Source organism: Ureibacillus sp. FSL E2-3493 (genome assembly GCF_038077515.1).
GTDB lineage: Bacteria > Bacillota > Bacilli > Bacillales_A > Planococcaceae > Ureibacillus > Ureibacillus halotolerans.
This window is the reverse complement of the sequence record NZ_JBBOPK010000001.1, coordinates 316,929-432,271: the sequence shown is the minus strand read 5'-3', so window position 1 is coordinate 432,271 and position 115,343 is coordinate 316,929. Positions and strand designations below refer to the sequence as shown.

Below are 115,343 nucleotides of genomic sequence, written 5' to 3'. Positions count from 1 at the left end.
TTATACACAACTAAAAACGTGGATGAAGTGGTATCGAAATGGAGAACTTCATCGCCTTGAACAGCCAGTTGGAAAGCAATATACCTATGGTAAAGGACCAGAATATGAAAATGAAACAGCTAAATTAAAGGCTGAGAACCGTTATTTAAAGCAACAAATTGAAGTTTTAAAAAAGTACGCAGAATGGGAAAGGAAGTGGTACCAAGAATAGTTGTGCAATTGGTAGAAGAACTAAAAGAAGTCATGACAATTGGCGAAATCTGTGACCACTTGGGGGTAGGTAGATCATCTTATTATCGTTGGAAAAAGAATAATAACGTTGAAACAAAGAAAGACATTCGGGATAAGAGAATGGGTGAGTTGTGTAAACTTCATAAATATCGATACGGATACCGAAAAATCACAAGCATTTATGGAGAACCGATAAGTGAAAATACAGTACAAAAAGTAATGCAAAAATATGGTTGGCAGTGTCGAGTAAAAGTGAAGAAACGTAAACGCACTGGACAACCAGCATACGTCGCACCGAATTTATTAAATCGTGAATTTACAGCGGAAGCACCATTTGAAAAGTTAGTAACAGATATTACCTACTTGCCTTTTGGTCAATCAATGATGTATCTTTCAAGTATTCTAGATGTCTTTAATGGCGAGATTGTAGCGCGTACAATCGGATTTACTCAAGATACAGAGTTTGTTTTAGATACATTAAATCAGCTACCAGAATTACCTGAAGGCTGTATCCTGCATAGCGATCAAGGTTCTGTATATACGTCCTATGACTATCAAAAGGCAGTAAAAGAAAAAAGAATTACCATGAGCATGTCTCGTAAAGGCACGCCCGCTGATAATTCTCCAATTGAAACGTTTCACTCCTCGCTAAAGTCTGAAACGTTCTATCTCGACGGAATCAATCGCACAACGAATGCGCATGTGATCCAAATCGTCGAAAACTATATAAAATATTATAACAATATCCGTATTCAAACGAAACTAAACAGCCAATCGCCGGTTAAATACCGTCAACTAACTGTAAAGTAGGGTGTTTTCTTATTGTCTCAAAAATGATGGTCAGTACCCTGGGGTTTGGAGGGTTATTTATTTAAAAACAACACCATCATATCCTCATCGAGATATTGACCGTTATGGAGCAGTGCCCTTGGTTCCACTCCGTACGTTTCAAATCCGAGAGACTGATAAAGTTTTTTGGCGGATTCATTGGTTGAGACAACTTGTAAACGAATTTGTTCCACCCCTTCAAAATCCTTCGCTCGTGAAATGACTTCCTGTAGTAGCGCCTTACCGACTCCTTGACCGCGCGTCTCAGGTGCTACATACATCCCATAAATCGTTCCTTTATGTTTTTCTTTCATACCCGTCTCTCGCACAAATCGTACAACGCCGAGCAACTCACCCTTTTCATCAAATGCCCCTAGTCCGTAACTATCTTCTGTTGCCCGAATACGTTCTTCCACCATTTCCTGTGTAAAGGCCACTTCCCGCTCATAAGTCGACCCAAAGGCTTCCGGATTTGTTTGCAATGCTCTTAAACGCAAAGATTGATAGACTTGTGCATCTTCTTGTTTTAATATACGAATGTTCATGTTGACCCTCCACTTCTTCTTTACACTTCATGTTTCATCTATTTCATTTGCTGTTTCCTTCTCAACAAATCTTAAAAGTTGATAAATTAAGTCAGGCATTTCATAGAAAGCACTTTTCATATGGAGCCGCTCTGAAATTTGATGGGCGTCCTTCCCATATGGCCCGACATTTAGCACAGGGGCATTGAATGTTGCAATGTGGTCAAAAGGAATATCGTATGTGCGTTTCCAAACGGGCGTATTCACTTCATATGCTTGCCAACCCGTATCCTCGCTTAGTTGGCAATAGCTTAAATCACTAATACCATTAAAATAATGTACTTGCTGCAATGGAATTTCATAAGGCTTCGATGCCTGTAATACGAAATCAATCGCTTTTTTTGCTAACGTATGATCACTCGAATTAACCGCAGGATAAAATGGTGGAACGAATAGCACAACAACTGCCGGCGCTAATTCCTGGCAATGAATCATTAGTTTATCTGCAATGAAAAAAGATTGGTCCCGTTCATCTAAATCTGCTTTCGCGATTATTTCTTCTATTAATTGTTCTACTTCATCGTCACCAAGCTTTTGCTTTGCATAGTTTAGTAGTTCACTATAACGAATCGTACGTATTTGACCGATCGGATGGACGTTCATTTTTGCACACACTTCATCATAGCGGGCTTGACACTTCTCCATTGCCCGGACTGTCACTTGTTCAAATAAATCTAAAATTTCGGCAGCACTTCGCTTCATTAAAAAAACGTTGTACATCGCCACTGCCCGGTAAGGCGTTTGGGTAGAATACTGCTCCTTCAAATCACGTAGTTTTAATGCAACAGGTAATGGTGTTTGCTCACCATAAACAGTTTCAACAAAGGCCTCGTTCCATTCCATTTCAGTTGCTAAAAAGGCGCTCATAAAAGGGGCACTTAGACCTTTTAAAGGCTCTCCCACATGGGTTTCCTTTCCGTAAAATAACGCAGCTGGCATCACCTTACCGATGGACCCGGTATAAATATATTCTTGCAAGTCATAAGGGTCTTGGGAAAAAGAAGGTTCACTATTTAAAAAGAGGCTAATGTCAAGATCATAATGATTGGATACTTCTGCAATATGCTTTGCGGCTTGACGCATTCCAGCTGAGTTTACCTCTTCATCGGGCACCGTTATTAAAAGCAAGTTCATATTCCATTGTTCTTCAATGGCACGCTCCAGCACTTGCATATGAAGGGCAAGTCCCATTTTCATATCCATGACACCGCGACCAAATAAGTAATCCCCTGTATCCAAATCCTTTTGCGCCTGTTCATTTAACATCCCCTTTGCCTCTTTAAATGCTTGAGTTAACTCTACTGGCAAAGTAGCCAGGGGCATGAGTGCACCATACTCTTCGATTTGAACTGTATCAAAATGGCTAATGAGCACCACAGTCTTTTTTGCCTTTGGATGCCTATACAATGCAGATACTACCTGTCTTCCCCCTTCCACCTCAACTGTTTGTAAATAGTCACGATTTTCTTGGAAGTACGGAAGGAGCTGAAACTTCGCATATAGTTTTTTAGAAAATTCTTGTTCTCCTTTTGTCAACGTCTGGCTCTCCCAGCTCACAAGTTCACATAATAAACCTTTTAACTTCTCCGGCGTATCCCATTTCATAGACAGTTCCTCCCCTCTGTTAATTCAATTCTGCTATAGTAATAGTTAAACAAATAGTATGGAAATACCTTTGGGAAGAAGAAAATAAAAGATTTACTCGAGGTAAATTTTGGTATTGATGCCAGTAGGATTCTTCGTTATAATCATTATAAGAACAAACGTTCCCTTTTTTGAATTAAGTTAAGCGTTTAATAAAAGATTGGAAAAATTAGTGTGGAGTGATAACCTTATGAAATTAACAGTAATCAATAGTGTGCGAACGAATAATTTTAATGATGATCTTTTGCTACAAAAAATTTCAGGATTGTGGAAGGATGCATCTAGTCGTCTAACGGGGCAAGATAGTATTGTCTACGGTGTCTATCATACCTACGAGAGTAACTATAAAGGTGATTACACATTAAGTATTGCACTAGAAGATAGCCAAAACCAACCTTCCCTCGAAATACCGAATAACACAAAATATGAAATCTTTAATGTAGACACAGCAGATGAACAAGGCACTTTAAACACTTGGAAAACCATCTGGGAACGCGAGGAATCAGGTACACTGAACAGAGCGTACACTTACGATTTTGAGAAATATTATCCTAATGGAGAAATTGAGGTTTTTATAGCGATTAAATGATTTAAAGGGATGTTATAATGGGAAACCAATAAGACTTGGGTTCCCTCTATATTTTTACACAGACGAGCTGTTTGTCATTTATGAGAATATGCTGATTTATAAACAATTCTATTTTATTAATGATAAAATACAGGAAACCCAATGTTAAAAGCATGGAGGAATCAATGAAAAAACAAGTTCATGTAGTCGGAGCGATTATCGAAAATGACAAGAATGAAATCTTTTGTGCTTTAAGAAGTCCCAAAATGTCTCTACCGAACTATTGGGAATTTCCTGGTGGAAAAATTGAAGATGGGGAAACTCCTGAAGAAGCATTGGCTCGTGAAATCCAAGAAGAGTTCAACTGTACCATTTCAGTTGGAGAAAAAGTGGAAGATACCACTTACGAGTACGATAAAATGGTTGTTAGACTCGAAACTTACAAAGCAAAACTCGTTGATGGACAACCTACCGTATCGGAACACGCTGATACAAAATGGGTTACGCGTGAAGAAATTCGTTCCCTCAACTTTGCACCAGCAGATATTCCAGCGGTGGAGAAAATTATTAGATTTAAGAGTCAATAGGTTAGTTCTTTCATATAAAAAAGACCATGGTCTCCCATAGTCTTTGTCTTTAAATTAGTAACTCAATTTGCTCAGATGTTACATTTTCCTCTGCATCAATGTCTAAAATAGTTTTCCCCATTTTTGTTATTAGATCTACTACTAAAGCATTCCCCATACAAAAGTACCGCATACGATCTGGCATACCTGCCGTCCAGTTGTCTGGGAAGGAGTTTAAACGTTCACATTCAATTGGAGTTAAAAATCGTTTACGCCCATTCACTTCAACTATATGGCTACTTCTATTCACAGTACCTTCACTAGTCAACATTGTTCTACCCGGTCCATCAAGGTCATCTGTTGGAGACATTCCACCTTCAGAAAAGATATACTTATGTCCTGTTGCAGAGGTTCTTTCAATCTTTTTAGGACCACGTAAATATGCGAACTTTTCTGCTTGGGCCTCTGTTAGATAAAATTTCTCCTCTACCTTATCTTCATCTAAAAGAATATCTTTTAGAGGAATAAAAGATTCATTTGCCACTTCAGTATGAGCAGTGAAGAATTTTCCATCAATCATAACACCGGCAGTATGGAAACCAAAAGAAAATTCATCTGATATTTGTAAAATATCTAGCGGTAATTCATGCATAGACTCTCTACCTTTATAAGGTTCAAGTTTTACAGGAAAAGTCTTAGCAAAGAAACCTTCTTTAAATACGATTTCATTTTTACTAAATCTTAACTGCTTGTCCGCAAAATCCAAATCTTTTTTATATGCAAAAATAAATACCCTTCTCCGCTTTTGTGCACAGCCATATTCTGCTGCATTCACAACACGCCATTCAACGATATAGTTCAAATCTCTAAATGTTGCTAACATAATGGCGAAGTCACGACCGCGCTGTTTAGAAGGAGATTTTAATAAACGGTCCACGTTTTCAAGTAACACATATTTAGGATGGGAGTTTTCAAGTACCCTTTTAATTTCCCAAAATAGAACACCTTTTTTTCCCTCTAACCCCTTTTCACCAGAGAGAGAGCGAGCAACAGAGTAATCCTGACAGGGGAATCCACCAACTAATAAATCGATTTCAAGCTGTTGAAACACCTCGTCAGATACTGTAGTAATATCTTCATTACTGTGAATTCCTTCTGAGAAATTTCTCGTATAACAATCAAAAGCATCTTGTGTTTTGCGTGATGGCTCCCATTGGTTTGCCCAAACTGTTTTAAAAACGTCCGAGTTCGCTTTTTCTAAACCTAATCGAAATCCGCCCACGCCCGCAAACAACTCGACTACATTCAGAGTTTTATCCATAAGCGAACATCCTTTCTGTTTTTCTCTATTATAATAAAAATTCAAGAAAAGATCAACTATTTTAATTAACTTTGTCTAAATTTAATATTTCAAATACTTTAAATAACTTCTTCAAATTCCAGCTGCTGAGAATCTATATTATAACTATACTTTATTAATCTTAAATTGGACCATTCATGTGAGATGGGTGGCCTTCTTCCTTGAGTAAAATTTCGTTTAGCAATAGAATCCTTAAGTTCGATCACTTCCATTTCAAAATCTTTAGCTACAATAAAAGCCTCAATCATATTGTAATCACCATAACTATACTCTCTATTTACCCAATCGACATATTTCATTACTTGATTTACAACATCGACATTAGCAACATCTTTTTTTATTTCAACAACTAGATATTTTGATATTGTTGATTTATACCCTTCAATAAATCGATAACCAAACACATCCATTTTATCCATATAGTCTACTGGTTTAAAAGGTGATGCTACAACTTGATGGGATAAATAGTCCCAACGACCAAAAATACCACTTGAGTTCTTTTTAATATAATCAATTAAACCAGCTTCTATTGCCATTTCATGCTTTATTTCATTATTTTGGGCAGCCAAAATTAAAGTATTTTTAGAATTTAATGTGTACTCTTCGTTATAAAGTTGTTTAACACGATTATGCATGTTAGAGGAGAAGTTAAAGTGAAATAAATGATTATTTATATACTTCTCATTAGATTTTAAGATCATATCAAAGAGAGCTTTATTCTCAATATCATCAATTTTTATAAATGATAGTTTCCAAAGAACTCTTAACATTTTAAAGGCATTTGGATTTGATTCTAAAACATCATCCATATCAATACCTTCTTTAAAAAAAGCAGGTGCACCTATAAAAGTGCATATAAAACGATTCTTTAAATTTTCCTCCGAACTGTTTAATATCATTTTATCTTGAAGATTCTTATAGTCATTAACAATTGGAATATCTGCTTTAGGGAAATTTAATAGCTTACAATCACCAGCTATTGTAATTAATTTACCTATTCCATATATTTTTCTTTTAATAAAGAAATAAACGTTATCTCCTTCAGTCATAGAAAGATAATCAGCAAGAGTACCTTCGTGGTGAGGTTTCCAAGTATTATTTTTCGGAATGTTTAAATTTGTACTGTAAATACCATCTTCAATAATTTTATTGAGTGAATCAATATTATTAAGTGTAAATATGTAGCCCGCCATAATTTACACCTCCAAACTACTCACTATTTCAGCGATATAACTAGCATTCAACCAATAACATTGTTTTGTAATCCATTGTCCATCTGGTAATTGAACTTTGTCATTAGCATCAGCGCCTTTTGGTCTAACGTGTAAAACTCCATTAAAATTGGACTTTGGAAAATTGTTTTCCACTCCCTTACTCGTTTTAGTTAGAACGACTCCATCTATTAATACCTTTCGAATTTCACTCCAATAATTAAACACTTCATTTTCTATCGTTTGAAGCGGCATATGCCACAATTTAATTCCTTTAAAACGTAAAATATCTTCTTCATCGAACTGGAAAACAACAAATAAAATTTGAGTTTCTAAAAAATAATTTCGGATAAAGGAATCTTCCCAAGTTTCTTCTAATATTTCATTAAAATCAATGTTTACAAAAGACATACTTTCTTTTGGTTTACCATTCTGTTTAAGTCTAACTGTTTTAAATTGGATATTCGCTTTTGCAAATTCTGCGATGTTATCAAGCTTTGTCCCTTTAACACCTAACAAAGCACTTATTAGATTTGCAACCGCAGCACGGTTTTTAGGGTTAATTTTTATATTTAGCTTGTTAGCCATTTCCATCATTGTCATACCTGTATATGGCTCAAATCGTTCTTTAAGTAATTGTTCAAGCGTTTTTTCCTTCAATTCATCTGCACTTGCAAATTGCACTAACTTTTCATTTGAAATTACTTGTCTAACTAAAGTGGTCATATAAGACTGTTTCAATGAGTAAGCTCTTTGCATGGCTAATTCATCGCTATATGGCTGTGCTCTTAACGAATTTTTATTTGCTCCTTTAGTACATGCGCCTAAATATTGCGTATCTCCCTCAGAGAGATTATGCGCTTCACCAGCTCGGATTTTATTTACAATAAATTCCCAGTCTTTTTTTATAATCTCTAAATCTTCTTCTGGAAAAGTAAATAAAATGGTTTCAATAATTTTATAATCTCCTCGGTCAATTTCAGGCTTCCACTCGTAAAACATTAAGAGTAATTTTTCATTTTTCTTCCAAAAACTAGATGACCAAAAATCGTTATGTACTTCATCCATATAATTTATGATATTTAGTACAAGTCGCTCCTTAGCAGAAAGTGTTTTGTTTTTATTTTGTTTAAATGGAGTAACCTTTAACTCAACACCTAAATTTGAGAAATCTGCTTCAGCTTTACTATTTACTTCATAACCAAAAAAACTCTCTTCAATAATGTTACCTAAAGCACCTGTTGCACCTTTTTTACTTAAACGATTAAATTTATCTATTTCTTTAAAAGTTTTACCACGGGCTTCTTTTGCTTTTATAATCAGTTCATTTTCACTGTTAAAATACATAGATTCATCTCCGAAATTTTTTACTATACAACTATTTAACACTAGTAACATTTTGCAATTCTAAACCAAAAACTTTTCTAACTCTCTTCTCAATCATCTCTTTCACTTCATCCTCTTCAAGCAAATCAAGTACCATCGCCCCACCAGAAATATTTAAATATTTTGTGGATTCTACAAAGTGTGCACGTTTGATATCTACACCTTCATCACGTAATTCTACTAAAGCACGTAATATTCCCTTTGTGATAGCTGGATTGGATGTGAAGTTACTTGAGAAAAATACGACGCAACGTGCTGAGAAATCTGCTGAGCAGAAAAATTCTGTTAACCAATATGGATTTTCTTTGTTAAATTCATCATATGTCATATAGCCAACCCACCAAAGCCGTGCTAGTGCATGAACAAATAAGGAGCGTTTTGCACCATTTGTAAAGAAAATTGCCGATTGAATACGCTTATCGTTTTTCTTTTCGATGTCATTTGCAATTCTATAGTAGATATAGTCTCTCATTTGAACATGGGCTAATCCTGACCAAAGACGTTCTTGAGTAGCTTGGGCAACAGTTAAATGTTTTAATGATTCATAGATTACTTTTACGTTTTCATAATCACTGACCATATAATTTTCATCATTGTTAAAAACCGTTTTTTCAAATTCGATTTTTGATTCGATTAAATGGCCTTCTTTTTGAAAATATGCATCAAACCATGCATCATCTTTTTTATAGTAATGGGTTTTATAAGTTTCAAAATTTGCACGAAGGTCTTGCAATGCTTCTTCCGATAAAAATTTAATTTTCATTGTTAGTCCTCCGCCTCGCTAATTTTTTTAATTTCAATAAATGCTTTTTCTAATGGATTTTGTAGTACCTTTTGTGCAGCTTCTATAGGAGATAATGTCCCAGTAATAAACTGACTTAATGGCGTATTATTCTTTTCAAATATTTGTTTTAATATTTGATACCATTTATGATCGACGTATTCATCTTGATCTTCCCTTATTCTATAAAACACCTCAATTAAACATGGAAGTATTACAACTGAAAGAATCGTTTCTTTTAATCTAGAACTTGCATTTATAGCGTATTGGTCATACTCATTCTTAGGAAGTTTAATAATAATTTGATCCGACTCAATATCCACTGTCATTATCTTTTCTTTTTCCACTCGGCGAATCGTTACAATGGAAGGTAAGTTTTGAGATTCTTCATCCTCTTCAAATAAAGTAATTTCTACTGCTTCCCCAATAGCTAAAATATTTCCCTTTTCAAAAGTAATAGGGAATCCTTGATAAAAGTCGTTCAAATTAGGATTTTGGTAGTTTTCAATTTTCTCACTTGCCAAAATAAATGGATGAACATCCACTTTTCCACGTAACCGATTATCCGGTATCGATTCTAGTATATAGGGCTCTTCGGATTGGAAGATTTGTCGGTAACTGGTTTGTGGACATTCGATATGCAAAGCGTATTTTGCCTTTTCTTCCGCAATTAGTTGAGTAATGGTAGAATCCTGTAAATTACTTTTAAAACTAATACTAAGTTGCCCAAAGATTTTTTGTACTTCTATAGTTGTTTCAAACTTTGAATTTTTATAGTTATCATTTTCACTAGATAATACAGGGTACGGGAATGAGTTATTAAATTTCATATAAGTCCACCTCTAGTACACAATATTGTTCGTAATCCACCTTCACCTGAATATTCTTTGGCTTTTTACCTGAATGGTTGATAAAACGTACAATATTTTTATCAATACTTGTAATTTGAATATCTTCCGACGTCACATCTAACACAGGAAGAATATAGTCACTTTGCTCTCCGACAACTTTAAATTCAAGTTTCCCTTTTTCGAATCGTTTTGTCGGATGAATATTTAGACGGTATAATCCTTCATTCTTCTGCAAACATATGTACCGAGTATCTGCATCAATTGGCTTATTCTTTTCTTTTTCACCTTTACCGTCTTGTGTGCCACCCGTACCATCCTCTGTAGCTCCTTGTTCACCATGCTCGTTACCAGTGCCACCGCCTTTTCCTTGACCTTCATTTCGATCATCATTGGAATGTCCAGCGAATTCACCTTCTGGAGCTATTCCTGCGTCCACAAGTTCATCCTCAAAATTTTCCTTCGTTTGCTTTTTCTTTAATTTTTTCTTCGGCTTCTCTTTTTTCTTTTGGGTAATTGATTTTATCTTTAGGGATAGGGATTCTTTCTTGTCTTCACCTTCCCCTGCTACAGTCGTTGTGTCTGGTAGAAAATCACTTAACCCAAAGGCATCCATTGTTTCGGTTGTTTCTGCTTGAAATTGTTGTTGAACTGTTTGTTTAACAAACTTCCGTAGATCACTGTAAACTTTTTTCGCCTCTGTTGGTGCTTCTTCTATTCGATTTGGCTCCCAATCAGTATGAGCAGGATTTTCCATCCGTTTAAACACTTGGTTCATCTGTTTACCTGTAATAATGAGAACACCTGTAAAACTTATACTTCCACTAATTCGATTTTGTTCAAAAAGACGCATTCCAGCTTTACGGGTCATTAAAACACGACGATTTAAGTCTTCCCCTTTCATGATATAAAGGGTTGCCTCACCTTCTTCAAAATTCCCAAGTTTTTTATAGACTTTCTTTGGATAAGGTACTTTTATACTCTCATCAGACGTAAGAAGTTTGAAGTAATCTTTTACATGGCGATATTCTTCAATTGCATCATCTAGATTTGCAATTAATGAACCTATATTTTCATGGGATATTGTTTCATTTTCTACTTTTACAACAAGCTTTTTTTGCCAAATTGTGATGAAGAAATTAAATATAACCGAGTTACGCATCGCTTCAACCCAATTTTCTTTTGGATCAAAAGCCGTTACGAAAATATCTGTCCCACTTTCATTCCTTTGGAAAGTAGGATCTAAGTTTAATAAACCTTCTATTGCTGTTGAGTTTTCTATATTCGTAAAATAACCTGTCCCTAGTGTATTAACATTCTTTTTCGCTTCAAAGGACATAATATTTGCCACACCAATATGAGACTTGAAGTCCGACATATCGTAAGAAGAATAAAAGAGTGTTCGAAGTTTTGAGTTGGCAAAGGGTGCTGATTTTCCGATACCGAAGGAACCACCGGAACTATCACCTTTATTTGAAGAACCAGCTTCTTTTACTAAGGAACTCCACGGAGTACCTAGTTCACCAGTTCTTGCACCCTCCAATCCTTTTGTATTAAAATCACTTATTCTTAAAAATGAAATTTCATTATTCGTTAATATGTATTTAGCTTGTTCGACGAATTGTTCAATTTTTGCATTTTTACCTTTCCAAGTCGTCTCACATTTATTAAAAACATCGATAAGCTCGGCTTTCTCAGGAAAACGGTTACTTTCAATGCGAAAACTTTTAAATTCCACGATAACCGGTTTGGATTCATCCTTTACCGCATCGAGTGAATTTTGGCAAATTTCCCGTGTAAGAGAATCCAACTCGTTCCCTCGAAAAGTTTCAATTCCTGCATTATTTATCGAGTTTATTGTCCCACCAGCTGCTGCTGGAAAATTCCAGAATGGTTTCATCCCAATCTCCTTCTCTGACTAAATTACTACAACTATTGTAATATTATAACAAATTAAAGTTTCTTAGTAATTAGAAGAAAAAGAGATTATTAGTTTAAATTATTGGTAATTATAGGGTTTAACGGCATTAAAATCATTACGATTAACTATTGGAGTTAGTAAAACTCATATAAATATTTTATCCTCTTAAAATTAACTGCCTCCCTACCGATGTAACTACTACTATTCAAATATACTGAGTCTAAGAAAAGAGGTAACACCATGGTTTTTTCCTTCTTCAAAAAGAAACAAAGTCAAACAGAGCAAAAAGAGACACCTTCCCCTATGAAAACAGCCGTTTCAAATAAAAATAATGAGCATTGGGCAAAGAGAAAAGGAGAGCTTGGGGAGTATAAAATTAATATTCAGTTAGATCAGTTCCCTAAAAATTATAAGCATATTAGTGACTTGATGATTATCAATTCAAAGTCATCTACTGGCTATTCCCAAATCGATCATATCATTATGACACCATACGGCTTATTTGTAATTGAAACCAAAAACTATCAAGGAACGATTTATGGTGGGAAGGAGCGAAAAACGTGGCTCGTTAATGGGAAGTTTAAAATGATGAGTCCTTTAGTACAAAACTATGGTCATATTCAGGCAATAAAAAATTTAGTAGAATCCCACTATCATGACTACTTCATCTCAATGGTTTCTTTTACAAAAAGATGCACCTTTAAGATAGATGAGGAACTCCGTAAAATACAATCAAACGAACTCGTTGTTTATGATATTGAGCTAACAGAATTTATTAACCGTAAAATTGCCATCCTCAAGTTACAACATAAAGAACCGTTTTTATCGGATTATGAAATTGAACTACTCTACCAACAACTAATGGAAGCTAATATTACGGATCCTACGATTCGAATGCAGCACGTTGAAAATATCAAAACGTCTAAAAACGAGAACGAAAAAACGGACAAGGAAAGTATATGTGTTGTCTGTCAAAAATCCGTGTCAGATAAAGTAAAATCCTATTGTCTATCAAATAAAAAGTTTGATGGGAAAATTTATTGCTACGATCATCAAAAAACGATTAATAAGCATTCGTTTACATAAAAGGGATTGGAAATTCAAATCCCTTTTAACATCAATAAAAAAGAGTTAACGACCCATATTTAATCGTCAACTCTTTTTCTCATATAGACTACTTATTACTTTCCCATTCTTCGCCTAATATCGCGTAATAATATTCGTCCCACCATTCATTTCCCGATGGAATGCATTTTTTAAAATAGCCTTCCCTTCGCATGCCAATCTTCTCCATTACTCGGTAGGAAGGGATATTTTCTGGTTGGCATGTTGCAATTATTCTATGTAACTTCATTTCTTCAAAACCAAATTTTAAAACGGATTGGGCTGCTTCTGATGCATAACCTTTATTATAATACTTCGGATTAAACACCCATCCGATTTCATATGTATGTTCCCCAAAATATTTAAAAAATGCGATGTGTCCAATAACCACATTCTCATCTCTTAATACAACCGCAAATTTCTCAGCTTTTTCCCCCATGTTTTGATTGATAAATTCTTTCGTCTCTTCTCCCGTAAAGACACCTTCAGGTATATATTTCATCACATTGTGATCCGAAATATATTCGTAGACATCTTGCCAATCCTCGATTTCAAACTTACGTATAATTAGTCTTTCTGTTGTGATGTACATTTCATATCCCCCAATAAAAATTCAATACTACTGGTTTCGATATAGAGAATAATATCCCCTCTAAATAAGGGCATTTTCATACAACAATTTAAACTGTTACAATATGGAAAAGGACTTTTTATCGAATTGGTTAAGAATTGTAACTTTAAGGGGAGAAGGATATGAGTTTTAAACATGAAATTAGCCTTATATTGTCTAGAAAAACGATAGCTGCAGTTATTTCCAGTTCCTTATTTGGCGTGCTATTAGGTTTGATTTTCACAATCATTCATATGCTTAATAATGAATTGGATACTGTTGGAGAATACTTGTTTTGGTTTTTGCAAGCCACTCCAGTATATCTGGCATTCAGCTTTCCGATGATTTTCATCTATGGCGCGATTACTTCTACTATAAGTGATTACATAGCCCGTTTTCTTTCAAACTACACGAACAAAAAATTCGAAATTTATATTTCGTTCGCTTTCCACTTACTTTTCGGTTTAATTTTACTTTGGACTAGTTTATTAGCCTCTGTTTTATTTTTTATAACGGATTACATTTTACGCCGGAAAAATATCGGGGGCTGGAAAAGCTCTTTTAAATCGTTAGTAATCCTTATAATAGGTTTTATACTATATGCATTCGGTTTGTACATAGTAGATAGTATCATCCATCTAAAGGATCGTTTTCTTGAATATTTGGTTTTCTAAAACATTTATCAAATAGATTAAAAGGATAGATGGTGAGAATAATGATGCCCTACCGATACCTTCAATCGTTCTTTATTATTGGAATCAATTTATCATTTTCGATTGGTGAAGACAGTACGATTAATGTTGTTGAATCTCCGTAAATCCCCATCTCGTTTATGGCAACTTCAAGGGATTGAAGGGTTTCCGTCACTACTTTTACTAAAAAGTTATATTGGCCACTAATTCTATATAATTCCACTACATCCTTTGATTGATTGCAGAATTCTACAAAGTTTTCACAGCTTTTCGTATGGAATAACAGGAAGGCTGATATCGGTTTGTTTATTTTTTCTGCTCTTACAATCGCCCGATAATGATCAATAATTCCCTTTTCCTCCATTCTGCGCACTCGCTCTGTAACCGCTGGCTGAGAGAGGGCTACCTCTTTTCCAAGTTCCGTCATGGAAATTCGACCTTTCTCCTGTAAAATCAAAAGGATTTCTTTATCCAATTCATCCACAATAACGACCACCTTTATTTTTTAAGTAAATTACTTAAAATAAAATTAATTTAAAACTAATAGCACTTTATAAACTGGATTTTCCTATATAACTCCTTCTTTTCATTATATAAAATAACCCTAGAAGTTAATACTTTTATAAAGGAGTTAGGACAACATGGGGATCAATGAATTATTAAGTTCAACTCAGATTGGTAACTGGCACTTGAAAACAAAAATTGTAATGGCACCAATGACACGGAGCTTTGCTAATAATGAAACAGGTACTGTTGGAGAAGATATTGTCCACTACTACCGGAAAAGAGCAAAAGACGGGATTGGGCTAATTATTACAGAAGGCATTAATCCTTCTCCTAGAGGCAAAGGTACTTTTGGTGTTCCTGGGTTATATACGAACAGCCAAGTAGAGGCATGGCGGAAAGTAACGGAAGCTGTTCATGAAGAAGGTGGGACGATTGTTGCCCAACTTTGGCACGTAGGAAGGTTGACACATCGAGAACTGACTGGAGGATTGCCACCACAAGCACCCTCTCCTATAAAGGCGGATGGACTTGTCCATCGATTGCGGAAACCATATGACATTCCTGAAGAAATGACTTTATTGGATATCAAGGAAGTCATTCAAGACTATGCATTAGCTGCTCGAAACGCCATCAAGGCCGGTTTTGACGGAGTTGAAATCCATGGAGCCCATGGTTACTTAATTGATCAATTTAATTCTGAAGTGACGAATAAGCGGACGGATGAGTACGGAGGCAATTTACAAAATCGCTTAACCTTTATGAAAGAAGTATTAATGGCGGTTATTAATGAAGTCGGTAAAGATAAAACCATTATACGATTTTCCGAATTGAAAGATGATATCCCAGGTTATAGATGGGTCAATCCTGAAGAGAATATAAAGGCTTTTATTCAAGTATTTCACGAAGTAGGACTCCAAATTATACACCCTTCCACAAATGACTTTACCGAAAAAATGGTGAATGATATGACTTTTCATCAACTCGTGAGAAAATATTGGGATGGTATGATCATTGGGGTCGGAAATTTAAATCCAGACAGTGCTTCTAAAGCGATTGCGGAAGGTACTATTGACCTTGCTGCCTTTGGACGTCCTCTACTTGCAAATCCGGATTTCGTTCAAAAAATAAAAGAAGGACGTCCTCTAAAACCCTATGAATCAGCAATTGATTTAAAATACTTGAATTAATAAGACTTTAACCGAGCGTTGGGCTACGATTGTTCAACGCTTATTAGCATTTGCTTCATACTTTTAACAATCCCCATGTGTAAACTCTCATGATTCATATGAAAAACGACCATATCCCCTAATGTTTTCATACCTAAAAAGGGTTCTTTTAGCGGTTCGTCTAGGTGTCCTTTACAAGCTTGTTCAATCGCATGTACTTGTTGTTCCAACTGTTTTATTAGTACTTCCATTGACGGAGGTTGCTCTGTCCAATTATTTGGTTTACTCCCGCTCGGAAACATCAAATGATAAGATAGAGGCATTTGTCTTTCTAGGTGAACTGCGGGAAACATTGTATTATCCCAACCTACTAAAATATGACCGGCATTCCAGCGGATACTATTATGATGGCCATTTGGAATTTGGTCCGCAATCTCCTCAGGTATCGTCCGAAGAAAGTCAACTGTCCATTTACGCCACAATTTCATTTGTTCAAATAATTGTTCTTCCCTCATTATGAGTCCCCCTCATTTCCTGCCCTTCTTCATTAAATCGATTATGTAAAAAAGTTGGGTGATGATAAAAGAACCAAAAATAATGAATAGAATACATAGAGCTATATCAACTTCGCCAACTAAATCACCTAATACCAACAAAATTAAAAACATAAGTAGTATCCCTGAAAATACCGTTAGAAAAAACATACTGATATAACGTCCCAACGTCACATCCCCCTTTCCCTATACTAGTTCTCGACTCTCAACCAACTCTCCTTCCCCTAACAACAGTAAAAGAGTGCATTATTATAAATGCACCCTTTTCGTTATTTATCAATCACAATGGATAATTTATAGTTCGCATGTTCGTTTAACGCGGTCAAAAATTGATTCAACACTTCGTTGGAAGGAAATCGACATTCAAGAAGGTAACAGCCTTCCCCACTAATTTTATAATTATGAATGATGTGTTGTTCTTCGGTTTTAATAAACGCCAAATAAGGCTGGTGATAGGTGCTTTGCGTAAAGATTGTAATAAAAGCATGAATCGGACAACCTAATTTGGCTTGGTTCACTTTAACGGTATACCCTTCGATAACGCCACTATCTTCTAACTTTACCACCCTTGCCGAAACCGCCGGCCCTGTTAAATGAACTTTTTCCCCTAATTGTTTCATAGTGAGCCGACTGTTTTTAGATAGTTCCTCTAAAATCAGCCTGTCCGTGCGATCTAACATGTCACTAACTCCTTTCATTAATAAAGTCAAACAGGCAAAAGACTTTATTTTTTCTATGTATCCATCAATAGGTCATAGTTTAAACTATACACAGTTTAAAGAATACCCGAAAAAGGAGTTAATGAATATGAATATACATCAAATTCGTAATGCAACGATGGTTGTTGAATATGGAGGGAAAAGGTTTTTAATCGACCCTATGTTAGCGGAAAAAGGAACTTACCCTCCTTTCCCTAATTCACCAAGACAAGATCAAAAAAATCCGATAGTTGAGCTGCCTGCTACCATCGACAAGATCGTTCAAAATATCGATGCGGTTATTGTCACTCATCTACATTTAGACCATTGGGATGATGCAGCTAAGGAATCATTGCCAAAGGACATCAAAATTTTTTCCCAAAATGAAGAAGATGCTACGGAAATTCAAAAGGCTGGTTTCCAAAATGTCGAGGTTTTACAAGAGGATACGGTCTTTGAAGATATCCAATTAATAAAAACAAAAGGCAAGCATGGCAGAGGAGAAATTTTAAAGCTTGCAGGTCAAGTGTGTGGTGTTGTCTTCAAACATGTAACGGAAAAAACTTTATACGTTGCAGGAGATACAGTATGGTATGAAGCGGTTCAAGATGTAATCGAAACACATGAACCGGACATCTTGGTTGTCAATGGTGGAGATAATCAATTCCTGCAAGGCGGTTCCCTCGTTATGGGGATAGATGATATTTATGAAGTGTATAAGGCTGCCCCTAATGCAAAAATTATTTCCGTTCATATGGAAGCCGTTAATCATTGGACGTTGTCTCGGGAGGAATTAAAACAATTCATTAAAGAAAAAAGCATCTCTAACGTTTTAGTGCCAGATGACGGTGAATTTTACTCATTTTAAGAACAATAAAAGTGCACATCAACTCGTTTTTTACGGTTCGTGCACTTTTTATATACTTTCATTCCCCCTGGAATTAATCTTCTAATTTAGCCACTCCTAATGCAAGGTGATCCCAAAGCAATTGTTCCACTTTTTCACTTAGTTCATTCGGACAATTGATGACTAAAACGACCTCTGAATGCTTCCCTTTTAGCACCCTTTTTCTTTTATAAATTACTTTATAAAGGATGAAATCGATCAAAAAGCCCGTCACAAACCCAACCGCTCCACCGATTAACCCCCAATAAATCGGACCCCACTCTAATTGAAAACCGATACATGCTCCAATTACACCAAATGCCGTTCCGATTGCCGCTCCCTTATCAAACAAACTAATACCATCAGCTCGATGAAGTGTATCAAATAATCTTCTTTCTTGGGTGCGATTCACAAGCGGGACAGCAAGAATTTGACTTTTGTGTACCCCTAATTGTTCTATAGCCGTAATCGCTAACTCAAGATATGTGGAATGCTCAAAGGTAGAAATTATTTGCAATGGATCACACCTCATCAGATGTTGGTATTTTTATACGAAATTGGTTGTAATTTTTTCGCAAAAATGTTCGTTGTTCACTATCAAATAGTTTATTATTTTCCACTGTATTTACGTATGCGTCATACACGCCAAAGCCAATTTGTGATGGAATAAATAAAAACCATTGTGGGTTAAGTGCTTCAGTCGCTTTGCTAATTTCACCCATGAAGAGGAAATGAACCGCGACAAGGACATTGGAAAAGTAGACAAAGACAATCATAAACGACACCATAAAAGTGGCTGTAATTACTCGATGGATATACAATTGACCTAATCCCGGTGTTAAAAAGGACCAAAATATCGCCATACTCGGTCTTCTTTTATCTAAATAATTCACTTCTACAGCCCCAATAATAAAAGAATTAAAATTAGCATTTTCCCTTTCCGCTAATAAGTAGACTTTGTTCATATCCACTGCACTCCGGTAACTGTCCCAAATACCAAAAATATAGACGGGAAGATACAAAAGGAGCCATCTTGGTTCTAGCACTTCCTTCGCCATTTTAAAATTCCCGGTAAAAGAATAAATAATTCCATAATTTAAATGGGCCATATTGTTCACAAGAAGTTCCCATAAAATGAGGGCATAGCCTCTCAAATATTTCGATAATAGAAGATGGCCAAAACCAGGAAAAGCAGCTGACCACCAAGCAATAATATAAGGGTTTCGCAAATGGAGTTGGGTAGTTCCAACTAAACTGACATGGGTTTTATAGCGTCTGGCTGTATTATTATTAGTAAAATTCCTCATACCGCTGCAACCCCTTAGTTATCTTATAACGCTTTTTCCAATTTACATATCCATTTATAAAAAGCCAACTCAATGATAAGTAAAATCGGATAAATAGGTACTGAATAAACTAATTTCCACCATCCATAATGGAAATAGCCCCAAGGTTCTGGAAGCAAAGCTAGTGCTTCATAAATGACACATACTATAGACCAAAATACAATATAAAGGAAACGCTTTAAAAAAGAAGTGCGAAACGGGAAAAAATTTAAAAACATGAGTATAAAAGGCGGCGTCAAGATAATTCGCACTGGTAAATCAGACCATTCAATTTCACTATCGCTAAAATACCAATAAGCGTTATATTTAGTACCTAAATAGAGATCAACAATTAGTTGAAATAAGACGGTAAATGTCCACATATGGACGATTTGATTTTTAGTTAGTCGCTTAACCGTAATAAACGCAACCGTGTTTAAAAGGATAACGGCAATTATAAGTCCGATCATAGCAAAAAAGAATCACCTCTTTAGACACTATTCTTTACTAAAACTTTATTAAGTATTCCGCACCTTTCTTTCAAGCAATAAACATCTTCATTTAAATGCAATAACCCTCTTTCAAAAAATGAAAGAGGGTTTAAGGCGTTCTTAATTTGATAATTAGGATTACTATTTTTAACGCATATTCATTGGTAGAGACTTTTCATCTATTTCTTTTAATATTTCGTGTAAAAATTCCTCTACGGACATTGTTTTTTGTACGCTCTGCTTATATCCCCTAACTGTAACTGTTTGGTCTTTTTGCTCTTGGTCACCTAAAACAATCAAGTAAGGGACTTTCTTTATTTGTGCATCTCGAATTTTTCTTCCAAGCTTTTCATGACGACTATCGATAGAAGCTCGTATTCCTGCTTTTTGCAAGAGCTTATATACTTTTGTCGCGTATTCATTATGCACTTCGGTAACACCCATTATCTCAACCTGCTTTGGCGCTAACCAGAGTGGGAATGCTCCTCCAAAATGTTCAATTAAAATACCTAAGAATCGATCAATTGAACCAAATACTGCACGATGAATGACAACAGGTCTTACTTTTTCGTTTTGTTCATTTACATAAGTTAAATCAAATTTTTCAGGGAGTTGGAAATCAAGTTGTACTGTTGCACATTGATGGCTACGGTTAATCGCGTCTTTAATATGGATATCAATTTTCGGTCCGTAAAATGCACCGTCCCCTTCATTGATTTTATATGGTGAACCTATATTGTTTAAAACATTTTCTAATGCCCGCTCAGCTTTGTTCCATAAGTCTAAATCACCCATGTAGTCATCTGGTCGTGTCGATAACTCAATTTCATAATCAAACCCAAATACTTGATATACATGATCAATAATCTTTAATGCTAACGTGATTTCGTCTTCAATTTGTTCAGGTGTTACAAAAATATGTGCATCATCTTGACAGAATGTTCGAACACGTAACAAACCATTTAATGCCCCACTAAATTCATGACGATGGACTTGTCCAAATTCAGCCATGCGAATCGGTAAATCCCTATAAGAGTGCAAATCATTTTTATAAATAAGCATATGACCGGGACAGTTCATTGGCTTTAAAGCAAATTTTTGTTCATCTACTTGTGTAAAATACATATTTTCTTTATAGTGCTGCCAATGTCCGGATTGTTCCCATAATCGCTGATTCATCATCAAAGGTGTTCGAACTTCTTTATAATCATATGCTGTTTGTAAATCCCGAAGAAATGATTCAAGTTCATTGCGTATAATCTGTCCATTTGCTAAATAAAATGACATACCTGGAGCTTCTTCTGAAAACATAAATAGTTCGAGTTGTTTTCCTAACTTTCGATGATTTCGTTTTTCGGCCTCATCAAGGAAGTTGAAATAATTTTGCATTTCTTCTTTACTGGCAAATGCCACACCATAAATGCGTTGTAACATTTGATTATGACTATCTCCACGCCAGTAAGCACCCGAAATATTCATTAATTTAAAATACTGTAATTTATTTGTGGAAGGTACATGTGGACCTCTACATAAATCGTAAAACTCTCCTTGTTCATACACTGTTATCGGTTCATCCAATGGGATTGCATCAAGTAATTCCAACTTTAATGGATCATGTGCAAAAAGTTGATTTGCCTCCTCCCTTGTGACCTCTTTACGAACAATTTTAAGATTTTCCTTAACTATTTTTTGCATTTCTCGTTCGATAACAATTAAATCTTCCGGCACTAATGAATGTGCCATCTCTATATCATAATAAAACCCATTTTCTATAACGGGACCTACCCCTAAATGAACATCTGGATATAAACGTTTTATAGCCTGTGCGAATAAGTGGGCTGTCGAATGGCGAATGACTTCCATACCTTTTACTGAATGTGCCTCATAAATAGCAATTTGAGCATCGGTTAGAATCGGTCTCGCCAAATCATATGTGGTTTCATTTACACTTCCTACAATGGCTTTTTTCACTAAACTCGGACTAATTGCTTTTGCAATATCGGTTAGTGTTACACCTTTTGCAAACTGCGCTTGTTTGCCATCTGGAAATTGAATTAACACTTGTTGATTTGACATCCTAACACTCCTTTTCTAATTTGTTGCCTTTAAGGCAAATAAAAAACACATACTTGTCCACTAAGGGACGAGCATGTGTTGATTACCCGTGGTTCCACCCAAATTCCTACCTATGCAAATGCATCAGTAGCTCATTGAATGCAGATAACGCCTGCACACGTCACTAGTTTCCTAGCACAGCTCTAAGGTAGTAAATCATTTCGTCCAATTAGGAAACTTTCAGCCGGTGATTTCCCTCTCTTTTCATCTTCTCTAAAATGATTCGTATCCTCTTCATCGCTTTTTAAAATAAAATTAGTATCAAATTTAAATCATCCGGTTCAATATGTCAATACTTTTAATATTCTAAATATATTTCATTTGTCTAAAAACCATGTTTGATGATACTGCCATTTAAGGTCCCCTTGAAAAGTTAATGCCTAATAGATGAAAAAATAAAACAAATTACTTAAGATGAGAATAGGTTAAATTATTAATAAATGGGAAAAAGAGGGATTATTATGAAAACTAATGGCTTTCTCGTTTTGAATTTCATTATTTTGTTTGGTATAGGGGTTTATTTAATGGTTTATAGTTTTTCTGCGCATGTGGAATTAAAAACAGGAATTCCTATAATATCAGGTCTTTTAATGGGTTTTTCCATCTATTCAACCTATCGAATACAAAAGCAAGCAAAGCATTAGTTTGAACAAGATCATTTTTTTATCCGCGCTCATGATACATATGCAAAACTGATTTTCTAGATTAAACCAAACCATTATCCCATATCAATTTGGAGGGGAAACATGACAACTACTTATGTCCATTGGGGAGAATCAAAGGTTAAATTAACATGGAAGAAAAGTGAGGTACTTCCTCAAAGGCATCTAATCACAAGTGTCCATGGCTTTTGTTTTCAAGGTGGCAACTTATTATTAGTTCATTTAAATAAGAGAGGATGGGATTTTCCAGGAGGACATATCGAATCTGGTGAATCACCGGAAAATTGCCTTAAACGAGAGGTGTTAGAAGAAGGTTATGTAGAAGGCGAAAGCCAATTGTTAGGATACATAATCGTTGATCATAGTGAAAATCTTTTTTGGACAGAGAGTAGCCCATATCCTAAAATTGGCTACCAACTGTTTTACAAAATGACTATTACAAAACTGCTCCCTTTTGAAGGAAAATTTGAATCTTCAAAGCGTATGTTCATAAACCCTCAAGACATTTCCGCCTACCATCACGAGTGGAACATACTTTATCAGCATATTTTGGACTGTACATTCCAATAGATTTTTTTAAAATTCTGTTTAAAGATTTATGCTTTTATTTTCCAAATTAAAATTCCCATGTTATAATCTAATTAAATTAAGAGTACATTAAAAAAGACTACTCGATGAGTGCCATCAAGTAGTCCTAGCAATTTAACAGATTGCTTCAAGGGCAATCAGCATCACAGTAAAGAGTAAACCGTATGCTTGGTAGGCGGGCGGTTTACTTTTTTTGTGTGAACGTGTAGGACAATGTAAGAATCATCACTACAAGAACAGCCACATCAATCGTAAGAGACAACGCTTCTATACTCAACAATCGATATCACCTCCTAATCGATTACTCTTTCGGAAATGATATCGATCATGTTTCAGTCATTGTCATAGCAACACCCCCTCTCCTCAAAGAGTAGAGGAAAAACGAGTGCTGACCGCCCACAAAACCCTATTAAATCGCTAACCTTATTATACCATTATTGCTAGTATAATACTTCATCAAAAATCAGATTATTCTCAATTTAGATAAAATATACTACTTCGTTGTTTATAAAATGGAACGTTTCTTATCCCGTTTCCGATGCACAAAAATGATATTTTTTCTAAATGGCTATTCGCCATGTTATAATCTAGTTAATTTACGAGTACATTAAAAAGACTACTTGATGGGTGCCATCAAGTAGTCCTAGCAATTTAACAGATTGCTTTAAGGGCAATCAGCACCATGGTTAAAGTAAACCGTTGGCTTGGGAAGGCGGGCGGTTTACTTTTTTTGTGTAAACGCATAGGACAATGTAAGAATCATCACTACTAGAACAGCCACATCAATCGTAACCGACAATGCATCTATACTCATAAATCTATCCACCTCCTAATCGAACCCTTTCGGAGATGATGTAGATTAGGTTTTCGTCATTGTCATAACAGCACCTCCTCTCCTAAAAGAGTAGAGGATAAACAAGTGCTGACCGCCCACAAAACCCTATTAAATTACTTACCTTAGTATACGAATGTTTCTATTCCTATACTTAGTCATAAATCTGATTATTCTTCAGAAAAATATTTTCCATAGAGTTATCTTACTATTTTTGTGAATTTACAATGATAATAAAAATAGATGGCTTCCTTTTAAATAGGAAAACCATCGAAAAAATTTATTCGTTAATAATTTCTTTAATCGCTTCAGCTAAAGCATCCGCAGTCCTATAGGCTTCTTCAAATGTATTTTCATGTCCACCTATGTTTAACGATAAAGAATTCTCATGAAGATCTTGATTGTATGTGTTCCGAGGATTCTCTCCTTTTTCAAATACTCCTTTGGATAAACCAGGATATAATTTTTCTATCTTTTCATGAAGACGTTCTGCAAAGGCTTTATTCGCTTCATAATTATCAGTAGTTTTTGATACAAAAAATGAAATCTTCGCATAATCTTTCCCGTCAATGTTTACCGTTGTATAAGACCTTTTTTGGGAATCTCTGTGTATATCCAAAACCATTTTTATACTTTTATATTCATTTAATATTTCTTGTAATTTTAACCTTGATACATTATAAGCGTTGGAAAAAGATAAGTTTTGTTCTTCTAAGATTCCTAAAAAATCCGTATTATCATGTATATTGCTAATGTTATTTTCCTTCAACGCTTTACTTAACTCTTCCCCAACCAATGTAACATTCTTCGTTTCACTATAAGTATCCTCAGCTTTTTTAGAATTTTTAACATTATAGGTTTCCGTATTATGTGTGTGATAAATAAATACTAAAGGATCCTTTTCATTAACTACAGATGACAACATTTCATTTTCATTAGAAGTAAGGACATTTGTTAGAGTCTCTTTTCCATCAAATAAGAATAGCCATGATAAAGATAATGTAAAAAATAAAAGCCCACTTGATATGGCAGATATCCTTTTTACTTTCCAATTTCGATTCATACGTCTTGCCTTTTGTCTAAGTTTTGTTTCAGTTGATGTAATGAAGTTTTCACTTGGATATTGAGGATAATTTCCCTTGATCATATCAAATATTTCTTTATCATTTTGCATTTGTCAAAACCTCCTTTGCATCAAAATTTAGTTTCCTTTTTAACTCTCTCAAGGCTCTGTGATAATCTACTTTCACTTTAGATTCACTGCATCGTAGAATTTCTGAAGTTTCCTTTATGGAAAATTCATGAATACCACGAAGTATTACGACCGCTCGATAGTTAGGTTTTAATTTGGAAATCGCCTCGTGAATAAACTGTTCCATTTCAGTAATTTCAAACTCTTCATCTGGCCTCTTGTCCTTTGATTCTAGTTGTGTGAAAAAGCCTTCCTTAAAAATCGAAATAAACTTCTTTTTCCTGTAATGATCTACTGCTACATGTTTTGCTATGGAAAAAATCCATGTTTTTAGATTGCTTCCACTTTTAAAATGGGGTAGGTTTTTTAAAACACGAATAAAAACTTCCTGTGTTAAATCTTCGGCGTCATTTTGATTGCCTGAAAAATAAACAAGAAATCGAAACACGTCTAAATAGTAATTGTTGTAAATATTAACGATACTAGACTCTAAGTTTTTTAAATCGACCAATCATTTCCCCCCTCATTATGCATTCACGTATTATTCGTTTAAGGACATTAAAAAGTTACAATGTTTTTTTATTTATGTACCTTTCTAGTTAATTACCAATTATTCCTATCTAAACTTATAAATCCATCTTCTCCCCTGCAAGTTATACAATAAAAAAGCGTTTATCCTTTACTCGGATAAACGCTACCACCTAGTTAAACTCCCTTTTACCATATATTCGAAATAAGACGAGCCACCATTCTTGGTAAAAACAATATGACATTCCAAATGATTTCTAAAATCATTTCAAAAATTATTTCGATTAGTGTATCACTATAAACTCGCTTTTTCTTAGTTTTTTTTCTTTTATTAATTTTCATCCTTAATCCCCCAACACTTCAATAGTTACGTCTAACCACCAAAGGCCTAGAACTTTTATTTCGTTACTGTTCTAGCTCCAAAGGTAAAAAAGCATAATCTCCGTCCTTTATAACGTCACATTTACGGACTGGAATCGGATGTTTAAAAATGGGGCCATCTATTACTGTAGTATGGAACTCGCCCCCTTCTCCGCAAGGGTCAATACCACGAGCTTCAAGCTCCTTCACATATTCATGCGTAAATGTTCGCCCTAAATCGTCCTCTCGCATGCCAAGAGATAAATTAACCGTTACAACAACCGATACAAATCCCAAATCTATGAATTCTTCGACAACTGCACGATGGTCCATTTCCCATAAGGGCATTCCAAGCTTTAATCCAACATCGTTCGTAACCTTTTCATGCCAACAGCCATGTTCAGGTATATCAATGTCTCCCGTTACTAACAGTTCTGCTCCTTGTTTTTTCGCCTTTTCTAAAAGACCGATAAATACCTTTTCATAATCTGTCCAACTTACAGCTGCTGCATAGATAGGCAAACCGATAGAACTTGCTTGTGCACGGATGATTTCCGGAGGCATTCCATGGGATCTAGACCGTTTCCCTTCTTCCTCCATCATAACAATAAGTCCAACTGCTTCTCCCGCTTTCATTGCTTTAAACAGAGCTAACGTACTATCCTTCCCTCCGCTAAAAGAAGCGATAAACCGATGCCCGTGAACATTATTTTTCCAATCCTTTAATTCTACCACTTACATCACACCCCTATATTCACATGAAGTTTTTATGTGCCAATCTTATATTTCATTTTTCTATTTTCACGCTGCATAGTTAAATTTTATCACGATTCACCCTAAGCGGTCGGAAAAACTTGGAAATAAAGGAAAATGTGACGTAATATCCTTCACAACGAACGAGGCATTCTTATACGTTCACCTTATCATTTGAAAAAATAAGTAAAAGAGACAACTTTCTATTTGTGAAAGTTGTCTCTTCTTCTATTAATGATGATGTTCATGTCCTTCGATTTGGCTTTGTTGCCCTTTTTGCAAGAAGTCCAGCTCACTTTCAGAAAGTTCACCTACGACAAATTGTTTTTGTGGAACGATAATCGATCCATTATTGCCAGCATGTACTTTCACAAAATAGAGCCCTTCACTATCAAAATCTTTACTAATTCCATAAACACCGTTTCCTAAATCATAAGCTTCTTCCATATAGTACGTGACCGTTCCATCTTGTTTCCATATTTCAAAATGAACAAAGTCTGCCCCTTCTACTCTTTCCCCATTTTGCGTCAGAATGACTTTGATTGTTTCTTTTTCATTGGCTGAAAATGTGTTAGGAATGATAATTTCTGATTGAAGGGGTGATTCTTCTTTATACAGCTTTGCAACGTCCGGTTTCAGGGAACATCCACTAAGCACAACAATGAAAAGAAACATCCATATCATTTTTTTCTTATGCATTGAAAAACATCCTAACTTTTGGAATTCTTTTAATAATGAGCCAATCTACTAGGAAAACAACAATGAGAGACAAACCAACTAAAGGAAACAGTATGCCGAGCCCAATCATCAATAGAAGGAAGAGTTTCATTTTCTTCATACTAATGGCTTTTGGAGCACCTAAACTATGTTTCGGTTTTCGTTTCCACCAAAGGTAAAATCCACTTACGACAACGAAAATAATCCCTAAACAAATTGCGAGACTAATAAGTTGATTGATCAAACCAAATTGAGTTCCTTTATGTAATGTGATTCCCCACGCAATGATTTTCCCCATTACACCGTAGTTATCGTAACGATAATCAGCAAGCACCGCACCGGAATATTGGTCGATATGAATCGTTGCTTCATCCTGTGCCTTTGGAGGAAAGGCGGATAATGTGAATACCCCTTCCTTGCCATTTGGGAAAATGACCGTATAACTTGGATGCATCCCTACTCGATTTGCGACATCTACTACATCGTCAATGGAAATCGGTACATACCCTTCCACTTCAGACTTCGGTACTTCTAAATTTTCAGCTGCCCACGGGACATCTGCAATTTCCTTTGTTTTCACATTGGAAGTTGGGGCATTACCAATCCAAACAGATGGTGGATATCCTTCTCCTGTATTCGTAACGATTGTTTGAAATTGACTACCCCATAATCCGGACCAAGGTAATCCGGTCATAATGAGAAATAACATCCCTGCCGTAATCCAAAAGGCAGGCACCGCATGCATGTCTCTTCTGAAAATCTTTTTCCCTTTCGTCAACCTTGGAAACAGTACTCCAGACAAGTCCTTTTTCTTCCTAGGAAACCATAAAAAAAGACCCGTCACAATGAGTACAATCGCCCAGCAAGCTGCCAATTCTACGATTCGATCTCCGATTGTCCCTGCCATTAATTCCCCGTGAAATTCTTCAATTCGATCCATAATTCGATCATCATTATTTAACTCTCCAAGGGACTTCCCCGTATACGGATCTATAAAAACCGTTAACGACTCATCGTTGGAAATGATGCCCACTTCACTTGAACGGTCTTCGCTTTCTCCAGGACGATATTGAGTTACGACGGCATCCGGGTGCAGTCTTTTCACTTCTTCTATTTGCGCAGAAGCGGATATTTTCTCCCCTTGTGGGTTCACCTCGTAGTAATCTTTATAAATGACTTGTTCAATTTGTGGCTTAAATAAATAAATCGAACCGGTAACGGCGAGAATGATTAAAAAAGGCGCAAAAATAATCCCGGCATAAAAATGCCACCGCCATACCGTTTTATATAGGGCCGCTTTCATTGATTTTTCATTCTTTTCTGCTACATTGTTCGTTGCTTCATCCATACCTAGCCCTCCTTACTTTTTGTGCTATCTTTGGATTTGTCCTTTAACAGCACCCATTTTTCGGGTGCATTTCATCTACTATTGCTTGAATGGCTTCATCAAAGTTATAAATGGTCCCACCAAACCCTTTTCGGAATTGTTTTGCTTGTTTCTTTGATTCAAAAACAATGACCTGTGGTTGGCAACAATTCAGTTGGATATCCGCATTCAAAAGATAGATAGCTGTTTTCGCGCTGATCGTCGTATCCTTTAAAAAGTCCCGACAAATCATTTGGGAGACGTCCTGCTCGATATCTTTATATCGCAATAAAGCACAATGGGGACAACAAGCTTGCTCAATTTGTTGGTTTTTTTTGATTAATTGCACGGACATTCTTGAATTCGGTTCTTTCAAACAATACACACATCGATTTAATAAATTGGGAGTTTGTGCAACAAGGGTAATCCCTTTGGATGTTTTAGAAACCTTGTGTTCATCGATTAAAGGTTTAATATCCCGGTAAACCGTCATTTCTGAAACTCCTAATCTTTCACTAATTTCAGAAACTCGCAATGTTCCTTCTTGTTCTAACCATGTTAAAATTTGTTGTTGTCTTTTGATAGGTAACATTTATCTCCAACACCTACTTTTATTGTAATATCAATATCTTCATCACCATTATAGAGTGAATTTAATGGGATATGTGATGATTTTTGTGAATTAATGTTGAACTTTAACAAATCTACAATAAAATATCCTTTTTCACACACCTTAAAACATAAAAAAACCTAACAACAAACGCGTTACGCATTGTCATTAGATTTTTAATCAAGATGTAAAAATTCTTTATCCGAACACGGTTATTGTCTCTAAAAGATCATCGATAAAATAAGATAAGACCACATTAATAACTGCTAAAATAATGATTGAAATGGCAACGGAATGATTTTTTAAAAAGTCCGCACTCATAAACTTTATTTTTGAAAACTTCATTTGTAGAAGACCACCATGTATGTCTAATAACACTTCCAGATAGACAAAGAAAAACGGAAGGATGATTAACCACATATTTTGTGCCATAGGCGAAAATTGAACCATCAGTACAACCCATATCATAAATAATAATTTAAGCAATGACCTGATAATAACGGTCATAAACTTCAAATTCAAACAACCTAAAGCGATAAATAAACCAACTGCTATCATATTAATTTGAATAATCGATTCCAAAACCCCACTATAAGTTGTTCCTTCAATAGCTTTAACCCATAAAAACAGCGATGATAGATAAATTACGATACTGACAATTAAAGATAAAAATACTATTGGAAGACTTAGTAAATGTTTACGGTTCTCTACTTTCTCCCTTTTAATCCTTTCAGCTCTCGATAACATTTTAACCTCCTCATATATCAATAGAAATGCACTTTAGAAGATTATGTATTGAAAATAGTTTGCCTAAATAAATTAAAGCCCCACCAATAATGAGGCTTTCCTATATTATATACCAATATATGACACTATTACCCTACTATCTTTTTGTAAGTTCCCTCATCACAGATGATAAATAATTTCGCACCCTTTGGAATTTCCTCATGATGGCGGCGGGCAATGTCTAAGGAGCTCCCTTCTGAAATTAAAATGGCACCCATATCAAACAATTCAATAGATGCATCCCGATATGTTTTCCATTCAGGTTTGGCGTTAATTTCATAAAGATTCTCCCCGTCGGTATTGCTTAAAATTTGCTTAAATAACTTACTCGAACCGTGATGAAGGGCTGCTTGTGCCATCAGTCGGGAAACTGAATCGTTGGACAGGATGAATTCATCCACATTGGCATGTTCGAATAAGGCAATATGTTTATCTTTCTTTACTTCTACAATTGTATAAATATTTTTATCATACTTTTTCGCGATATGTTCCACCCTGGAAGCGGTAAGTAACGTTTTTCCATCGGCATATTCGGCAAAATTTTGTTGATCATCGGAAAAGATGGCGACGGATTTTGCTTCCAGAATATTGGCCTTCACGAGAACTTCTTCTTCAGCCGGATTGCCACTTATAAAATGAACTTTGTCGTATTCAATCGGGCAGCGCTCAGCATGATCAATAATGACCACATCCCCTTTATAGCCACCGCTTACAATTTCTTCTACGACATTTTCTAGTTTCTCTTTTGACGACCCAATCAAAATATAATGATTCTTTCCTGAATAGCTCAATCGCCCCTCCTCCTTCATTCTTCGATATGTGCTAAAGCTTTCAAACACTTTTCCGATAATAATCCCCATTCCACCGATACCAACTGTATAAAGGAGAATCATCGTAAACAGTCTTCCAAAGTCACTCTCCGGAAAATAATCGCCATAACCTACCGTTACAAGGGTCGTCATCGTCCACCACAAAGCATCAATGAATCGCGGGAACGTTTCCGGCTCAACAAGTCTCATCGTAATACTACTAATTAAAATGAGAGCGACCGTTAAAAGGGCAGCTTGTAGGAGTGAAATCTTTGATATTTTTGAGAAAATTTTATGTAAAATCCACATACTCCTTACCCTCCTCCCTTTAAAAGTCCAACAGGCAAGTAATAGGAAAGATTATTCGTAATCGTTCCCCCTACTCTATAACCTATTGCAGATGATTTTCCATTTAATAAAAAGCTTCCAAGTAGAAGCTGACCTTGTTGGACACCCTTTTCACTTTGAAATGTTACCGTTGGGTGTTCGATAAATTGCTGATAGACCGGTAAAAATTCCGAATAAGATTTTTGGGCATCTTGATGTACAAGTTGACCATCCCCATTAAAAATTTCTACCGTGTCACCTTCCCTTCCAAAGGACGGCTTTTTCACGAAGGGAACTCCCTTTTCTAACAGTGGATCCGGCTCTAAATAAGTTGGAAGAAAGTATTCTTCTATCCACTCGTGTTCTTCATCTGTATAGAAAGGATGGTACTCTTCATGCAACCCCCAAATAATTGCTTGAACTGCTTTACTTTGTAGTAAAAAGGCAGATGGAGGATTCATGATCATCAGTTTCCCTTCCTCCACCAGCTCCAACAACCATTGACCAATTGGGTTTCCTTCATCATCTTCGTCTGTTATTAAACTTTCAATCGGGAAAGTTTGGCGGTAAAGAACATCGATTTTCATCCCTTCTTCATCAAAGAGACCAACTCCCCTTTGAATTTGTAGCTGATGAAGAGGTGTAAATTTAGACGGTACCCCCCTTTGAAGAAACAGTACCGTTTCTCTATCCTCAATGTTATCCTCATGGGCTGTAAACACGATGTGAGGTGATGGATGGGCAATACTTTCATTAATACTATGTCGAACCGCTTTTCTTAAAAGAACTTCCATTCCTTCATTCGGATTCGCCACGTCAAATTCATTACAAACGAGCCCATTAATCGAAAATAACTCTTTAATGAATGTCGGTGTATCCGCATTAATTTCGATACATTTATAACTGTCTCCAAAGGGAATTAAATCCAGCCGAGAAATGACACTCTCAGCTGGAATCGTTTTTAATCTTAAAAAGGAGATCGTTTCCTTTGGGAAGCCCATTTCGAGTAATGTTTCATCGGGCACATTTCGAAGCAAGGAAGCACTTTTAAAAAAGATCGTCCCAATCCGTTCGCTAATTTGGCGGATACGGGTTACTTCTTCTTCCTTTAAAAGCTTTATATCATATAGGGCATATTCCTCTCCGTACAGGTCAGCCCAAAATCCATCTATATTTCGGTAAAATTGTTGGCGTTTTGTATGATAATCATTTGACTCCCTCACTCTACTCCCTCTCCTACATCCTTGACGTATATGACATAAACTCCCCGGTCCTCGTCAATTTCCGTAGAGGTTACAAGCTTTTGTCCGATGCCAGGTACATCGACTACATCCTTTACAAGGTAGCGAAGGACATCGAAGTGGGAAGGACAAGGAATGCGGGATAATAACGGGAAATTGTTCCGTTCATCAGGGCTGCGAAACTCGATATGAACGCCCATGCCACGAAAACTTCTTTCGTCTTCTCCTGGGTAGTTTCTACCGATTTCTTTAATGACTAAAATCTCTTCTTCCCCAAGCATTTCATTGGAAGTGAGTTCGTATTGGGTTCCTCTTAAGATGAAGTACGTACATAACTGCCTCGCGTAAAATTCATCGATTCCAACATTGGCTGTCGTATATTCATAGAATGGCTCATAATGGCCATTTCCTTTATCGAGATAGTAAGTTAATGCTTTCATTGTCCTTCCCCACCCTAACTAGTAAGATAAACAGTTGGCAATAATCCAACCAACGGCTAACGATAAAGATAATAACATCGTTCCTACTGCTCGATTATCCTCTTCAATTGCTTGATGGATACTAAAACGAATCGTTATTACTTCCGCTAAAATAAAGACGATAATTTGAGCGACAATTCCGATTGCTCCCCAAAGCAACATATCAAGCAAAGAAACCGAATATTGTGCTGCCGCGCCTAAAACGATCGCTAAACCAAAAATTTTCCCTCCAAGGGACATCGCCGCCGTCACATTTTTTTCAGCAATTAAACGAAATTCTTTTAACTTCGGTGTACTGATCGTAAATAAAACAACTCCTACGATCAGTAGCAGTAAGGAAACTCCTACATACGATGCAAAATTAAGATATAAATTCATTGTGTACCTCCCTTTTTATCTTCCCTTTTCATAAAGTGGGTTCTTAACCCCCGAAACTTTTCGATCCACTGCCAAAGCCTGAGCTCTTCTTCACAGAGGAACTACTTTTTGAGCTTTTAAAGCTTGAACTTTTTAACAGGGAGTTTTTATCTTTGTAATAAGTACCGCCGTAGTAATAATGACCATAATAGCTAGAATGTCTGTCATCACATTCCCATACACCATCGTCGTTATCCCATTCCCAATCATTACAGTATTGATCATCAGGAGGAGATCCTTCAGCTGTATTTGAACCACATCCAGCTAATCCAAGCGTCAGTGCAGTGGAAGTAATACCTACCATAACCTTTCTCGTTTTCCCCAATCTCTTCACCTCTTTCCTTTTACATTTACGAGCAATTTTGTAAAAAGATTCAACTTCCTTCTCAAGGGTCGTCATACAATACGATTTTCTCTTCTGTTTTATGCGTAACAACCTAATTGACCTTTACTATTGTAGTTCTTACAGACTTGGAAGGAAATAGGGAATAAATCGGATTTACTACTTTTAAATTCCAAGGATATATTGAGCATGATTATACTCTTTTGCAGGAACGATTGAATGCGCCCATCATAAACTACAACTAAAGATGAAGGAAGTAGGTCGTTTAGATGAAAAGTTCCAAGTATTTAAATTTTCTTTCCCAATTTGGAGTCGGAGGAGCCCATCCTGGCGGGCTTAGTTTAACAATGGACGTTTTAAGGAAGGAGCAGATTAATGAATCATCCTATGTTTTAGATGTGGGCTGTGGTACGGGGCAAACGGCTGCTTACTTAGCCTCTCGATTCGGCGCAAAAGTAACCGGTATTGACATCCATCCATTGATGGTGGAAAAGGCGAAAAAAAGAATGGAAAAGGAACAGTTATCTGTAGAAATTCACCAAAGTTCCATCGAAAATGTCCCATTACAGGCTGAGCAATTTGACTTTATACTTTCAGAATCAGTGCTATCCTTTGTTAATGCGTCAACCGCCCTTAAAGAGATTCACCGTTTATTAAAGACTGATGGGCGTTTCATTTTAATAGAACTGATGATCAATCGCCTCCTCGATGAAACGGAAAAAGATGATCTTATACAATTTTACGGTTTTCAAACCCTATTAACGGAAAAGAATTGGATTGATTTGTTGGAGCAAACCGGTTTTCATTCTATCCACATTCATCCCCAGCCACCCCAACAACAAGACAATGCCGTTTTAGAAGATTATCATTTCTCCGAGTCGATTGAACCTGAAACGTTTGACATAATGGAGCAGCATTTCGAAAAAGTTTTAAAATATCAAGAGATTTTAGATTATCGTATCTTCACTTGTACGAAGGGATAAACGCAAAAAGCACATCAACAATGATTGATGTGCTAAAGATGTATGGATGCTATCTAGGTCCTCTAAAGGCATTTAGAAAGGCTCCTAATTGCCTTACCATATCAACCCCGTTCCGAATCGTTCCGACATGGCCGTAGATTTTATTAATATTATCAGGCAGTCTTGTTAAAAAACTCGGTCGGGGTTGTTGGTTTGCGTTAAATGGCGGTTGCGGCCTCCCTGAATTTCGGTTAAAGGCACCCGGCTGCGGTCTTCTTGGCGCTTGATTAAACAGTTGTTGCCCTCCCCTCCCTTGATTAGGAAACGGTTGCCCTCCTCCTTGAAAAGGATTAAAAAACGGAGGCTCTCCTTCATAAGGGTTGAAGTATGGTTGTTCCTCCAAATTTTGATATGGATCGAAGTACGCTTCCTCTCCTCTTCCTTGAAACGGATTAAAGAACGCTTGCTCTTCCTGATACGGATAGAAGGGCTGTTCTCCTCCTTCATATGGGTTGAAGTAAGGCGTCTCATGTCTACCTTGATTGGACTCATAGGATTGCTGTTGCCCTCTAGCTGGATTGGAAGGTCCAAAACCAGGTCTATACATCATTGGCCGTTGTCTTCGTCTAGGATTGGGCGGATAAAATGGCATCAATTCACCCCCTATCAGGGTTAAACTTCAAAATTAGTATATGGTGAATCTTTACTAATACCTAGACTTTTGGAGACACTTCATCAAAAAACTTAGGAACGATAAAGTTTTAAAATTTCATGTAACTTTTCTTTCATACATTCAATTAATTCTATGGGACCATTTATCAATGCTTCTTTCCCAAAATCGATAAAATAATTTGCAAAAAAGGACAAATCTTCTTCGGAAATCTCACCTATTAAATACCCTGAACCATCATCTCTAACATGTAAGAAAACTCCCGGATAGCTCGCCTTTTTAAATTTTTCGATACCTTTGTCCGTCAACTCCACATGCAATGGATATGTGACTTTATTTTTATCGATTAAATTAAAACGATTCTTCAAATGAATATCCGTTAAATTAATAGGTGGCGTTTGTTCATCCTCTTTCACCTGTTTAATCCGATCACACCTGAAAACACGATAGTTATTTCGTAAAAAGCAATAAGCCGGGCAGTACCATTTTCCATCTTTCGCGTATATACCAATCGGTTGAATACTTCGATTACTGCTTTTTTCATTCGTTTCATAGTCGATGTTGATGACTTTCTGTTCGATGGCAGCCTCCAATAGTTGTTTTAAAAACGGCACCTCATCTTGCTGGGTAATAGCGTAAAAATCAACCCGGTCTTTCATTTGGTCAATTTTATCCCGTACATCTCCAGAAAGAGTTAAATAAAATTTCTTTTTGATCGATTCATACTCCGTATCAAAAGGAAAGGAAATGTAATGTCTTAATGCATGAATGGCATAAAAAATGGAAATCGCTTCGTTTTCACTAAAGGCAATCGGAGGAAGAATTCTTTCATTTAGTACTTGATAACCTCCGTGAGGACCAGGGTCAGAATATAAAGGGACTCCCATTTCACTTAACTCTTGCATATCTCGTAAAATCGTTCTTTTAGATACGCCAAATTCTTGCGCCAACTCCCCTACCGTAAACCTTTTCTTTCGATTCACCATCATAATAAGCTCATTTAACCTTTTCGCTTTAGACATGGATACCTCCAAATAATAAACAGTGACATTCGTTGTCACTATTGTAGTTTATAATCGCCAATAGATACAGAAAATATATGATATTGGAGGAATGAAACATGTATAGTACCGTTGCAGATTTCATAAAGGAATGGAATAAGGAAGCGATATTAACGGAAAAAGTGTTGGAAGGATTAACGGATACATCATTAAATCAAAAAGTGTATGCGGAAGGTCGTACTTTAGGAAGGATTGCATGGCATTTAACGACGACAATACCGGAATACTTATCCGATTTCGGATTGAAAATCGATGAAGTAGAAAATAAAGAACAGCTCCCGACATCCGCAAGTGTTATGGTTAAAACCTTTCAAAAAACTAGTGCTGTTGCAGCGAAAGTAATTGAGGAACAATGGACAGACGAAGATTTGAAGAAACGACAAATTGCCTTTGGCAGAGAAGAATCCAATGCCCAAATTTTAATGGGACTAATCAAACATATCATCCATCATCGCGGACAAATAACTGTCCTCATGCGTCAAGCAGGCATAAAACCGTTCGGCGTGTACGGCCCACCAAAGGAAGATTGGGTTCAATTCGGTGTAGAAAATCCACCTCTTTGAAAGTTTCAAAGGCATTCTGGAGATATGTTTATGAGATTTTGCTTACCAAAAGTCCAATTAGAACTACATGTGAAGGTTAGTTGAGGAGTATTGTTTAAATACTATGGATATTTATGGTAACATTTAATTAATTTTATGGAATAATTACATAGGAGGTGTAAAATTTGGTTACAGAAGATAAAAAGGAAAAGAAAGACTTATAAAGTGTACCCTTTGTAAAGGACATTTTTAAAAAAGGCTTTTAAGCAACTTGAAGAAGATGGTGACTGTATTGTGCAGGCGTCATCTTTTTTAAGTTCCATTGACCTCGGTAATGATTGTAATAAGTCATATAACTCTTAATCTCTCTTTTTACTTCTTCTAATGTTTCACACGATTTAAAGTCTGTTTCATCTTTAAAATGACCAAAAAACGATTCTTGTGGGGCATTATCCCAACAGTTTCCACGACGTGACATAGATTGCTCTAGTCCCATTTTCTTTACCATCTTTTGAAATTGGGGGCTGGTATAGTGGAACCCTTGATCAGAGTGAATGAATGCGCCATCGGCCAATTTTATCCCATTCTTTTTCAACATCTTTAATGTATTTAATGCAATATCTAGTGTAATTTTATCCGATGTCTCATATGCTAAAATTTCATTGGTTTCGGCATCTTTTATAGCGGATAAGTAGGCACGTTTTCCTTTTCCATAACTCAAATATGTAATGTCTGTTAATAATACTTTTCTAGCGATTCCTTGCTTAAATTTACGGTTTAATAGATTTGGTAAAGTTCTATGTTCTTTCGTTGCTTTGGCCATTCTTCGATATGGATTTGCTTTTCGAATGGGGCAGATGATTTGAAACTTTTTCATGATACGACGAATTCGCTTTAGGTTATATGTAATTTGATACTGATTTTCTAACGTCATTTTAATTTGACGTGCACCTTTCTTACGACCACGGAAATTGAACGCTTTTAAAATGATTTCTTTGACTGTCTCATCTGCCTGATCACTAGCTTGTCTACTAAGTTGTGCTTCTTCTGAAAAATAACGATAGTAGCCCGATCGAGAGACTCCAACTAATTTACAAAGGTAGCTTACCATTCTTTTTAAGCGGTGTTTTTCTATCACATACTGGATCAACTGAAATTTTTGTTCCGCTGTTAATTTCTCTTTTTCTTTATCAACAACCTTTCTGCTAAATCGATCTTTTTTAGTAGTTCATTTTCTGCACGTAATAATGCATTTTGCGCCTCTAACCTTGCGTACTTTTCTTCTATACTTAATTCTCGCTCAAGTGGACGTCCTGAAGAGTGTTTACGTGTATCCACAAGCCCAGCTACACCATTCTTTTGATAAGCAGCACGCCATCGCTCTAAAGCAGACTTTGCACGTTTTTTACCTACGATATCAATATCAAATCCTGCATCTTCAAAAATTTGAAGTGGAAATTTCCCTTCCTCATATTCTTTAATGGCTCTTGCTTTAAATTCATCTGTATATGTTATTGCTTTTTCACTCACTGCTTTTACATAAGGATGTTTCTTGAGTAATTTCTGTTCTTGATCTGTAAATAACTTTTTCGACATGTTCTTCCGCTCCATCAACCATTTATTTTATTTCATTATAAATAAAAGTACCCTATAAGAGAGACCTTTTTTCAAGTGTCTTTCTTATAGGGTACATTTTATTACACCTAGCTCTTTTTGTTTTTCCAGCAGCTAGTATTGGTGCATTTATCGGTTTATTAACCTATGTTAAAGGTTGGCTTTGATTGTATGCCAACAAAACATAGTGGGTTTATTAAATAGAAAATCGAAGTTTTTACTGAAAATAATGAGTTTTTCACAAAAATCAGCTAATTGGCATTTGATTTGCCAATTAGCTGTCATTGTTTGTAATACCAATTTATTTTTGCTCTTCCACAATCTCTTCCACTTCACGTAATTGTTGTTTCACTTTATCTAAATGCTGTTTATTTGCTTCAATCATATCCATATGTTCTTCATGTTGGACTGCATTGGAAAACGCATTTTCTGCGTGGGTGATGGAATTGAAAGCATGCTCCACTGCTATTTCCTCTGGGTGGGACATCGCTTGCTTCACCGCGCGATCAGCCTTTTGAACCGAGTTGCCGAACAATGTACTTGGATGATCCTGTTTCCAACTTGTATCTGAATGCTTCGCCATATGTCTCTTCCCTTCCTACGCCAATTTTCGTTTCCACTTTAGTATTGAAATTTGGCTACAAAATATGTACGAAGGAAAGCTACAAATGTTGGACATATCTTTTCGTGATGGAGTAATACTAACATTAAATATTTAATTCGCATATCCGACTAGTTCCATAAAGCCTTTTCCATAAATATTTTTCCTTTTTCCACTCGCTAAAGTTTCCTGACCCGATACAATACAAGCTCCTTCCCATATCGCTTGAAGGGGACCAATAATAAGCATTTCTTGGTTGGGAAAAGCAGCCTTTACGTTTAATTCCATTGAAAAATCAGGGATAACAATCTTCCATTCGATTGGATACTTTCCTTTTGTTTGTATACTTTGCCAATGTTTCATTTCTTGAAAGTCCACATTTCTTGAAAAACGCAATGTTCCGTCCCGTTCAATTAAATTGGCCATCGGGGAAAAGGTTTTCTCGCCACTGGTATGCATTTCATTTAATAACAACTCTCGGCCATCATTTAATTGCAGACCAAACCAATTCCACCCTTCGTTTCCTTTTAATAATGCATAATCCCAACCCCATTGGTGATCAAACCAACCTTGACCTGTTACTTTTTGGGTTCCTTGTTCCGTACGAATCTGTCCTTGTACTTCGTTTTTCGTAAAGGAGTAATAGTATAACTCATCTGGCTTACCATCTTCACCAATAAGAGCAATGGATTTAAGGGGCGCAAATTGTAAATCGATTTCTAATTTTTTATCGACTAGTTGTACATTAAAACAATCTTCCTTTTCACCGAAAAACGATAATTGATGATCTCCATAAATAAACTCGGTTGGGTTATGTTCAATCGTCACTTTTTTCATTTGCGTATGGGGAGAAGGAATTTTCCCTTTCAATAAGCTTTTTTGCAATCTCCATATCCGCTTATCATTTGGTCGAAGTAGTAAATACAACGGAAGATAAAAAGCTTTTAAATTCCACTTTAATGTTGAGTCGATTTGGGAGTAGTTATACTGAATTTCTTTATCCAGATCAATGAGAGAAAAAATTAAATAATGGCCTTTATTTAACTCGGTTTCCCCAATTCGAAAAAAGGAAGCCATTGTCGCATATCGGCCTCCTTTTTCTCCCGTAAGATAAGCAAAATAGTACCACCATTCCACATTTGAAAATAAATGGGGAGTTGTATCTTTCGGAAGGGAAACTTCATTAGAAAAGTTTTTCATCACCTTACGTCACACACCCTACTGTTTTTCAGTAAGATATGCACATCCGAATCAGAATGCGACCGTTAAACTAAATCATCACTCCACCACCATCAACGTTATTACAACGATTAATAATAAAAATGCATAAGCCCAGTCTTTCGCAACTACATGAGTCGTTTGATAATACGTTCTCTCTTTTGTCCCTGTAAATCCACGGGCTTCCATTGCAATGGCAATTCGCTCTGCCTTTCGTATTCCTTGACTAAACAATGGGATGGAATACCGCATAAACGCTTTCCAACTATTTTTTTGTTTGTATCCTCTTACTTTATGGGCCGTCTTCATTTGCTTTAATTCCGATTGAAAGAGCGGGATAAACCGAAATCCGGCTAGTAATCCGTAGGCCCATTTTGGTGAAAGCTTACATTGATGAATTAAACTCATAATGAACAAGGTTAAATCGGTTGTAGAAGTAAATAATAAGCCATACGTGACAAAGCCTAACATTCTTAATGCGACCGTTAAGCCATTTGTGATACTTTCCTCCGTCACATGGAACCAAGCCCATTTCCAAATCGTTGTTTCCCCTTCGCCAAAGGCCGCCATCATCCAAAAGACAAGAATGGAAAACCCAAGGTATGGCACAAGCCGTTTGAAAAGGTACGAAATCCGCCAACCTCCTAACAAAATTCCCACGAATACACCGAGAATCCATATGAATAAGGTTACTTTTGGATTTGAGATTGTCATTAATAAAAACATGACGAATATGTGCGTAAGTAACTTACAACTCGGATTTAAAGAAGCGAGGAAGGAATCGTTTGCCTTCATACGAAAACAAGCCCCCTTCTTTCATGCATCAACTGGTAATGGAGTGGTGGGATTAATCCACATTCTCGTACCATTTTTTCATCAGAAAATAATCCATACGGTTGGCCTTGATACATCACTTTTCCTTCGTTAAAGAGTATGACTTGATCCGAATAATGATCAACTAAATCCATATCGTGGGTCACCATCATAATAGTCGTTCCCTGATTCTGCCTTTCTTTTAAACAACGAATTAATTCATTTGTCGTTTTTTCATCTTGGCCAAAAGTAGGCTCATCGAGCAATAGTAAAACTTGATCGAACAATAACATCGTCGCCACACTTAACCGCCGTTTTTGTCCTAAACTTAATGTAAAAGGATGAGCGTCGCGATATCTTTCCAATCCAAACTCCTTTAACAATTGCATCGTTTTTGTTTCAATTAATTCCTTTGGCCAATTTCTTTGTCGACCACCAAAGGCAATTTCGTCAAACACGGTATCTGTTATAAATTGATGTTCTGGATTTTGAAAAACAAAGCCAGCCTTTTCAAATAATTCACGATCGGACCATTTCTTTAATTCTTTATGTTGAAAGTAAAGTTGTCCTTTTTTTATAGGCTCTAAGCCAATCACACTTTTTAAGAACGTACTTTTTCCACTTCCGTTTTCCCCTATAATGGATATCCATTCCCCTTTGTGGATTTCCACATAAATGTTTCTTACAATGGCCTTTTTCCCATAGCCTATTTCCATATTTTCTGTACGAATCACTACGTCATTATTTTCTTTTTTTACTGGCTTCGTTTCTAATATTTCCGATAGTATAATCGATAAAGGATGGGACGTATTCTCCACTACTTCCGACCACTTTTCTGGAAAAACTTTTGGCCGCCAAATCCCCGCTTCTTCCATTTCCTTCTGGAAGTTTTGAAGAATGTCCTTTGGTTTTCCGTCCCCAATCACAGTTCCGCGATCATTTAACAAAATGACCCGGTCCATCCACTCGATACAACCATCTAATACGTGTTCAACAAATACCATCGTTTGTTTTTTTTTTTCGATAATTGGTGTAGTAAATCAAATATTTCCTGTCTACCTTTCGGATCTAGTTGGGCTGTTGGTTCATCAAAAAACAACACTTCGGGTTGTAATGCTAACAGGCAAGCCAACGCCAATCGTTGCTTCATTCCACCTGATAATGTTTCAATCGGTGTTCTCTTATCTACGTTCAAACCGACTTGCCCCATTAAGTCTGCAATCATTTTGTCCATCTCATTTCGAGGAATAGATCGATTTTCCAGACTAAAAGCAATCTCTTCATCTACATGCAACATACAAAATTGAGAATCCGGATCTTGGAACATCACGCCAACATGTTTTCTAGAAAATACTTCACCATTTACTTCGGCCTCAATATGTTCCGGAATAATACCAGCAAGGGCGGAAATCAAAGTTGATTTCCCACTCCCACTAGGTCCTAAAATTAATACTTTTTCCCCTTTATTTATGGACAACGTTATATTTTGAAGCGATTGTTCAGAGCGATTGTAGAAGCGAATAAACAAGTTTTTACAGCCTAGAAACGTTTTCATTGATCTCGCCCTTTTTTCTCGTCTGTTTCATAATTTCATATTGTTCTAACACCCCTGTTTTGGCTAAGGCGTCTACTACCACTTTCCCTAACCATCCTCCGAGAATCGCTCCGCTAATAATATGAATCGCTAATGTTGCAAAAAATACGCCCGTTGTGTAATAGCCAAAACCGTTAGCCAATAAGTTATAAACAATTCCTAAAACCCCCGCTAAAGCACCTGAAAGCATTAATGTAAAGAGGTTATAACGTTTATATCGAAATAAGGCAAAGGCTATTTCGGAACCAATCCCTTGGAAAACGCCTACTAACAGAGCCGATAAACCAAAGTGACTACCCGTTAGTAATTCAACAGCCGCTGCTGCAACCTCCGCGATAAAGGCTGCACCAGGTTTACGGATGATATAAGCAACGATTGGGCTAGCAATGACCCAAATCCCAAACATAAATCCTGCTCCAACTGGTCCGACTAGAGCGGAAATCGGAATCCAAAGGGTCGACCAGCCTAAATAAATAACACCGCAAGCTACGGATAAAATAACCGCAAGAACAACTTCTTTCATCTTCCACTTCATTCTTTGACAGCCTCCATTTTGACAGGCCATTCTTCCAGCCGATAAGCCATATCCCAAAACATATATTCAAGCTGGCAACTGAGTAAAAAATGATTTCGCATCTTGTCCTTTTCTTTCTCTGTTGCATCTAACGCCCATTCATCTAAACGTTCACAGAATTTTGTCGTAATGGAATCCGTACGACTACCATAGAAATGAATCCATTCGTAAAATGGATGGAATTGATCTGGTTTTACATCATTCAATAATTTCTTTCCAATCTCCCAGTAAGTCCACGGACAAGGTAATAAAACAGCTAAAATTTCGCCTAACGTTCCTTCATGGGCAACGGTCAGCATATGACGAATATATTGGTGAGCAGATGGTGATAACGGATATCCTTGTAACTCTTCGTATGGTACACCTGCGATTTGGCAAAAGTTTTGGTGCGGATGGGTTTCACTGTTTAAAACAAATGATATTTGTTGATTAAACATGGCCATATCTTCACGATTCTCGCACTTTGAAATAGCAATTCCATAGATTCGTATAAAGAAACTTAAATACTCAAAATCTTGTTTGACGTAATGGATTAATTGTTCCCTTTTTAAATCTCCTTTTGCGATTCCTTGTACGAAAGGATGTTCAAAAATTGCGTTAAAGATAGGAGTTGCTTCCCTCCTAAGTTCTGCTGAAAAACTCATGTTAATTCCTCCTTATTGGTTATAATCGGAAGACGTTCATTGGAGCCATTTTTCCTTCAACAACGAAAAAACCGCTCCAAAAAATGGAGCGGCAGAATAATTGTAAGCATACCCATGCACGGACTCCACTTTCCTACGCTAGTATGAACTAGATCAGGTTCAAAGGGTCCAGATTACTCTGTCTCAGCCAAAATGGCTCCCCTAGTGGTCTTTCCTATTAATTTAATTTTCACTCTACATCCGTTTTTTTTAAAAGTCAATTCAAATTTTTCCAACAAGGTTCAATTTAATACGAAGGGACTATAGGAAGATAGTGGTAAGGCAATGCTTTTATAGATTATTTTTATCTATAACGATACATCTTTTCCTTTTGACTTGTTACTAGGCGCAAACCAACCGAGTAGGGCAATAGCTACTAATACCCCATAGAAGATTAGTGTCCACGTAGTGCTGTGAGGGAAGTGATGATCCAACACACCGATATCCTCATGGGCAAGCGTGATTACAGCTAGTTTAACACCAACCCAAGCAACAATGGCATATGCTGTAGTTTCCAAAGCTGGACGTTTATCAAGAAGTTGTACAAACCAAGTTGCTGCAAATTTAATCAAAACAAGTCCAGCAATACCTCCAAGTAGTACAACGATAAATTGACCTGCATCCATACCACCAAAGTCGCCTAGTGGGGAATCTGGAAGACCGAGGGCAAGAGCAACTGCGGCTAGAATAGAATCAACTGCAAAAGCAAGATCCGCCAATGCTATCTTCCCTACAGTAGCACCAAAACCTTTCCCTGCGGATTCCTTTTCATCATCCTTATGAATATTCTTATTATCTTTACCAAACCGTGCCTGAATGACATGCTTTAATCCTAGATATAGAAGATAGGCAGCCCCTATCGCCTGTATTTGCCACACATTGGCGATAAAAGAAATGGCAAAAAGTGCACCAAATCTAAAAACAAAGGCCAATAGAATTCCGTAATTTATAGCTCTTTTTTTCTGTTCTTCCGGTAAATGCTTGGCAATAACTGCAAGTACTAGAGCGTTGTCAGCTGATAATAATCCTTCTAATCCAATTAGAATCAACAATGTCCAGGCATACTCTAACCATATTGACTCCATTTAAAAGACCCCAATCTGTAAATTTTAATGATATAAAAATCTCTATAATTATAGACTTTCCTAATTAGACACAAGGTATTCTTAATGGTTATTGGAAAACAATTTTTATTCCCATTAATGGTTAACCATTTAATTACTACTCAACAGCTATAGTTTTATGGTGATTTCGTCACTTTCTTTGAAAAAGAATATTTTCTTATTCGAAACCGATTGTTCTGGATACCTTGTATCAATTGCACTTATACGTAGTGTAATTTCTTCCAACGGCAAGGTGATATTAGCTAATAACAACTTTATTCGATGTTTTCCCTGCCTGATTGAAACTGACAAAATATAGTAATTCCTCCTTATTGGTTATAATCCGAAGACATTCATTGGAGCCATTTTCCTTTAAAAACGAAAAACGCTCAAAAAATGAAACTGCGGAATAATTGTAAACATTCCCATGTATGGACTCACTTTCCTACGCTAGCAAACTAGTTAGCTCTAATATTTAATCACCTTCATATCTAGTAAAAAGCCAATTGTAATAGTTAGTATTTTCATATCCATAGGTTCAGTATGATAAAAATATTGCAAATCGACAGTGGATATTTCCGGAAAGTCACATATTATTTCGGTTAAAGCCACTTTTAATCTTTCTTTTTCTTCTTCCAGAAGTTTTTCATCAAAATATACAATCCAAGTTAGTTTATTCTTTTCAACATTGGCATAGACCGCTTTTTTATTTTTAGGAATGGAGCGGATCCATTCGGTCGAATAAAATGTTTAAACATGCAGTTTTCTCCCTTAGCCGAAAACCCATCCATCGCCGATTTAACGGTTCAAAAAATTTCAAATCGCGCCGAACTAAATCGCACAACGTTCTATTTACATTACCAAGATATAAACGATTTATTAAAACAAATCACCGATGAAATTATCGACGTATTGTCGAATAAAGTAGGTGATTTAATTCATATGAAAGACCTCTCGAATCATGAACATTCGTCATTTTATTAGATTTCTTGTATGACCATCGGAAATGCATCGGTGTATTGTTTGAAATGCGGAAGTTTGAAAACGAACTATTTCATTTATTAAGCGACGAGGAGAGAAAATGCCGAAAAAGCAGTAACGAAAGAATACATCGACTTTGATATTAAAGTAGCCTCAATGACAGGATCATTATGTGGTGGTTAAAGGATGGTATTCACTTTAGTTCAGAATATATTGCCCGCCAAATATACTTATTTCAAAGGCCAACGAAAGAATAACATGAAAAATCTCACCTGCTTCATACAGATGAGATTTTCTTATTTATTTGGATTTCCAAACAGTAGATATAGCGGCAATACCTTGCGTAATTTGTTCCAACGACAAGGTGCCATAGCCGATAACAACTTTATTCGACGTTTCCCCTGTTCGATCAAATTGAAATTGGGAATAGGCATCAACGGTTACCCCTACTGATTTCGCCTTTTGCAAAGCTTGTTGTTCCGTTAAATAATCGGGTAAGTGTAAAACAATATGTAACCCCGCATCATCACCTGTAATTATAAACTCATCGCCTAGTCGATTTTTAATTTCATCGATTAAATGTTGTCGTTTCTCACTGTAAAGTTTTCGCATTTTCGCGATATGCTTTTCAAAATGCCCATCTTTCATAAAATGGGCGAGCACTACTTGATCCAATCTGGATACCATCGATTTGTCAAATTGCATAAACTGTTCGAAGGAATCCACTAAATGCATAGGCAAAATGATATAACTCACCCGTATAGAAGGAATCATTGTTTTAGAAAAAGAACCGAAATAAATGACCCGTTCTTCATAATCTAATTGGGCCAATGGTGGAATCGGATTTCCTTTATAACGAAATTCTGCGTCATAGTCATCCTCAATAATATAACTTTGATGAGCAGCGGCCCACTGTAGCAATTCTCCCTTTCTTGTGATGGACATGATTGTTCCTTTTGGAAATTGATGAGCAGGTGTTGTATAAAGCAAATCTAGCGGAACAGTCGGAACCGTACAACCTTGTTCATCGACCGGGACAAGGGTTGGTTCAAGCCGGGACTGTTTCCACGTATAGTAAACTCGATGGAAACCAGGATTTTCAATTCCGACAGCGGTTGGTTTTAAAAATTGACTTAGCACTTTTAATTGTTGTTGGGTACCGTTAAAAATAAAAATTTGCTTTGGCTGACAGTGAATGCCCTTTGCCTTTCGTATGTACCGCGTAATTTGATTTCGTAACATTGCTTCCCCTTGCCACTTAGCATTTGGCATCATGTTCGATTGAAAATGATCCTTTACATATTTCGTCCAAACGGAAAATGGAAAATGGGCAGCATCCACTTGGCCGTTCCGAAAACTAATCGTTGGATTTTCATTCTCTTCAATTTCTACTATAGGCTTAAAGGAATCTTCAAAGGAATAAGGAAATTCCACTTCAGAGACATAATAACCGTTTCGTTCAATTGTATAAATAAAGCCCTCACTAATAAGTTGTTCATAAGCCGTTTGAACCGTTTGTATACTGACATTCAGTTGGCTCGCCAACAGTCGTTTTGGCGGTAACTGTTCATGGGCATGGATGACGTTCGTTAAGACTTGTTTTTTAATTTGCTTATAAATGGTCATATACTTCGGTTCATCGGTTGAAAAAATAATTTGTAGTTCCATTTTGACGCTCCTTGGTATTGTTCATTTTCCCCTTTTTGGTTATTTCTATCATATCAAAGCTGATATTTAATGAATACAAGGAGTGATGAAAAATGAAAATATTACAAAATAACATCGTGAAACTAGAACCTATCAATCTTTCACATACGGACGGGATTCTTTCTGCCGCATCAGACCCCCGTATTTGGGAACATATGTCGGTGGAATTATTGAGTAAAGAAAGCGTAATGAAATACGTAGAAGAAGGGATAAAAAAACGGGAAGCTGAAACCGATTTTGTGTTTGTCATTATCGACCAAAGTTCTCAACAAATTGTCGGGGCAACGTCTTATATGGACATCTCTTTTCAACATAAACGTTTAGAAATTGGCTCTACTTGGCTAAATCCGAGGGTGTGGCGAACAAACATCAACACAAACTGTAAATATTTATTACTACAATACGGCTTCGAACAATTGGGCATGCAGCGGATTCAAATTAAAACAGGACACGAAAATGTTCGTTCCCAAAAAGCGATTGAACGGTTAGGTGCTGTAAAAGAAGGCATTTTACGCAATCATATGATTCGTAAAGAAGGAACGATTCGCCATACAGTCATGTACAGCATTATTCAAGAAGAGTGGAACAGTGTGAAAGAAAGATTTGAACAACAATTGTTAAAATAACCTTTAACGAGCCTACTCAAGATTAAAGAGTAGGCTTGTCTTCTCTAAAAAACTTCATTTTTGCTCCATTATATTCTTGATTAGCCCACTCGCTTCCAAAGGTCCTTTTAATATCATTTGAACTAACATCGAGGAAATCTCTTCTGGGGTTTGCTTCATATCTGTATTTAACCAATATCGTATAACACCTAAATGAGCTGAAGAAATGAATTGTGTCATTACCTCTAACGGAATGTTAAGGTTTGACATATTCGGTATATTAGAGATATTCCGAAACATATTGTCTATAATCGTGTTTCTTAATTTTTCTTCAAATAGTGGATCTCTCTTTGCATAACCCCGCTCTAAATAAGAACGGGGTTATAAATATAGGATTTTAGTTATTCCACAATCGCGCCCGATTGTGGAATACTCGATAATGCAAAACAATATTATTTATTTTATCCTAATAATTTTCAATGACTCCTCCAAGCGAAGAAGCTTTAATGATAGGATTCTCTAGGATTTCTTTTAATTCATCCTTCGTTCCATAAACGACCACCCCTAATATTTCTACATCCTCTAACTTGATATCTTTCATCTTGTTAAAAGCATTCTGGTGATCAGGGGAAATACTCATTTGCAGTAAATCTAAAAATTGTTCATACTCACTGTCTAAATCATGGAGTGAAATATAAGGCGTATTTATTGAGAAACCTAGTGCATCTTTTTCTCTAATAAATGTTGAAGACCAATCGTTTTCTTTTGCCTCTTTTTGAAACTTGTTTAACTGTTCACTACTATAAGTGTCTATCCAAAACCATGTCATTTCAGGAAGTTGTATAAAAAGTTCATTTGGTTTGTAAGGCTGATCAAATGAAAGTGCTACCTCATAAACTTTGTCTCCCTGCATACCGTTAATTAACTGTTCATCATCTTTATATTGTTTATAAGGTACATTGGGGTGGAAAAATAGCATTTCTCTCCACCCATTTTCTTTATAGCTAAATTGCCAATCTTCACCTGTAATTCCCACGTTTCCACCTGAACTTCTTGAAGTTAAAACAGATGGGATTAGACCAAATGAATATTGTTTTTGTTCAATAACGACCGATTTAATTTTAAAATCCTTTGAAATTTCATAGTTGCTTATTCCACCTAATACCCCCCTTGAATCCACGGTTTCACTTATGTATCCATTAGGAGTGCTGAGACGGACATATGCATCCCATTGATTAAAAGCCTTTTGGCTAAAATGTGATGAAATAGCTAAATTAGCTATGTTCAAGATTACAAATACCACTAAAGAAACAAAAATAGTTATAATGATCGTCTTCATTTTTCCTCTTCTTACTGCCTTCTTGATTTTCTTTTCATCAAAAAGATAAAGATCGTCTGAAAAATCATTCATGTAGATTCCTCCACTTCTTTTGAAATTCTTTCCTTGCCCGAAATAAATATGTCCTAATCGTTTCTTCCTTCATTCCTAGTAATAAAGCAATCTCTTTATAACTAAGTCCAAGCTCGTATTTTAATAGTAAGAGCTGCTTATAGATTTCTTGAATGCTTTCTAAAATAAGTGAAATTTCTTGATTCATTTCGATATTTATAACGCTCAATTCAGTATCATGGTCATTTGCAAAATTATTCCAGAAGCGATGTTCATCAATCGAAATAGCTCTTTCTATCCCTTTTTTCTTTAAACACTTTTTAAATTCATTCATTGCAATGGTAAAAATATAAGAAAGAGCTTTCTCTGAAGGAACACCACTACTATAAGCGATAAATTTCGTATAACTCTCTTGAACAATATCTTCTGCATCTTCATGACTACAACCGTTCTTTTTTAAATAGTAATAAATCATTTTTGCTTGTTTATTGTATATATCCAACAATAGATGAGAATTCATAGCTCCTCCTTTCAAAGTCTTCATTAATAAAGAGTCCATTTTCGTAAAAAGGTTTACAGCAAAGCTGGAAATAGTTTTAAAAATACGGAATGCCTGTGTTAGAGTTAGGGACAATAAAAACTGAATTGGTTTATGTAATGGCTAATTCTCATTTAAGGATACTCTTTTTGCTAAAATAAAAAAGCTACCCTTCCTTTTGAAAAAGGTACTGCACCCCAAAAGTTAGAGTAAAAAAACTAACTTTTGGGATGATTTTTTATGACTAAATATAATGAAGAATTTAAATTGATGGTGGTTCAAGAATATTTAAGTGGCTCACTAGGATATAGAGCGATAGCGAAAAAATATGGTGTCGGTGCTACACCGTTAAGGAAATGGGTACGTGCTTATCAAGAGTTTGGATGTAGTGGGCTATCCGTTAAGAAAACGAAGCAGTTTTATTCTGTTCAATTTAAATTAGATGTATTAAGCTATATGAAACGAACAGGTGCTTCTCATCAAGATACTGCAATTCACTTTAAATTGAATGATCCCACTTTAGTTGCTAGTTGGTATCATCGGTTTTTAAAAGAAGGGATAGAGGGCCTGCAAAGAAAACCAAAGGGGCGCCCATCCATGTCTAAGAAACAAAAATCAACAGTGAATAGCCAAGAAAAAACAATGTCACGTGAGGAGCAACTAGAACGCGAAAATGAACTGCTTCGTTTAGAGGTAGCTTATTTAAAAAAGTTGAAGGCTTTTCGAGAGAATCCAGATGCCTTCCTCGAAAAGCACAAGCCGCCATCGCCTTCGAACTTAAACAAGAAGGATTTCGATTAAAAGATATTTTAAAACAAGTGGATATTCCAGAAGCAACGTATCATTATCATATCAAACTGATGAGGCAAGAAGATCCAGATTTAGAGTGGAAAGCCTTGATTTTAGAGACTTTCGAACAACATAAAGGGCGATATGGCTACCGCCGAATTCATGGGGAATTAAGAGCGCAAGGACACATAATTAATCATAAAAAGGTACAACGAATTATGAAAAACCTAGGATTGAAATGTGTAAAATTCATACGTAAATCACGCTATAAATCCTACAAAGGAACAGTTGGAAAAGTCGCTAAAAACCTTTTGAATCGTAGATTCAGAACGCCATATGCCCTTCAAAAATTGGTGACTGATGTAACTGAATTTAAATGTACGGATGATGAAAAATTATATTTAAGTCCAATCATGGACTTATATAATGGTGAAATTATTGGGTTTAGTATATCAAAACGGCCAAGCCTAGATTTTGTTTTAGACTCACTTAAACAAGTACTTCCAATCATTCAAAAGTGTGCTGAATATCGGACAACTATTCACTCAGATCAAGGATGGCACTATCAACATAATACATGGGTGAGAACATTAAGGCAGAACAGGATTTTTCAAAGCATGTCTCGTAAAGCAACATGCGCAGACAACGCGGCCATGGAGAACTTCTTTAGCTTATTAAAACAGGAAATGTATTATGGAGAACAATTAATCTCTTACGAAACATTACAAAAGAAAATAAAAGAATATATCAATTATTATAATAATGTTCGTATAAAACAAAAATTGGCCGGCATGAGTCCAGTAAATTACCGAAAACATGCCAGCCAATTAGCTGCATAATAATAACTCTAACTTTAAGGGGTCACTACCGAATTGTGCCCGATTATTGAATAACGATTTGTTTTAAAACGAATTTTAGTTCCTTTTTCTGAAAGCTTTTGTTAATATCTATTTTCCATGCCAAAAATTCCTGTAGAGAAAACTGTAATCCTTTTTATTATTTAATATTTACATCAAAAACATACGAGATATTCCCTTCATTCCATTTTGCATTTACTTCATAAATATAATATCCCTCATTTGTAGGTAGGGTGATTTCGCTTTCTCTAATATCTATAGATTTAACGGACCCGTCTTCACTTTCCTCGTTTATTTTTAACGAAAGAGGGCTTCCATCAATTTCAATTTTTAATTTTGTACCTTTCTCCAACTCTAACGTATCAAATTCATCCGCTAACCCTTTTTTATCTAAATTGCTTTTTTTATTTGCTTCAAAATCCTCTTCAACCCACTCGAAATCTCCTATTATCATTGTATATTCTTTATTATCGCTAACAATTTTGCCTTCTACAGGTTCAAACGTATCAAAAGAAGATAAAACATTACAACCAGATATATAAATAACTGACAATATCAAAATAAGAATTTTTTTCATACTTCTTCCTCCCATATATCACTATAAGTACTTTAGTAAATGTATAATTCATTTTATCAAAAAATAACTATTAACTTTAAACTGTATTAAATATATTACAATCGCAATATATTATTGTATAATTTTGTCATATAATATAGGAGGTTGGTTATGAGAAAATTATTTTTTGGCTTTCTCTTAGTGGGAGGCAGTTTTTTATTTTATGATGAGGCAGATGCAGCCGAATTAAGTAATTCTACTGAAGAACAACAAGTAGCACAAACTGAATCAGAAGTAGAAACGATTTATTTTACTGAAGATCAAGATATTTTAATAACTGATGATGTCATTATTAGAAGAATCTCTGATTCACCAAGTGTCGAAATGGCTAATTTATCATTGAAAAGCAACTATAATAATACAGGTATTTCTCTTCTAGGCGCTGGAGAATGGGACCTAATTGGCGACGAATTTGTTGGAAGTAAATCTAGTATTTATCCATCCCATGGCGGAGATTACCGCGTAACTATTGTTCAATCTAAGTTTGGTCCCTATCTATACTCTTTAAGAGAACATGATCCTTTACTTGATACGACTGTAAAAAATTTCAAATTTTCTGGTGCTGGTTTTTATGAAATGATATTCCCTGATATTTCAGGATATTGTGACGGGGATAATGGCCAAGCTGAATTTTTCATTTATAAGTCTACTATGCAATCTACAAAAGACTTAATTACTTTTTGGGATTAATTAAAATATTAATAGATACAATTCTATTATTGTTTTATAAAAATAAGAAGAGGCTTACTTTTATATATTTGAGTAAGCTTCTTTTAACATTAAAGAAAGGAGTTCTATTAAAATTATAAGAAGAAATACTCGCTTAAAGTGTATGAATAAATCTAGTTATGAATATGCGTTCCTTAACAAACGAGCTAGAATGTTGACATCAAGATGATAATTATTCCCTTTACTTGTTGAACTAAAGCAACTGTTAGTTTACATAAAAAAAGTATATATCTGACTAAGTTGCTTGTATTTGATAAGCTAAAACTGAGCCACCATCGCAGTTGAAAAGTGAGCCACTTTTATATGAAAATAATCCTAACTTCATAGAGTTAGGAGCGTATAGAGGTGATTTCTTTGGAGAAGAAACAAAAAGTTTTATTAGCCTTTCATAAAGAAAATAAGAGTCAACGTCAAATTGCGAAGGAGCTTGGGATTTCTCGGAATACTGTAAAAAAGTATATCGAAGAGGATCTTGAAAAAAGAAAGCAAGATATTCGAGAACTACCTATTACAGATAACTATGTAACGCCTCCGTCGTATAAAAAGCGAAAAGGCAATAAACGTGCATTAACACCTACGGTGATGAAACGTATTCGAAAAATGTTAAAAGATAATGAATTTAAACGGCAACATCAGATGCACAAGCAACAACTAAAAATGATTGATATTCATGAAAAGTTATTAGATGAAGGTTTTGAAATTAGTTATACCACTGTTAGAAATTTTGTAAATAGTGAGGAGAAACGTCAAAAAGAAGTGTTTATTCGTCAAAAGGCAACTGCTGGTCATGAGATTGAATTTGACTGGGGTGAAGTAAAATTAATCATTGATCAAACGTTACGTTCTCTTTCGATGGCGGTCTTTACCCTACCATATAGTAATGATCGATTTGCCTATTTGTATGAATCAGAAACAATGGTTTGTGTACAAGATGCACATGTAAAGTGTATTAACTATTTAGGCTTTGTACCAGAGGTATTTACATACGATAATATGCGAACTGTTGTAAAAAACTTTATTGGAACTGAGCGTGAGATTACCGATGGTATGAAAAATCTATCGATGCATTATCATTTTAAAATACGACTATGTGAACCGAGAAAAGGAAATCAGAAGGGGCATGTGGAGCGGAGTGTAGAATACATCCGTCGGAAAGCATTTGCCCATCGAGATACGTTTACAAGTTTAGAAGAAGCTCAGGCCTATCTAACAGAAATCATCATGAGATTAAACTCTCGTAAACATTATAAGAAAAATCAAACCCACCATGAATTAATGCTAGAAGAACGTGCAGCTCGGCAAGTAAGTGCAGATATTATTCCATTTGATGCCTCTGAGTTGTTTGAATTTAGAGTGGACAAATATAGCACGATTACTTATAGACAAAATCGTTATTCTGTTCCAGAAGGACATGTAGGAGAATGGGTGAAAGTAAAAGCGAGTGCGGAAAAAATTCTTATTTTTAGTGATAATGCCTGTATCGCAACACATAAGCGAAGTTGGCAGATCCATCAGTGGATTATGGATATCTATCATTACTTACGTACATTTGAAAAGAAAAAAGGTGCATTGGCTCAAAGTGAATGTTTGAGTCAAGCACCAACAAAAATAAAAAAATTATACAAAGATTATTATATTGGAAATGAGCGAGATTTTCTAGAGTTACTTATCTATCTAAAAGAACATAACAATCTAGAAAAAATCATAGTGGCAGTTGAACAACTTGAGAAGAACCCTATGGTTCAAATATCAACAGATAAGATTATTTTCTTAGCTAATCAATGCGAACACATTCATAAAACTGTACATTCCAAAAATGAGGTCACCACCCAATCTCTCGAAAATCTTTCAGCCATTACGGCATTATTCGAAACTAAAAAGACAGGGGTGCTTCATTAATGGATAAGCGACAAGAAATGATTGAAATGTGTAAAGAACTTCGACTACCAAGCATTCGAGGATTTATACAAGATGATGATATGTGGAAACAATATCAGACAGCAGAAGATTTCTTATATCACGCACTGGTCCAAGAGATGCAAGATCGAGAAGTGCGAGCAAAAGCGAATCGGATTCGTTCAGCGAATTTTCCAGAAAAGAAACTATTAACTGAATTAGAGACTGAGAGATTACCGCAAAATGCGGCCTCTCGTCTCTCTCATTTAAAGAAATTAGATTTTATTCAAGAAAAACAAAACGTTTTATTAATCGGATCACCAGGTACAGGTAAAACACATATAGCAATTGGTTTAGGAATTGAAGCTTGTTTAGCAGGTTATAAGGTGTATTTTACAACGGTGTCATCCCTTGTAAATCAGTTAAAAGAAAGCCGTTCTGAAAGAACGTTACGTTCATTTGAATTGAGGTTTGAAAAGTATGATTTAGTGATTATCGATGAGCTAGGTTACATTTCTTTTGATAAAGAAGGCGCAGAATTATTATTTACTCATCTTTCCCTACGGGCAGGACGAGCGTCAACGATAGTTACAAGTAATTTATCATTTGATCGCTGGGAAGAAGTTTTTCATGATCCAGTTTTAACAGCTGCTTTAACAGACCGATTAACACATAGAGCCTATATGATAGACATGGTTGGACCATCTTATCGAATATTAGATACAAAAGAATGGCTAGAAAATAGTTCGGTTTAAGTGGATCAGTTTTTAATTAATAAATGGCTCAATTTTTACTTGCGAAATACAGTTGCTTACAATTCTTTCAAAATCCAGGACCTGCCATGATATAAATTAAAACAAACAGGAACATAATTAAAGATACTATAAAAATTTCTCTTCTATTAATGTTACTTGCTTTTCTATTTTTATTAATTATCTTCCTATAATTCCCTTGAATTTCCCTTTTTTTTTGATTTTTTTCTTCTAAGTTCATTACACCCGCTCCTTTTCATCTAATACTCTTGTTTACTATTTCCCCTAAAAATTTCAATACAATATTTAGATTCTTAAACTAATCTACTCCATTATTTAACTATATTCGATACAATCTCAACCTTAACATTAACATAATTATACAAGCCATTTACTGAGTCTTATACCACAATCTGGCCCTTTAATTGAATAAAGCACTTTCCTTATTCAAGGAAAGCGCCCGATTGTGGAATAAGGGTGGCATCAGATTTATACATTTACAATGTTAAGAAAAGGAAATGTTACCAAACGATGGTTTGGGGACTTTTTTGTACTTAGTTTCGACGCTATTTTGAGTAGTCGCCCGATTCTAAAACTTGCTGAACAGTGTTTTCAAGAGCAAAAAAATGAGTTGGCTGCTAACTCATTTAAAAATCAGTCATATCTTTCAAATCTTTTATATTTCGAACTCTTCTAGTATTCGGAGAATCAGTAATATCAATCAATTGACCTTCGTCTTCATCCATAAAAAATCTAGGGTGTTCAACTAATGAATCAAACTGTTCACGAATATCTTCTCTGTCTTCTCTACGAGCTTTACCAACATAAAATAAATTAGGATTAAGCATAAATCCATTTTGAATTTTTGCTATAAATTGTTCATCTCGTAATTTCTTTATTGCTTTTGAAACATTTCCCTTATCTAAATGTAACTCCTGAGCAATTTGAATTTGTTTAATGTATATATTGTTTGTTCTGGGGTCCATTTTTGAACACAGAAAAAACAAAACTTTATAGTCAGTTCCTGTGAAGTTTGAAGTTTGAAGTAATTCAAACCATTTTAATATAAACGCACCCCAATACACATTATCTTTTGGACGACCCCTTCTTCTCATAAAAAACCACTCCTAAAGTTGTAATATAAACAAAAAAAGTTGCTAAATATCTAATATATCTAAATAAAGTTGTAATTTGGACAACTAAAAGTTATATTTATACCAACTATTTTTTTGATAAAAAATAAATAAATCCTTATTTATCAATGTTTAAACTAGTTTTTTTAAATATTCTATCACCTTCCTATATTATAACATTTAATGTAACATAGTATTAAGAAATATTAAATAGCTTTTGAAAGGGGAGATTTTAATAATGAAGGGGAAAATTTATAACGAAAAAACAGGAAAGTGGATTTCTGGTGGTGCAGCTCAACTGCATATAATTAAAAAAGTGGTGGATGGGAAAATTTTATTGGAAGAATAGTTACAAATGTTGCTGAAGCAACAGCTAAAGCAACAGTCAAAGAAGCATTCAAAGAAATAGATTCAAGAGAAGTCAGAAAAAGTAAGCCTAGATTAAAACGAGTAAAGTAGATTTTAATTTATGGTAGTAAGAAGAATTAAATTTGATATCAAATAAGTCCCCAAATGGTAGCTTAGGAACGGTTAGATAGCGACAGACACGATTAAATATGATTGTGATATATTTTGGCTAGTATTTGGAAAATAACAAGTCTAGGGGGAAAAGAAAACGAATGGTTAGATGTACAGCTCCAGTAAGAGGGCATAATTCAGCAAGTGCTGCAGCAAATTGTCCAGCATGTAGTAGTAGAGGCGGTTATGGTAGGTATTCTTCTCCATCTTATTCTTCTCCGTCATATTATGATACGAGAAGTACAAATAGTGGGGGTTCAGGTGGGAGTTCGAGTCGTAGTTCTAAACCGAGATGGTCAAAATCTACTTCTTCTGTAATTTACACTTCAGCAGAAATTAGAACTCTTACACCAATTCGTAACAAAGTTGAGGAAATAACTGTTGCTAAGCCAGATTTAAGAGATGTTTTTCTTTGTCATGCTTGGGACGATAGGAAAGAATCGGCTAAAGATTTACATGATTTACTTGAGTCTTTAGGTGTATCAGTATGGTTTAGTGAAAAAGATGTCTTGCTAGGTGCGCCATTATTACGAGCTATTGATAAAGGGCTTGCAGCTTCAAAAGTTGGAATCGTATTAGTAACTCCATCATTCCTAAATCGTTTAACAAAAGAGGGTATTGCAGATAAGGAACTGTCTGTATTACTTGCTACAGACCGTTTAATTCCAATTGTTCATGGTACAACTTATGATGCACTTCGAGATGTAAGTCCTTTATTAGCATCTAGAAGTGGTTTAGATACTGCGGAAGATTCGCTTGAAGATGTAGCTAAGAAACTTTCTGAATTAGTAACTATCTCTGACTAATTAATAAAAGGTATCCAGAATTGGCAGCTATCTCATTGATTAAATAAAAGAGTAGTTTTACGCTTCATTCAAGTGCATACAAAAAAAGTTCCCAAATGAAAGTTTGGGGCCACATTAAAAATGCACGAACGTTGTTAAATCAACGTTTCGTGCATTTTTGTATGAACATTGGTTATGCAGCATTTTATACAGATGAGGAAAACCGTTGATGGAACGGTGTTTATACTTGCTGGGCTTGTTCTTTAATTTGCATAAAAACTTGTATAGCAAATCTCTTATCGTTATAAATCTGCATCTTTTCTAACACTCACCCAGAAAAAATGTTATTCAACAATATGGCCCGATCGTAATATGAGGTTAGCCAGATTTTTCTGGTTGACCTTTTTCGTTTAGGTCTTATTATAACGGTAGTCGGGGTAGAACGTCTGGCCCGTGGGACTTAATCCCGTCAACAAAACTGTTCACCCCCTACTTGTATAAACATGTTTCGAGCTGGTTGGGACAAGGATCCCGTTTAACAAGCGAACCTATGACATTACAAGCAGCTTTAGGGGTTACCGACGAATTTAGTTTTCTTTAGGAGGAGATTTAATTATGAATCCAGTCGTAGGTCTGGATGTTTCAAAAGGAGAAAGTCAGGTGCAAGCCTTTTTAGATAAAGGCAAACCATATCGTAAGAGCTTTAGTATTAAACATACTCTTGAAGGTTTAGATAGTTTATTAGAATTTCTAAGAGATATAGAGAAATTAGCTGATGGTAAGCAACCTTCGGTTATTTTAGAATCTACAGGTCAATATCATATTCCTGTCATTCAATTTTTGGAGGAGCAACAATACGTCTATATTATTGTAAACCCACTTGTCTCTCATCGAGCTAGAAGTACAAATTTACGCAAGGTAAAGACTGATGCCATTGATGCCTATCATCTATGTGAGCTGTATTACAAGGAAGAGTTAGAACCATATAAGAAAAGAGGCATACAACTCTTAAATCTTCGTAATCTCACTAGACAACAAGAAACAGTATCAAGCACAGCTGCACAAACAAAATTACAGCTACAATCCATTTTAGATCAGGTTTTCCCTGAATATAGAGGTGTCTTTGGGAATCTCTATTCAAAAATTTCGTTACAGATTCTATCAATCTTCCCAACCTCCAAAGAGGTTTTAAGTGTTAGCGAATCAGATCTTACTAATAAAATTGCGGAATTATGTACAACCCGTTCAGAAAAATGGGCAAAAGAAAAAGCAATTAAATTGAGAGAAGCTGCATTACGTAATCCATTTCAAAACAACTTGTACCAAAGCCATATCTTTAACCTAAGAATGTTTATTAACATTGTTCTTCAATATCAAGAGCATCTATCAAAGTTAGCAGCAGAAATAGATGCCCTCGCTAAAGAAATTAAAGAATATGAGATAATCCAGTCTATCCCTGGTGTTGGAGAAAAGATTGCGGCAACAATCATCTCTGAAATTGGAGAGATAGAGCGGTTTAATCATCCTAAAAAGCTAGTAGCATTCGCTGGAATAGATCCTAGCGTTTACTCTTCAGGTAGATTTACTGCTTCCATAAATCGCATAACCAAAAGAGGTTCTAGCAGGTTAAGGCAAGCATTGTTTATGGCTGTACAATGCGGTATAAGAGATGCACGCAAGCAAAAAACAAGTGATGAAATACTCCCTAGAAACAAGAAATTAAGAGAGTTCTACGATAAAAAACGCGAAGAAGGAAAACCTTTTAGAGTAGCAATAATTGCTTGTGCTAATAAGCTTTTACATTGGATTTATGCCCTACTAAAAAGGAAAGTAACCTTCCAAAACGAGGATTAAAAAGTATATCTAAGCACATAAAACAAAACCTTCCAATTTTAAAGAGGAAGGCTTATTTGGTGTACCCTTTTTTTAGTATAGCATGTAGGTTTTAATATTTTTATTGAAAAATCTTGACAACTATTAGCTGGTTTTGTTGAGTAACAAAAAAGGACCGCATTATTTCAGCCGTCACTTTTTTCCATACATGCTTTTATTGCAACATGAACATAATTGTCCAAATCTAAAAAACTTCTTCGTTTTTATATATGCACCTTTTATTTCGGATTTTGAAAAAGCTTTAACGATATTGAGTTAAGACTATTTGTTTCTATGAAAAGTATTTTTGAACAACGACCGTCATCCACAATGTTTTGGTTTTTTTATTGGGTCCATTATATTGTTTTTATTCCGTTTATTAAGGGAGAAAATCCATTTTTACTATTCCTGTACAGTAAGTATAATGTTGACTTCCGAATTTCCGCTCCCCTCTAAATTATATTCCGTATCTTCTCCTGTTTGTATTTCCTCAATGGAACTGCATGTTGTCTGGCTAACGCTTCCTTGACCATACTTATCTCTCCGAGTATCATAGGTTGAATGAATGATTTCTCCATCATACTCTAGAACATGCAAAATGGGATCTCCTTCTATTGTATAATGAACGATTCGAACTTCATCTTCTTTCCCTTCTTTCATGTTGCTAAGAAATTGTTCAAATCGCTCGATATTTTGTATTCCATTAGGCTTATTTACTACATCCTCTGGAGAAGAAATAAATTCAGGTATTTTATCTGCACTTTGACAACCTGATATAAATATCAAACTGAATAAAACAAATATTCCATTTCTCCAATTCATACCTATACACCTCTTTTATCATTATTTATTTGTATCTGATAGTCGGTTTAAATAAATTCCAATGTCATTTCTATAACTAGAAGTCTTTGACTAAAAATTCCATAAAAGTTAGAATCTTAAGTATCTTAATTGTTGAAGGAAGGCTCTTTTCTAATGAAAAAAACATGGATTAAGCGTACTGTCCTCGTTACAATTCTAGTTATTATTCTCGTATTTTATTGGAATGAATACCGAACAAAAAAACTCGTAGAGGCGTTTTTTGATACATATCAGCTAAGTGAAGAAATACATGACATTACCATTATTAACTTAAGTGAAGAAGACATATTGAAGGCTTTTATGATAATTGATGAAGAGCATCCCCTTCACCCCACTGTTATAAATTCTATTGAAAAACTAACTGTAAAACGCATACCTGATTATAAAGAGACTTTTTCTTTTTCAGAAGGTTATTCAGTTTTCTTTATTTACAACAATACATCAAACCATATTTATATAAACAAAAACGGTATCGTTTATTTTAACGGCAAGGAATATGAAATCCAAGGAAAGGAAATTGTAAAAGACCTTTTCGAAATACTTGAAAGAGCAGAAAAAAACAAGCCAGATGTAAAATAAATTTAGTTTTCCTCCCCCAGTAACATTACATAACCGTCGGATAAATAAGGACCAATAAAAAAGAGCTAACCCTCCCGGATTAACTCTACTAAACTAATATTTCACAATTATTTTTTTCGTCATTAGACGAATTAACCAACAGTAAATGGCAATTAACACGAAAGTTCCGATTACAGAAAAAGCGAGGGGTAATTCTGTTATTGTTATAAAACTTGGAACTGGTAAACCTAAGCTAATGGATATTAAAATATCCTCAATATAAATTAAAACAAAGGCTAGCACAATTGATACGATACCGAATATACCGAATCGACTAAAGGCCGCGCCAATTAACCAACCCGCTACATAATAAGTGAAAATATTTATTGCGAAAATGAAGATAGCTAGTAGCCAACTAGAGCTAGGGTCTTCATACGGTGTGAAAATGATGGATAAAATTAATTCTGCAATAAGGTGCCCTTCCGTCTCGTTCATCGATCCATCTAGTGGATTCATATTTACCGGAATGTTCAAAAGGTTCACGATGAAAGTTATTACTGCGGAAATAATCGCACCAGCAACTGGAATCGTAATCGCAAGGCCTAACGTGCCAATTAATGTCCCCTTGAAATAATCTTTTCTTGTAACACCATTGCTCACATAATGGGATAGTACGCTCACCGCGGAAATAATCCCAATGACCAGCATAAAAATATTAGAAGCAATGAATAATGAATCGAAATACGTATTTACGCCACCACTCTCTTTAAATAGTGAAGATACGATTTTAACATCGCTCAATATCGATGACATGATTTTCACGAATTGAATAATGAGCATGACCCCCATAAAGCCAAATGCCCATGATCCTTGGACTAAAAACATATCCTTTGCTACTTTAGGATAAATTCGTGGCATCTTATTCTTCCCCCTCTGTTAAATGAATAAATAGGTCTTGTAGTGAGATCGGTCCAACTTCCAAACCATTTTGATGGGCGAGCTTGCGATCTGCATCACTTAATTCCCCATAAACCATAACGGATTTTGTATTCCCTAATTGTTTCGTATTTAATATGTTCATAGATTGCGTAAAGGCATCAACAGCTTCACTTGCCCCTGTAATGGAAGCCCCTTTTGTCACAACCGTTTCATAATCTTCATGGAGTACAAGTTGCCCTTTATTTAAAATCAAAACTTCGTCAAATAAATAATCCATTTCAGATACAAGGTGTGTCGAAAGGATGATGATACGGGGATGCTCAGATTGGTCTTCCAACAACTCTTGATAAAAGATTTCTCTAGTTGGGGCATCCATCCCGTTATAAACTTCATCAAAAATCGTAATCGGTGTACGACTAGCTAAACCTATTACGGCATTGACCGCTGATTGCATTCCCTTAGAAAGCTTACGAATGGGCTTATCAACAGGTAAGTTGAATTTCTTCACTAAGTAATTGGCATATTCCATATCAAAATTTGGTCGATACCGCTGAACATCTCCCAATATTCGTTCCAATTTTTCTGTTTCATCTTGATTGTCTTTATTGAAGATGAAATTCACTTGTTGCATGATTTTCGCATTTTCAAAAGGAACTTCCCCATTTATTTTTAACGTACCATTAGTCGGTTCGCGAAAGGATGCTAGTATGGATAATAGCGATGTTTTACCTGCACCATTTCTCCCGATTAATCCGTATATTTTATTGTCACTTAACTGAAAGCTTACATCTTTTAACGCATAATGGTTTCCAAATTGGAGAGAAAGATTTTTTACATCAATTTGTATGGTCATTCCCCATCACTTCCTTTACATTTTTTAATTAAATCAAATAGTTCCTGATCGCTTATGCCTAACTTATTCGCTTCTTGAACGAGACCTACAACAAAATTATCTAAAAAAGCATCTTTTCTTTTTTGGATGAGTTTTTCTCTTGCACCTTCTGCTACGAACATGCCGATTCCTCTCTTTTTAAATAAAATGCCTTCTTCCACTAGTTGATTAACCCCTTTCGATACCGTTGCATGATTGATTTTATAAAAACTTACAAGCTGGTTTGTAGAAGGTGCTTGCTCTCCTTCTTTCAGTTGTTCGTCCACGATTTGATCTTCAATTTTTTCACGTATTTGTACATAAATTGGTTTATCTTGATCTAATAAACTGCCCAATCTTATCACCACTTTTCATTTTTAATTCCGACATTTTAATATCATTTCAAACCCTTTCATGGACACCTTAAGCTTTATGGTTATATACTTATGTGTATAACCATATCAGCATACCACTTTTCTGTCAATAAAAAATGCTAAGGAAATTTTCTGTTTCCTTAGCATTTTATCGATTTCGTTTAATAGGATGGTAAATAACCTTTTCTATTTATGAATTTTAAAGATTGAGACAGATTCATTTAATTTTTCAGCTAAGTTTGCTAATGACTGGGATGTTGCTGCTGTTTGTTCACTTGCTGCAGCGGCTTCTTCACTTGTCGCTGCAATACTCTCTACCGCTTGCATTACACTAGCTGATTGGGAAGATTGTTGAGCACTTGCTGATGCTATACTCTCAATCGCCTTCATAACATGGTTAGATTGTGTAGATTGTTGAACACTTGCAGAAGCAATTTCCATTGTCTTTTCGTTTGCTTTAGCCATCATCTCTGTAATTTCATTAAAGGCTTGTCCAGTACGTTTTGTTGATTTGACTCCCTCAACTACAGCATGCACACTTTGAGACGTGTTGTTTTGAATCCCTTTAATAATTGTGGTAATTTCCTTCGTCGCATCGCTAGACTGTTCTGCTAATTTACGAACTTCTTCAGCTACAACGGCAAACCCTTTTCCGTGCTCGCCTGCTCGAGCCGCTTCAATTGCTGCATTTAAGGCTAACAAGTTTGTTTGGCTTGCAATATCATCAATCACCTGAATAATATCGCCAATATGATTTGCCTCTTTTTCAAGCAATGTCATTTGATGGCTAATATCCTCCATGCCTATAATCGATGCTTCCACAACTTTTGTTCCATCGAACGCTACTTTCGATAAATGATCGCTTAAAGTAGCTGTTTCATTCGCATTATTCGCAACCAAATCAATCGCTTTATTCAATTCTCCGAACAATTCTTTTATTGTTTGAGCATCGTATGCTTGACTGTCAGCACCTTTAGCAATCTCTTTAAATAATTCGGTAATTTTTTGAGCATCATTTGCTTGAGTAGACGCACTGCTCGCTACTTCTTCCGTTGTAGCAGAAATTTCTTGTGCAGATGCTGATACATTTTCTGCAGATAAAAGAATTCCTTCAACTGTTGAACGTAAGCTGATGATCATACGATTAATCGAACGAGCTAAGTCGCCAACTTCATCTTTCGTATTGATAGAGATTGTTTTCGTCAAGTCCCCTTGTGAAACATCTGCAACTAAACCGGAGACATCTTTTAAAGGTTTCGAAATAAGTCTAGCTATAACAACGCCTAAACCAATTGCAAATAGAACTGAAAGAATTAGCACAATAATCGTAATGATGGTAGCAGAATTATACAGTTCTTTCGACTCCATATTTGTTGTATCAGCTAAATGAATATTCAAATCAATAAGATCTTTAAGATATCCTTGTACTTTATCTCCCGCTTCCGCAAATTCAGGTGCTTTTTCTAAATAACTTTCAACATCACCAGCATAAGCAAACTCTAACGCTGTATCATAAATGGATAAATAATCGTCGAATGCAGGATAAATTTCGTCAAGAATTGCCTGCTCTTCCGGGGTAATAATGGTATTACTGTACTTCTCTAACTTACTTTCTATTTCTTCAATAGCTTGAACACCTTGTTCATTGATTTCGTCTTTTCTCTCTTGCGTCGTTGATGTAAACATCATGTCACGAATAAGTACTCGCAGTCGTTGGAAATCTGTCTCTGCTCTACCTAAATCGCTAATCGGTATAACCCGCTCGTTATACATAAAACCTATTTTCTCATCCATGCTACTTAAATTGATCAAACTGTAAATTCCTACCGCACCTAAAACGACACTCATGATAATGAATGTACTAATCAATTTAGTAGCTGTTTTTAAGTCTTTAAACCACTTCAAAATGAACCCTCAACTTTCTTTTTCTATTTCTCTGATAACGATGACAGAGTTGTGAATGATAAGGAGTGGAAAGACTTAAAAATAGGTACTTTTTCTTATCTAAACCACTTCGTTCAACCTATTATAAACGTTGGATTCGATATAAAAAAGGACCTTTTTTAGGTATTATTTTAGGTATAAAATACTATAGACCTTGATTCTCTTCACAAACCTTCATGTATTTTTTAATTTTCTCCCTCTTCTTATTTCCAAAAGCAAACCTAACTTAATTTGGGAAGAACTCCATCGGCTCTTTGCAATGAACGTAACCATTTTTCTGATAAAAGTGAATGGCTTCATCACTTGGCCATACAATAACAAATTCATACTCATTTTCTTTCACCCAGTTATTTATTGACCTTAGCAAGTTACTTCCTACTCCCTTATTTCTATACTCGGGAATGGTATAAACATTTGTCATATACGCAAATGGACGGGTTACTCTACCTGGTCTTGGTACTTTTTGAATTACCTCTATGTATATATGGGATGCCACTTTTCCATTTTCCTCAGCAATCCAAATAAACCACCTATCCCTTTGAAGGGCAATTTCTAAAAATGCATGACATTCCTTTTCGAAATCCTCGAAAGACGCATTTTTCTTACTTTCATCGTGCTCAATCGTAAAATCCCATCTCATTTTAATTAGTTGATCAATGTCTTTTGTTTCTGCGAGTCTAATAATCATTACATTTCCTCCCCGTTTTGTAGAATTGTTACTCTACTAATCCTTTCAACAAAAAAGAGCATAAATCCTTTGATATATGCTCATCACAGTTTCGTTTTCCATAATAAATAAAATTCCATACAAATGTCCCAGTGTATATGAGATGAATTTAATCCATAAGCTCTTTTAACCGCTTCATTACCGAATGAATCGTCAATCGATGAAAGGAAATAAGAGTTCCCTTAAAGACAACGGAAAAAATACCATATGGCGTTGGGGATAACTCCATTAACTCACCTCTATTTTTCAAATCAATTACGTTTACATCCAATCCTAGTTCATTTGCAGCGGTAATTAGATTTTCTGTTGCTACTTCTACATATGGACATTGAAAAGAACGGAGTATTGTAAGGTCTTGAAATCGTTGTATGCGATTCTCCCAATTAGTAGGAAAGGTAGGTAAAGAAGTGTTATTTTCAAACCGATAGACGAGCAACTCAAATTGATAAGGTGCTGTATCTACCAACTTAAAGTTGTTTTTCAAAAAAATCTCTTTACTTGGTGTCCAAGAAGTTTCCGAGTTTGTTACAACTATGACACCTTTTTTCAAACGACTCTTTGCATCTTGAATGCATTTGTTAATAAGTTTAGCCCCGTGACCTTTACCTGTTTCACTTACCCAAAGACAATGAATAACTAAATAATCATCAGCGTGAACGACTCGAGAAGAAAATTCTGCATCCGTATATTCAATAAACCCTACTTGTTTATTGTTTTTTAGTAATTGAATATACTTCAAACCTTCTTCAAATCGTTTGTTTAGCCATTTATTTTTATTTATGTATCCTTGTGATTTTTTCTTACTTCTAAGACAATAGCTTCCTATACCTTCTAGCATTTCAGTATTGACCTCAATCATTTGAATATTAGCCATTTAATCTCCCTCCTCTTTATAACTATTTCTTCTAACTGTTTCATTTTTCCTTTCATTACAAGAGAACAAAAAATGCCTTGCTGTTTCAAGCAAAGCACCTAGGTTATGATTCATTCTTTAAGTTCATGAATACTGTTTGTTTTAAATAGCTGTACTGTGATTCGTTCGTATCAGCATAGGCTTCCTCTCGGTTCGAGAGAACATCCGTATAAACGATGTCTTCTTCAAATTGTGAAGCTGTAAAATCAAAACGTTCCCCGCTAATTACATTATAAAAGTGCCATCCATCTGGTAGTTTCGTCTTTCTGATTTCCCCGCCTAAAATGTCGTGTACAACTAATGCCGTTACTCCACATTGGCCCTTTGCAGGATTATCCGCGCTCCATTTTGAACTAGATTGTAAAGACCACGATTTTCGCAATGACTTCTTGATGCGTTCTATTTGGTCGATTATATGACTTTCCATGAAAAAAGCTCCTTTTACTTTTCGCATTTATAAAAACGAATTCTGCTCCATTCTAGCGGAATAATACTTTTTATTTCTCAATCTATTTTTGCTTTTCCTCTAACTCTTTTATTTGTTTTTTTATATTTTTCAATTCCGTCTTTAAAGCCTTCACTTGTTTTGAACTATCAACGCCCATTTGAACTCCGAAGGTTACAAAGAGAAACAAAAGGGCTAATCCAATAAAAGTAATAACATATACTTCCATTACTTGTCACTCCTCTTTGTATAGTGATACCCTTATTACGAAAAGGAAAACTCAGCGATGAAAGCTCTATTCATTCCATTACCTTTCCAATAGTAACCGTCCCCGACTAAGTAAATCGCTAATAATGATAGGACGATATTGAATGAATAGTAGTTCCTAGATGAATTCAAAATTTTTAATAAATATATGTTTTACTTGTACTAGATTTTACCTTTGCATGAAAAATCTTTGTTAAGGCTAACTTGAGTAAAACAAAAAAGTATTTAGAACGAACTTGTTCTAAATACCTTACTTGATTTTAAGGCTTATTTGCCTTCAAGGAAAAATTTTTCGATATCGTCTAACATTAAGTTAGCAGCCTTGACGCCTCCAGCTGTATTCCAAATTTCATCACTTACTTTATGAATGTTCCCTTCTTTAACGGCACTTAAGTTTTTAAATAATGGATCATTCACCCATTCTTCTTCTAGTTTAGAAGCTTCACCATCACCTGTTTCATAAGAGAAGTAGAAAATCATATCTCCATCCATTGCAGGTATACGTTCTTTTGTTACATTTTTTTCCGCAAAATCATCCACATTTTGTGATTCTGGACGGGCAAATCCTAATTGATCTAATATCACACCAGAGAATGTATCTTTATGATAGATTCGAACATCTCCTGCCATAAAGCGTACAATCGATATTTCTTTTTGTAATTGGTCACCTAATTTGCTTTTTAAATCTGCAATACGGTTATCAAAATCGCCAATTACTTTTTTCCCTTCTTCTTCTTTGTTCACAGCTTTAGCGTAAAGCTCAAAGTTTTTCTTCCAATCTCCACGAAGATCTTCAGCAAATACTGTTGGGGCAATCGATTTTAACTGTTCATAAATTTTCTCATGACGCATTTTGTTCCCGATAATTAAATCTGGCTTTAATGATGCAATCGTTTCTAAGCTTGGTTCACCTTCCGTACCAACACTCGTGACCCCTTCCATATCCGCTTTAATATGGTCATACCAAGGATCGCCAGTCCAAGACTCTACAGCTCCTACTGGTTTCACGCCTAAAGCTAATAAAGCCTCTGTTCCTTCATTTGTTAAAATAACCACACGTTCAGGTGTTTTCTTTATTTCCGTTGACTCCATTGCGTGTTCAACTGTATAACTTTCTGTACTTGATGCTTTATCAGATGTACTCTCTTCCTTCGAAGTTTCTGCCTTGTTTCCGCACCCACTTAGTACGACAACAAATAGTAAAGCAGTAAAAAATAAAAGTTTACTATGCTTAAAAAAGTTTATCATTTTTCTATCCCCTTTTGAGAATGATTTTCATTTACATTCTGAATCATATTGGATAAAATAATCTCTGTCAATATGTAATTGAAAATGATAATCACTATTATTTTTTCGACCATTTCTCAAATTATAAATAGATACATAGGGAGAAAACGATATGCAACTTCATAGCAAAAATGGAAAAGTAGCTGGATTAGTATTAGGAGTTATTTTACTTCTAATCGTAAATTTTCTAAGCCTAGTTCTTGGCTATACGGATTTAACGTTCCATACAGTAATCGATGCCTTTAGCCATTTTGACGGCTCCAATGAACATATCATTATTCAAGATGTTCGACTACCGAGGGCTTTAATTGGGACAGTTGTAGGGGCAAGTTTGGCGATAGCTGGGGCTTTATTGCAAGCCTTAACTAGAAACCCTCTAGCTTCTCCAGACATTTTAGGATTTAACGCGGGTGCGAGCTTTTTTATTGTCGTTGCACTCATGTTATTTTCTATCTCTTCTTTACAAGCAACAACTTGGATTGCTTTTTTAGGCGCAATGATTGCAGGGCTCTTAGTGTACTTTTTAGGCTCCGTTGGTCGGGAAGGCATGACACCTATTAAAATGACCCTTTCCGGGGCCGCCATTGCAGCGCTTTTTGGTTCGTTAACTCAAGGACTACTTGTTATGGATGAATCGGCTTTGGATCAAATGTTATTTTGGATGTCTGGCTCTGTTCAAGGGAGAGAACTAGCCATTTTACTATCCGTACTCCCCTATATCATCATTGGGGTCGTAATCGCTTTAGTGATAGCTTCGAAGATAAATATTTTAACGATGGGCGATGATGTAGCGAAAGGATTAGGACAACGGACAGGATTTGTAAAGTTAGTAACGGGGCTAGCGATTATTTTACTTGCTGGTGGTTCTGTTGCGATTGCTGGTCCCATCGGATTTATCGGTATTGTCGTACCACATATTGTAAGAACGGTTGTAGGAATTGATTATCGTTGGATGATCCCTTACTGCGCAATCGTCGGAGGAATTTTCCTTGTGATAGCGGATATCGGTGCACGATATGTACTGATGCCGGAAGAAGTACCCGTTGGTATTATGACGGCACTCGTCGGTATACCATTCTTTATTTACATTGCAAGAAAAGGTGGAAAGTAACATGAAAAAATATACTTCAGTAAGAGCTTTTCGGGAGAAATTCTCTTTTTTAGTGGATCATAAAGCATTTAAATATAATGTCTCTTTCCTTCTTTTTCTTTGCTTTCTTTTCCTTTTAAGCGCTGGTATGGGAGAGCAATATTTTTCTCCTTGGAAAGTATTCAATATACTTCTAGGGAATAGTGATAGTTTTGAATCGATGGTCGTTGAATCTTTTCGAATGCCAAGAATTTTAATATCCATTTTGGTTGGGATTAGTCTGGCAGTAGCCGGAGCCATTTTACAATCCATTCTTCGAAATCCATTAGCATCACCGGATGTAACGGGCATTACCGGTGGAGCATCAGTCGCGGTCGTGTTATTTTTAGCACTTTTTAGTAACGATAGTAATGTTTTAACGGTAAGTATCCATTGGATGCCCCTTGCCGCCTTTATAGGAGCAACGATTATTGCCTTTCTCCTTTATATCCTTGCATGGAAAAACGGCCTATCCCCTTTCCGTTTAGTACTAATCGGAATTGGTTTATGGGCATTAACAAAAGCGTTAACGAATTTATTTATGATTTTAGGTCCGATTGTTCAGGCAAGTCAGGCGAATGTCTGGATAACCGGCTCCGTTTATGGATCGAATTGGAACAATGTTCAAATTTTAGCGCCCATCACCATTGTCTTATTAATCATTACGTTTATGATGACGAGACATTTAAATATTCAAGAACTTGGAGAAGACATCGCTTTAGGTCTTGGGACAAAAATTGAAAGACAGCGTTTAGGGCTGTTATTACTAAGTACAGCTCTAATTGGAAGTGCTGTGGCCTTTGCAGGAGGTATTGGGTTTGTCGGTTTAATGGCACCCCATATTGCTCGAAAATTAGTCGGTTCATCCTTTGGCAATCTTTTGCCTCTTTCCGCCATAATAGGAGCTATTTTAGTGTTACTTGCTGATACGATTGGTAGAACGCTCTTTTTACCGATTGAAGTTCCCGCTGGCGTATTTACCGCTACGATAGGGGCGCCTTATTTTATCTATCTTTTATATAGACACCGAAATGCTTAAAAAGGAGTAACGATCATGCATGTATTAGAAACGAAAGATTTAACGGTAACTTACGGGGAACAGATTATATTAGACCAATTAAACATTACGATTCCAAATGGTGAAATTACCGTTCTGATTGGAAGTAATGGTTGCGGGAAGTCTACCCTTCTTCGCTCAATGGCTAGATTACTAAAGCCTCAAAGTGGCGCTATTTTGTTAGATGGAGAAGCGATGATGAAGCTGCCTACAAAGGAAGTAGCGAAAAAGTTAGCGATGCTACCCCAAGGACCTGTATCTCCAGAAGGGTTAACGGTCTTACAATTAGTGAAACAAGGACGCTATCCATATCAAAAATGGTACCAACAATGGTCATCAAAGGATGAAGAAATTGTCCGTCATGCCCTACATTCTACAGGGATGACAGAGCTTTCCGATCGTTTAGTGGATTCTTTATCTGGTGGACAAAGACAAAGAGCTTGGATTGCTATGACCCTTGCCCAAGATACAAATACAATTTTATTAGATGAACCGACAACGTATCTCGATTTAACTCATCAAATTGAAGTTTTAGATCTTCTTTTTGAACTGAACGAAAAAGAAAAACGAACGATTGTCATGGTATTACACGACTTAAATTTAGCTTGTCGCTATGCCCATAACATCATTGCGGTAAAAGATAAAGCGGTATTTGCCCAAGGGAAGCCGGAAGAAATCGTAGATCGGGAATTAGTGAAAAGTGTATTTCATTTAGATTGTGAAGTAGTGGCAGATCCTATATTTGGTACCCCTATGTGTGTCCCATATGGGAAAGGTCGACATATGAATGGGGTGAAAAACTCTATTGAACACGTTCTCTCCCGATGAATTAAAAATACTTGAGGAAAAATTTCGTTTCACTTCCTTAACGAATTCGTCCCCTTTATCGATTCAAATAAGTGATTTATTAGATGAAGCACAAATTCATCTTTATTTAACGGCAATCAAAGAAAAAACAAAGGCTGCTAACCTTGGTGTCGCTGCATCCCTTTTTGTAAAACGATATAGTTTTGCAATCCTAGCCGCGCTATATTCAATGAGCGTGTTAAATAAACGAATCAACTTTTCCTTTCAAAACGTTTCCATTCAAACGTTAGATGAATCGGATCCGTTATGGCTGCCTTCAATCAAATTTAACAATATAAAGTTAAGTCCGGCACCACAGGACAGGGAGAATTGGAGAAATGAAATTTTAACGGGCATATTTGCGAACCATATCGAAGTTTTATTTAACCAACTTCATCAGACAACAAAACTATCAAAAATCATCATGTGGGAAAACATATATATATACATTGTTTGGATGTATAAAAACTTGTTAGATGACCATCAATATTCGGCTAGGTATCTCGATATGAAAGAGGATTTTGAATGGATTGCTGCTCGTGGGAAAGGGATTTTATTCGGCAGCTATAAAGATAATCCATTTCTAAAGTTTAAAAGTACGGATGAGGCTCTAAGCAACCTAGAGGGCCCTGCTCAAGATAGAAAAACTTGCTGTTTATCTTATTTAACAGAAAACAAAGGGCACTTTTGCAAAACTTGCCCAATTCGGCTGAAACGAAAATCGTAGTTACTTTTCTTTTTAAAGGCTCAAAATAATAAAATAAGCCCTAGATTATTTTGGTCTAGGGCTTATTTCACTGTAGTTAAATTTCACGAGCTTTCATTTTTTCTAATTCTTTTTGCGTTTTATTGGCAACAATTTTTCTTCCACTAATCCAATATCCAATTAAAAATGCTTCCCCTACAATAATCAGTAAAATGAGTTTCAGAATAGACCAGTCAACCATTCCAGTTGTTTGGATATATAATAAAAATACGAAATAGGCAATCGGTATAATAGAACCTAAATACCTCTCGTTCCTAGTCGATAAAAAATGTTGAACAGCAAATACGAGTACAATGATGCCTAGTCGATACCAGTCATTCATTTGTTTTGTACCTCCTTTTTATATTTCTCAATGATTAATTTTGCATCTTCTAAACTAATCCGATCATCGATGGATAGTTTTTTAATAAAACGAATGAATTCTTCATTTTCCGTACTTTCATTAACTTTAATTTTTTCAATCAATTTATCCAGGCGAATTCTCACCGTCGGATAAGAAACTTCGTAGTATCTTGCAATATCTTTTAAAGAACCTGAATTTAATATGAAATTTTTAATAAATTCAACGTCTTCTTTCTCTAAAGATAATAACCAACTTGGAATATCGTGCTTATCCATCACACCACCCCTTCATCATTATTTAATTTTATTTAAACATTATTTTTAATAAAATTCAAGTTTAGTTTAATATTATTAAAGTTTTAACAAATAAAGGCGTTTATCCTCCTTGAACAAACGCCTATTTATTGCTTATTTAATTAATCTTTGTGCAACTATTTCCTCTTCAATTGCCTTCATCATGGCAAAAGCACCTTCAGATTTGTTCGAGCAAATGACAGTTTGGATGGAGAATGAAGGATAAAAGGCAGAGTGAAAACTTACTCCCGGATCGTATCCCATTATGTGATACTTGAACATTTCATTTCCCTTTTTTTGAATCCAAACACCATAACCGTAATAACTATTTTCATTTACTTGAATGTGAGGTGTAAGTAGTTTACGAGTGTATTCATCCCTTAATAATTGATGATCCATCAGGGCATGCCAGAAATTTGACATATCCTTTACGCTCACAAAGGCCCCTCCATCGGACCCCCCTTTGACTGGTAATGAATAGATATTCGTCTTCCAAGTACCATCTGGAAAATCAATATACCCAAGAGCCGTTTTTTCTGGTAGTGAATCCATTTCAAAATAACCAGCGCCTTTCATATTCGCTCTTTTGAATATATTCTCCTTTACATATTCAGAGAATGGACGCTGGCTTACTTGTTCTACAATAAGCCCCAGTAAGATATATCCTGCGTTGTTATAGTGGAACTTTTCCCCTACTCCCGATTTCATCGATTCATTTTGAAATAGCGGTAAGAAATTTTCCAAATTCCTTATTAAGTACATCGGATTTTTAATCCATAACTCTTCAAAATCTTCCATTACTTCCTCATCAAAATAGTCGGGTATTCCAGCCGTATGGGTTAATAAATGATGAACCGTAATATCTTGATCGAAGTGAATAAAAGAATACTTTAAACATTCCTGCAGCTTCGTTTCAAAGGAAAGTTTTCCTGCCTCCACTAGTTGACAAATCGCGACCGCAGTAAACAGTTTACAGCCCGATGCAATCCCGAATCGAGTATCTGGTTTGTTTTCAATTTGTTCAGAACGACTGGCAAATCCGTAACTTTCCATTGCTAAAATTTCTTCTTCTTTTTTTACTAGAACTGTTCCGGAAAAATGACCGTCTTCCTGAACTTGGTTTAAACGGTTAATGATTGTTGTCATCAAATCTTGGCCTTCCTTCTGTAATGTAGTAACTTCCTTATTGGCAAACACCTAAAGGATTATGATCTGGATCATAGAAAGTAAAAAATTTCGTCGTTCCTTCCCCACCCATTTCATTTACTTTGACGTTCTTTTCAACTAAATATGTGTACATTTCTTCGATATCTTGGGGAATGAAGTTGTAGTATTTTCCTACACCAAATTGATTTTCTGGAAACTTCATTGGCTTGTGGTTAGCAGTTTTAACTAGACAAACAACAGTAGGTGAATGTTCGCTAATCTTCATCACCGCCGCCTCTTCTTCGAGATACACAAGCTCAAAACCTAATATCTCTTTATACCATGCCGCTGAAAATTTCGGATCCTTAACGGGAATAAAAACCCCTTCCATTCCTTTTAAAAGTGATTTCACCATCTATCACCACTCCTTACATTAAGTGATTAAATATAACATTCGGTAAATAATAGATTTGTCCTTTATTGGTTTCGTTTAAATTAGACAAAAAAGACGTTCATCCATTTTGGATAAACGTCTAACTGTCATTTATTTGGATTTATTTATTCTTTTTCCTCTTTTTGCTTTTCAAAACTAAATTCCGCTAACGTCTGGGCATCCATCATGCGAAGAATACCATCTTTAAAATAGGTTAAAACCATTTCCTGTTTGGCTCTGTTACCTGCGGATACACTTTTTCCATCCTTATATACTTCATTGTTTTCGATGAGTAATTGATGTGTTCTGAAATCATATTCCCTTGTTCCTAACATTACATTATCTTTACTAGGATATAGTCCTCTACCATATCCTTCATAAGAACCATCAGCATTTAATACAATGGCTACAGACTTGTCGTCATATAACCATTTCCCAATTAATTCTTTCCCATCCTTTGATACATTTAGTGTTACACTATCATGGTCAATACCAGCTAAACTATCCAATTCATCTAAATCTTCGGTTGTAATTGTTCCATCCCCAACCGCTTCTGGATCTAAATCGTTTAGCATCGTTAAACCTTTCATTAAGAAATCATTCATTTCTTCATATTTATCAAGTACGCTACTTACATCTACTTCGTTTACAAGTAATCCTTCTTTTAACTTTTCTAAATACACTAAATAACTATTCGTAGCATCCACAAAGTATTGATGAGTTTCTTTATATTTTTCAGGCACTGTTGCAGTTTGAATTTCCTTTGAAATTTTCATATTCTCAATCGCTGCATTACCCATTTTTAACATTGGATCTTCTATAGTAGAACTATTATTAAACACATCAAGTATCACTTCTTGATTTTTTTTCAAAGTATCGATTTTTCCTGTTATATACTCATTGTATTCACTTTCTTGAAGAGTGACTGGCTCTACTTGAATTTCCTTATTTAACTGTTCTTTTAAATCATTTATTTTTTGCTCTGAATCTTGTGCCTCTGCCGCTTCATTGACACCTTCCTTAACGCCTTCTACAAATTGACTACAACCTGTTAATAAAAACGCCAAACTCGTTAATGCTAAAAATTTTTTCATATTAATTACCCTTCTTTTCAGTTGCTTTAATGCAATAATATTTGTTGGAATTGTATATTATTAACAGTATCTTTATTTATCAAATTAGACCATAAGACTATTTTCATATTTTACTTTTATTCAATTTGAACTACTTTAAATTAAACGAATCTACTCTATAAAAAAATGAGATGACTAGAACTAGTCGAAATCTAAAATAAAAATTTGGTAGTAATCATTTTTTTAGCCACAAAAAACCACCATTTTTTCTACCCGAGAAAATGGTGGTTTGGATTTTGCCCTAGTCTCATTCTTTAATTATTTAATCTCTTATCCTTAGACGAAAACCCAAATAAAAGGAAAATATATGGAAAGGCTAATAAAATTAAATGGAAATATCCGAAATTCCCAAATATCACCGTTTCATTTGCAGCATTGTATTCCAATTCATCTAAATAAACGCCTAATCCATAACTATACCAAATGACGTAAGCATATAAAATTGCAGAAATTCCATATAAGAATTTTCTAAAAGATTTACTTTACTAGATATTAGTAGAATTATGAATAGAATAGGATACAAAATTAATAGGGCTAAAACTAAGTAAAAGATGGAAATTGGTTCAAAATAATGAACATCCATTAGAAAACCTCCTGCATTTGTTATTTAGGATTACAAGCAGCCTTGTAAGTTTCTGCTAAAGATACATCTGGCCGATTTGATGTTAAAGTTCGGCATTTCTAACTCTAAATTTCTTAAAAACTGGCCATTACTCTAGGAAATTTTGAATTTTATTAACTAAAAAATAGCATCGTCTTATTTTTAGAGAACACCTCCCACTCTACTATTCCTTCCAATCAGCCGGGATATCCACTAACACATACTCACTAGTCCACTTTTGCGTTGTTACAATCAGCTTTTCACCTTGTTTTTCAAAGAAAAGTCCACTTCCATCTTTGTCTGTTAAGGTCCATCCACGTTGAGTGCGTTTCGCAGATAGTTTTAAAATGAAAAAATGAGGCAAGATAAGGTTTCTCTCTTGCCTCTATTCAATTTTTGGTGTGGGTAAACCGGTAATGAATTATTGGTGTACCGTCCTCTTTTACCTCGATTCGATTAATCAGTCGATGGAGAATATCCTCGGTTAATTCATCGAAATTTAGGAATTGAAGTAATTCCTTTTTGAGCTTTTCAATTGTTTCGATTACATCCTCGCTTTCCATCAATGAAAGAAGTTCATTTTTCTGTTCCATTAATTCAGTTAAATCCTTGTTCGTTGCTTCAATACTCTCTTGATATTCTTCATGTGTGATAATTCCGTCAGCTAACAGGTTGATGAATTTCCTTTTTCTATTTTTTAAAACATCCATCTGTTTGTTAATCTTATTGATTTTCTTTTGAGAATCCGATTTTGTACTTTTCGATTTTCTCTCCATCTTCTTTATATATTTCTCTTTATCAACTTGTTGAATTAAGGTTTGGATGTCATTTAGGATCGTTTCTTTTAGAAAATCCTCTTTTATCGTGTGGGCGGTACAAGCCTTTTTGCCATGACGGGCATAATTTCCACAGATGTAGCCCCGACGATTACTTCTATACCACATTCCCGTACCACAGTCAGCACAATAGAGAATGTTGGTAAAAAGATGTAATTTGGGTGCTGTAATATATTTTCTTCTCTGCTCTAATTGATTTTGGACAGCATCAAACGTTTCCCTAGATATAATTGGCTCATGTGCATTTTTGATAATAAACTGTTTTTCTTTAGGAACGTTTTTTCTTCTTTTACTTGTTACACTTACTGTCGTTGTTCTTCCTTGAACAAGATCCCCAACGTAATGGGGATTTGTCAAGATGCATCTAATGGTAGAATCATGCCACTTATCTCCTGCGTTTGCTTTTCCAGCTATTTGAGCAGGAGTAGGAATTCCCTCGTTATATAGCCGTCTTGCAATACTTTGTCGTCCGTTTCCTTCCAAATATTCTTTAAAAATTCGTCTAACAATCTTTGGTGTTTCATCATTTCGGATATACAGTTTTCCATCTCTTACTTCATAACCATATGGAGGATTCGAACCTTTAAAAAGTCCATTTTTTGCACGAGTTTTTAATGTCTCTTTCACACGATTACTCGTGTTTTGAGATTCTTGTTCATACATCCATGCATAAAGGCCAAACATATGGGTGTTACCTGTTAATGTATTGATTGCATTATCTAATGTAATGATGTGAATCCCTTGGTTTTCGCATAAGTTTTTGATTTTATAGGATAATTCTCCGTTTCGGGCAAGGCGTGATAACTCTTTGGCAAGAATGATATCGAACTCCTTATTCTGAGCATCTTCAATAAGTTTTTGAAGTTCTTCTCTTTTTGCCGTCGTCCCGCTTTCAACGTCAATATAAAATTTGTAAATATCCCAACCTTTTTCCGCTATATAATTATAAAACAGTTCTTGCTGATATTTTAAGGAATCTTTTTGTTCTTCTTTATCGGTAGAAACACGAACATATACTGCACATCTCATTTTGAATCATACTCCTTCTCGTCTTTTTGAGATGTAGCAGTGTTTACCTTACTAGCATTATTGACGAGTTCTTCAATTTTATGATCAATAATTGAATTTATAACATCCATGAAGGTGAGCGAAGTATCTGCAAAAATTCGCTCAACGGTGTTTTCTGATCTATTCATGATTTATCGCTCTCCCTTTTATAATTTTTCAATATAAAAAAAATCCGCAGAATAACATAACCAACAATGTGAATGGTTACGTAACCTCTGCGGTTCTCGCTTTTTATTGGGTTACACTATTTATTTGACTTTGTACAAATATTCTTCAATGCGATGTTTATAGGTATTTCCCTTTCCATTGTAACTATTTCTTCTATACTCAAATAAGAAATTAGTTAGCTGTGAATGTTCTTCTGTTGAAAGTTTTGATGGATGATTCACTCTTATATAGAGAAATCCCTTTAGATTTCCTTGGTTGTTAATCATTTTTCTTCTCCTTTTCTTTATCCATAGAAATTTTTAACTAATCATTAGCATATGGTCATATAGCCTCTGCGGATTTCACCTTTTATAGTGTGATCGAATATTTTATTAACTGCGTGCTTGTTTTGAATGTTTATAACGAATTTAATTCTCCGACTTCACATCTATGTTTGCTTTTTTTTATTTCTATCTATATGACTTTAACTTGTTGTTCGAATATATGCTGCACTTTGGATAGCAAATTCATCTCCTTAGTTATTTGTATTTTTCGTTTTGCATAAAGCATTGTATCTTCGTTTTTTCATATTTGAAGAGGAAAAAGGAATTTTTTTAAAAAATTTTTTAGTTGATTTTTTGATTAACCGATTTGTTCTGAAACATTCTACTTACAAGTTGAAGATATTTTAATAGGATTTAGGTGTTTTTTATGAAAAGTTGTAAATTATTATTTAGAGACTTAAATAGCTCCTGTTAGGGACTTGTAATAATTATGTGAAACAGATAGACATTCTTGTAATATGGTAAAATGGAACTAATGATGTCAACGGAAGATATATTTATACAAAATTGATAGTGATAAGGAAGTAGAAGCTAAAAAGGATGCAGCGATTGAATGGTGTAAGTATGCAACAAAACATGAAATGCAAAATGGCGGTAAAGAATGGGTTTACTTATTAATACCACATAATGATGTGAATGAAAATATGACAATTGCCGGATTAGAAGCAAGATATTCAAGAAAATGAAAGCACTCTCTAATTCGGTAAAGTGAGCAGTTCCTTAATTATTGTTTCGGTAAAGTACTCATCGAAGTATCCTTCGATGCTTGCTTTACCGAATGTTATTATCAAGAATCCCTTGATATCAAAGGGTTTAACCAGTTCTTGAATTTTACTCAATAAGCTAACCGGTGAATTACTCGGTAAAGTAAGCAGTGATAAGATAAATTATTCGGTAAAGTAAGCAGATATTTTTTTGTATTGGAGGGATATGAAAGTGAGAGATCCGAAGAGGATTCCAAGGATTTTAACTCTGTTGTTCAAAATATGGGAGCAGCAACCGGATTTGCGATTTAATCAGTTAGTTCAAAATCTACAAGCTTTATATTCCCAGCAAAATAATAACTTTGGTAAAAGAAATTTCTATGAAAAGGATGGGGAGATTACTTACCAGAATTATTATATAGATTTATTTTACTTGGAGGATGACCAGTGGGAACAATTTTTAAGAGATTATTGGTCAGAAATCGAAGCAGAGTTGCAAGAGAGAGAAAAGCAAATTACTCCTGAAGTAATAGAAGAAGTTGTGCAACTATTTATTGAAGCAGGGATGATTGAAACAGAAGTATCAGATTCTTTAAAAGAAAGAATTCGGTTATTTTTGAAAAAGGAAAGCAAATGGTTAACCATTGACGCTCTGTTAATCGCAATTAAAACACTTCCCTTAACTGAACGAAAGGAACTCATTGAAAAATTAAAATAATATAAATGAATGATCAGTATTAGGACTTATATTTATATTTCTTGCAAGGTATTGCTTAATGTCCTAAAGGGACAGGATAGATGAACAAAGAAAGTCGTCATTAGGAGGTAATTTCAATATGTCTAACAACAAATATCACAGGGCCTTTGGAGTTTACGGCATTTATGTAGAAGATGGGAAACTCTTAGTAATAAATAAGAATGCTGGTCCATATATAAATCGTTTTGACTTACCCGGTGGAAGTTTAGAAGAAGGTGAAACTTTATCAGAAGCAATGAAAAGAGAATTCCTTGAAGAAACAGGTCTTGAAATTGAAATTGAGGAAAACCTTGGGGTTATAGATTTTAAACTACCTTGGTTATGGAAAGAGTTTACGGATGTTCATCATATTGCGGTTTATTATTCAGTTAGAAAAATTGGTGGAAACATAAAAATACCTGAGCAATTTAAGGGACAAGACTCATTGGGAGCCGTCTGGGTGTCTGAAAAAGATGTTTCTTTGGATAATGCTTCACCATTAGTTTTAAAAGCTTTTGAATGGTTAAAGACAAAGGATTTAGGTATAGATGCTGATATATATAAAGATTGGAAAGTCTTAAAATAAATATTTTGTTAATAAGCTAACGGGGCTTTGCTTAACTTGTGTATATATTGGCTTGCTTTCTATACGAAAAGCATCTGCCATAAGTCATTTTAAGAAAATAACAGTTGTCCAAGTAAATTGAACAACTGTTTACGCACTCTCGATGCCTATCTGCTTCATTAAGTCTTCGATTTCCACATATGGTGTGAGCCGGTAATCGATTCTTATATGGTTATCTTTCGAAAAGTTAATTCCTATCTTTTCGATTGCCAAAAGAAATATAGCGCGTTTTTCTTCATTTGTATAATTATGAATATCTTGTTTGAATCGACCAATTAATTCGGCTTGCATTATATCTTCTGACAAAAGATCAATCTGTTCTCTTGTTGTGTTGTATTCTTGTATTTCGTTTGTAGTAGATAATATTTGCATTTCAAAGATTTCTTTTAACTCCAGATAGTACTCATTATTTTTATCTAGTGTGGATAAAAGATATTTTAGTTTTCCAAGGTTTTCGTTCAAGTCATTGATTTTTTGTTCCAGCCCTTTTTTCCATCGATTTAAGATTTTATCCGTTTGCTTTTCATAATTTTTCAATTCCCTGCCCCATCTTAATGAAAAATCAGCAAATATACTTTCATGAATTTTTTCAGATGATATTTTCTTTTTACACGAAGGGCAGCAGTAATACATATATTTTTTCTTGGACTTAGCTGGAGTTGAATTTCTCGTTACCAGTTTTTCTTTACATTCATGGCAATAAATTAAATCACGCAATATAAACGGACTATCCATGTGATCCTTATTTTGTTTATAATTTCTAAAGAATTGGGTGACATTCCACAAGTTAGCACCAACTAAAGGTTCATGATGATTTTTGAATAGAAAAATGTCTTCCTCTGGTTTCTTTTTACTATTATCAAAACTGGTACGGGTAAACCAAGCTAGGTCACCGATATACCAACGATTGTTTAAAATATATCGTACGGTTGAATCACTCCAGCCTTTTGCATCAATACTTGGCGGTGGAATTTCCGCTTCATTTAATAAATTTGCGATTTTTCGATCACTATAACCGTAACTGTATAAATAAAAGATAAGAATGACAATGGTTTTATTTTCATTGGTTTCAATCGTATTGTCCTTTGTTGTTAGAGAATAACCATAGGGATTTCTAGAACCGGGACGTTCGGGTTTCGATGAATTTACTACAGACGTATGGTAATCAGATGCTCTCCGAGACTTCTCTACCGATTCTTCATGAGCAAATGACAATCTTGCTTGAACATAAGGATTGTTTTCGTTCCATTCACCTTCTATCTTCGTTGAGTATACTTTAAAATTTGGTCGAACTTCTTTAATTGGTCCGAGTACATATAATACAAAGTCTTCAATTAGCCTTGTAATTCTTGATTCTTCATAGAAAATGACAGCTTTCACATTTTTATTATTTAAAATGAATTGCTTCATATTTTGCATTTGAACCCTTTTTTGTGCAGGAATATGATAGGCGGATTTTGCTTCTTCAATAAAAGATGCGACAACTTGAAATCCTTCTCTTTTTGCTCTAGCAACAATTTCGGATTCTTGGATATGCAAAGAATGGCCGAATGTTTGTCCATCATCAGACCAGCGAATATACGATGTTGCTAAAGGAATAGAATCTTTAAAAATATTAAAAGGTAAATTTACCTGTTGAAGATTCGGTCTAGGTGTTTCTGTCAATAAGTAAATCCCATTTATTAAGTAAGTGTATTTATGCATAAAGTGCATATGGCTCACCAACTTTCAAAAATTCTCCAAAGGGAACATGATAAATAAATGTATCCGAGCCGATTTCTACTTTTTCAAGGAATAGATGGCATAAATAGTATAAATTGTAGTTTTGAATTTCCAATTCTAAGTTCTGCTTAATGGTTCTAACATGATCATTTACCGAATTTCGTGCTTCAGCAATTTTTGCTAATTCAATATGGAGATGATTGATTTTACTTTTTATATTCATTGACTCAATAATGAGTGAATCGATGTTCTTTTTTGCCGCATATTTTTCTACTATAGTAGAATGAATTGAGCTTAACTTTCGATTTAAGTTAATGATCTCATGATTGTAATCCTTTTCGATTCTAGATAAATGGGAAAATACAAAGCTTTTAATTGTTTCAACTGGGATATGTTTTATAATGATTGAAAGTTTAGATTGAATGTTCTCATTCAATTGTTCCACCGTAATTCTGATTTCCTCATGTTTTCTTTTACAGATATAGTAACTGCTTTCTCCCAGTTTTGAAGTTTTAAAAGTCATGTCTTTTTTGCAAAATATACATTGTGGAGTAATGTATCCTCTGTCCTTTGCATTGGTTATGGCTTGAAATACTTCATCTTTCAATTTTTTTAGCACTTCTTGAATTTTTAGATGTTCTTCTAGTGAGATAATCGGTTCTACATGATGGAGAACTTCAAAACCGTACGAAGTCTTCATATGTGCCGAATAAAAAGGATTTTCTAGATATTTTAATAAATCCTCGTACCTTTTGTTTTTTAATATCTTTTTGTATTTCATTATAATATTGAACAAATCATCTGCTTCATTGGTTTCAGCCACTTCATAGAAAAAAGATTTTAAGTCATTAACCACTTCTGGATTCGGGATATACTTAACATCTTTTCTTTTTCCAATCCGTTTATATCCAAATATAGAAGAAGGAAATTGTTTCATTGTATCCTTTCTTCTACCGGAAATATTCTGGCCCTCGACTTGTGCAAAAATCCCATATAACGATTCAATTGAAAGTTTAGGAGAAAACGGCGGTTGTTTCGTTGATGTAAAAATCACCTTGATTCCGTATTTATAAAACTCTTTAACTATTGCTACGTATTCATAAAAATTTCGCGCTAAACGATCACGACTGTAAACAATGACTGTTTTTACTTTTTTCTGCTGAATAAGTAATCGTAACTTTTGTAAATCTGGCCGATCCTCAATGGCTAATTTATTGGCTGAAACATTATCATCTTTTAACCAAATCACTTTATCTAAATCAATCCGATTATTATGAATATAAGATTCAGCAAGTAGAATCTGCTTTTGAATGTCTTGTTGGGCTGTACTTACCCTACTATAAACCGCAATAAAATCTTCATAGTATTTATTGGGTTCATAATATTGGTGTGATTCCATGAGAGTCTACTCCTTTTCTACAATTTTATTACTTTCTTCAAGAAGGAAACCCTTCATTTTTGGTTGTAATTCAAGCTGATCGATTAAAACTTTTTCAATTAGCCGTTTCATAAAATAATAAGATGCCTCTTGTAAATCTTCATTAAATGAAACTTTTACTATATCTTTTCGAGACATAAATACACCTCCCGTCAAAGCCTTTATTAAAAGGATTGACGGGAGGGAAAGGTTTTAAACTATTTATGTTGTTTATCCAAATCTAAATCCATTTGCAATTGATATTCGTAATTTGTTTGTTTCGGTGATTCAATGAACACTTTTGTCTTAATGGGAACCCCTAACTCTTTCAGCAGATCGAGCAGGTTTGACATTGTAATCTTGAACCTCCTTTCCATAGAACAAGATAAATCGTTCAATGACGGTTTTAGAGATTCCAACCTTTTCACAGCTATCTAAAATCTTTTTGAAAAATTGCTTTTGGCTTTCTTGTTGGTTCTAAGTCAAATGTTGGGGTGAGCATTTAGCTCACTCCTAATTTATGCGAACATCTATATTTTTATATTGATGGTGTAATAACACCTTTAATCTGAATCGATCAAATCGTTTAAACCCAAACGCATTTCTTTTAATAACCTTCGTTTGGTTATTAATGCCTTCGACATAACCATTATTCAAGTTATAGGCAAAGCTATTCATAATCTCCTTCTGCCAATTTTGAAAGGTTTCTATTGCCTTTTTAAATTCAACTAATCCGGAAGACTTTACTAAATCATAATAGCTATATAATCTTTCTTTTACTTCTTTTAAATTATTCGGTGCTAATTGTTTAGCTATTTCAAACCATAATCGATAAGCCTCTTTCAATTCATAAGCCTTTTTTAATTCAGGTGACTTTTCTAAAAAGTAATTTAAATACCATAATTGCTTTTCGGTTAAATCCTCATAGTGCTTATAAAAGACATGACGCATTCTTTTACATTTCTTACGTTGGTAATCGTCAAAGGCTTTCTGTTCCTTCCTTCTCACTTTTTCTAAAGCCCAGTATATATAACGACAAAAATGAAATCGGTCAGCTACGACAACAGGGCGTCCTAATGCTTGATCAACAGCTGCTTTGAAAGAATGACTCATATCCATAACGACAACGTTTACGTTATCTCCATGTTTTCTTAAATAAGCTACCAGCGTTTCTTTTTTACGATCTTTTAAAATATCTAATGGTCTCCTATTAATAGGGTCAGCAATGACCGTTTGATACTTTTCACCACCTGCATCCCCTTTATATTCATCTATTGCGATGACTTCTGGTAACTGTTTAGTCTCCGTTAACATAGAAGAACTAATTTTATCAAAATGGCGCATTACGGTTGTCGGTGAAGTGTCAAAACGATCAGCCACATCCTTAAAATTTTTACCATGGATGATTTCAATCGCCAACGCCTGTTTGTACTCTATGGACTGTCTTTGATACCACTCTACTAAGGAATTATCTTCGTAAAATCGTTTCCTACAATCTTTGACTTCACAAACATACCGACGTTTTCGATAGAATAGGAATGTTCTTCTACTAAAAATACTATTATGTTTGATCTTCTGAATTCGATAATCATGTACGCGTTCGGTTAATTGACCACAACACGGACAACGATGAGCTTTCCTCTCCAACTCCAAATGAAGTTCATAGTAACCGTCTTTTTCCAATGATTTCGTAATGATAAACTCTTCTAATCCTGGTAAAGTCATGTTAAAATTCAATTACACGCATCTCCCTTTTGTTTTGTTTATTGGTCTAAACAAAGTCTAACAAAATTAGGAGATTGCGTGTTTATTTTTTCTGAATTTTATCTGTACCCCAACAAATATTTTAGAGCCTTCTTGTTTACTTATAGAATATCCCTCCAATAAAAAACGCGGCACATGATACTATCACTGAAAGATAGCATCATATAACCGCGGTTTTCGCTTATTATGGTTACTTTTGAACAAATCGGTTAATCAGAAATCATTATAGCTTCAGAATTAAGGATTTTAAGAGGGAATTAAAAAATTACTTATTCCTATTCCCTATTCTCTATGAAATCCTTAAAAGAGTTGACTCTGACTTTTTACAATAACCATTTATCAGGAGAAAGCAAATCTTTTTGAAATTTATCAGGAATAATAGAATTTATATCTTCAAAAGTAAAATCATTAAGGCTAATCATTCTTTCCAAAATAATTCGAAGTTCATTTTTACGGTAATCTGTCAAAATGGAATTAAATACTGTTTCGACATCAATAGCTCCGTATTGTTTAAAATAATCGGTAATTAATTTAAAATAATCATCATCTATTGTGGGATATAATGCTTTTATCGTTTCTGGTTGATGTCCGCGACTTAATAGATTATGGATGACTCTCCAACTTTCTATAACCTCTATGATTGTTGCGAATTTCCAATATAAATGTTCGGGTAATGGTATTTTATTATGTGAAAGTTTTCTTTCTGATCCTTCCATCTCGTTTACCTCCCTCTATAAACTTTAATTTTCTTCAAAATTCTCGCGTTTTCTTTAAATTTCGCTAACACATAATAGCTTCTTCACCTCAAATGAGTGGATATTACTTGTATTTATTCAATATATTTACATGGTAAGGTGCATCCTATAATACAGATTTACAATATCTGTAATATCATGTATGACCGTGCAAGAAGTCTCCACACTTCTCATGGTCGCTCACCCTCCCATGTATCACTGGATTTTAAGATCCACACATTCCTTCGTCCTGCGTATCCATGAGGTGGAGGTTGGATATGCTCCTTTACAGGGTCTAATGCCCGAATGGTGAAAATATACTCCAACTCTGCACTATTGGTGTTTGTCAAAATAACAAGTCGTTTGAAAGCTTTTATGCAGCCTGTAATGCTTTTAATTGAGGTAATCCCTTTAATAGCTTTAATCCATCAAACTCACACTGTTTCTTACCAATGGCAAATAACACACGTAATAATTTACAACACAAGGCAATCAGAGACTGTTGTTTTTTTAACGGCCTGTCTGGCCGATTGGTATAGTAATGATGCAAGGCTTTAAATACAGGATTATGGGCAACCAATGGTCGAATGGCCAGGTATAATGCTTTTCGTAAACGTCTTCGACCCCTTTTGGTTATGCGTGTTTGCCCTTTATACTTTCCTGAACTGTGTTCTCTTAAAGAAAGCCCTGCCAGATTGACTAATTGTTGCGGATGATTGTACTTGGTTAAATCTCCTACTTCCGCAAAGAACAAAGCAATGGTAGTGTGACTAAGTCCCGGGATATTGGTCATTTGTTTCGCACCTGGTATGCTTTCAACAACACCTTCTAGTTCTTCATCTAGTTGTGCTAACTGTGTCTTGTAAAGTTGATATTGATCCAATAGACAATCCAATTCTCTTTTGGCGAACTGGATTCCGACCTCAATCCCAACGCTCTTGTTCGCTACCTCTACGAGTTTGGTTGCACGTTTTATCCCAACCCCACGTTGTACATGCGGTTTCCATTTTTGAAGTACTTCTTCTGGTGTCAACTTTTGAATATCAGAAGGAAATGGAAACATGCGCAAGGTAAAAAGCGGCTTTCCCTTTCCAATCTCCAAACACATCGAAAAACTCTGGAAAATAACGTTGAATGACGTTTTCAATTCGACCTTCAATCATCATGAGTTGTTTGATGAGCTGATCTCGTAATTTGACGCCTTCTCTTAGTTCAGCGTATACGCCCTCTATTAGGTTCGGTACAGAGTATCGCCCATCTTTGATTAACTGTGCAATGACACGAGCGTCTTTTGTATCGTTTTTTGTAGGTGAATTATCATCCAGTTCTTTGCTTTTTTTGACGTGCATAGGATTCACTAGCACTACATCATATCCTTTTGCCTTAAGAAAATAGGCAAGATTTAGCCAATAATGACCTGTAGGCTCCATTCCAAAAATCACGTGATCCTTATGATTGTCTTTTTGGAGACGCTTGACACAATCTAATAAGGTTTGAAAGCCGTGTATACGATTTTCAAAGATCAACCTCTTGCCAAATTCTAAGCCTCGATCATCTTGAAAACGGGCTACGTGCTTTTCTTTCGCTACATCAATACCTACAATAAGAGTTGATGGTGTAATTTGAGAGATTTTTTGATTTTGTGTATAATTCATTTTGAGTCCTCCTTGGTTAATTTAATTTCGGGGTCAACGCGCATTGACACCCTGTACTATACCAAGGGGACTTTTTTTTATCAAACCTCAAATTTCTTCATTACAGGAATGCTCCTTTAATTTTTTCACATTAATTGTTTTTCTTTTAATCGTAATAAATAGTAAGTAGTAGTCAGTTTAATTTTGATGTTTAAATATTTCTCTGTTTACTATGTTATAGCAATGGTTGCTGAATTAAATAGTAAACCAATCATTTCCTAATTCTTTTCTATGATTTTTATCCTCTAGTGAGAGTAAAGATAAATTGCCACTGCTACCTGAAGCACTATTAGAAATAACCATATTAGTCTCTAGATTTTTTAACTTGGTTAAAGTGTTGTTATAGTTAGTTAATTTTTGTATAGCCATTTATAACACTTTCCGTTAATTTATGTATGGAAAAGTTTAATCTTTCTATAGTGGGTCAATAATGGTCATTCAAACATTACAACTTGTTATCTCTTAATTTAAGAGGGAAAATAAAAATATACTGAAATTAAAAAGAAGAAACGCGCTGGAGGAATTTCTTCCATGACAGAACTACAAGTCGCACTAACAGAATTAATTTTATCCAAATTCTGTTGGATTTATTATCCTAAATCGAAATTTGTTGAAATTTGGATACAATTAACAAATGTTGTAGAATAAAAATATAAGATTTTTAATATAATCTGCCTTGTAAAGTATAATATTTACCTTTTAATCATTAAAATCTATTTATTGAAACTAAATATAGTTTTTGACTTTGGTATAAGACAGATAAATAAGATTTAAGATTACTTATTTAATAAAGCTAATCTTACTATATAACTAATTATTAGAGCAAAATATGTATTTATAGAGTTTACTTTTAACATTTAAAAGGGTGATAGTATTGAATTTTGATGAAATTGTGAAAGAGCTACAAACATTGTTAACTGAAAAAAATATAAACTTTTTAATTGGATCAGGAGCGTCTGTACCTTTTTTTCCAACACTTGGAAACATAGAAAAAATTTTAACCGAAAGGGAGTATTCTGAATCTGTCCGACAGCTAATATATTTACATTATTTTAATGAAATACTTAGTAAAAACTTAGATCTTGTAGATGAAGTAAGAGATTGTGAATACAATGTTACCAATAATTATAGAAGGTTCATTAGGGGTCTTATTAATATAATGAATTATCGATTTGGAAAAGCTCGTTTTTGAAAATCAATGAAACGGGCTTTTCCTATATCCTTTATTCATTTAAAAAATCATTTGCAAACCGATAATAAATTTTCGGTGAACCGTCTTCTTTTATTCGATTCGATCAACCAAACGGTGAAGCATCTCAGGGGTTAATTGATTGAAATGTATATATTCTTTTAATTCTTTTTTTAGTTGTTTCATATTCTTTTGTTCCCGTTTGGATTGTTCTTTAAATTTTTCTAATTTCAGTTTATCGGGCATCAATTGATCAATTCTTTTATTGATTTCTTCAATTGTTAAGCGGTATTCTTCAATATCAATACTGTTATCGGCAAACAATGAGGTTAACTGCACTTTCTGTTTTTTGAGTTTTTCAATTTTCTGTTCAACTTGGCTTAAACGGGTTGTATTATTTTTTGTATCAGATTCTAACTGCTTTATCACTCGGTCGATAAGGTTATCTAAATCCATTCGCTGTGCAAAACTCTTTATATCATTCAGGATTATTTCTTCTAGCTCTCTTTCTTTAATAAAATGGTCAGAACATGCCTTGCTGCCATATTTGTTAAAGTTTCCGCATACATATCCTTTACGGTTCTTTTTAAAATGCATCCCTCGGCCACAATCTGCACAGAAAAGGGTATTCGTAAAAAGATGAACCTCTGCTTGAGGACGAATTCTACTTCTTGAGATGATTAACTCCTGTACTGTATTAAACATTTCAATTAGTATAGAACCTATTAATATTAATATTTTCTTGAAAAGAGCAAGAGAGACTTGTTTAATTCAAGTCTCTCTTTTATTTGCTAATAATCATCCGAATAAGGACCTTTCATCAAAGGGATATGTTTTATGAATTTTTTCAATTCGATTCCAAAGTAATTTTCTATATCTCGTTTTAGATTTTGCTCTAATTGAATAAATTCCCTTACGATATAGTCTAAATCAAAAACATTGTACAAATCTTGCTCTGCCCAAATAGATTTCACTCTTGCTTTATTTGAAAATGGAATTAAAGACAGAATAGCACCATCTTCATAATCGTCATATTCAATCGTATAATAATGGAATTCTGGAGTATGTTCATCTGTGACTCTGTTTTTCCATTCGTATAATGCTTTATAGAATTCTAAAATAGCAAGTTCTGTTTCAAAGTATAATTCATTATTGATTTTTATTGTAAGTGTAGCTTCTACAGCTAATATGGTAGGAACATCACTTTTATCTCTATTCGAAATAATTCCTTTATCACTTACAAATTTGTATTCAAAAGTTATTTTACTGGAAATGCTGTCCATATCTTACCATCATATCCTATCACTATTCTTATTTTTGTTTCACCTTTTGTTCCAACTTTTTTTCCTAAGTTGACATCGAATCTAAATGATAACTTATCACTATCATTTATATCAAAACTAGAAACTTTCGCTTTTTGTAATGCTTCTTTAACCCATCCTCTAGCAGTAGATTGGCTACTTGTGTTAAATTTAGCATAATTTCTTTTATCACCTTTTAAGTGCTTATTCTTTACTGTGAATTTAGCAACGTTTTTAATTGCATTACTCAATGCGTATTTTCCAAAGGCACTAATCAATGCTTTCTTTCCATACTTTTTAATAGCCCATTTCGCACCTTGTTTTATTATTAAACCAAGAACTGGAATAGCTGAAGCCTGGGCATCAATAGTATTGATTTCAAAAAGCTCACCAGAGTTTCTATCAATTAAGTATGCTATGAAATCTTCACCTTCGATTTCTGTGAAAAACATGTCGTATGTTGTTTTTGTCACTTCTCCAGTTTCGGATATTTGTTCTTCGGTAACATACATTTCACCGGTATCAATATTAATGTAAAGTTCGGATTCAAATGACAAATCTCCTGTTTCTAACTCAGAGTTTACAGTTATCTCTTGTTTAGAGGATTCTTCTACTACCATTTCAAATGAGTCATTGTTAAGTCCTAATTCATTTGCGGTTACTTCATATACTGTTGTATCATCAGTACTTGAAACTTCCTCAACTTTTTCATTAAAATTCACATCAATTTGTTCTGCATTTTCTAAAACTTTCTCTAGATTCGAGGGAACTTCTGTTTCTTCTGCAAATGCAGATGGAGCAAATCCAGCAATACTACTGAACAAAAGTGTAGCAACTAATAGTTTAATCAAGTTCTTTTTCATTTAAAATCTCCTCTACCCTTTCTTTTTGTAATGTTAGAAAGCCTTCTCCAAAGTGTTCTTTTTCCCCTAGTTTCACAACATAATGGGAGAGTTTTTCTCTAATGGTATTAGCATTATAATTTGAATCGCTTTCATTCAAAATTGAAGCAATGACACCAGTTGCGTAAGCCGTAGCAAATGATGTTCCTGAAAATGTTGAGTATTCACCTTTGTTATCTGTAGATACAATCTCAACACCTGGAGCAGAATAATCAACTTTCCCTATACCGGAAAAAGGATCAAGTTTAAATTCTTCATCAAAAGAAGAGATGGATAGAACATTATTATATTGAGCTGGATAATCTATCGTTAGACCAAGAGTATTTCCTGCAGCCGCAGTGATGATAATTCCCTGTTCAATAGCTTTATCTATGGCGGATTTAAGTTCCACTTTGTCGCTTGAAAAACCGAAACTAATATTAATAATGTCAACTTCTTGTGCTATACTCCATTCAATACCTTCAATCACATCTTCAATTTTCCCTCGTCCTTTTTCATCAAGTACCTTTACGTCGTAAAGTATAACGTTCTTTAGAATACCGGTGGTCTCAATTCCTTTCGCAGCAATAATTCCAGCTACTGCAGTACCATGCCCGAATTCATCTTTAATTTTCTCGCCAGGAGTAATTGAGTTATATTCTTTGAAAGATAAGCCTTCAAATTCTTTGTGCGTCTTATTGATACCACTATCTAAGATTGCAATTTTTATAGGATCAGTATCCATCGTTGGATTCGATCCAACAAGATTAATAGCCCAATTGTCAATCTTCTGTTTTTTAATAGTTTTTACCTCATTGCCAACAATGTCTATGCTGTTATTTCTAACTACACTAATAGTCAGTATGATAATAAAAAGTACTAGCAAGAGGAATAATAGATACTTAATGTTTTTAATCATTTCCTCCAATACCTTCTAATATTAGACTTAATAATCTTGGAGTTACTGAAAAATATTAGAAAATCTCCCCCCTTTATTTAAATTTAAAAAACAGGGCAATATTATAGATTTATATAATACTAAATATTTAAAATTTTTGTCAACAAATAACAAATTGGAATATTTTATGTACTAAACTGTAATAAATTGTTTGGTATTCAGATGACCAAACCTCAGATTTCTTTGTTAATCCTTTCCTCGTGCCAAAGGATAATAGAGGGAAATTCGCAATATATTATTCCTAAGCATGTTGATAATGTCTATTTTCAAAAATAGATAGTTGATAATTACTGTGATTTGTGAGGAAAGTATGTATTTTTGTTTCTAATTATCTTAATTCTTCCTATGTAACGCAACAATATAAATTTCCGAGTTAAAATATAAACTTCCGATTCCGAGCCGGTTTTAGTTAAAAAATAAACTTCCGATTTCCGATATAAATCCAATAATTTCTCGGGTATTTTCCAATAGGGAGCCCGAGTTTTTTTATGCTTTTTCCAATATCTTTTCAATACAGTTCTGTTCTTAACCCATTGGTATTACTGGGTTTATCCAGCATCTCATCCAATAATAATTCAATACTTATCCAATGTTTTTATCTTAACTTTCTCTTAAGCCCCAAAATGAACTTGGACAGCTCTAGTTAGATATTTTATACTATTCATATCAAAGGAGCTGACATCATGAAACGTACAAGATATTCAAAAGAATTCAAAATACAAGTGGCAAATGAATCAATCGAAACGGGTAATGCTGCTCTAGTAGCACGTCGATATGAATTAAGCCCCAATATGGTAAATCGTTGGGTGAAAGAATATAAAGAAGGTAAATTCGATCAAGATGGCGTTCAAGGTGTTTCTACCCCTCTTGAAACAAAAAAGTTGTCTCAAGAAAACGATCAGTTAAAACGATTATTAGGCGAAAAAGATTTAGAAATTGCCATTTTGCGTGATCTTATAAAAAAGAAAAACCCTCACTTACTGAAAAACTTGAAGTAGCTGATGATTGGATTTCAAAAGGCTATCCCAAGAAAACCGTGCTGAAAATAATCGGAATAAAACGCTCAACCTACTATTACCGTAAGAACCATCGTGTTGAGGAAAAGCAAGTAAGTGAGGGTCGTCCAGCACCAGGATACTCAATCGCGAAGGACGGCAAGAAGATCTCGGATGAACAAATTAAAGAATGACTACTTGAAGAAGTAGCTGGTGATGGATACGCTTATGGCTACCGCAAATTGACCAAACAACTCCGACGAAAGCATAAACTTGTCATCAATAAGAAAAAAGTTTATCGGCTATGTAAAGAATTAAATATTCTGCGTCCACAGCGGCAAAAGAGAGCCTCTGTACCGAGGAGACTGGCAAGGAATCGAGTCATTACAGGGTCCAACCAACTTTGGGAAACGGATATTAAATACGGGTATATTGAAGGGGAGCAACGATTTTTCTTTGTCCTTTCTTATATTGATGTCTATGATCGAAGTATCATCGATTACCACATTGGTACAAGTTGCACAGGACAAAATGCCTTTGAGACCTTAAAAAGAGCCCTATGGAAACGACAGCAATATGATCAAAAAGAAAAGCCTGTGGTAAGATCTGACAATGGTCCACAGTTTATTTCCCATGCCTTTACACAAGGCTGTGAGAAGCTAGAAATCGAACACGAGAGAATTCCACCTAAAACTCCAAATATGAACGCACATATTGAGTCGTTTCATCGGATTTTAGAGGATGATTGTCTAAGCAGATATGAGTTTCAAACATATGAAGAAGTCCACCAAGTCGTTTCAGAGTTCATGAAATTTTACAATGAAGTTAGCATGCATGGAAGCATTCAAGACATGGCACCCATGGAGTTTTTTGAAAAAAACAAGCACATGGCCATAAAGATTAAGGAAATTCGTGTATAAGCACCAGCTTGATATGGAGAGGCGGGCATGATAGCCTTGTTTGGCGTTGCCAGCTTCGTGAATAGCTGGTCCCTGGCAGGGAAATGATGCCCGCAGAGGCTCCATGTCAAGCAATCTAGGGATACAAATGTAATGATGGCTAATGAACTGAATAGAAAAACTAAGGTTTTACGCGAATTAGTGAGATACTGTCCAATATTCGGGGGTTAATCCGCTTTTAACTCTTTTCTCCATTATCTTATCTCCAATATTCTGCTTTCCAATATCGGAAAATTCTATTTTAACTCTCGAAAAAAGTTGAAAAAAATGCGATAAAAAGCGGGAAAAAACGGTCATTTTTGATCCGGAAATTCGTCAAAATGGGGGTTCGGTCGGAAATTTCTATTTTAACTCGAACGGTGGAATGCGGGTTTGAGGGGGGTGGAATAGGAGATTTATTTTTTGAATACACAAAAATGAAAAAATGAGGCAAGATAAGGTTTCTCTCTATTCAATTTTTGGTGTGGCAAATCGATAATGAATAATCGGTGTACCGTCCTCTTTTACCTCGATTCGATTAGTCAGTCGATGAAGAATATCCCCAGTTAATTCATCGAAATTTAGGAATTGAAGTAATTCCTTTTTGAGCTTTTCAATCGTTTCAATTACATCTTCGCTTTCCATCAATGTAAGAAGTTCATTTTTCTGCTTCATTAGCTTCAGCCACTTCATAGAAAAAAGACTTCAAGTCATTAACTACTTCTGAATTCGGGATATACTTAACATCCTTTCTTTTTCCAATCCGTTTATATCCAAATATAGAAGAAGGAAATTGTTTCATTGTATCCTTTCTTCTACCGGAAATATTCTGGCCCTCGACTTGTGCAAAAATCCCATATAGTGCTTCAATCGACAGTTTAGGAGAAAACGGTGGTTGTTTCGTTGAAGTAAAAACCACCTTTATTCCGTATTTATAAAACTCTTTAACTATTGCAACGTATTCATAGAAGTTTCGAGCTAAACGATCTCGACTGTAAACGATGACAGTTTTTACTTTTTTCTGCTGTATTAGCATTCGGAGTTTTTGTAATCCTGAACGCTCCTCCATTGCTAATTTATTCGCTGAAACATTATCATCTTCTAACCAAATCACTTTTTGTGGATCAATATGATTATTATTAATGTAAGATTCAGCAAGTAGAATCTGCTTTTGAATGTCCTGCTGAGCTGTACTTACCCTGTTATAAACCGCGATAAAATCTTCATAGTATTTATTGGGTTCATAATATTGGTGTGATTCCATGAGAGTCTACTCCTTTTCTACAATTCTATTACTTTCGGCAAGTAGGAACCCCTTCATTTTAGGTTTTAAATCGAGCTGATCGATTAAAACTTTTTCAATTAGCCGTTTCATAAAAGGGGGATAGTGGAAAATTTATACTGAAATAAAAAAAGAAGAAATGCAACTGGGCATTTCCTCCATGTCTGAACTACAAATCGTACTAACAAGAATATTATCGTCTTTTATATCATGAATAATTCACATTATATGAACAATTTATAGGCAATATTTTGATAAAATATATTCAAGAAACAAAATACTAGAAATATTACAATTCGTTAATGTTATATTTAGTTCTTGACAAATATAAATTAAGGAGATGGTAATAGATGAAAATAAAAAGATTGGATATCAGTAATTATAGGTCGTTGGATGGACTAAGTTTTAGCTTTCATTCAGAAGTAAATTTTATTGTTGGACTTAACAACATTGGAAAGTCTAATTTGCTAAAACTATTAAATACATTGGTGAATAAACGAAATTTTATAGATGAGGATTTCAATGATATTGAAAAATCAATAGAAATAAAGATAACTTTATTTCTGGATGAAGATGAAATTGGAGTATTTGAAGATCTTTTTGATCCTACAAATGAAAGACAAATTAACATAATTGCTTTACAGGAAAATCCAGATGAAAATATAACTTTTATACACGCGGAGACAGAAACAGTAATATCAAGTTCATTAATAAAAAAACTTAATTTTATTTATTATGACTCTTTAAGAAAGCCCTCAAATGAATTAAATTTCAATACTAAAACCGGAAGTGGGCGTTTTCTTTCACATTTGATAGATTTATATACTAAAAATGATGAGAAAGTTCAACCTGAAGATTTAATTAATAATACCTATTTGGCAGGATTGTTAGATTATATTAATTCGAAATTGGAACTAATTGAAACTTTTGAAGCTAATGATATTAAAGCCGATACAGGAAATGAGATCAAGGAAATATTATCAAGGTTGATCATATTAAAAAACGATGAAAATTTCCCTGTAGATAAGCTAGGATATGGTATACAATTTAGTAACTTAGTACCTATTTCTATATTAGAAAGAATATTTAATATAAAAAGGCGAAAAAAAACGTTTGAAAATGCAATTATTACTGATGGTAATGGAACGGTAACACTTCCAATTACTTTAGGATTGGATGAACCAGAGATTCATCTACATCCCCACTTACAAAGAAAATTAATAAAGTATATTTATAGAATAACTACTAATTCACAAAGAAATTTTAACAATCTTCTTTCTGATTTGTTTGGAATTAATAGTATAAAAGGTCAATTATTTGTTGTTACCCATTCACCAAATATATTATTAGATGACTATAAACATATTGTTAGAATTTATAAAAATTCCAATGGGGAAGTCTTAGTTTCAAGTGGTGTAGATATTGAATTGGATGATGATTTAGAAAAACATCTAAACAAGCATATGCAATATATTAAAGAGGCATTTTTCTCAAGAACAGTTATATTTGTAGAAGGAGACAGTGAGTTATTAGCTATAAAGGTATTTGCAGAAAGAATGGAAATTGACTTAGATGATTACGAAATATCTGTTATTTCTGCTGGTAGTGCAGATTCTATCCCACCCCTTGTTGATTTATTTAATAAATTTGGAATTGAAACTGTTTCTATAATTGATGGAGATAAAAAAGAGGGGGACAAATTTAAAAATATAAAAAATCTATATATAACTCAAGGGCAGGATTTCGAAGAAGATATATATATGTATTTTAATTTTTCCGATTACATTAGGTACTTAGAAGAACAGTATACAGACGATCCGAAGAAGTATTTATTTTTTATGGGGCAAGCAAAAAAGTTAGGAATTGATATAAATCCAAGACAAAGACCAGTTTATAAAGAACTAGAAAAGATTGATAATGGGCAAAATCTTGAGAGATTAAAAGAAGAATTGAAGTCGGACGTTCTAAATAGTCTTAGGGGAAATAAATCAATTTTACAAGGAAGATTACTTTCGGAGGCAGTTACAAAAATTCCCCAAACATATAGGGACGCGATAGAGAAAGCAATGGAGTTGTCAATATATGAATAATAAGTTAATAATTGATAAATTATTAAAGCTTCATAATGGAGACCAAAAACAACTAGACGTAATATTATCTGATGCAAATAGATTGATTGTAGAGGCTCCAGCTGGCTATGGAAAGACGAAAACACTTATAAGTAAAATTGCTTATTTAATTTTAACTAAGCAAGTACCAGTCAATAAAAAAATTCTTGCTCTAACTTTTAGCGTAAATGCAGCATATAATATGAAAAATGAAGTAGTCAATATTTTACCTACACTTTTAGCGAATAATGAGAATCTGAAAACATCTGATATTGAGGGAAAAGTATATGTTTCTAACTTTCATGGTTTATGTAGACGAATATTAAAAAAATATGGATATTTATTAAGCAAGGAACTTAAAAATATAGACCAGTTAATAAATATAGATGATTCTAGTGAAAATAATCTAAATAAATTTAATATAAACTTATTAGAAGATGAGAAAAAATTAGTAAAGGATATTTCAATTGCTTCGAAGGAATATAAAGAAAAATACATTAAAGAAAATTATCTACAATATAACAATATAATAAAAACGAAGTATATTGAAAAAGGGGTTATATCTTACAATTCAATTATAACCTTGACAATAGAGTTGTTAAATAAATATAAAAATATTAGAAGTTTTTATACTAAGTTTTTTCCGATAATAATAATTGATGAATTTCAGGACACAAACATTCTAAATTGGACGTTTATTCAGTTATTAATTAATAAAGAAAGTAAGTTAGTTTTTTTAGGAGATTCGTTACAAAGAATCTATGGGTTCATAGGAGCTATACCTAATCTTATAGATTTAACATTAGAGCTGTTCGATATGGAATACATAGCACTGGAAAAAAACTATAGATTTGAAAATAATGATGAAATGTTATTGCTTGAAAAAAATATTAGAGAAAATGCAAAGAAACCAATTAATCCATCAATAAAAAAAGACGCTAATGTCAATTTCAAATTATATAAGAATCAAATAGATGAAGCTTTTGGTATTGTTAATCAAATTAGAGAATTACAATCAAAGAATATCAAATGTAAAATAGCAATACTAGTGAAACAACGCGGACCCAACATCAATTTGATTTTAGAAGCATTAAAATATAACGATATAAAATTCTTTTTTGGATTATTTACAGATGAAGATCAGCGGTATATTAGATTTCATGAAACTTGCTTGAATAAGTTTTACTCAATATTTATAGAGGAGAATAGAAGTCTTTCAAAGAAAAATATTGAATTTTATTTAAACGAAATAAAAAAAGAATATAACAATGTTTCTGATGCAATGAATAATTCATTATTTAAGCTTTTACATGCTTTCCTAGAAAAAATTGTAAATGAGTTTAAGGGTCTTCAAAATTCTGATAAATACAGAATAATTATGGATACATTGATGAACAAGTCATTAAGACAAAACCTTGATATTTTAGATGATAATGTTATTGTTACCACTGTACATGGAGCAAAAGGATTAGAATGGGATTATGTTATTTTGCCTGACATGGAAAAAAATCAATTTCCAAATTATAACGGATTGTGCAATCGTAATAATTGTATATTTGGTGATTATTGTATATTTAGTGTAAATGAAAACAATGAAGTAGAATTTTTAGAAGAACTTAGTGTGTTTTATGTTGCAGTAACAAGAGCAAAGAAAGAAGTATTTTTTACTGCAAGTCAGCGAAGTTTTGTAAGAGAAGATTTCCAACCTGAAACAAATATTAGTTGTCTATTAAGGCTACCGGGAATAAACATAAAACAAACTAATGAAAAAGTAAGTGTTTAATTGATGGGTTATAAAATAAAACTTTTAAGGTAACACTGCTACATCAATATGTCTGCGATTACCACTCAAGCCACTTTGACTAACCATTCGCTTAATTATTTCGTCAGATTCGGATGTATTTGGAGTGTGTACTATATACCATTCTTGACCATTTTCCTTTGATAAAAAAACGATTGGTTGATCAGAAGTATTTAGTTTCTCTAAAACTTCCCTTTTGCTTATAGTTTCTATTGGTAGCGATGGATAGTAGAGCTTATTGTAAAATACAAGTGCTCCAGCAATAATGATAGCGAATCCAATTGTTACGAATACTTTTTTCATAAAACACCGCCTAATTTTGAATTCTTTCCTCAATTTAAATTGCCCGGCTTAAAATTTCTCCCGGTAACCCGTCTATTTCACAAACTTTTTCTGATTCAAAACCGAGATTGATTAAAATTTTTCTAGACGCTATATTATTCGGATCGATAATTGCTTTTAACGTTGTGACGTTTGTTCCTTTGGCAAGTTCCACCAATTGTCTTCCAATCGTCTTTCCGTAACCCTTCCCCCAATGCTCAGGCACTATCATATAACCGATTTCAGCTTCTTCCTCATTGGTTGCATTCAACGTTAAATGGCCTAGACCAATAAACTTTCCACCCTCGCACACTTTGTAAGTTCCAAAAATATCATATTTTCGATTCCGTTCTAATATTTTTTGAAAGTTCTCCTGGGCTTCAGTGAAAGGAATAGCCCGTTCAGTAATTTGCTCCATCACCTTTTCATCGGAAACTAATTGAAAGTAGTAATCAAAGTCTTCTTCTGCAAATTTTACCCATTCTAAATGATTCATATTTATTCGCCTCGCTTTTCTTTTTTAAAATGAACGGACTGACACTTTCTATATTGTATAATTCTGAGAATTTGACTAAAAGTGAGAGAAAAGAAAAAAGAGCCTTTATTGGCTCTTTTATATAAAAATTCGTTTTTATTGTAATGAAGCCCAAGTTATAAAGTCTACCATTGGTTTCGTCATTTTTGGGCCTCCATTTATAACATTTCCATTCTGTAATCTATATGAAGCATTATGAACTCCGACAACTTGATTTGAAGTATTAAGCATTGCGGACCCAGATTGTCCATTAAAAGTGTCAATCGTATAATATGCTAAGTTAGTAGACTCTTGACTAACAGTTCCTGACATTCCCCATTGATTGTATAATCCAGTTTCCTCTATTAAATCTGCTGGATAACCATATATTTTAATCGTAGTTCCTGATAGGTTTGTTACTTGTTTATATGGAAGGTATCCTACAATATCACCAGCATCATATGACCCATACTTTTCAAGTTTTAGAATGGCAAAATCGTATTGACTATCTCCTGAGTTTGAATACCCGACTGGATGGTAATAATCTTGGATAAAATATGCACCGTATGAGTAATGGTTGTCCTTTAATGCTGGAATTACCACACCGCCTACTGCACTTTCACCTGTATCTAAATCATGCACACAATGAGCATTTGTTAAAACTAAATCCTTACCAATTAAAGTACCTGTACATGCAGCATAAAAATTATCATATTCTAATTCAACGTAAGCTATTTGCTTATGTGGAGTTTTAGTAGTATCTGTAACCTTTGTACGTTGATCTGTACCAATGACTGCAAAAGGAGAAATATTTTTAGACTCTTTATCTTCACCAATTATCTGACCTGTACCCAAGTTTATCGTAGGTTTATTAGGATCTTTAGGTATTTCTCTTTCCGGCAAAACGATACCGCTTCCAACTTCACCACTTGATTCATTAACATTAAAACTCTGTACTTTGTTTTTTAAATCTGAATACTTAATAATTTGACCTTTAGAATTAATTAAATCATAGGGGCTATTACTATTTGAAATAGTATTAGCAAAACTTGGACTAACTGTAATAGCGAGAGCCATCAATCCAAATAATACTGCAGAAATAATCCTTCTCATTTCCTAACCTCCTATTGATAGAATTTCCAATTAAATAATACCATTATTTATATAATCTGTAAATTTATTAATTTTAATTTTCTGAAACTTCTAATTTATTAACTTTGTAAGTAGGAGGATTCGATTCTAGAATTTCACTATACCAAACCTTTACTTTTTGCCCGGTTTGTATATGTTCTAAAAGTGATTCATCTTTAAAACTCAGAAATAGTACCTTATTATAATATTTATCTAATAAAGTATTTAAAGGTAGTTCCATATCATCGTAGTTAAAATTTGTATCTTGAATTAGAATTTTTTTCCCTGACTTTTTATCAAATATTATGATCCCTTCTACACTCGCGTTATCTGTAACAATATCAGGTTCCGGACTACTAGAATTCTCACAACTTACTAAAGTAGGTAAGAAACAGAAGATTAGAAATAAGTATAATATCAATTTTACTTTCATTGCCCTGTCTCCTTTCTAAACTTTTAAAATTTGAATATATTCGGTCATTTTTATTACTTCAATAAAAATTGACTTTCTCCTTCTACAACTTTACTCCCCTACATTTGCACTTTTAATTTCATTACTCAATCATGGGACTCGTTATTTCTTTAAATAAATGATTCCTTCAACTCAAAAAACGTCCAACAAACTTATTTAAGTAATTGTTATTGAAGGGATGGGTAGACTTGATTATGATTAACCGTAGTATTGGTTAATAATGAAGTGATTTTTGAAAATCACTCAGGGGGTCACACGAAATGAAAAGAGTTTATTTAGCTAGTCCTTTTTTTAACGATCAAGAGATTCGTTATTTGGAACAAGTTGAGGAGATTTTAGCAGAGAAACAATTAAAAGTATTCTCTCCAATGAGAAAGTCGGCATCGCCAAACGCTGAGGTAGGTTCACGCCAATGGTCCATTGAAACATTTATGGATGATATTAAACATATTAAGTGGGCTGAAATTGTCGTAGGCATTTACCATGGAAACTATTCAGACAGCGGAACAGCATGGGAACTTGGGTATGCTTATGCTACGGATAAGCCGGTTATTTTAATTCATGTTGGTGAAAACAGTAACTTGATGGTCCATGAAGGTGCACACGCTAATATTACTTTAGAGGAACTGAAAGAATATGACTTTGACAAATTAGCTAGTTCGTTCTATTCAGGTGAAATGCTCTAAAACAAAAAATGATTGAAAGAGATGTACGATACAACTCTTTCAATCATTTTTCATTATATTTGCTCAGCAGTTACTTCTTCGCCATTTAAAATTAATTTGTAATTGATTTCAGCTTTTAAGGATGCAGATACTGCACAATATTTTTCTTCCCCTAAATGAATGGCCCGCCATACTTTTTTAGGTGTAATATTGCCATCCACTACAAATGTAAGTGTGGCTGCAGTGAAAGCTGTTGGTAATTCTTCACGACGTACACCATCTACTGTAATTTCAATGTTTTCAATATCGTCCAAATGAGGTTTTAAAATCATTGTCACATCAATGCCGATACAGCCGGCTAATGAAGCAAGTAACATCTCTGTTGGTGTTGCCGCCTTCCCTTCTCCACCATAGTTAGCTGTCGCATCCATCGTCATGGGATAGCCAGTCGGTCCAACTGCTGTAAAGGCACGTCCACCTTGCCATTTTGCTTTAATTTGCATTTTGCTCATTTCCTTTCATGTTCCAAGTTAAAATTCTGAAACTTGCCGTAAAAATTTTTGTGCTCGTTCTGTTTCTGGATGTTCAAAAAATTCAACTGGATTAGCATCTTCCACAATGACACCATCCGCCATAAATAAAATCCGATCTGCTACCTCTTTTGCGAACTTCATTTCATGGGTTACAATAACCATCGTCATCCCATCTTCCGCCAAATCCCTCATTACTTTTAATACTTCTCCTACTAGCTCTGGATCTAGCGCCGATGTTGGTTCATCAAATAACATTAACTTTGGCTCCATTGCAAGGGCTCGTGCGATAGCAACCCGTTGTTGTTGACCACCTGAAAGCTGAGAAGGATAGGATTCCTCTTTCTCGGCAAGACCTACTTTTAAAAGTAAGTCGGAAGCAATGACATAGGCTTGCTCTTTATTCATTTTTTTCACAACGAGCAGTGCTTCCATGACATTTTCCACAACAGTTTTATGTGGGTATAAGTTAAATTGTTGAAATACCATCCCTGTTTCTTGGCGGATGGCGTGTATTTCTTTTTGTAAAACTTTTCTTTGCGCTTGTGGGTCAATGACATGTCCATTCACTTTGACTGTGCCGCCCGTTATCGCCTCTAACCCATTCATACATCTTAAAAACGTACTTTTTCCAGAACCACTAGGACCAATTACTGCTACGACTTGTTTTGCGGGAATCGTTAATGAAATGTCCTTTAATACTTCGTTTTTTCCGAAGTTTTTTTGTAGATGTTTAATCTCAATCATGCGTTGCGCCCCCTTTAGTAAACAGACAACCGTTTTTCAATTTTATGCAATATAAACGTAAAGAACGTACTCATTATCCAATACATGACAGCAATTGCTAAATAAAATGGCATATACACATAATATTGAGATACTAACAGTTGGGCAGAACGCATTAATTCTGTCACTGCAATGACTGAAACGAGTGATGTTTCCTTTAACATCCCGACAAAGGTATTTCCTAATGGTGGAATTGCATAACGTACAGCTTGTGGAATTACGATACGGCGCATTGCTTGACGTTCGGTCATCCCCGTTGCAATCGCTGCTTCTGTTTGACCTTTTGGTACGGATTCAATCGCACCACGGAAGGCTTCCGAAACATAAGCACCAATATTAATACTTAAAGCGATACATGCAGCTGTTAATGGTCCAAATTCAATACCGTAGTCGACTAAACCGTAGTAAACAATGACAATTTGAACTAGTGGCGGTGTTCCACGGATAATTGAAACGTATACTCTTGCAATCATACGTAGAAAGCGATTGCCCTTCAGTCGGGCAACCGCGGTAATTAAACCAATTATTAAACCAAAGAACATTGACACCACTGTGATAAGTAAAGTATAGTATGCCCCTTTTAGTAAAAAGGGGATATTTTCAATAACCAAATCCATTGTAGTGACCTACTTTCTTATTCTGCTGGTGGTGCTTCTTCAAACCATTTCATGAAAATTTCTTCGTACGTACCATCTTGTTTCATTTCTTCTAATGCTTTATTTAATGCATCAACAAGCTCTGTATTTCCTTTTTTCACCGCAACGGCCGCTTTATCGGATTTGATTGGTTCGCCAACTGCTTTAATCGCATATCCGTTTTCTTCAATGACAGGTTTTAAAGCATATACATTGTTAATTGTTGCATCAATACGACCTGCATCTAAATCTTTTAAAGTTGTAATGACATCGTCGTACGTATTAATTGTAAAATCTCCAACTTCAGGCATTAATTCTGTACGTAAATACGTTTCATCATTTGTACCTAGTCCAACACCGATTTTTTTCCCTTTAAAGCCTTCTTTTGATTGAATGTCTGTATTGGATTCTTTTACAATGACTTTTACTTGGTTTGTAATGTATGGTTCTGTAAAATCAATTTGTTTTTGACGTTCTTCCGTAATCGTTACTTGGCTCACTAATATATCAAATTTATCTTTTTGTAAGCCTGGAATAAGACCTGAGAAGTCTTGTGCGACAAACTCTGCTTCTACACCTAGTCGATTAGCTAATTCTTTAGCGATATCTACGTCAAATCCATCATATTCTTTATTTTCGTTTAAGTAATTGTAAGGCGCATATGTCCCCATAATACCAACTGTCATTTTGCCATCTTGTTGAATTTGCTCAAGAGCATTTGTTTCTTCTTTTTTTGAATCTTTCGTTGTATCTGTTCCACATGCAGCTAATATTAGTGAAGTAACTGCTACAAGTGATATTAACCATTTTGCCTTTTTCATGTTTTTTCCCTCCTGTTTTAGACTCCGAAAATACCGAAAAATTCAAATTTAACGGTCTCTTCAATAATTTGTTGTAGTGAATGATGCTGTAATACTTGGCTTGATGAAGATGTTTTAAATAACCATCGCGATAAAACGCCTTCAAGGAGACTCATGACAAAAACAGCTTGCATTTCCGGATTGATGCGCTCGTTTGTCATATGCAATTCTTTTGCCCTTCTTATATTCTTTGCAAAAGCAGCTTCCATATCCGTTTTAATTTCATCCACTTTTGCTTGTAATGTAGGCTGTGAATGAATCCCTTTTAGTATGATTTGCATTAAAAATGGATTTTCTTCAGCAAATTGAAATATATGTTCAAATATATTCATGGAAGAGACTACCGAATCTTGCACATCTACTTTCGTTGTACGGTATCCGATCTGGATTGCATTTAAAATTTGAACACGGCCAGCTTCTAACATTTCTAAACAAATAGCCTCTTTACTTTCAAAATGCCAATAAAAAGTCCCTTGTGATACTTCAGCCTTTGCTACTATGTCAGAAATTTTCGTATTCTCAAAGCCTTTTGTTGCAAATAATTCTAATGCAATCGCCAATAATTGTTGTTTTCTATCCTGCCTTCGCATTCGATCTTGCACCACTCACACCTCCTAACTGACTCATCAGTTAATTAAATCCTACAAACTTGCTTGAGATTAGTCAAATGTTTTTACTTAAATTTTTTCAAAAAATTTAATTTGCTAGAAATATAGTGCATTTATATAAAAAAAGAAGCCATTTGAATGATTTCAAAATGACTTCTAAACAATTTGAAATTTACTACCTATTACTCTTCATCAAGAATATCCATTTTCTTTAACGTTTCCACCGTAATTTGTTTTGATTCTGTTCCAGAGCCATCTAGGTTAACAGCAAACACCCATGTTTCTTTCTCCGTTTCAATAAAGCCGACATACCATCCTAATCCCATATCTGAAAGTCTCGTTCCCGTTTTACCGTGGAGCGTATACTCATCCTGTTCGTCTTGAATCAAAATTCTTTTGACGGTTTTTTGGTTCTTTTCCGTAAAAGGAAGATCTTCTTCTACTAAGCTTTCTATAAAGTCTACTTGTTCTATTGCTGAAATTTCCAATGTACTGTCGAGCCAAAATTCGTCGATTCCACCAGATATATCTCTATTTCCATACCCTATTTGATTCACAAACTTTTCCATGTTCGTTACCCCGATATCCCGCGCCATATCTTGATAAAACCAAATAGCGGATTCCCTTATAGCGGAGGCTAAGGTGTGATCCCGATTCCAACTTTCAAATTCTCTTATCACTCCATCCCATCTTTTCACTTCATACTCATCTCTTACTGCGCCTGTCTCCAAACCGATTAACGAATTCGGCACTTTAAAAGTCGATTCGGGTGTGAATCGTTCTTCACTTCTCTCACGGTTATAGACATACATCTGATCATTTTTTAAATTTTTCAAAACCATCGTGCCATCTCTTCCATCAAATAATTGTTCAATATGCAATTCCTTCGTTTTTTTACCTTCCGCGCCTGGAGTTGAAGAAAAAGTAGTAAAAGCAAGGACGATTGAGAGTAAACACAACCCTATGAAACTAGAAACCTTTTTCATTGAACCTTTCTTTACCTTGTCCATTTGAATAACCTCCTTATTTTAGAAGTTTTTGGAACTTCCATCCTTTATACTAAAGAGGTAGATTCATTTCCGGTAGATAGTAAAAACGCCATCTGTACCCATACAAAATAAGGGGTGGAAATTTAAATATGGACACGAAATATCAAGAAATTATGAATGAAATTCATGCACAAATTGCTGACGGCCGCCTTCAACCCGGAGGGAAATTGCCGTCTATCCGAGCCCTTTCAGAGGCCTTTAAATGTAGTAAAAATACAATTATTAAAGCTTATAATGAATTGGAAAAGCAACATAAAATTTATGCTGTTCCAAAAAGCGGTTATTATCTCGTCGGCAGTCGTCATTTAGATTCCGAAACAGAGGAAATGATTGATTTTGTTTCTGCCGGTCCTGACAAATGGCATATGCCTTACCGTGATTATCAACATTGTATGAATCAGGCAATCGAATTATATAAAGAAGACATGTTTCAATACGCCGAGCCCCTCGGTTTACCTATTTTAAGATCCCAATTATCGAAGCAATTGCAAGAACTTCAAGTGTTTGCACCAGCACAAAGAATTTGTGTCGTTTCCGGTTCCCAACAAGCCCTTGATATTTTAGTAGCCCTCCCCTTCCCTAATGGCAAGACGGAAATTTGTATCGAGCAGCCAACTCATTTCAGTATGATTGAGTCAATTTCATCAAGAGGGCTGAATGCAGTTGGGATTGAAATAACAAAAGAAGGCATCGACTTGAAACAATTAGAAAAAATCTTTAAAGAACGGCCTATTAAATTCTTTTATACTGTTTCCAGATTTCAAAATCCTACCGGCTATAGTTATACAAATAAGGAAAAGAAGAAGATCGTTGAATTGGCCCAAAAATATGATGTATTCATTATCGAGGATGATTATATGGGAGATCTTGATATACGGAAAAAAGCGGATCCGATGTTTACCTACGACCCTTCTGGCAGAGTCATTTATACGAAAAGTTTTTCAAAAGTACTTTTACCTGGCTTAAGACTTGGGGCCGCTGTTTTACCTGAGTCGCTTATTGAGCTTTTTTCGAAAGCAAAGTTTGCTGCCGATGTCCACTCTCCTGTTTTAACGCAAGGTGCCTTGGAAATTTATTTGCAAAGCGGGATGTATAATGCCCATATACAAAATTTAAGGACAATTTATAAGAAAAAAGGCGAGATGTTGAAAAGGGCTTTCCTTACCTATTTATCTGAAGGAGTAACCTTCACCGGTGCCGAATCTGGATTTTACTCTTCGATTCAATTGCCCTATCCATTGAAGGCATCCCATCTCGTAAATTCTTTAAAAAAGAAAAACGTTCTTGTTCAAGATGCGACAGGCATGTACCTACCTCCATATAAAAAAGAAAACGTCATCCGTTTGAGCGTCTCTCAAGTAGAAAACAGGAAAATCGAGGAAGGAATTCGAATCATTGGAGAAGAAATTAATCATCTGGTAAGGAAAAACACTAGCTATTTTGGAGGTATAAATTAGTTAAGCATTAGAGACACGGAATATAGAAAATCTATAGTAAACCAGCTATATTTTATCGCATCTAAAGGCAGAAGAACTTTTTTCAAATTTAATGAATTAATGGATATTCACCATTTGGATTGAATATAACTAAATATCCAATACGTATACTAAGTAATTACTATTATTAATTAAGCTGTTCTACTGTATCTCTAAGGTTTCAATAAGTTCCTTTAAGAATTTTATATCAAATAAGGGGTTGTCCATTTTATCCAAAAGTTGTAAGTTAAAGTTACCACACTTTTCTTTATAAGATTATATAGGAATAATAAAAGGATGGAAGAAAATCATTTATACAATATGTTGAAGTCGCTTTGAAATTATAAATATGACAGCGTATTCCCAGAATTACCAAAATGATTAAGTATTAAACAAGCGTTTGAAAGAAAAAGATGAATTAAAATGGAAAAAGGAATTATTACTTGTTTATAGTAAAATGTATTTTTAATAGAGAAGAAATAGTTAGATTACTTGTGTAAGAATTATAGTTAAGTAATATTCGGAGGTAAATTTATGAATACAAATTATATTGTAGGTACTTTATTCTTTTTAACTGGTAGTTTTATGTTATTTATGCATAGATTGGTAAGTCTAGCTGTTCATCATTTAGGCAATTTTGTGAATGATACTATTCATTTAAGCAACCTTTTATACATACCATCTATTTTATTTATTATAATAGGTTTGATTTTAATATATATAGGATTAAAAAGAGTTAAAAAGTAATATTTTACAAAAATAACCAAAAATAATTGATAAATTTATACAAAAATTGTTATCCTAGAAATTGTAAAATATCAACATTGGAGGTATTTTTGTGAAAAAATTATTTTTGGTTTTTAGTTGTTTAATAATGGTCTTTGGTTTCAGTATTACTTCAAGCCAAGAAGCTAAGGCTTTAAGTGGTAATGAGCCAACTTACACTTATTGGATGCAATCTTCTTCTTCTTTAATTAAAACTACATACGGTTCTTGGGTTACTAGAACTGCATATACGCATGGTCCTGCTACAAAGACATATTCCTATGAAACTTCAACATCTTGGAGTGTGGAGAGCTATGCTGAGCTTAGTTATAATGAAATTAAAAGTGGTTTGAAATCTAGCTTTACTAGTACAAAGAAGATAACTGATTCTATGTCATGTAGTATTCCAAAAAATAAAAAAGGTGCTTATCAAACAAGAGATGTTTACAATCATTATAAAGTAAAATTGCAGGAATGGATAAGTGTTGATGGACGTAAATCGAAAACAGGGAAAACTAAAACTGTTACTATAAAGAAAAAAGTAGGATTAGAAGACAGATGTAATCTTATAAATAAATAATAATAAAAAAGAGTAGCAAATTGCTACTCTTTTAGTTTATAGCTTTCCACACTTTTTTATCGAAGTAGATTGTTTTATAAAGTTAGCTAATTAATGTGTTTTGAAAAATTGAGTTACCTACTTTGAAAAGGTAAATTATTCTATAAATCCTCCTGAAAATTTTTAATAATTACTAAACATATGTAAAATAGTAAAAGTTGGGACTCACTCAATTGATCATTAAATACGTTAAAAAATGTTTAAATAAAGATAGTAAGTAATATACACCTACCACGATCAACAGCTTGTAGGTATGGGTAAAATGCCCAATTTTAATAATCCACCATAATTCAACTGCTGTGTAAATTTCATTAAATAACTTTAAACTACTGTCATGTGTAACAAATAATATTTCATAGAATATATAATCGCTCAATTTATCGCCTATTACCTTTTGTGCTAGTCCCCCTCTTATTTGGAGAATCAAGAATCTTTTTGCTTTTGATGCGGTTTTGTTGGTCCTTTAACTTTGGCACATGGATTGGTCATACATTTAGGAGGTATAAATTTGAACTATTTAAAAATGCGAGCAAAGCATTTTACTTACATATTATTTGGATGGATTATCGGTTTTATAATTTCCTATTTTCTATTTTCGAATTTAAATCCTACCATTCTATTTAGACTCTTTTTCTTTTATTGCCTTGGTGAAGTAGGTTATTTCTTTTTCTGGAAATATAAGCAGAGGACCGTAGATTAAAAGGGTTGGTAAGCAACTGTCATATTTCGAAGGTAATATCCGTATCTTCTTAATAAGGAGATGGGTACATTGGTCAATCTATTAGAAAATTTGTTTGATATTTCAATTTCAATTCTATTTTTAAGTACCATTGTTTATTTGTTGCAATTAAAGAAAGCGAAACGAGCAAGAAAACTGTCCTCAATGGAGCACTTTATGTACATTGTGATACGACTTGCCTATTTTACTGCAGCATCTAGTTATGTACTTCTTTTATTAGATAAACATTATTAAATCTATTGGAGGATACGGAATGAATAAAGAAATTTTGTTAAAGGAGCTATATTTTTTAAAAGACAATATAAGTCATTATATTTTACTGTATAAGGAAGATTTTGCTGATTGGGCTCCCCATAATAATTTGAGAAGTCTTTTTTCACTTGTGAATCACATATCTGGTATTCCGATGATGACGGCGAACATTCTGGAGCAACTGCCAGATGAATGTATTTTCCCATTGGATGAACCCTTTTTGATTAACCATATTGATACCCCTGGCTTATATCATTTCTTCCTAGATGGATTTAAAAAGTTAGAAACGTTTGTTAAAGCGATACCAAATGATGAATTTAATACGAAGCTAATCCGCCATCCCTTTGGAGAAAAAGTGACTCAAGCTAAAGTTACTTTCGATGCCATCACCCACTTATACCATCACCGTGGGCAATTACACAATTACTTAAAGCAACTCGGTCAATCGATTTCAACTGATACGCTATATGTGAATTCATAAAAATCCCTACTTGTTAAAAGTAAGGATTTTTCTTATCCGTTATTCAATAAAAAGGAAAAAACGATAGACACAATAAAATTAGGGATAGCAAGTAAAAGTGAGCTAGTAAACATTTTATATCGGCTCTTCCGATCTTCTTCCGATTCGGTGGCGTAATTTGCCCTAATTCGATCTCCGCTTACAAGTGTTCCCGAAAAAATCAGTGTAGCAACTAAAAAAACGACACCGATACTACTAGTAATAACAGGAATCATATGAATATCCCAAAATACCAAAGATACAATGATTCCTACTAATGAAAGGATAAAACCAATGATTACATATTTCAATATACTTCCCCCCCTTTAGTTATTGTACGTTACAATTCCCCATACGTTTCATTAGGCGAGAATTAATTCCCCTAATCTAAACACCCTTTTAATTTTGAAGCCAATTGATCTTGTTTATAATACATATCGTTTAAAGAAAGGACGGCAAAGTAAGAAGAAACTTCATTTTTCACTAATAAACAATCATCATATAGTAAACTAATATGTAAATTTGTTTTAGGTGTCCTTTTACTTACCTTTAGAAAATTGGCCAATTCTAAATAAACTGGATGCACCATTTCATCCACTGACCTCTCGATTGCAAAGTGCCCTACATTACTACTCCACCAAACTTGGAAAGCTGTGTAAATTTCATCAAATAACTTTAAACTACTGTCATTGATTACGAAGAATCTTTCATAAAACCGGTTTCTTTCCTTATGAAAAAAATTTAAATCATGAACTTTTTCATCCGAAATTTTTTGTAATACCTCTTCCCATAGTTCTTTGAATCTTGACTCAAAATCTTCTTTAAACGGAACCGTCGTAGACAAGTAGGGATACTTTAAATGCTCTCCGCTACGATGTTGGTTAAGATAAATATTTTGTAAGTAAATTAAAAAATTTAAAGAATGACTTTCATCTAAACTTATTACGAATGAATTGTCCATTCAATGATCCCCTCTCTTTCCTGAACTATTAAATTCTATAAGAAAGATTCATTACCTTCATTTATAATCTTCAAGTTTTTTATTTTATGATTGATACCTTAAACTTTTATTGGGTACTATTTTCAGGGAGCAAATAATGCTTTTAAATTTATTGGTTTTCTTCCTATTCTTTTATTTTTGTTGACTATATTTCTATGGATTTTAAGAACATTAAAAAAGGAGTGGCAAAAGCTACCCTCTAAAACCTTACTTCAAATGATAGATTAATTGCACTACTCCAGAGGAAAACCTTCTTGTATCGACTAGATTTAAATTTAACCTTTGTTTGATATTAACAAACAAAGGTTTCCCCTCTCCTAAAATAACTGGGTGAACCGATAATCTTAATTCATCTACAAGCCCTAAGTTCATAAAAGTAGTAATTAGACTTGAGCCACCGTACAACCATATATCTTTTCCTGACTGACTTTTAATTTTCTCCACTTCTTCTAAAATATTTTCATTAATGTAAACCGCTTTTTGATCCGTCCCTTTTTGTGTTCTGGAAAAGACGTATTTCTTTTTAGTGTGGATAGATTCCATTTGCTTTTGCAAATCTACATCTTCTATATCCGGCGTAGATTCTCCCCATAAATCATAGCTTTTCCGTCCATAAAAAATCGTGTCAATTTGATTTAGGAAATTGTTAAACCCCATTTCCTCATCCATGATGCACCAGTCTATTTCGCCGTTTTGCCCTTCAATGAAACCATCTAACGATACCGCCAAATCTAGAAGAACTTTCCGTGATAAAATTTCAGGCATACGCTCACAACCCTCTTTGTTAATCGTTATTTACCCCACTCATATTTCAAAATACTATAAAGGAATGAATCCCTCCAACCATCTTTCATTTTCAAGTTTTCTCGAATTCTCCCTTCCTTCGTCATACCGACTTTTTCCAACACTTTATATGAACCAATATTTCTAGGATCACAAGTAGCATAAATGCGATGGAGATTGAAATGCTCAAAGCCAAAGTCAATCAACAGCATTGCTGCTTCTGTTGCTATCCCTCTTCCCCAGTAATCCGGATTCACCACATAGCCGATTTCTCCCGTTTTGTTCGTAAAATCGCGAAGGTGCAACTCTCCAGCTCCGACCATTTCGTCATCCTTTTTGTTTATAATAGCGAAGACATATCTTCTCCTTGGGGTTTTAGATGCGTCAGCTAAAACTTCATTTACAAACATTTTAGATTCCTGTAAAGTATTCGGTCCCCAAGGTTGGTAGCGACAGACGATTTCTTGGGAAGCATATTTATGTACGTCGACCCAATCATCTTCAACCATTTCCCTTAAAAAGACCCTTTCTGTTGATAATGTTTTTGTAACTACTTCCATCTCATCCCCTCCACTTTTATTAAGTCCCTTATCAATCTATTCATCCTTAATTTCAACAAAAAGTAATCGAATCCTTCTTGGAATAAATAGAAAGTTAACCATAAAAAAGAGGTAACCTACGATTGTAAGTTACCTCTTTTATCGATTTAAATATATTGTTTCGCTTTTCTTCCATGTAAAACAAAGTAAAGTGGAATACAAATAATAATGACC

Annotated in this window: 126 protein-coding genes, 6 pseudogenes and 1 riboswitch (2 of these 133 cut by a window edge); of the genes and pseudogenes, 38 read left to right on the top strand and 94 right to left on the bottom strand. The window is 34.7% G+C overall.

Annotated elements, in window-relative coordinates:
• A protein-coding gene (locus tag MHH69_RS02330; protein ID WP_341361548.1) for an IS3 family transposase occupies positions 1 to 1,041 on the top strand; the annotation gives its coding sequence in 2 pieces (ribosomal slippage) (positions 1 to 167 and positions 167 to 1,041; 1,149 coding nt in all); it begins 107 nt to the left of the window's first position.
• 53 nt (positions 1,042 to 1,094) lie between these two features.
• On the opposite strand, the gene MHH69_RS02325 is transcribed toward MHH69_RS02330, so the two are convergent.
• Together MHH69_RS02325 and MHH69_RS02320 are read right to left on the bottom strand one after the other, a co-directional pair.
• Entirely contained in the window at positions 1,095 to 1,604 is a 510-nt protein-coding gene (locus MHH69_RS02325) for a GNAT family N-acetyltransferase (RefSeq protein ID WP_122971657.1), read from the bottom strand.
• 27 nt (positions 1,605 to 1,631) lie between these two features.
• A complete protein-coding gene (locus MHH69_RS02320; protein ID WP_122971656.1) occupies positions 1,632 to 3,248 on the bottom strand; it encodes a M20/M25/M40 family metallo-hydrolase in 1,617 nt (538 codons plus the stop codon).
• A 229-nt stretch (positions 3,249 to 3,477) separates the two neighbouring features.
• On the opposite strand from MHH69_RS02320, the gene MHH69_RS02315 reads away from it, so the two are divergent.
• Positions 3,478 to 3,876 (top strand): GyrI-like domain-containing protein, encoded by a 399-nt coding sequence (locus MHH69_RS02315; protein ID WP_341361659.1) that lies wholly within the window; start codon positions 3,478 to 3,480, stop codon positions 3,874 to 3,876.
• A 164-nt stretch (positions 3,877 to 4,040) separates the two neighbouring features.
• Entirely contained in the window at positions 4,041 to 4,442 is a 402-nt protein-coding gene (locus MHH69_RS02310; RefSeq protein ID WP_341361658.1) for a (deoxy)nucleoside triphosphate pyrophosphohydrolase, read from the top strand.
• Between the two features lie 49 nt (positions 4,443 to 4,491).
• Here MHH69_RS02310 and dcm read toward each other — a convergent pair whose 3' ends face one another.
• From dcm to MHH69_RS02280, 6 genes are all read right to left on the bottom strand, one after another.
• Entirely contained in the window at positions 4,492 to 5,742 is a 1,251-nt protein-coding gene (dcm, locus tag MHH69_RS02305) for a DNA (cytosine-5-)-methyltransferase (protein WP_341361657.1), read from the bottom strand.
• A gap of 98 nt (positions 5,743 to 5,840) precedes the next feature.
• Complete coding sequence (locus MHH69_RS02300; RefSeq protein WP_341361656.1) at positions 5,841 to 6,974, bottom strand: hypothetical protein; 1,134 nt, start codon at positions 6,972 to 6,974, stop codon at positions 5,841 to 5,843.
• 3 nt (positions 6,975 to 6,977) lie between these two features.
• Positions 6,978 to 8,339 (bottom strand): Sau3AI family type II restriction endonuclease, encoded by a 1,362-nt coding sequence (locus MHH69_RS02295; protein WP_341362942.1) that lies wholly within the window; start codon positions 8,337 to 8,339, stop codon positions 6,978 to 6,980.
• 31 nt (positions 8,340 to 8,370) lie between these two features.
• Positions 8,371 to 9,141, bottom strand: coding sequence for a DUF6339 family protein (locus MHH69_RS02290; RefSeq protein WP_341361655.1), 771 nt, complete (start codon positions 9,139 to 9,141; stop codon positions 8,371 to 8,373).
• 2 nt (positions 9,142 to 9,143) lie between these two features.
• Positions 9,144 to 9,989, bottom strand: a complete 846-nt coding sequence (locus tag MHH69_RS02285; RefSeq protein ID WP_341361654.1) for a hypothetical protein — start codon at positions 9,987 to 9,989, stop codon at positions 9,144 to 9,146.
• Positions 9,979 to 11,907 carry a hypothetical protein gene (locus MHH69_RS02280; protein WP_341361653.1) on the bottom strand — a complete coding sequence of 643 codons (1,929 nt, stop codon included), beginning with the start codon at positions 11,905 to 11,907 and terminating at the stop codon, positions 9,979 to 9,981. Before MHH69_RS02280 ends, MHH69_RS02285 begins: the two co-directional genes overlap by 11 nt.
• 261 nt (positions 11,908 to 12,168) lie before the next feature.
• On the opposite strand from MHH69_RS02280, the gene MHH69_RS02275 reads away from it, so the two are divergent.
• Positions 12,169 to 13,014: a nuclease-related domain-containing protein gene (locus MHH69_RS02275; protein WP_341361652.1), complete on the top strand. Its 846-nt coding sequence runs from the start codon at positions 12,169 to 12,171 to the stop codon at positions 13,012 to 13,014.
• A gap of 88 nt (positions 13,015 to 13,102) precedes the next feature.
• Here MHH69_RS02275 and MHH69_RS02270 read toward each other — a convergent pair whose 3' ends face one another.
• Positions 13,103 to 13,624, bottom strand: coding sequence for a GNAT family N-acetyltransferase (locus MHH69_RS02270; protein ID WP_341361651.1), 522 nt, complete (start codon positions 13,622 to 13,624; stop codon positions 13,103 to 13,105).
• Positions 13,625 to 13,785: 161 nt separating this feature from the next.
• Between MHH69_RS02270 and MHH69_RS02265 the strand changes: the two genes are divergently transcribed.
• The gene (locus MHH69_RS02265; RefSeq protein ID WP_341361650.1) at positions 13,786 to 14,316 is read left to right on the top strand and encodes a hypothetical protein; all 531 of its coding nucleotides are present in this window, start codon (positions 13,786 to 13,788) and stop codon (positions 14,314 to 14,316) included.
• 61 nt (positions 14,317 to 14,377) lie between these two features.
• Here MHH69_RS02265 and MHH69_RS02260 read toward each other — a convergent pair whose 3' ends face one another.
• Complete coding sequence (locus MHH69_RS02260) at positions 14,378 to 14,818, bottom strand: Lrp/AsnC family transcriptional regulator (RefSeq protein ID WP_341361649.1); 441 nt, start codon at positions 14,816 to 14,818, stop codon at positions 14,378 to 14,380.
• Positions 14,819 to 14,975: 157 nt separating this feature from the next.
• Here MHH69_RS02260 and MHH69_RS02255 point away from each other — a divergent pair, with 157 nt between their 5' ends.
• Positions 14,976 to 16,028, top strand: coding sequence for an alkene reductase (locus MHH69_RS02255; protein ID WP_341361648.1), 1,053 nt, complete (start codon positions 14,976 to 14,978; stop codon positions 16,026 to 16,028).
• Positions 16,029 to 16,051: 23 nt separating this feature from the next.
• Here MHH69_RS02255 and MHH69_RS02250 read toward each other — a convergent pair whose 3' ends face one another.
• Together MHH69_RS02250 and MHH69_RS02245 are read right to left on the bottom strand one after the other, a co-directional pair.
• On the bottom strand, positions 16,052 to 16,522 hold the full coding sequence (locus MHH69_RS02250; protein WP_341361647.1) for a DinB family protein: 471 nt from the start codon (positions 16,520 to 16,522) through the stop codon (positions 16,052 to 16,054).
• A 308-nt stretch (positions 16,523 to 16,830) separates the two neighbouring features.
• Complete coding sequence (locus MHH69_RS02245; protein ID WP_341361646.1) at positions 16,831 to 17,241, bottom strand: Lrp/AsnC family transcriptional regulator; 411 nt, start codon at positions 17,239 to 17,241, stop codon at positions 16,831 to 16,833.
• Between the two features lie 127 nt (positions 17,242 to 17,368).
• Between MHH69_RS02245 and MHH69_RS02240 the strand changes: the two genes are divergently transcribed.
• The gene (locus MHH69_RS02240) at positions 17,369 to 18,127 is read left to right on the top strand and encodes an MBL fold metallo-hydrolase (RefSeq protein ID WP_341361645.1); all 759 of its coding nucleotides are present in this window, start codon (positions 17,369 to 17,371) and stop codon (positions 18,125 to 18,127) included.
• Between the two features lie 73 nt (positions 18,128 to 18,200).
• Here MHH69_RS02240 and MHH69_RS02235 read toward each other — a convergent pair whose 3' ends face one another.
• The 4 genes from MHH69_RS02235 to thrS all read right to left on the bottom strand — a co-directional run bounded on the left by MHH69_RS02235 (position 18,201) and on the right by thrS (position 22,037).
• On the bottom strand, positions 18,201 to 18,662 hold the full coding sequence (locus MHH69_RS02235) for a hypothetical protein (RefSeq protein ID WP_122971634.1): 462 nt from the start codon (positions 18,660 to 18,662) through the stop codon (positions 18,201 to 18,203).
• 4 nt (positions 18,663 to 18,666) lie between these two features.
• Positions 18,667 to 19,452 carry a hypothetical protein gene (locus MHH69_RS02230; RefSeq protein ID WP_341361644.1) on the bottom strand — a complete coding sequence of 262 codons (786 nt, stop codon included), beginning with the start codon at positions 19,450 to 19,452 and terminating at the stop codon, positions 18,667 to 18,669.
• A gap of 23 nt (positions 19,453 to 19,475) precedes the next feature.
• Complete coding sequence (locus MHH69_RS02225; protein WP_341361643.1) at positions 19,476 to 19,940, bottom strand: hypothetical protein; 465 nt, start codon at positions 19,938 to 19,940, stop codon at positions 19,476 to 19,478.
• A gap of 168 nt (positions 19,941 to 20,108) precedes the next feature.
• On the bottom strand, positions 20,109 to 22,037 hold the full coding sequence (thrS, locus tag MHH69_RS02220; RefSeq protein ID WP_341361642.1) for a threonine--tRNA ligase: 1,929 nt from the start codon (positions 22,035 to 22,037) through the stop codon (positions 20,109 to 20,111).
• A 500-nt stretch (positions 22,038 to 22,537) separates the two neighbouring features.
• Here thrS and MHH69_RS02215 point away from each other — a divergent pair, with 500 nt between their 5' ends.
• On the top strand, positions 22,538 to 22,720 hold the full coding sequence (locus tag MHH69_RS02215; RefSeq protein WP_122971630.1) for a hypothetical protein: 183 nt from the start codon (positions 22,538 to 22,540) through the stop codon (positions 22,718 to 22,720).
• Positions 22,721 to 22,822: 102 nt separating this feature from the next.
• Entirely contained in the window at positions 22,823 to 23,308 is a 486-nt protein-coding gene (locus tag MHH69_RS02210) for an NUDIX hydrolase (protein ID WP_122971629.1), read from the top strand.
• A gap of 1,130 nt (positions 23,309 to 24,438) precedes the next feature.
• On the opposite strand, the gene spoIIP is transcribed toward MHH69_RS02210, so the two are convergent.
• The 13 genes from spoIIP to MHH69_RS02145 all read right to left on the bottom strand — a co-directional run bounded on the left by spoIIP (position 24,439) and on the right by MHH69_RS02145 (position 34,077).
• Positions 24,439 to 25,332: a stage II sporulation protein P gene (spoIIP, locus tag MHH69_RS02205; RefSeq protein WP_122971628.1), complete on the bottom strand. Its 894-nt coding sequence runs from the start codon at positions 25,330 to 25,332 to the stop codon at positions 24,439 to 24,441.
• On the bottom strand, positions 25,322 to 25,861 hold the full coding sequence (locus MHH69_RS02200; RefSeq protein ID WP_122971627.1) for an RNA polymerase sigma factor: 540 nt from the start codon (positions 25,859 to 25,861) through the stop codon (positions 25,322 to 25,324). Before MHH69_RS02200 ends, spoIIP begins: the two co-directional genes overlap by 11 nt.
• 206 nt (positions 25,862 to 26,067) lie before the next feature.
• Positions 26,068 to 26,220 (bottom strand): hypothetical protein, encoded by a 153-nt coding sequence (locus MHH69_RS02195; RefSeq protein WP_341361641.1) that lies wholly within the window; start codon positions 26,218 to 26,220, stop codon positions 26,068 to 26,070.
• Positions 26,221 to 26,283: 63 nt separating this feature from the next.
• Positions 26,284 to 26,973: a Dph6-related ATP pyrophosphatase gene (locus MHH69_RS02190; protein ID WP_341361640.1), complete on the bottom strand. Its 690-nt coding sequence runs from the start codon at positions 26,971 to 26,973 to the stop codon at positions 26,284 to 26,286.
• 249 nt (positions 26,974 to 27,222) lie between these two features.
• Positions 27,223 to 27,690, bottom strand: a complete 468-nt coding sequence (locus MHH69_RS02185) for a FixH family protein (protein WP_122971625.1) — start codon at positions 27,688 to 27,690, stop codon at positions 27,223 to 27,225.
• Entirely contained in the window at positions 27,683 to 29,056 is a 1,374-nt protein-coding gene (locus MHH69_RS02180; protein ID WP_341361639.1) for a PepSY-associated TM helix domain-containing protein, read from the bottom strand. The genes MHH69_RS02185 and MHH69_RS02180 overlap by 8 nt, the downstream gene beginning before the upstream one ends.
• A gap of 43 nt (positions 29,057 to 29,099) precedes the next feature.
• Positions 29,100 to 29,666, bottom strand: coding sequence for a DeoR family transcriptional regulator (locus tag MHH69_RS02175; RefSeq protein WP_341361638.1), 567 nt, complete (start codon positions 29,664 to 29,666; stop codon positions 29,100 to 29,102).
• Between the two features lie 216 nt (positions 29,667 to 29,882).
• The gene (locus MHH69_RS02170; protein WP_341361637.1) at positions 29,883 to 30,431 is read right to left on the bottom strand and encodes a hypothetical protein; all 549 of its coding nucleotides are present in this window, start codon (positions 30,429 to 30,431) and stop codon (positions 29,883 to 29,885) included.
• Between the two features lie 128 nt (positions 30,432 to 30,559).
• On the bottom strand, positions 30,560 to 31,588 hold the full coding sequence (locus MHH69_RS02165; RefSeq protein WP_341361636.1) for a potassium channel family protein: 1,029 nt from the start codon (positions 31,586 to 31,588) through the stop codon (positions 30,560 to 30,562).
• A gap of 5 nt (positions 31,589 to 31,593) precedes the next feature.
• Positions 31,594 to 32,829 (bottom strand): glutathionylspermidine synthase family protein, encoded by a 1,236-nt coding sequence (locus MHH69_RS02160; protein ID WP_341361635.1) that lies wholly within the window; start codon positions 32,827 to 32,829, stop codon positions 31,594 to 31,596.
• Positions 32,826 to 33,287: an RNA helicase gene (locus MHH69_RS02155; RefSeq protein ID WP_122973339.1), complete on the bottom strand. Its 462-nt coding sequence runs from the start codon at positions 33,285 to 33,287 to the stop codon at positions 32,826 to 32,828. Before MHH69_RS02155 ends, MHH69_RS02160 begins: the two co-directional genes overlap by 4 nt.
• Positions 33,288 to 33,305: 18 nt before the next feature.
• Positions 33,306 to 33,704 (bottom strand): DUF350 domain-containing protein, encoded by a 399-nt coding sequence (locus tag MHH69_RS02150; protein WP_122973340.1) that lies wholly within the window; start codon positions 33,702 to 33,704, stop codon positions 33,306 to 33,308.
• Between the two features lie 43 nt (positions 33,705 to 33,747).
• Positions 33,748 to 34,077, bottom strand: a complete 330-nt coding sequence (locus tag MHH69_RS02145; RefSeq protein WP_406928000.1) for an aminotransferase yhxA — start codon at positions 34,075 to 34,077, stop codon at positions 33,748 to 33,750.
• Between the two features lie 278 nt (positions 34,078 to 34,355).
• On the opposite strand from MHH69_RS02145, the gene MHH69_RS02140 reads away from it, so the two are divergent.
• Positions 34,356 to 35,069 (top strand): class I SAM-dependent methyltransferase, encoded by a 714-nt coding sequence (locus MHH69_RS02140; protein WP_341361633.1) that lies wholly within the window; start codon positions 34,356 to 34,358, stop codon positions 35,067 to 35,069.
• Positions 35,070 to 35,118: 49 nt separating this feature from the next.
• Here MHH69_RS02140 and MHH69_RS02135 read toward each other — a convergent pair whose 3' ends face one another.
• Both MHH69_RS02135 and MHH69_RS02130 read right to left on the bottom strand, forming a co-directional pair.
• Positions 35,119 to 35,700, bottom strand: coding sequence for a hypothetical protein (locus MHH69_RS02135; protein ID WP_341361632.1), 582 nt, complete (start codon positions 35,698 to 35,700; stop codon positions 35,119 to 35,121).
• 92 nt (positions 35,701 to 35,792) lie between these two features.
• Positions 35,793 to 36,740, bottom strand: coding sequence for a helix-turn-helix transcriptional regulator (locus MHH69_RS02130; RefSeq protein WP_341361631.1), 948 nt, complete (start codon positions 36,738 to 36,740; stop codon positions 35,793 to 35,795).
• Positions 36,741 to 36,838: 98 nt separating this feature from the next.
• Between MHH69_RS02130 and MHH69_RS02125 the strand changes: the two genes are divergently transcribed.
• On the top strand, positions 36,839 to 37,342 hold the full coding sequence (locus MHH69_RS02125; protein WP_341361630.1) for a DinB family protein: 504 nt from the start codon (positions 36,839 to 36,841) through the stop codon (positions 37,340 to 37,342).
• A 241-nt stretch (positions 37,343 to 37,583) separates the two neighbouring features.
• On the opposite strand, the gene MHH69_RS02120 is transcribed toward MHH69_RS02125, so the two are convergent.
• From MHH69_RS02120 to MHH69_RS02085, 8 genes and pseudogenes are all read right to left on the bottom strand, one after another.
• Positions 37,584 to 38,917 (bottom strand): IS3 family transposase gene (locus MHH69_RS02120; RefSeq protein ID WP_341361629.1). Its coding sequence is split into 2 segments (ribosomal slippage): positions 37,584 to 38,530 and positions 38,530 to 38,917, totalling 1,335 coding nucleotides; the frame shifts between segments, so codons are not numbered across the junction.
• 319 nt (positions 38,918 to 39,236) lie between these two features.
• Positions 39,237 to 39,518, bottom strand: coding sequence for a DUF2564 family protein (locus tag MHH69_RS02115; RefSeq protein ID WP_341361628.1), 282 nt, complete (start codon positions 39,516 to 39,518; stop codon positions 39,237 to 39,239).
• A gap of 132 nt (positions 39,519 to 39,650) precedes the next feature.
• Positions 39,651 to 40,736, bottom strand: a complete 1,086-nt coding sequence (locus MHH69_RS02110) for a lipocalin family protein (RefSeq protein WP_341362941.1) — start codon at positions 40,734 to 40,736, stop codon at positions 39,651 to 39,653.
• Positions 40,737 to 40,814: 78 nt separating this feature from the next.
• Positions 40,815 to 41,549, bottom strand: a complete 735-nt coding sequence (locus MHH69_RS02105; protein WP_341361627.1) for an energy-coupling factor transporter transmembrane component T family protein — start codon at positions 41,547 to 41,549, stop codon at positions 40,815 to 40,817.
• Positions 41,546 to 43,122 (bottom strand): annotated as a pseudogene (locus tag MHH69_RS02100) (ABC transporter ATP-binding protein). The gene MHH69_RS02105 and the pseudogene MHH69_RS02100 overlap by 4 nt, the downstream one beginning before the upstream one ends.
• Positions 43,100 to 43,696: an ECF transporter S component gene (locus MHH69_RS02095; protein WP_341361626.1), complete on the bottom strand. Its 597-nt coding sequence runs from the start codon at positions 43,694 to 43,696 to the stop codon at positions 43,100 to 43,102. The pseudogene MHH69_RS02100 and the gene MHH69_RS02095 overlap by 23 nt, the downstream one beginning before the upstream one ends.
• The gene (tenA, locus tag MHH69_RS02090; RefSeq protein WP_341361625.1) at positions 43,693 to 44,379 is read right to left on the bottom strand and encodes a thiaminase II; all 687 of its coding nucleotides are present in this window, start codon (positions 44,377 to 44,379) and stop codon (positions 43,693 to 43,695) included. The genes MHH69_RS02095 and tenA overlap by 4 nt, the downstream gene beginning before the upstream one ends.
• Positions 44,380 to 44,492: 113 nt before the next feature.
• Positions 44,493 to 44,592, bottom strand: a riboswitch (TPP riboswitch).
• A gap of 134 nt (positions 44,593 to 44,726) precedes the next feature.
• Positions 44,727 to 45,503, bottom strand: coding sequence for a TerC family protein (locus tag MHH69_RS02085; protein WP_341361624.1), 777 nt, complete (start codon positions 45,501 to 45,503; stop codon positions 44,727 to 44,729).
• A gap of 764 nt (positions 45,504 to 46,267) precedes the next feature.
• On the opposite strand from MHH69_RS02085, the pseudogene MHH69_RS02080 reads away from it, so the two are divergent.
• Positions 46,268 to 46,759 (top strand): annotated as a pseudogene (locus MHH69_RS02080) (TetR/AcrR family transcriptional regulator).
• Positions 46,760 to 46,802: 43 nt separating this feature from the next.
• Here MHH69_RS02080 and pdxR read toward each other — a convergent pair.
• On the bottom strand, positions 46,803 to 48,170 hold the full coding sequence (gene pdxR, locus MHH69_RS02075; RefSeq protein WP_341361623.1) for a MocR-like pyridoxine biosynthesis transcription factor PdxR: 1,368 nt from the start codon (positions 48,168 to 48,170) through the stop codon (positions 46,803 to 46,805).
• 92 nt (positions 48,171 to 48,262) lie between these two features.
• Here pdxR and MHH69_RS02070 point away from each other — a divergent pair, with 92 nt between their 5' ends.
• A complete protein-coding gene (locus tag MHH69_RS02070; protein WP_341361622.1) occupies positions 48,263 to 48,835 on the top strand; it encodes a GNAT family N-acetyltransferase in 573 nt (190 codons plus the stop codon).
• Positions 48,836 to 48,889: 54 nt separating this feature from the next.
• On the opposite strand, the pseudogene MHH69_RS02065 reads toward MHH69_RS02070, so the two are convergent.
• The 3 genes and pseudogenes from MHH69_RS02065 to MHH69_RS02055 all read right to left on the bottom strand — a co-directional run.
• Positions 48,890 to 49,150: pseudogene (locus MHH69_RS02065) on the bottom strand (TetR-like C-terminal domain-containing protein); the annotation flags it as partial.
• 130 nt (positions 49,151 to 49,280) lie between these two features.
• Positions 49,281 to 50,225 (bottom strand): anti sigma factor C-terminal domain-containing protein, encoded by a 945-nt coding sequence (locus tag MHH69_RS02060; RefSeq protein ID WP_122973722.1) that lies wholly within the window; start codon positions 50,223 to 50,225, stop codon positions 49,281 to 49,283.
• On the bottom strand, positions 50,218 to 50,724 hold the full coding sequence (locus MHH69_RS02055) for an RNA polymerase sigma factor (protein ID WP_122973723.1): 507 nt from the start codon (positions 50,722 to 50,724) through the stop codon (positions 50,218 to 50,220). The genes MHH69_RS02060 and MHH69_RS02055 overlap by 8 nt, the downstream gene beginning before the upstream one ends.
• Positions 50,725 to 50,982: 258 nt before the next feature.
• Here MHH69_RS02055 and MHH69_RS02050 point away from each other — a divergent pair, with 258 nt between their 5' ends.
• Positions 50,983 to 51,543, top strand: coding sequence for a transposase (locus MHH69_RS02050; protein WP_341361621.1), 561 nt, complete (start codon positions 50,983 to 50,985; stop codon positions 51,541 to 51,543).
• Positions 51,504 to 52,370 (top strand): annotated as a pseudogene (locus MHH69_RS02045) (IS3 family transposase); the annotation flags it as partial. The gene MHH69_RS02050 and the pseudogene MHH69_RS02045, both read left to right, overlap by 40 nt.
• A 157-nt stretch (positions 52,371 to 52,527) precedes the next feature.
• On the opposite strand, the gene MHH69_RS02040 reads toward MHH69_RS02045, so the two are convergent.
• Positions 52,528 to 52,965: a hypothetical protein gene (locus tag MHH69_RS02040; RefSeq protein WP_122973726.1), complete on the bottom strand. Its 438-nt coding sequence runs from the start codon at positions 52,963 to 52,965 to the stop codon at positions 52,528 to 52,530.
• A 150-nt stretch (positions 52,966 to 53,115) separates the two neighbouring features.
• Here MHH69_RS02040 and MHH69_RS02035 point away from each other — a divergent pair, with 150 nt between their 5' ends.
• From MHH69_RS02035 to istB, 3 genes are all read left to right on the top strand, one after another.
• On the top strand, positions 53,116 to 53,694 hold the full coding sequence (locus MHH69_RS02035; RefSeq protein WP_122973727.1) for a hypothetical protein: 579 nt from the start codon (positions 53,116 to 53,118) through the stop codon (positions 53,692 to 53,694).
• A 393-nt stretch (positions 53,695 to 54,087) separates the two neighbouring features.
• Positions 54,088 to 55,632, top strand: a complete 1,545-nt coding sequence (gene istA / locus MHH69_RS02030; protein ID WP_341361467.1) for an IS21 family transposase — start codon at positions 54,088 to 54,090, stop codon at positions 55,630 to 55,632.
• Entirely contained in the window at positions 55,632 to 56,384 is a 753-nt protein-coding gene (gene istB, locus MHH69_RS02025) for an IS21-like element helper ATPase IstB (protein WP_341361466.1), read from the top strand. Before istA ends, istB begins: the two co-directional genes overlap by 1 nt.
• Before the next feature lie 67 nt (positions 56,385 to 56,451).
• On the opposite strand, the gene MHH69_RS02020 is transcribed toward istB, so the two are convergent.
• Together MHH69_RS02020 and MHH69_RS02015 are read right to left on the bottom strand one after the other, a co-directional pair.
• On the bottom strand, positions 56,452 to 56,622 hold the full coding sequence (locus MHH69_RS02020; protein WP_158599747.1) for a hypothetical protein: 171 nt from the start codon (positions 56,620 to 56,622) through the stop codon (positions 56,452 to 56,454).
• A 406-nt stretch (positions 56,623 to 57,028) separates the two neighbouring features.
• Positions 57,029 to 57,496, bottom strand: a complete 468-nt coding sequence (locus MHH69_RS02015) for a MarR family transcriptional regulator (protein ID WP_122973746.1) — start codon at positions 57,494 to 57,496, stop codon at positions 57,029 to 57,031.
• Between the two features lie 638 nt (positions 57,497 to 58,134).
• On the opposite strand from MHH69_RS02015, the gene MHH69_RS02010 reads away from it, so the two are divergent.
• The gene (locus tag MHH69_RS02010; protein ID WP_122973747.1) at positions 58,135 to 58,839 is read left to right on the top strand and encodes a toll/interleukin-1 receptor domain-containing protein; all 705 of its coding nucleotides are present in this window, start codon (positions 58,135 to 58,137) and stop codon (positions 58,837 to 58,839) included.
• A 594-nt stretch (positions 58,840 to 59,433) separates the two neighbouring features.
• Complete coding sequence (locus MHH69_RS02005) at positions 59,434 to 60,672, top strand: IS110 family transposase (protein WP_191709098.1); 1,239 nt, start codon at positions 59,434 to 59,436, stop codon at positions 60,670 to 60,672.
• A 420-nt stretch (positions 60,673 to 61,092) separates the two neighbouring features.
• On the opposite strand, the gene MHH69_RS02000 is transcribed toward MHH69_RS02005, so the two are convergent.
• Positions 61,093 to 61,512, bottom strand: coding sequence for a DUF4362 domain-containing protein (locus tag MHH69_RS02000; RefSeq protein ID WP_122973028.1), 420 nt, complete (start codon positions 61,510 to 61,512; stop codon positions 61,093 to 61,095).
• Positions 61,513 to 61,665: 153 nt separating this feature from the next.
• On the opposite strand from MHH69_RS02000, the gene MHH69_RS01995 reads away from it, so the two are divergent.
• Positions 61,666 to 62,130 (top strand): hypothetical protein, encoded by a 465-nt coding sequence (locus MHH69_RS01995; protein WP_341361620.1) that lies wholly within the window; start codon positions 61,666 to 61,668, stop codon positions 62,128 to 62,130.
• A 93-nt stretch (positions 62,131 to 62,223) separates the two neighbouring features.
• On the opposite strand, the gene MHH69_RS01990 is transcribed toward MHH69_RS01995, so the two are convergent.
• The 9 genes from MHH69_RS01990 to MHH69_RS01950 all read right to left on the bottom strand — a co-directional run bounded on the left by MHH69_RS01990 (position 62,224) and on the right by MHH69_RS01950 (position 69,837).
• Positions 62,224 to 63,027 (bottom strand): hypothetical protein, encoded by an 804-nt coding sequence (locus tag MHH69_RS01990; RefSeq protein ID WP_341361619.1) that lies wholly within the window; start codon positions 63,025 to 63,027, stop codon positions 62,224 to 62,226.
• A 1-nt stretch (position 63,028) separates the two neighbouring features.
• A complete protein-coding gene (locus MHH69_RS01985) occupies positions 63,029 to 63,901 on the bottom strand; it encodes an ABC transporter ATP-binding protein (RefSeq protein ID WP_341361618.1) in 873 nt (290 codons plus the stop codon).
• Complete coding sequence (locus MHH69_RS01980; RefSeq protein ID WP_191706498.1) at positions 63,898 to 64,275, bottom strand: GntR family transcriptional regulator; 378 nt, start codon at positions 64,273 to 64,275, stop codon at positions 63,898 to 63,900. Before MHH69_RS01980 ends, MHH69_RS01985 begins: the two co-directional genes overlap by 4 nt.
• A 204-nt stretch (positions 64,276 to 64,479) precedes the next feature.
• Complete coding sequence (locus MHH69_RS01975) at positions 64,480 to 66,198, bottom strand: methyl-accepting chemotaxis protein (protein ID WP_341361617.1); 1,719 nt, start codon at positions 66,196 to 66,198, stop codon at positions 64,480 to 64,482.
• A gap of 265 nt (positions 66,199 to 66,463) precedes the next feature.
• Entirely contained in the window at positions 66,464 to 66,925 is a 462-nt protein-coding gene (locus MHH69_RS01970; RefSeq protein WP_341361616.1) for a GNAT family N-acetyltransferase, read from the bottom strand.
• A 148-nt stretch (positions 66,926 to 67,073) separates the two neighbouring features.
• Positions 67,074 to 67,838, bottom strand: coding sequence for a GNAT family N-acetyltransferase (locus MHH69_RS01965; RefSeq protein WP_122973021.1), 765 nt, complete (start codon positions 67,836 to 67,838; stop codon positions 67,074 to 67,076).
• Positions 67,839 to 67,941: 103 nt separating this feature from the next.
• A complete protein-coding gene (locus tag MHH69_RS01960) occupies positions 67,942 to 68,304 on the bottom strand; it encodes a YunG family protein (RefSeq protein ID WP_341361615.1) in 363 nt (120 codons plus the stop codon).
• An 82-nt stretch (positions 68,305 to 68,386) separates the two neighbouring features.
• Entirely contained in the window at positions 68,387 to 68,551 is a 165-nt protein-coding gene (locus tag MHH69_RS01955) for a DUF5320 domain-containing protein (protein WP_158599721.1), read from the bottom strand.
• Between the two features lie 305 nt (positions 68,552 to 68,856).
• Positions 68,857 to 69,837 (bottom strand): ABC transporter substrate-binding protein, encoded by a 981-nt coding sequence (locus MHH69_RS01950; RefSeq protein WP_341361614.1) that lies wholly within the window; start codon positions 69,835 to 69,837, stop codon positions 68,857 to 68,859.
• Between the two features lie 151 nt (positions 69,838 to 69,988).
• Here MHH69_RS01950 and MHH69_RS01945 point away from each other — a divergent pair, with 151 nt between their 5' ends.
• Genes MHH69_RS01945 through MHH69_RS01930 form a run of 4 tightly spaced genes read left to right on the top strand, consistent with a single transcriptional unit; the run spans position 69,989 to position 73,635 of the window.
• Positions 69,989 to 70,987 carry a FecCD family ABC transporter permease gene (locus tag MHH69_RS01945; protein WP_341361613.1) on the top strand — a complete coding sequence of 333 codons (999 nt, stop codon included), beginning with the start codon at positions 69,989 to 69,991 and terminating at the stop codon, positions 70,985 to 70,987.
• Between the two features lies 1 nt (position 70,988).
• Complete coding sequence (locus MHH69_RS01940; protein ID WP_122973017.1) at positions 70,989 to 72,044, top strand: FecCD family ABC transporter permease; 1,056 nt, start codon at positions 70,989 to 70,991, stop codon at positions 72,042 to 72,044.
• Positions 72,045 to 72,059: 15 nt separating this feature from the next.
• On the top strand, positions 72,060 to 72,890 hold the full coding sequence (locus tag MHH69_RS01935; RefSeq protein WP_341361612.1) for an ABC transporter ATP-binding protein: 831 nt from the start codon (positions 72,060 to 72,062) through the stop codon (positions 72,888 to 72,890).
• Positions 72,868 to 73,635, top strand: a complete 768-nt coding sequence (locus MHH69_RS01930) for an IucA/IucC family C-terminal-domain containing protein (protein ID WP_341361611.1) — start codon at positions 72,868 to 72,870, stop codon at positions 73,633 to 73,635. The genes MHH69_RS01935 and MHH69_RS01930 overlap by 23 nt, the downstream gene beginning before the upstream one ends.
• Positions 73,636 to 73,711: 76 nt before the next feature.
• Here the strand turns inward: MHH69_RS01930 and MHH69_RS01925 are convergent, their stop codons facing one another.
• The 9 genes from MHH69_RS01925 to MHH69_RS01885 all read right to left on the bottom strand — a co-directional run bounded on the left by MHH69_RS01925 (position 73,712) and on the right by MHH69_RS01885 (position 79,961).
• Entirely contained in the window at positions 73,712 to 73,996 is a 285-nt protein-coding gene (locus MHH69_RS01925) for a hypothetical protein (protein ID WP_341361610.1), read from the bottom strand.
• Positions 73,993 to 74,292 carry a DUF2089 family protein gene (locus MHH69_RS01920; RefSeq protein WP_122973014.1) on the bottom strand — a complete coding sequence of 100 codons (300 nt, stop codon included), beginning with the start codon at positions 74,290 to 74,292 and terminating at the stop codon, positions 73,993 to 73,995. The genes MHH69_RS01925 and MHH69_RS01920 overlap by 4 nt, the downstream gene beginning before the upstream one ends.
• Positions 74,293 to 74,424: 132 nt before the next feature.
• Positions 74,425 to 75,459, bottom strand: coding sequence for a serine hydrolase domain-containing protein (locus MHH69_RS01915; RefSeq protein WP_122973013.1), 1,035 nt, complete (start codon positions 75,457 to 75,459; stop codon positions 74,425 to 74,427).
• 34 nt (positions 75,460 to 75,493) lie between these two features.
• Positions 75,494 to 75,871 carry a VOC family protein gene (locus MHH69_RS01910; protein ID WP_122973012.1) on the bottom strand — a complete coding sequence of 126 codons (378 nt, stop codon included), beginning with the start codon at positions 75,869 to 75,871 and terminating at the stop codon, positions 75,494 to 75,496.
• 143 nt (positions 75,872 to 76,014) lie between these two features.
• A complete protein-coding gene (locus tag MHH69_RS01905; protein WP_341361609.1) occupies positions 76,015 to 76,983 on the bottom strand; it encodes a DUF3994 domain-containing protein in 969 nt (322 codons plus the stop codon).
• 824 nt (positions 76,984 to 77,807) lie between these two features.
• Complete coding sequence (locus MHH69_RS01900) at positions 77,808 to 77,987, bottom strand: hypothetical protein (protein WP_341361608.1); 180 nt, start codon at positions 77,985 to 77,987, stop codon at positions 77,808 to 77,810.
• 25 nt (positions 77,988 to 78,012) lie between these two features.
• On the bottom strand, positions 78,013 to 79,488 hold the full coding sequence (locus MHH69_RS01895; RefSeq protein ID WP_341361607.1) for a recombinase family protein: 1,476 nt from the start codon (positions 79,486 to 79,488) through the stop codon (positions 78,013 to 78,015).
• Positions 79,485 to 79,655, bottom strand: a complete 171-nt coding sequence (locus MHH69_RS01890; protein ID WP_162835916.1) for a hypothetical protein — start codon at positions 79,653 to 79,655, stop codon at positions 79,485 to 79,487. The genes MHH69_RS01895 and MHH69_RS01890 overlap by 4 nt, the downstream gene beginning before the upstream one ends.
• A 120-nt stretch (positions 79,656 to 79,775) precedes the next feature.
• On the bottom strand, positions 79,776 to 79,961 hold the full coding sequence (locus MHH69_RS01885) for a hypothetical protein (RefSeq protein ID WP_041845302.1): 186 nt from the start codon (positions 79,959 to 79,961) through the stop codon (positions 79,776 to 79,778).
• Positions 79,962 to 80,993: 1,032 nt separating this feature from the next.
• Between MHH69_RS01885 and MHH69_RS01880 the strand changes: the two genes are divergently transcribed.
• Both MHH69_RS01880 and MHH69_RS01875 read left to right on the top strand, forming a co-directional pair.
• Positions 80,994 to 81,440, top strand: a complete 447-nt coding sequence (locus tag MHH69_RS01880) for a hypothetical protein (RefSeq protein ID WP_341361606.1) — start codon at positions 80,994 to 80,996, stop codon at positions 81,438 to 81,440.
• Between the two features lie 118 nt (positions 81,441 to 81,558).
• Positions 81,559 to 82,044 (top strand): NUDIX hydrolase, encoded by a 486-nt coding sequence (locus MHH69_RS01875; protein WP_341361605.1) that lies wholly within the window; start codon positions 81,559 to 81,561, stop codon positions 82,042 to 82,044.
• Positions 82,045 to 82,173: 129 nt separating this feature from the next.
• Here MHH69_RS01875 and MHH69_RS01870 read toward each other — a convergent pair whose 3' ends face one another.
• The 8 genes and pseudogenes from MHH69_RS01870 to MHH69_RS01835 form a co-directional block, all read right to left on the bottom strand.
• Positions 82,174 to 83,796 (bottom strand): recombinase family protein, encoded by a 1,623-nt coding sequence (locus MHH69_RS01870; RefSeq protein WP_341361604.1) that lies wholly within the window; start codon positions 83,794 to 83,796, stop codon positions 82,174 to 82,176.
• A complete protein-coding gene (locus MHH69_RS01865; protein WP_341361603.1) occupies positions 83,780 to 85,204 on the bottom strand; it encodes a recombinase family protein in 1,425 nt (474 codons plus the stop codon). The genes MHH69_RS01870 and MHH69_RS01865 overlap by 17 nt, the downstream gene beginning before the upstream one ends.
• Positions 85,205 to 85,210: 6 nt before the next feature.
• Positions 85,211 to 85,381, bottom strand: coding sequence for a hypothetical protein (locus MHH69_RS01860; protein ID WP_341361602.1), 171 nt, complete (start codon positions 85,379 to 85,381; stop codon positions 85,211 to 85,213).
• A gap of 59 nt (positions 85,382 to 85,440) precedes the next feature.
• Positions 85,441 to 85,575 carry a hypothetical protein gene (locus tag MHH69_RS01855; protein ID WP_268235420.1) on the bottom strand — a complete coding sequence of 45 codons (135 nt, stop codon included), beginning with the start codon at positions 85,573 to 85,575 and terminating at the stop codon, positions 85,441 to 85,443.
• A 160-nt stretch (positions 85,576 to 85,735) separates the two neighbouring features.
• The gene (locus MHH69_RS01850) at positions 85,736 to 86,947 is read right to left on the bottom strand and encodes an ISL3 family transposase (protein WP_341362940.1); all 1,212 of its coding nucleotides are present in this window, start codon (positions 86,945 to 86,947) and stop codon (positions 85,736 to 85,738) included.
• 362 nt (positions 86,948 to 87,309) lie between these two features.
• Entirely contained in the window at positions 87,310 to 87,702 is a 393-nt protein-coding gene (locus tag MHH69_RS01845; protein ID WP_341361601.1) for a hypothetical protein, read from the bottom strand.
• 391 nt (positions 87,703 to 88,093) lie between these two features.
• Positions 88,094 to 89,375, bottom strand: a pseudogene (locus MHH69_RS01840) (IS110 family transposase).
• Positions 89,376 to 89,609: 234 nt separating this feature from the next.
• A complete protein-coding gene (locus tag MHH69_RS01835) occupies positions 89,610 to 89,783 on the bottom strand; it encodes a hypothetical protein (protein WP_341361600.1) in 174 nt (57 codons plus the stop codon).
• A 505-nt stretch (positions 89,784 to 90,288) separates the two neighbouring features.
• Here MHH69_RS01835 and MHH69_RS01830 point away from each other — a divergent pair.
• The gene (locus MHH69_RS01830) at positions 90,289 to 90,606 is read left to right on the top strand and encodes a hypothetical protein (protein ID WP_341361599.1); all 318 of its coding nucleotides are present in this window, start codon (positions 90,289 to 90,291) and stop codon (positions 90,604 to 90,606) included.
• 90 nt (positions 90,607 to 90,696) lie between these two features.
• Here MHH69_RS01830 and MHH69_RS01825 read toward each other — a convergent pair whose 3' ends face one another.
• From MHH69_RS01825 to MHH69_RS01810, 4 genes are all read right to left on the bottom strand, one after another.
• The gene (locus tag MHH69_RS01825) at positions 90,697 to 91,308 is read right to left on the bottom strand and encodes a recombinase zinc beta ribbon domain-containing protein (protein WP_141603099.1); all 612 of its coding nucleotides are present in this window, start codon (positions 91,306 to 91,308) and stop codon (positions 90,697 to 90,699) included.
• Between the two features lie 86 nt (positions 91,309 to 91,394).
• Positions 91,395 to 91,886 carry a DUF7878 domain-containing protein gene (locus MHH69_RS01820; RefSeq protein WP_141603098.1) on the bottom strand — a complete coding sequence of 164 codons (492 nt, stop codon included), beginning with the start codon at positions 91,884 to 91,886 and terminating at the stop codon, positions 91,395 to 91,397.
• Positions 91,862 to 92,767 (bottom strand): SAR2788 family putative toxin, encoded by a 906-nt coding sequence (locus tag MHH69_RS01815; RefSeq protein WP_341361598.1) that lies wholly within the window; start codon positions 92,765 to 92,767, stop codon positions 91,862 to 91,864. The genes MHH69_RS01820 and MHH69_RS01815 overlap by 25 nt, the downstream gene beginning before the upstream one ends.
• The gene (locus tag MHH69_RS01810) at positions 92,748 to 93,704 is read right to left on the bottom strand and encodes a S8 family peptidase (protein ID WP_341361597.1); all 957 of its coding nucleotides are present in this window, start codon (positions 93,702 to 93,704) and stop codon (positions 92,748 to 92,750) included. The genes MHH69_RS01815 and MHH69_RS01810 overlap by 20 nt, the downstream gene beginning before the upstream one ends.
• A 722-nt stretch (positions 93,705 to 94,426) precedes the next feature.
• Here MHH69_RS01810 and MHH69_RS19295 point away from each other — a divergent pair.
• Complete coding sequence (locus MHH69_RS19295; RefSeq protein WP_044748962.1) at positions 94,427 to 94,741, top strand: transposase; 315 nt, start codon at positions 94,427 to 94,429, stop codon at positions 94,739 to 94,741.
• 218 nt (positions 94,742 to 94,959) lie between these two features.
• A pseudogene (locus MHH69_RS19290) lies at positions 94,960 to 95,658 on the top strand (IS3 family transposase); the annotation flags it as partial.
• A 486-nt stretch (positions 95,659 to 96,144) separates the two neighbouring features.
• On the opposite strand, the gene MHH69_RS01800 reads toward MHH69_RS19290, so the two are convergent.
• Positions 96,145 to 96,351, bottom strand: a complete 207-nt coding sequence (locus MHH69_RS01800) for a hypothetical protein (RefSeq protein WP_341361596.1) — start codon at positions 96,349 to 96,351, stop codon at positions 96,145 to 96,147.
• Positions 96,335 to 96,940 carry a recombinase family protein gene (locus MHH69_RS01795; protein WP_341361595.1) on the bottom strand — a complete coding sequence of 202 codons (606 nt, stop codon included), beginning with the start codon at positions 96,938 to 96,940 and terminating at the stop codon, positions 96,335 to 96,337. The genes MHH69_RS01800 and MHH69_RS01795 overlap by 17 nt, the downstream gene beginning before the upstream one ends.
• Before the next feature lie 368 nt (positions 96,941 to 97,308).
• Here MHH69_RS01795 and MHH69_RS01790 point away from each other — a divergent pair, with 368 nt between their 5' ends.
• Together MHH69_RS01790 and MHH69_RS01785 are read left to right on the top strand one after the other, a co-directional pair.
• The gene (locus tag MHH69_RS01790; RefSeq protein WP_341361594.1) at positions 97,309 to 99,048 is read left to right on the top strand and encodes an ATP-dependent nuclease; all 1,740 of its coding nucleotides are present in this window, start codon (positions 97,309 to 97,311) and stop codon (positions 99,046 to 99,048) included.
• Entirely contained in the window at positions 99,041 to 100,849 is a 1,809-nt protein-coding gene (locus MHH69_RS01785; protein WP_341361593.1) for an ATP-dependent helicase, read from the top strand. Before MHH69_RS01790 ends, MHH69_RS01785 begins: the two co-directional genes overlap by 8 nt.
• Before the next feature lie 24 nt (positions 100,850 to 100,873).
• On the opposite strand, the gene MHH69_RS01780 is transcribed toward MHH69_RS01785, so the two are convergent.
• The 4 genes from MHH69_RS01780 to MHH69_RS01765 form a co-directional block, all read right to left on the bottom strand.
• Entirely contained in the window at positions 100,874 to 101,170 is a 297-nt protein-coding gene (locus tag MHH69_RS01780) for a hypothetical protein (protein ID WP_341361592.1), read from the bottom strand.
• A gap of 34 nt (positions 101,171 to 101,204) precedes the next feature.
• The gene (locus tag MHH69_RS01775; protein WP_122973008.1) at positions 101,205 to 101,684 is read right to left on the bottom strand and encodes a GNAT family N-acetyltransferase; all 480 of its coding nucleotides are present in this window, start codon (positions 101,682 to 101,684) and stop codon (positions 101,205 to 101,207) included.
• A 135-nt stretch (positions 101,685 to 101,819) separates the two neighbouring features.
• Positions 101,820 to 102,815, bottom strand: coding sequence for a trypsin-like serine peptidase (locus tag MHH69_RS01770; protein WP_341361591.1), 996 nt, complete (start codon positions 102,813 to 102,815; stop codon positions 101,820 to 101,822).
• Positions 102,816 to 102,888: 73 nt separating this feature from the next.
• Positions 102,889 to 103,266, bottom strand: a complete 378-nt coding sequence (locus MHH69_RS01765; protein ID WP_341361590.1) for a DUF3221 domain-containing protein — start codon at positions 103,264 to 103,266, stop codon at positions 102,889 to 102,891.
• Between the two features lie 299 nt (positions 103,267 to 103,565).
• On the opposite strand from MHH69_RS01765, the gene MHH69_RS01760 reads away from it, so the two are divergent.
• A complete protein-coding gene (locus MHH69_RS01760) occupies positions 103,566 to 103,991 on the top strand; it encodes a nucleoside 2-deoxyribosyltransferase (protein ID WP_341361589.1) in 426 nt (141 codons plus the stop codon).
• 53 nt (positions 103,992 to 104,044) lie between these two features.
• On the opposite strand, the gene MHH69_RS01755 is transcribed toward MHH69_RS01760, so the two are convergent.
• The 6 genes from MHH69_RS01755 to blaOXA form a co-directional block, all read right to left on the bottom strand.
• Positions 104,045 to 104,473 carry an OsmC family protein gene (locus MHH69_RS01755; RefSeq protein WP_341361588.1) on the bottom strand — a complete coding sequence of 143 codons (429 nt, stop codon included), beginning with the start codon at positions 104,471 to 104,473 and terminating at the stop codon, positions 104,045 to 104,047.
• A gap of 27 nt (positions 104,474 to 104,500) precedes the next feature.
• A complete protein-coding gene (locus tag MHH69_RS01750; protein WP_122973003.1) occupies positions 104,501 to 105,247 on the bottom strand; it encodes an amino acid ABC transporter ATP-binding protein in 747 nt (248 codons plus the stop codon).
• Between the two features lie 14 nt (positions 105,248 to 105,261).
• Positions 105,262 to 105,903, bottom strand: a complete 642-nt coding sequence (locus MHH69_RS01745) for an amino acid ABC transporter permease (protein ID WP_122973002.1) — start codon at positions 105,901 to 105,903, stop codon at positions 105,262 to 105,264.
• Positions 105,904 to 105,920: 17 nt separating this feature from the next.
• The gene (locus MHH69_RS01740; RefSeq protein WP_341361587.1) at positions 105,921 to 106,742 is read right to left on the bottom strand and encodes a substrate-binding periplasmic protein; all 822 of its coding nucleotides are present in this window, start codon (positions 106,740 to 106,742) and stop codon (positions 105,921 to 105,923) included.
• A 17-nt stretch (positions 106,743 to 106,759) separates the two neighbouring features.
• The gene (locus MHH69_RS01735; protein ID WP_341361586.1) at positions 106,760 to 107,383 is read right to left on the bottom strand and encodes a TetR/AcrR family transcriptional regulator; all 624 of its coding nucleotides are present in this window, start codon (positions 107,381 to 107,383) and stop codon (positions 106,760 to 106,762) included.
• A gap of 188 nt (positions 107,384 to 107,571) precedes the next feature.
• Entirely contained in the window at positions 107,572 to 108,375 is an 804-nt protein-coding gene (gene blaOXA / locus MHH69_RS01730) for a class D beta-lactamase (protein WP_122973029.1), read from the bottom strand.
• A gap of 152 nt (positions 108,376 to 108,527) precedes the next feature.
• On the opposite strand from blaOXA, the gene MHH69_RS01725 reads away from it, so the two are divergent.
• The 5 genes from MHH69_RS01725 (at position 108,528) to MHH69_RS01705 (ending at position 112,769) form a co-directional block, all read left to right on the top strand.
• Positions 108,528 to 109,895 (top strand): aminotransferase-like domain-containing protein, encoded by a 1,368-nt coding sequence (locus MHH69_RS01725; protein ID WP_341361585.1) that lies wholly within the window; start codon positions 108,528 to 108,530, stop codon positions 109,893 to 109,895.
• Positions 109,896 to 110,447: 552 nt separating this feature from the next.
• Entirely contained in the window at positions 110,448 to 110,660 is a 213-nt protein-coding gene (locus MHH69_RS01720) for a hypothetical protein (protein WP_122972998.1), read from the top strand.
• 91 nt (positions 110,661 to 110,751) lie between these two features.
• A complete protein-coding gene (locus tag MHH69_RS01715) occupies positions 110,752 to 111,258 on the top strand; it encodes a hypothetical protein (RefSeq protein WP_122972997.1) in 507 nt (168 codons plus the stop codon).
• A gap of 799 nt (positions 111,259 to 112,057) precedes the next feature.
• Positions 112,058 to 112,270 carry a hypothetical protein gene (locus tag MHH69_RS01710; protein ID WP_122973445.1) on the top strand — a complete coding sequence of 71 codons (213 nt, stop codon included), beginning with the start codon at positions 112,058 to 112,060 and terminating at the stop codon, positions 112,268 to 112,270.
• Between the two features lie 19 nt (positions 112,271 to 112,289).
• Complete coding sequence (locus MHH69_RS01705) at positions 112,290 to 112,769, top strand: DinB family protein (protein ID WP_341361584.1); 480 nt, start codon at positions 112,290 to 112,292, stop codon at positions 112,767 to 112,769.
• 32 nt (positions 112,770 to 112,801) lie between these two features.
• Here the strand turns inward: MHH69_RS01705 and MHH69_RS01700 are convergent, their stop codons facing one another.
• The 5 genes from MHH69_RS01700 to MHH69_RS01680 form a co-directional block, all read right to left on the bottom strand.
• Entirely contained in the window at positions 112,802 to 113,098 is a 297-nt protein-coding gene (locus tag MHH69_RS01700; protein WP_341361583.1) for a DUF5316 domain-containing protein, read from the bottom strand.
• Positions 113,099 to 113,169: 71 nt separating this feature from the next.
• Positions 113,170 to 113,748, bottom strand: coding sequence for a hypothetical protein (locus tag MHH69_RS01695; RefSeq protein ID WP_122973448.1), 579 nt, complete (start codon positions 113,746 to 113,748; stop codon positions 113,170 to 113,172).
• A gap of 246 nt (positions 113,749 to 113,994) precedes the next feature.
• Positions 113,995 to 114,552, bottom strand: coding sequence for a dihydrofolate reductase family protein (locus MHH69_RS01690; protein ID WP_122973449.1), 558 nt, complete (start codon positions 114,550 to 114,552; stop codon positions 113,995 to 113,997).
• Between the two features lie 26 nt (positions 114,553 to 114,578).
• On the bottom strand, positions 114,579 to 115,130 hold the full coding sequence (locus MHH69_RS01685) for a GNAT family N-acetyltransferase (RefSeq protein WP_341361582.1): 552 nt from the start codon (positions 115,128 to 115,130) through the stop codon (positions 114,579 to 114,581).
• A 146-nt stretch (positions 115,131 to 115,276) separates the two neighbouring features.
• Positions 115,277 to 115,343, bottom strand: the 3' portion of a protein-coding gene (locus tag MHH69_RS01680) for an MFS transporter (protein WP_122973451.1). Its footprint extends 1,118 nt past the window's final position; the window shows 67 of its 1,185 coding nt (coding positions 1,119-1,185); the start codon falls outside the window, past its right edge; the stop codon is at positions 115,277 to 115,279.

Coding starts and splice junctions, on each gene's coding strand:
- MHH69_RS01970 (WP_341361616.1), bottom strand. CDS start 66,925: ATGATTATTAGACTCGCAGAAACAAAAGACATTGATCAACTAATTAAA.
- MHH69_RS01790 (WP_341361594.1), top strand. CDS start 97,309: ATGAAAATAAAAAGATTGGATATCAGTAATTATAGGTCGTTGGATGGA.
- MHH69_RS01950 (WP_341361614.1), bottom strand. CDS start 69,837: ATGATAAACTTTTTTAAGCATAGTAAACTTTTATTTTTTACTGCTTTA.
- MHH69_RS01890 (WP_162835916.1), bottom strand. CDS start 79,655: ATGAATAGATCAGAAAACACCGTTGAGCGAATTTTTGCAGATACTTCG.
- MHH69_RS01870 (WP_341361604.1), bottom strand. CDS start 83,796: ATGCACTTTATGCATAAATACACTTACTTAATAAATGGGATTTACTTA.
- MHH69_RS02110 (WP_341362941.1), bottom strand. CDS start 40,736: ATGAAAAACTTTTCTAATGAAGTTTCCCTTCCGAAAGATACAACTCCC.
- MHH69_RS02095 (WP_341361626.1), bottom strand. CDS start 43,696: ATGAAGTGGAAGATGAAAGAAGTTGTTCTTGCGGTTATTTTATCCGTA.
- MHH69_RS02240 (WP_341361645.1), top strand. CDS start 17,369: ATGAATATACATCAAATTCGTAATGCAACGATGGTTGTTGAATATGGA.
- MHH69_RS01955 (WP_158599721.1), bottom strand. CDS start 68,551: ATGGAAGTATATGTTATTACTTTTATTGGATTAGCCCTTTTGTTTCTC.
- MHH69_RS01775 (WP_122973008.1), bottom strand. CDS start 101,684: ATGAATCATTTAGAATGGGTAAAATTTGCAGAAGAAGACTTTGATTAC.
- MHH69_RS01795 (WP_341361595.1), bottom strand. CDS start 96,940: ATGGAATCACACCAATATTATGAACCCAATAAATACTATGAAGATTTT.
- MHH69_RS01780 (WP_341361592.1), bottom strand. CDS start 101,170: ATGAAAAAAGTATTCGTAACAATTGGATTCGCTATCATTATTGCTGGA.
- pdxR (WP_341361623.1), bottom strand. CDS start 48,170: ATGGAACTACAAATTATTTTTTCAACCGATGAACCGAAGTATATGACC.
- MHH69_RS01740 (WP_341361587.1), bottom strand. CDS start 106,742: ATGAAAAAGGCAAAATGGTTAATATCACTTGTAGCAGTTACTTCACTA.
- MHH69_RS02325 (WP_122971657.1), bottom strand. CDS start 1,604: ATGAACATTCGTATATTAAAACAAGAAGATGCACAAGTCTATCAATCT.
- MHH69_RS02170 (WP_341361637.1), bottom strand. CDS start 30,431: ATGTTATCGAGAGCTGAAAGGATTAAAAGGGAGAAAGTAGAGAACCGT.
- MHH69_RS02015 (WP_122973746.1), bottom strand. CDS start 57,496: ATGAGAAGAAGGGGTCGTCCAAAAGATAATGTGTATTGGGGTGCGTTT.
- MHH69_RS02050 (WP_341361621.1), top strand. CDS start 50,983: ATGACTAAATATAATGAAGAATTTAAATTGATGGTGGTTCAAGAATAT.
- MHH69_RS02040 (WP_122973726.1), bottom strand. CDS start 52,965: ATGAAAAAAATTCTTATTTTGATATTGTCAGTTATTTATATATCTGGT.
- MHH69_RS02290 (WP_341361655.1), bottom strand. CDS start 9,141: ATGAAAATTAAATTTTTATCGGAAGAAGCATTGCAAGACCTTCGTGCA.
- MHH69_RS01910 (WP_122973012.1), bottom strand. CDS start 75,871: ATGGTGAAATCACTTTTAAAAGGAATGGAAGGGGTTTTTATTCCCGTT.
- MHH69_RS02245 (WP_341361646.1), bottom strand. CDS start 17,241: ATGTTAGATCGCACGGACAGGCTGATTTTAGAGGAACTATCTAAAAAC.
- MHH69_RS01800 (WP_341361596.1), bottom strand. CDS start 96,351: ATGAAGCAGAAAAATGAACTTCTTACATTGATGGAAAGCGAAGATGTA.
- MHH69_RS01720 (WP_122972998.1), top strand. CDS start 110,448: ATGAATACAAATTATATTGTAGGTACTTTATTCTTTTTAACTGGTAGT.
- MHH69_RS01810 (WP_341361597.1), bottom strand. CDS start 93,704: ATGATTAAAAACATTAAGTATCTATTATTCCTCTTGCTAGTACTTTTT.
- MHH69_RS02230 (WP_341361644.1), bottom strand. CDS start 19,452: ATGAGGAATTTTACTAATAATAATACAGCCAGACGCTATAAAACCCAT.
- MHH69_RS02055 (WP_122973723.1), bottom strand. CDS start 50,724: ATGAATTCTCATCTATTGTTGGATATATACAATAAACAAGCAAAAATG.
- MHH69_RS02310 (WP_341361658.1), top strand. CDS start 4,041: ATGAAAAAACAAGTTCATGTAGTCGGAGCGATTATCGAAAATGACAAG.
- spoIIP (WP_122971628.1), bottom strand. CDS start 25,332: ATGCAAAATGATAAAGAAATATTTGATATGATCAAGGGAAATTATCCT.
- MHH69_RS02135 (WP_341361632.1), bottom strand. CDS start 35,700: ATGCCATTTTATCCGCCCAATCCTAGACGAAGACAACGGCCAATGATG.
- blaOXA (WP_122973029.1), bottom strand. CDS start 108,375: ATGAAAAAGGTTTCTAGTTTCATAGGGTTGTGTTTACTCTCAATCGTC.
- MHH69_RS19295 (WP_044748962.1), top strand. CDS start 94,427: ATGAAACGTACAAGATATTCAAAAGAATTCAAAATACAAGTGGCAAAT.
- MHH69_RS01695 (WP_122973448.1), bottom strand. CDS start 113,748: ATGGACAATTCATTCGTAATAAGTTTAGATGAAAGTCATTCTTTAAAT.
- MHH69_RS01815 (WP_341361598.1), bottom strand. CDS start 92,767: ATGAAAAAGAACTTGATTAAACTATTAGTTGCTACACTTTTGTTCAGT.
- MHH69_RS02005 (WP_191709098.1), top strand. CDS start 59,434: ATGAATCCAGTCGTAGGTCTGGATGTTTCAAAAGGAGAAAGTCAGGTG.
- MHH69_RS02115 (WP_341361628.1), bottom strand. CDS start 39,518: ATGGCGAAGCATTCAGATACAAGTTGGAAACAGGATCATCCAAGTACA.
- MHH69_RS02000 (WP_122973028.1), bottom strand. CDS start 61,512: ATGAATTGGAGAAATGGAATATTTGTTTTATTCAGTTTGATATTTATA.
- MHH69_RS02155 (WP_122973339.1), bottom strand. CDS start 33,287: ATGAAAGCATTAACTTACTATCTCGATAAAGGAAATGGCCATTATGAG.
- MHH69_RS01940 (WP_122973017.1), top strand. CDS start 70,989: ATGAAAAAATATACTTCAGTAAGAGCTTTTCGGGAGAAATTCTCTTTT.
- MHH69_RS02070 (WP_341361622.1), top strand. CDS start 48,263: ATGAAAATATTACAAAATAACATCGTGAAACTAGAACCTATCAATCTT.
- MHH69_RS01860 (WP_341361602.1), bottom strand. CDS start 85,381: ATGTCTCGAAAAGATATAGTAAAAGTTTCATTTAATGAAGATTTACAA.
- MHH69_RS01875 (WP_341361605.1), top strand. CDS start 81,559: ATGTCTAACAACAAATATCACAGGGCCTTTGGAGTTTACGGCATTTAT.
- MHH69_RS01750 (WP_122973003.1), bottom strand. CDS start 105,247: ATGATTGAGATTAAACATCTACAAAAAAACTTCGGAAAAAACGAAGTA.
- MHH69_RS01725 (WP_341361585.1), top strand. CDS start 108,528: ATGGACACGAAATATCAAGAAATTATGAATGAAATTCATGCACAAATT.
- MHH69_RS02270 (WP_341361651.1), bottom strand. CDS start 13,624: ATGTACATCACAACAGAAAGACTAATTATACGTAAGTTTGAAATCGAG.
- MHH69_RS01760 (WP_341361589.1), top strand. CDS start 103,566: ATGAAAAGAGTTTATTTAGCTAGTCCTTTTTTTAACGATCAAGAGATT.
- dcm (WP_341361657.1), bottom strand. CDS start 5,742: ATGGATAAAACTCTGAATGTAGTCGAGTTGTTTGCGGGCGTGGGCGGA.
- MHH69_RS02275 (WP_341361652.1), top strand. CDS start 12,169: ATGGTTTTTTCCTTCTTCAAAAAGAAACAAAGTCAAACAGAGCAAAAA.
- MHH69_RS01745 (WP_122973002.1), bottom strand. CDS start 105,903: ATGGATTTGGTTATTGAAAATATCCCCTTTTTACTAAAAGGGGCATAC.
- MHH69_RS02105 (WP_341361627.1), bottom strand. CDS start 41,549: ATGAAGGCAAACGATTCCTTCCTCGCTTCTTTAAATCCGAGTTGTAAG.
- MHH69_RS02085 (WP_341361624.1), bottom strand. CDS start 45,503: ATGGAGTCAATATGGTTAGAGTATGCCTGGACATTGTTGATTCTAATT.
- MHH69_RS01770 (WP_341361591.1), bottom strand. CDS start 102,815: ATGAGAAGGATTATTTCTGCAGTATTATTTGGATTGATGGCTCTCGCT.
- MHH69_RS02320 (WP_122971656.1), bottom strand. CDS start 3,248: ATGAAATGGGATACGCCGGAGAAGTTAAAAGGTTTATTATGTGAACTT.
- MHH69_RS02280 (WP_341361653.1), bottom strand. CDS start 11,907: ATGAAACCATTCTGGAATTTTCCAGCAGCAGCTGGTGGGACAATAAAC.
- MHH69_RS02250 (WP_341361647.1), bottom strand. CDS start 16,522: ATGAGGGAAGAACAATTATTTGAACAAATGAAATTGTGGCGTAAATGG.
- MHH69_RS01865 (WP_341361603.1), bottom strand. CDS start 85,204: ATGGAATCACACCAATATTATGAACCCAATAAATACTATGAAGATTTT.
- MHH69_RS01765 (WP_341361590.1), bottom strand. CDS start 103,266: ATGAAAGTAAAATTGATATTATACTTATTTCTAATCTTCTGTTTCTTA.
- MHH69_RS02315 (WP_341361659.1), top strand. CDS start 3,478: ATGAAATTAACAGTAATCAATAGTGTGCGAACGAATAATTTTAATGAT.
- MHH69_RS02020 (WP_158599747.1), bottom strand. CDS start 56,622: ATGAACTTAGAAGAAAAAAATCAAAAAAAAAGGGAAATTCAAGGGAAT.
- MHH69_RS02215 (WP_122971630.1), top strand. CDS start 22,538: ATGAAAACTAATGGCTTTCTCGTTTTGAATTTCATTATTTTGTTTGGT.
- MHH69_RS01850 (WP_341362940.1), bottom strand. CDS start 86,947: ATGACTTTACCAGGATTAGAAGAGTTTATCATTACGAAATCATTGGAA.
- MHH69_RS02195 (WP_341361641.1), bottom strand. CDS start 26,220: ATGAAAATTAATAAAAGAAAAAAAACTAAGAAAAAGCGAGTTTATAGT.
- MHH69_RS02180 (WP_341361639.1), bottom strand. CDS start 29,056: ATGGATGAAGCAACGAACAATGTAGCAGAAAAGAATGAAAAATCAATG.
- MHH69_RS02225 (WP_341361643.1), bottom strand. CDS start 19,940: ATGATCGGACTTATAATTGCCGTTATCCTTTTAAACACGGTTGCGTTT.
- MHH69_RS01785 (WP_341361593.1), top strand. CDS start 99,041: ATGAATAATAAGTTAATAATTGATAAATTATTAAAGCTTCATAATGGA.
- MHH69_RS02010 (WP_122973747.1), top strand. CDS start 58,135: ATGGTTAGATGTACAGCTCCAGTAAGAGGGCATAATTCAGCAAGTGCT.
- istB (WP_341361466.1), top strand. CDS start 55,632: ATGGATAAGCGACAAGAAATGATTGAAATGTGTAAAGAACTTCGACTA.
- MHH69_RS01835 (WP_341361600.1), bottom strand. CDS start 89,783: ATGGCTATACAAAAATTAACTAACTATAACAACACTTTAACCAAGTTA.
- MHH69_RS01965 (WP_122973021.1), bottom strand. CDS start 67,838: ATGGCTAATATTCAAATGATTGAGGTCAATACTGAAATGCTAGAAGGT.
- MHH69_RS01995 (WP_341361620.1), top strand. CDS start 61,666: ATGAAAAAAACATGGATTAAGCGTACTGTCCTCGTTACAATTCTAGTT.
- MHH69_RS02265 (WP_341361650.1), top strand. CDS start 13,786: ATGAGTTTTAAACATGAAATTAGCCTTATATTGTCTAGAAAAACGATA.
- MHH69_RS02150 (WP_122973340.1), bottom strand. CDS start 33,704: ATGAATTTATATCTTAATTTTGCATCGTATGTAGGAGTTTCCTTACTG.
- MHH69_RS01755 (WP_341361588.1), bottom strand. CDS start 104,473: ATGCAAATTAAAGCAAAATGGCAAGGTGGACGTGCCTTTACAGCAGTT.
- MHH69_RS01885 (WP_041845302.1), bottom strand. CDS start 79,961: ATGATTAACAACCAAGGAAATCTAAAGGGATTTCTCTATATAAGAGTG.
- MHH69_RS02125 (WP_341361630.1), top strand. CDS start 36,839: ATGTATAGTACCGTTGCAGATTTCATAAAGGAATGGAATAAGGAAGCG.
- MHH69_RS02035 (WP_122973727.1), top strand. CDS start 53,116: ATGAGAAAATTATTTTTTGGCTTTCTCTTAGTGGGAGGCAGTTTTTTA.
- MHH69_RS02175 (WP_341361638.1), bottom strand. CDS start 29,666: ATGTTACCTATCAAAAGACAACAACAAATTTTAACATGGTTAGAACAA.
- MHH69_RS01690 (WP_122973449.1), bottom strand. CDS start 114,552: ATGCCTGAAATTTTATCACGGAAAGTTCTTCTAGATTTGGCGGTATCG.
- MHH69_RS01935 (WP_341361612.1), top strand. CDS start 72,060: ATGCATGTATTAGAAACGAAAGATTTAACGGTAACTTACGGGGAACAG.
- MHH69_RS01895 (WP_341361607.1), bottom strand. CDS start 79,488: ATGAGATGTGCAGTATATGTTCGTGTTTCTACCGATAAAGAAGAACAA.
- MHH69_RS02285 (WP_341361654.1), bottom strand. CDS start 9,989: ATGAAATTTAATAACTCATTCCCGTACCCTGTATTATCTAGTGAAAAT.
- MHH69_RS02185 (WP_122971625.1), bottom strand. CDS start 27,690: ATGCATAAGAAAAAAATGATATGGATGTTTCTTTTCATTGTTGTGCTT.
- MHH69_RS01945 (WP_341361613.1), top strand. CDS start 69,989: ATGCAACTTCATAGCAAAAATGGAAAAGTAGCTGGATTAGTATTAGGA.
- MHH69_RS02210 (WP_122971629.1), top strand. CDS start 22,823: ATGACAACTACTTATGTCCATTGGGGAGAATCAAAGGTTAAATTAACA.
- MHH69_RS01960 (WP_341361615.1), bottom strand. CDS start 68,304: ATGGAAAGTCATATAATCGACCAAATAGAACGCATCAAGAAGTCATTG.
- MHH69_RS02140 (WP_341361633.1), top strand. CDS start 34,356: ATGAAAAGTTCCAAGTATTTAAATTTTCTTTCCCAATTTGGAGTCGGA.
- MHH69_RS01825 (WP_141603099.1), bottom strand. CDS start 91,308: ATGTTTAATACAGTACAGGAGTTAATCATCTCAAGAAGTAGAATTCGT.
- MHH69_RS02165 (WP_341361636.1), bottom strand. CDS start 31,588: ATGTGGATTTTACATAAAATTTTCTCAAAAATATCAAAGATTTCACTC.
- MHH69_RS01710 (WP_122973445.1), top strand. CDS start 112,058: ATGGGTACATTGGTCAATCTATTAGAAAATTTGTTTGATATTTCAATT.
- MHH69_RS01920 (WP_122973014.1), bottom strand. CDS start 74,292: ATGGATAAGCACGATATTCCAAGTTGGTTATTATCTTTAGAGAAAGAA.
- MHH69_RS01705 (WP_341361584.1), top strand. CDS start 112,290: ATGAATAAAGAAATTTTGTTAAAGGAGCTATATTTTTTAAAAGACAAT.
- MHH69_RS01820 (WP_141603098.1), bottom strand. CDS start 91,886: ATGGACAGCATTTCCAGTAAAATAACTTTTGAATACAAATTTGTAAGT.
- MHH69_RS02255 (WP_341361648.1), top strand. CDS start 14,976: ATGGGGATCAATGAATTATTAAGTTCAACTCAGATTGGTAACTGGCAC.
- MHH69_RS02300 (WP_341361656.1), bottom strand. CDS start 6,974: ATGGCGGGCTACATATTTACACTTAATAATATTGATTCACTCAATAAA.
- MHH69_RS02295 (WP_341362942.1), bottom strand. CDS start 8,339: ATGTATTTTAACAGTGAAAATGAACTGATTATAAAAGCAAAAGAAGCC.
- MHH69_RS01845 (WP_341361601.1), bottom strand. CDS start 87,702: ATGGAAGGATCAGAAAGAAAACTTTCACATAATAAAATACCATTACCC.
- MHH69_RS01855 (WP_268235420.1), bottom strand. CDS start 85,575: ATGTCAAACCTGCTCGATCTGCTGAAAGAGTTAGGGGTTCCCATTAAG.
- MHH69_RS01990 (WP_341361619.1), bottom strand. CDS start 63,027: ATGCCACGAATTTATCCTAAAGTAGCAAAGGATATGTTTTTAGTCCAA.
- thrS (WP_341361642.1), bottom strand. CDS start 22,037: ATGTCAAATCAACAAGTGTTAATTCAATTTCCAGATGGCAAACAAGCG.
- MHH69_RS01905 (WP_341361609.1), bottom strand. CDS start 76,983: ATGAAAAAATTTTTAGCATTAACGAGTTTGGCGTTTTTATTAACAGGT.
- MHH69_RS01685 (WP_341361582.1), bottom strand. CDS start 115,130: ATGGAAGTAGTTACAAAAACATTATCAACAGAAAGGGTCTTTTTAAGG.
- MHH69_RS02060 (WP_122973722.1), bottom strand. CDS start 50,225: ATGAATGATTTTTCAGACGATCTTTATCTTTTTGATGAAAAGAAAATC.
- MHH69_RS01925 (WP_341361610.1), bottom strand. CDS start 73,996: ATGAATGACTGGTATCGACTAGGCATCATTGTACTCGTATTTGCTGTT.
- MHH69_RS01985 (WP_341361618.1), bottom strand. CDS start 63,901: ATGACCATACAAATTGATGTAAAAAATCTTTCTCTCCAATTTGGAAAC.
- MHH69_RS02130 (WP_341361631.1), bottom strand. CDS start 36,740: ATGTCTAAAGCGAAAAGGTTAAATGAGCTTATTATGATGGTGAATCGA.
- tenA (WP_341361625.1), bottom strand. CDS start 44,379: ATGAGTTTTTCAGCAGAACTTAGGAGGGAAGCAACTCCTATCTTTAAC.